At 51.0% G+C, this 95,228-nt stretch carries 78 protein-coding genes and 2 pseudogenes (1 of these 80 cut by a window edge); 32 read left to right on the top strand and 48 right to left on the bottom strand.

Features of this window, described 5'->3' with window-relative positions; all coding sequences use genetic code 11:
* The 7 genes and pseudogenes from X474_RS25995 to X474_RS04080 form a co-directional block, all read right to left on the bottom strand.
* Positions 1–134: pseudogene (locus tag X474_RS25995) on the bottom strand (IS256 family transposase); the annotation flags it as partial.
* Between the two features lie 86 nt (positions 135–220).
* A complete protein-coding gene (locus tag X474_RS04105; RefSeq protein WP_044346902.1) occupies positions 221–766 on the bottom strand; it encodes a GNAT family N-acetyltransferase in 546 nt (181 codons plus the stop codon).
* 373 nt (positions 767–1,139) lie between these two features.
* On the bottom strand, positions 1,140–2,444 hold the full coding sequence (locus X474_RS04100) for a DUF6178 family protein (protein ID WP_052514844.1): 1,305 nt from the start codon (positions 2,442–2,444) through the stop codon (positions 1,140–1,142).
* Between the two features lie 57 nt (positions 2,445–2,501).
* The gene (locus tag X474_RS04095) at positions 2,502–3,128 is read right to left on the bottom strand and encodes an alpha/beta fold hydrolase (RefSeq protein WP_052514843.1); all 627 of its coding nucleotides are present in this window, start codon (positions 3,126–3,128) and stop codon (positions 2,502–2,504) included.
* A 21-nt stretch (positions 3,129–3,149) separates the two neighbouring features.
* Entirely contained in the window at positions 3,150–3,380 is a 231-nt protein-coding gene (locus tag X474_RS04090; protein ID WP_052514842.1) for a hypothetical protein, read from the bottom strand.
* Positions 3,373–3,996 (bottom strand): TetR/AcrR family transcriptional regulator, encoded by a 624-nt coding sequence (locus tag X474_RS04085; protein WP_044346900.1) that lies wholly within the window; start codon positions 3,994–3,996, stop codon positions 3,373–3,375. Before X474_RS04085 ends, X474_RS04090 begins: the two co-directional genes overlap by 8 nt.
* 163 nt (positions 3,997–4,159) lie before the next feature.
* The gene (locus X474_RS04080) at positions 4,160–4,360 is read right to left on the bottom strand and encodes a hypothetical protein (protein ID WP_044346899.1); all 201 of its coding nucleotides are present in this window, start codon (positions 4,358–4,360) and stop codon (positions 4,160–4,162) included.
* Positions 4,361–4,549: 189 nt separating this feature from the next.
* Between X474_RS04080 and X474_RS04075 the strand changes: the two genes are divergently transcribed.
* The 3 genes from X474_RS04075 to X474_RS04065 all read left to right on the top strand — a co-directional run bounded on the left by X474_RS04075 (position 4,550) and on the right by X474_RS04065 (position 7,452).
* Entirely contained in the window at positions 4,550–5,536 is a 987-nt protein-coding gene (locus tag X474_RS04075) for a DUF3089 domain-containing protein (protein WP_044346897.1), read from the top strand.
* Positions 5,537–6,159: 623 nt separating this feature from the next.
* The gene (locus tag X474_RS25990) at positions 6,160–6,303 is read left to right on the top strand and encodes a hypothetical protein (RefSeq protein ID WP_156360610.1); all 144 of its coding nucleotides are present in this window, start codon (positions 6,160–6,162) and stop codon (positions 6,301–6,303) included.
* Positions 6,304–7,452, top strand: coding sequence for a hypothetical protein (locus X474_RS04065; protein WP_044346895.1), 1,149 nt, complete (start codon positions 6,304–6,306; stop codon positions 7,450–7,452).
* Positions 7,453–7,570: 118 nt separating this feature from the next.
* Here the strand turns inward: X474_RS04065 and X474_RS04060 are convergent, their stop codons facing one another.
* Positions 7,571–8,317, bottom strand: a complete 747-nt coding sequence (locus X474_RS04060) for an FKBP-type peptidyl-prolyl cis-trans isomerase (protein WP_044346894.1) — start codon at positions 8,315–8,317, stop codon at positions 7,571–7,573.
* Between the two features lie 481 nt (positions 8,318–8,798).
* On the opposite strand from X474_RS04060, the gene X474_RS04055 reads away from it, so the two are divergent.
* The gene (locus tag X474_RS04055) at positions 8,799–9,548 is read left to right on the top strand and encodes a DUF6125 family protein (RefSeq protein WP_044346892.1); all 750 of its coding nucleotides are present in this window, start codon (positions 8,799–8,801) and stop codon (positions 9,546–9,548) included.
* An 84-nt stretch (positions 9,549–9,632) separates the two neighbouring features.
* Here the strand turns inward: X474_RS04055 and X474_RS04050 are convergent, their stop codons facing one another.
* The 5 genes from X474_RS04050 to X474_RS04030 form a co-directional block, all read right to left on the bottom strand.
* Positions 9,633–10,475, bottom strand: coding sequence for an Mrp/NBP35 family ATP-binding protein (locus tag X474_RS04050; protein WP_044346890.1), 843 nt, complete (start codon positions 10,473–10,475; stop codon positions 9,633–9,635).
* A gap of 65 nt (positions 10,476–10,540) precedes the next feature.
* Positions 10,541–10,792 (bottom strand): FmdB family zinc ribbon protein, encoded by a 252-nt coding sequence (locus X474_RS04045; protein WP_044346888.1) that lies wholly within the window; start codon positions 10,790–10,792, stop codon positions 10,541–10,543.
* A 98-nt stretch (positions 10,793–10,890) separates the two neighbouring features.
* Positions 10,891–11,340 carry an iron-sulfur cluster assembly scaffold protein gene (locus tag X474_RS04040; protein WP_044346887.1) on the bottom strand — a complete coding sequence of 150 codons (450 nt, stop codon included), beginning with the start codon at positions 11,338–11,340 and terminating at the stop codon, positions 10,891–10,893.
* 517 nt (positions 11,341–11,857) lie between these two features.
* Positions 11,858–12,256, bottom strand: coding sequence for a GNAT family N-acetyltransferase (locus X474_RS04035; protein ID WP_197281965.1), 399 nt, complete (start codon positions 12,254–12,256; stop codon positions 11,858–11,860).
* A 121-nt stretch (positions 12,257–12,377) separates the two neighbouring features.
* Entirely contained in the window at positions 12,378–12,908 is a 531-nt protein-coding gene (locus X474_RS04030) for a hypothetical protein (protein ID WP_044346885.1), read from the bottom strand.
* Between the two features lie 255 nt (positions 12,909–13,163).
* Between X474_RS04030 and X474_RS04025 the strand changes: the two genes are divergently transcribed.
* From X474_RS04025 to X474_RS04000, 6 genes are all read left to right on the top strand, one after another.
* Positions 13,164–15,263 (top strand): tetratricopeptide repeat protein, encoded by a 2,100-nt coding sequence (locus X474_RS04025; RefSeq protein WP_156360609.1) that lies wholly within the window; start codon positions 13,164–13,166, stop codon positions 15,261–15,263.
* A 488-nt stretch (positions 15,264–15,751) separates the two neighbouring features.
* Entirely contained in the window at positions 15,752–16,726 is a 975-nt protein-coding gene (locus X474_RS04020; RefSeq protein ID WP_052514840.1) for a TAXI family TRAP transporter solute-binding subunit, read from the top strand.
* Between the two features lie 93 nt (positions 16,727–16,819).
* Positions 16,820–18,907, top strand: coding sequence for a TRAP transporter permease (locus tag X474_RS04015; RefSeq protein WP_044346882.1), 2,088 nt, complete (start codon positions 16,820–16,822; stop codon positions 18,905–18,907).
* Positions 18,908–19,005: 98 nt separating this feature from the next.
* Positions 19,006–19,482: a DUF1850 domain-containing protein gene (locus X474_RS04010; protein WP_156360608.1), complete on the top strand. Its 477-nt coding sequence runs from the start codon at positions 19,006–19,008 to the stop codon at positions 19,480–19,482.
* Entirely contained in the window at positions 19,466–19,939 is a 474-nt protein-coding gene (locus tag X474_RS04005; protein WP_044346880.1) for a universal stress protein, read from the top strand. Before X474_RS04010 ends, X474_RS04005 begins: the two co-directional genes overlap by 17 nt.
* A gap of 472 nt (positions 19,940–20,411) precedes the next feature.
* Entirely contained in the window at positions 20,412–21,254 is an 843-nt protein-coding gene (locus X474_RS04000; RefSeq protein WP_044346879.1) for a beta-keto acid cleavage family enzyme, read from the top strand.
* 52 nt (positions 21,255–21,306) lie between these two features.
* Here X474_RS04000 and X474_RS03995 read toward each other — a convergent pair whose 3' ends face one another.
* Complete coding sequence (locus X474_RS03995; protein WP_197281964.1) at positions 21,307–22,635, bottom strand: aminotransferase family protein; 1,329 nt, start codon at positions 22,633–22,635, stop codon at positions 21,307–21,309.
* A gap of 300 nt (positions 22,636–22,935) precedes the next feature.
* Between X474_RS03995 and X474_RS03990 the strand changes: the two genes are divergently transcribed.
* From X474_RS03990 to X474_RS03975, 4 genes are all read left to right on the top strand, one after another.
* Positions 22,936–24,024, top strand: coding sequence for a molybdopterin-binding protein (locus X474_RS03990; RefSeq protein ID WP_052514838.1), 1,089 nt, complete (start codon positions 22,936–22,938; stop codon positions 24,022–24,024).
* 257 nt (positions 24,025–24,281) lie between these two features.
* Positions 24,282–26,012, top strand: a complete 1,731-nt coding sequence (locus tag X474_RS03985) for an aldehyde ferredoxin oxidoreductase family protein (RefSeq protein WP_044346878.1) — start codon at positions 24,282–24,284, stop codon at positions 26,010–26,012.
* A gap of 66 nt (positions 26,013–26,078) precedes the next feature.
* Positions 26,079–26,378: a MoaD/ThiS family protein gene (locus tag X474_RS03980; protein WP_044346876.1), complete on the top strand. Its 300-nt coding sequence runs from the start codon at positions 26,079–26,081 to the stop codon at positions 26,376–26,378.
* A 158-nt stretch (positions 26,379–26,536) separates the two neighbouring features.
* Positions 26,537–27,394, top strand: coding sequence for a pirin family protein (locus tag X474_RS03975; protein ID WP_044346875.1), 858 nt, complete (start codon positions 26,537–26,539; stop codon positions 27,392–27,394).
* Between the two features lie 3 nt (positions 27,395–27,397).
* On the opposite strand, the gene X474_RS03970 is transcribed toward X474_RS03975, so the two are convergent.
* Positions 27,398–28,270 carry a HesA/MoeB/ThiF family protein gene (locus X474_RS03970; RefSeq protein ID WP_052514837.1) on the bottom strand — a complete coding sequence of 291 codons (873 nt, stop codon included), beginning with the start codon at positions 28,268–28,270 and terminating at the stop codon, positions 27,398–27,400.
* A gap of 3 nt (positions 28,271–28,273) precedes the next feature.
* Positions 28,274–28,513: a MoaD/ThiS family protein gene (locus X474_RS03965; RefSeq protein ID WP_052514836.1), complete on the bottom strand. Its 240-nt coding sequence runs from the start codon at positions 28,511–28,513 to the stop codon at positions 28,274–28,276.
* Positions 28,514–28,714: 201 nt separating this feature from the next.
* On the opposite strand from X474_RS03965, the gene X474_RS03960 reads away from it, so the two are divergent.
* Positions 28,715–29,656, top strand: a complete 942-nt coding sequence (locus X474_RS03960; RefSeq protein ID WP_044346873.1) for an AEC family transporter — start codon at positions 28,715–28,717, stop codon at positions 29,654–29,656.
* Positions 29,657–29,857: 201 nt separating this feature from the next.
* On the opposite strand, the gene X474_RS03955 is transcribed toward X474_RS03960, so the two are convergent.
* Positions 29,858–30,226 carry a response regulator gene (locus X474_RS03955; RefSeq protein WP_044346871.1) on the bottom strand — a complete coding sequence of 123 codons (369 nt, stop codon included), beginning with the start codon at positions 30,224–30,226 and terminating at the stop codon, positions 29,858–29,860.
* A 19-nt stretch (positions 30,227–30,245) separates the two neighbouring features.
* The gene (locus X474_RS03950) at positions 30,246–31,469 is read right to left on the bottom strand and encodes a glycosyltransferase family protein (protein ID WP_044346869.1); all 1,224 of its coding nucleotides are present in this window, start codon (positions 31,467–31,469) and stop codon (positions 30,246–30,248) included.
* A 763-nt stretch (positions 31,470–32,232) separates the two neighbouring features.
* On the opposite strand from X474_RS03950, the gene X474_RS03945 reads away from it, so the two are divergent.
* On the top strand, positions 32,233–33,228 hold the full coding sequence (locus X474_RS03945) for a P1 family peptidase (RefSeq protein ID WP_044346868.1): 996 nt from the start codon (positions 32,233–32,235) through the stop codon (positions 33,226–33,228).
* A 17-nt stretch (positions 33,229–33,245) separates the two neighbouring features.
* Positions 33,246–33,800: an acyloxyacyl hydrolase gene (locus tag X474_RS03940; RefSeq protein ID WP_052514835.1), complete on the top strand. Its 555-nt coding sequence runs from the start codon at positions 33,246–33,248 to the stop codon at positions 33,798–33,800.
* 254 nt (positions 33,801–34,054) lie between these two features.
* Here the strand turns inward: X474_RS03940 and rpoD are convergent, their stop codons facing one another.
* The 5 genes from rpoD to X474_RS03915 all read right to left on the bottom strand — a co-directional run bounded on the left by rpoD (position 34,055) and on the right by X474_RS03915 (position 41,170).
* Entirely contained in the window at positions 34,055–35,800 is a 1,746-nt protein-coding gene (gene rpoD / locus X474_RS03935) for an RNA polymerase sigma factor RpoD (protein ID WP_044346867.1), read from the bottom strand.
* A gap of 19 nt (positions 35,801–35,819) precedes the next feature.
* Positions 35,820–37,622: a DNA primase gene (dnaG, locus tag X474_RS03930; RefSeq protein WP_052514834.1), complete on the bottom strand. Its 1,803-nt coding sequence runs from the start codon at positions 37,620–37,622 to the stop codon at positions 35,820–35,822.
* Positions 37,623–37,629: 7 nt separating this feature from the next.
* Positions 37,630–40,152 (bottom strand): endonuclease MutS2, encoded by a 2,523-nt coding sequence (locus X474_RS03925; protein WP_044346866.1) that lies wholly within the window; start codon positions 40,150–40,152, stop codon positions 37,630–37,632.
* Positions 40,153–40,473: 321 nt separating this feature from the next.
* On the bottom strand, positions 40,474–40,917 hold the full coding sequence (locus tag X474_RS03920) for a GatB/YqeY domain-containing protein (protein ID WP_052514833.1): 444 nt from the start codon (positions 40,915–40,917) through the stop codon (positions 40,474–40,476).
* Positions 40,918–40,930: 13 nt separating this feature from the next.
* Complete coding sequence (locus X474_RS03915) at positions 40,931–41,170, bottom strand: hypothetical protein (protein WP_044346864.1); 240 nt, start codon at positions 41,168–41,170, stop codon at positions 40,931–40,933.
* 35 nt (positions 41,171–41,205) lie between these two features.
* Between X474_RS03915 and X474_RS03910 the strand changes: the two genes are divergently transcribed.
* The 5 genes from X474_RS03910 to X474_RS03890 all read left to right on the top strand — a co-directional run bounded on the left by X474_RS03910 (position 41,206) and on the right by X474_RS03890 (position 45,926).
* Positions 41,206–42,342, top strand: a complete 1,137-nt coding sequence (locus X474_RS03910) for an acetoin utilization protein AcuC (protein ID WP_044346863.1) — start codon at positions 41,206–41,208, stop codon at positions 42,340–42,342.
* 240 nt (positions 42,343–42,582) lie between these two features.
* Positions 42,583–42,981, top strand: coding sequence for a YkgJ family cysteine cluster protein (locus X474_RS03905; protein ID WP_044346862.1), 399 nt, complete (start codon positions 42,583–42,585; stop codon positions 42,979–42,981).
* Positions 42,981–43,721 (top strand): ComF family protein, encoded by a 741-nt coding sequence (locus tag X474_RS03900; RefSeq protein WP_052514831.1) that lies wholly within the window; start codon positions 42,981–42,983, stop codon positions 43,719–43,721. The genes X474_RS03905 and X474_RS03900 overlap by 1 nt, the downstream gene beginning before the upstream one ends.
* A gap of 343 nt (positions 43,722–44,064) precedes the next feature.
* On the top strand, positions 44,065–44,562 hold the full coding sequence (gene rfaE2 / locus X474_RS03895; RefSeq protein ID WP_044346861.1) for a D-glycero-beta-D-manno-heptose 1-phosphate adenylyltransferase: 498 nt from the start codon (positions 44,065–44,067) through the stop codon (positions 44,560–44,562).
* A 311-nt stretch (positions 44,563–44,873) separates the two neighbouring features.
* Entirely contained in the window at positions 44,874–45,926 is a 1,053-nt protein-coding gene (locus tag X474_RS03890; RefSeq protein WP_044346860.1) for a DUF2333 family protein, read from the top strand.
* A 135-nt stretch (positions 45,927–46,061) separates the two neighbouring features.
* Here the strand turns inward: X474_RS03890 and X474_RS03885 are convergent, their stop codons facing one another.
* From X474_RS03885 to X474_RS03860, 5 genes are all read right to left on the bottom strand, one after another.
* On the bottom strand, positions 46,062–49,295 hold the full coding sequence (locus X474_RS03885) for a sensor domain-containing protein (RefSeq protein WP_044346859.1): 3,234 nt from the start codon (positions 49,293–49,295) through the stop codon (positions 46,062–46,064).
* Between the two features lie 430 nt (positions 49,296–49,725).
* Positions 49,726–51,051 carry a PAS domain S-box protein gene (locus X474_RS03875; protein ID WP_156360607.1) on the bottom strand — a complete coding sequence of 442 codons (1,326 nt, stop codon included), beginning with the start codon at positions 51,049–51,051 and terminating at the stop codon, positions 49,726–49,728.
* A gap of 529 nt (positions 51,052–51,580) precedes the next feature.
* Positions 51,581–52,387, bottom strand: a complete 807-nt coding sequence (locus tag X474_RS03870; RefSeq protein ID WP_044346856.1) for an enoyl-CoA hydratase-related protein — start codon at positions 52,385–52,387, stop codon at positions 51,581–51,583.
* A gap of 819 nt (positions 52,388–53,206) precedes the next feature.
* On the bottom strand, positions 53,207–55,210 hold the full coding sequence (locus X474_RS03865) for a TonB-dependent receptor (protein WP_044346855.1): 2,004 nt from the start codon (positions 55,208–55,210) through the stop codon (positions 53,207–53,209).
* Positions 55,211–55,520: 310 nt separating this feature from the next.
* Positions 55,521–56,537 (bottom strand): helix-turn-helix transcriptional regulator, encoded by a 1,017-nt coding sequence (locus tag X474_RS03860; RefSeq protein WP_052514830.1) that lies wholly within the window; start codon positions 56,535–56,537, stop codon positions 55,521–55,523.
* A gap of 512 nt (positions 56,538–57,049) precedes the next feature.
* On the opposite strand from X474_RS03860, the gene X474_RS03855 reads away from it, so the two are divergent.
* Positions 57,050–57,763, top strand: a complete 714-nt coding sequence (locus tag X474_RS03855; protein WP_052514829.1) for a lysophospholipid acyltransferase family protein — start codon at positions 57,050–57,052, stop codon at positions 57,761–57,763.
* A gap of 187 nt (positions 57,764–57,950) precedes the next feature.
* On the opposite strand, the gene X474_RS03850 is transcribed toward X474_RS03855, so the two are convergent.
* Positions 57,951–58,991, bottom strand: a complete 1,041-nt coding sequence (locus X474_RS03850; protein ID WP_052514828.1) for a sensor domain-containing diguanylate cyclase — start codon at positions 58,989–58,991, stop codon at positions 57,951–57,953.
* 385 nt (positions 58,992–59,376) lie between these two features.
* Here X474_RS03850 and X474_RS03845 point away from each other — a divergent pair, with 385 nt between their 5' ends.
* Together X474_RS03845 and X474_RS03835 are read left to right on the top strand one after the other, a co-directional pair.
* Positions 59,377–59,811, top strand: a complete 435-nt coding sequence (locus X474_RS03845) for a response regulator (RefSeq protein ID WP_082464124.1) — start codon at positions 59,377–59,379, stop codon at positions 59,809–59,811.
* Positions 59,812–60,116: 305 nt separating this feature from the next.
* Entirely contained in the window at positions 60,117–60,878 is a 762-nt protein-coding gene (locus X474_RS03835; RefSeq protein WP_197281963.1) for a M15 family metallopeptidase, read from the top strand.
* Positions 60,879–60,886: 8 nt separating this feature from the next.
* On the opposite strand, the gene X474_RS03830 is transcribed toward X474_RS03835, so the two are convergent.
* From X474_RS03830 to X474_RS03795, 8 genes are all read right to left on the bottom strand, one after another.
* A complete protein-coding gene (locus X474_RS03830) occupies positions 60,887–63,763 on the bottom strand; it encodes an ATP-binding protein (protein ID WP_052514827.1) in 2,877 nt (958 codons plus the stop codon).
* Between the two features lie 275 nt (positions 63,764–64,038).
* Positions 64,039–65,001 carry an SPFH domain-containing protein gene (locus X474_RS03825; protein WP_044346852.1) on the bottom strand — a complete coding sequence of 321 codons (963 nt, stop codon included), beginning with the start codon at positions 64,999–65,001 and terminating at the stop codon, positions 64,039–64,041.
* Complete coding sequence (locus tag X474_RS03820) at positions 64,991–65,455, bottom strand: NfeD family protein (RefSeq protein ID WP_044346851.1); 465 nt, start codon at positions 65,453–65,455, stop codon at positions 64,991–64,993. Before X474_RS03820 ends, X474_RS03825 begins: the two co-directional genes overlap by 11 nt.
* Positions 65,456–65,937: 482 nt before the next feature.
* Entirely contained in the window at positions 65,938–67,050 is a 1,113-nt protein-coding gene (locus X474_RS03815; protein WP_044346850.1) for a class I SAM-dependent methyltransferase, read from the bottom strand.
* A 167-nt stretch (positions 67,051–67,217) separates the two neighbouring features.
* The gene (locus tag X474_RS03810) at positions 67,218–68,108 is read right to left on the bottom strand and encodes a DMT family transporter (RefSeq protein ID WP_044346849.1); all 891 of its coding nucleotides are present in this window, start codon (positions 68,106–68,108) and stop codon (positions 67,218–67,220) included.
* Positions 68,109–68,331: 223 nt separating this feature from the next.
* Positions 68,332–69,384 (bottom strand): sensor histidine kinase, encoded by a 1,053-nt coding sequence (locus X474_RS03805; protein WP_052514826.1) that lies wholly within the window; start codon positions 69,382–69,384, stop codon positions 68,332–68,334.
* 348 nt (positions 69,385–69,732) lie between these two features.
* The gene (locus tag X474_RS03800) at positions 69,733–70,488 is read right to left on the bottom strand and encodes a DUF533 domain-containing protein (protein WP_052514825.1); all 756 of its coding nucleotides are present in this window, start codon (positions 70,486–70,488) and stop codon (positions 69,733–69,735) included.
* 13 nt (positions 70,489–70,501) lie between these two features.
* Positions 70,502–70,708, bottom strand: coding sequence for a hypothetical protein (locus tag X474_RS03795; protein ID WP_044346848.1), 207 nt, complete (start codon positions 70,706–70,708; stop codon positions 70,502–70,504).
* Positions 70,709–71,053: 345 nt separating this feature from the next.
* Here X474_RS03795 and X474_RS03790 point away from each other — a divergent pair, with 345 nt between their 5' ends.
* From X474_RS03790 to X474_RS03775, 3 genes are all read left to right on the top strand, one after another.
* Positions 71,054–72,376, top strand: coding sequence for an aspartate kinase (locus tag X474_RS03790; RefSeq protein WP_044346847.1), 1,323 nt, complete (start codon positions 71,054–71,056; stop codon positions 72,374–72,376).
* A gap of 301 nt (positions 72,377–72,677) precedes the next feature.
* Positions 72,678–73,712 carry an ABC transporter substrate-binding protein gene (locus X474_RS03780; RefSeq protein WP_052514824.1) on the top strand — a complete coding sequence of 345 codons (1,035 nt, stop codon included), beginning with the start codon at positions 72,678–72,680 and terminating at the stop codon, positions 73,710–73,712.
* 3 nt (positions 73,713–73,715) lie between these two features.
* On the top strand, positions 73,716–75,587 hold the full coding sequence (locus X474_RS03775) for a PDC sensor domain-containing protein (protein ID WP_044346845.1): 1,872 nt from the start codon (positions 73,716–73,718) through the stop codon (positions 75,585–75,587).
* 71 nt (positions 75,588–75,658) lie between these two features.
* On the opposite strand, the gene X474_RS03770 is transcribed toward X474_RS03775, so the two are convergent.
* Positions 75,659–76,879, bottom strand: coding sequence for a SufB/SufD family protein (locus tag X474_RS03770; protein WP_044346844.1), 1,221 nt, complete (start codon positions 76,877–76,879; stop codon positions 75,659–75,661).
* A complete protein-coding gene (locus X474_RS03765) occupies positions 76,858–77,628 on the bottom strand; it encodes an ABC transporter ATP-binding protein (protein ID WP_044346843.1) in 771 nt (256 codons plus the stop codon). The genes X474_RS03770 and X474_RS03765 overlap by 22 nt, the downstream gene beginning before the upstream one ends.
* 939 nt (positions 77,629–78,567) lie before the next feature.
* Here X474_RS03765 and X474_RS03755 point away from each other — a divergent pair.
* Positions 78,568–79,461, top strand: a pseudogene (locus X474_RS03755) (PhzF family phenazine biosynthesis protein).
* A 338-nt stretch (positions 79,462–79,799) separates the two neighbouring features.
* Entirely contained in the window at positions 79,800–82,547 is a 2,748-nt protein-coding gene (locus X474_RS03750; RefSeq protein ID WP_044346841.1) for a hybrid sensor histidine kinase/response regulator, read from the top strand.
* A gap of 9 nt (positions 82,548–82,556) precedes the next feature.
* Here the strand turns inward: X474_RS03750 and X474_RS03745 are convergent, their stop codons facing one another.
* Complete coding sequence (locus X474_RS03745) at positions 82,557–82,913, bottom strand: hypothetical protein (RefSeq protein ID WP_156360605.1); 357 nt, start codon at positions 82,911–82,913, stop codon at positions 82,557–82,559.
* A gap of 681 nt (positions 82,914–83,594) precedes the next feature.
* Between X474_RS03745 and X474_RS03740 the strand changes: the two genes are divergently transcribed.
* A complete protein-coding gene (locus X474_RS03740; protein WP_044346837.1) occupies positions 83,595–84,170 on the top strand; it encodes an HD domain-containing protein in 576 nt (191 codons plus the stop codon).
* 120 nt (positions 84,171–84,290) lie between these two features.
* Here the strand turns inward: X474_RS03740 and X474_RS03735 are convergent, their stop codons facing one another.
* From X474_RS03735 to X474_RS03700, 8 genes are all read right to left on the bottom strand, one after another.
* Complete coding sequence (locus tag X474_RS03735) at positions 84,291–85,022, bottom strand: FeoA family protein (RefSeq protein WP_044346836.1); 732 nt, start codon at positions 85,020–85,022, stop codon at positions 84,291–84,293.
* 75 nt (positions 85,023–85,097) lie between these two features.
* Positions 85,098–87,200, bottom strand: a complete 2,103-nt coding sequence (locus tag X474_RS03730) for a heavy metal translocating P-type ATPase (protein WP_052514823.1) — start codon at positions 87,198–87,200, stop codon at positions 85,098–85,100.
* Between the two features lie 15 nt (positions 87,201–87,215).
* Positions 87,216–87,425: a hypothetical protein gene (locus X474_RS03725; RefSeq protein WP_044346835.1), complete on the bottom strand. Its 210-nt coding sequence runs from the start codon at positions 87,423–87,425 to the stop codon at positions 87,216–87,218.
* A 66-nt stretch (positions 87,426–87,491) separates the two neighbouring features.
* Complete coding sequence (locus X474_RS25985; RefSeq protein ID WP_156360604.1) at positions 87,492–87,899, bottom strand: YtxH domain-containing protein; 408 nt, start codon at positions 87,897–87,899, stop codon at positions 87,492–87,494.
* A 34-nt stretch (positions 87,900–87,933) separates the two neighbouring features.
* On the bottom strand, positions 87,934–88,347 hold the full coding sequence (locus X474_RS03715) for a magnetosome protein MamC family protein (RefSeq protein ID WP_052514822.1): 414 nt from the start codon (positions 88,345–88,347) through the stop codon (positions 87,934–87,936).
* Positions 88,348–88,373: 26 nt separating this feature from the next.
* Complete coding sequence (locus X474_RS03710) at positions 88,374–89,180, bottom strand: hypothetical protein (RefSeq protein ID WP_044346833.1); 807 nt, start codon at positions 89,178–89,180, stop codon at positions 88,374–88,376.
* A 20-nt stretch (positions 89,181–89,200) separates the two neighbouring features.
* A complete protein-coding gene (locus tag X474_RS03705; protein ID WP_156360603.1) occupies positions 89,201–89,536 on the bottom strand; it encodes a hypothetical protein in 336 nt (111 codons plus the stop codon).
* Positions 89,537–89,935: 399 nt separating this feature from the next.
* Positions 89,936–92,197 (bottom strand): heavy metal translocating P-type ATPase, encoded by a 2,262-nt coding sequence (locus tag X474_RS03700; protein WP_044346831.1) that lies wholly within the window; start codon positions 92,195–92,197, stop codon positions 89,936–89,938.
* Between the two features lie 732 nt (positions 92,198–92,929).
* On the opposite strand from X474_RS03700, the gene X474_RS03690 reads away from it, so the two are divergent.
* Positions 92,930–95,228 carry the 5' portion of a cache domain-containing protein gene (locus tag X474_RS03690; protein WP_197281959.1) on the top strand. It continues 227 nt past the right edge of the window, so 2,299 of the gene's 2,526 nt are visible here — the first part of the coding sequence; its start codon is at positions 92,930–92,932; the stop codon falls past the right edge of the window.

Below are 95,228 nucleotides of genomic sequence, written 5' to 3'. Positions count from 1 at the left end.
GTAAGCTCCGCTCCAAGCGCCTTCTCAACCAGGGCCTTCTTCAGCTCTTGGAATATTCCGTTTTCTCCCAACAGGTCTTCGGGCTTCTCATAGCCCTTGAGCAACTCATCAAGCAACTCGTCCTTGGTAGCCATTGTGCGTACTCCTCCGATGAAGGGGTGATTATCTCACAATTGGCTCCATACACGAAATTCCTGACACTCCTGCAGAATATATCCTCTTATTCCCGCCAATGTTCAGGTTGGTGTAATGCATCCGCGCACAGCACTTTTCCTTTTATAGTGCCGATAACGCCGGGTTTCAGTTCCTGCGTCATCCATGCGGCTGCATGCTCTTCTGGAATGGGATATGGAGCGTCAAAACCGCATACACCGGCAGGGGCAAAGCCGAAACGTGGATAGTAGCCGGGATGCCCAAGAACAAACACCATCTCCACACCGTGTTTTTTCAAAACCTCAAGAGCGCCAGGCACCAATGTGGTGCCCACTCCCTTGTTTTGATATTGGGGAAGAACGGCAAGCGGCGCTAAAATTTGAGCGGAGACCTGTTCGTGGGCTCCGCTGATTGTCACATTGGTAAACAACACATGCCCCACCACTGTATCCTGCTCAACCGCGGCAAATGAGTAACAGGGCTCGGCTGTTGGATCCTCCAGTAAATCATTTACCAATTCACTGATAACAGATCCCTTTTGCCCGCCAAACGCCTGTCTGTGCACCTTCAGAATATCTTGCCTGCTGAGAGTATTCGCGCTTATTATTTTCATGGCTTTCACCTTGCGTTTCACAAATATAAATCATCAATTAACGACCTAAAAAAACATAGGCCTCCGACTCGCAACTCATTGCAACAATAAATAAAAAATATTTACTGAAAAAAGCGTAGCTTAGACGCAGAGGCTCGATCGAACCAATATGGAAAGAGCAAATTTTAATTCGCTAAAAAGGAATTTTAAATCGCCGCTGTGAACTATTGATCAATCGTCTGTCTGTTACGCCACCCTTATTTCAGTAACGTGCAGAACAAGATCAATTGAACTGGTCAGCATAAAATCTCCCTGGTGAGTATTTAACCGGTATTCAATAACAAACAACATCTCAGGCGTCAACAAAAGAAAACTATTTAAAGGCGCCACCTGGTTATTGACTGTATTCTTCCCCGGAAGCCGTGGGCAACGGTTCCCGCCTGTTCGAGGCCAGGTTCCAGCCTATTCGGAAAAGCTTCACCAAACTTTCCCTGCCGAGTATGCCTTTTATCGCAGACCGGTCATTTTGTCTGTCTTGGGGAAGAAGCATGGCGAGGCCTTCATTACATAGCGCAATTGTCTTTTCCGCTGCCTCAACCGGTCTCATTCTTTCCTGGTCCACGGTTTCCGCAGCCATGAGAATATTGGCAAGATAGTTCAGTTCTGAAAGGCATTGGTCCCACTTGACCTCGCCATCTTTTGCCATCTCCCGAAGCACCGACATAATAAACCCGTGCGATGCCCTGACGGTTGAGTTATCCGGTAATTGTTTAGCCTGGTCTATGGTTATTATTTCAGCCTCGGTTAATTCTTTATAGATATCCGGGAATTCCCTGTTTAGAGAAGGCAGCGGTTCATGCCCATGCTTTTCCTGGGCCGCCCGGGGCTTATCTGCCGATAGAAACGCCTTGAAATAAGATCGGGTCAGATAGTCTTCTTCCTTTGCCGCCACAAGGTCTTCAAGTGGGGTTATGCGGGCAAGCTGTAAAAATGCAGCCGCAGGCTCGGGTGCTACATAGCCCCGTTCTTCCCTTCGCGCTTCCCGTTTTGCGGCAAGATCTGTCTCCAGCATTTCCCCGGAGGTCAGAACAGCATACAATCCACCATTATCTTCAATATATTCAGTGGAAATATGAAGAACAGTTTCCAGGATTCTGTTGATCCTCTCATGGTCATCAACATCGACCTCAACCAGCAATGCGATAAGCGTATCCCAGGCCCTGCTGTTTTTGGCCAGGAGGAAAAGATCCCCCCACTCAAGGCAGCACTCACTATCAAGCACCTTCTCAAGAAGATCATCCTCATAGGACCGGTTCGAATTGAGCATACGTAGGGAAAGAGATTCGTAATCAACCACCAGCAGATTTGCAGCCAGGCCGAGGACCAGCAAGTCATCATCCATCTCGGTAATTATTTTCCTGGCCGCTTGAGCGGAACTTTCATAGATCACTTCCAGCCATAAAGCGAATTCATCCGGGTCAAACTTTTCCCTTTCTCCCGGAGCATTATTTTTCCAGAAGACCTCATCGAAAACATGGGGCAACTGGTGTGACGACGCCAAGGCAATCAAGTCACCGGCGTCCTCTACTCCAATGCGCCGGATAAGGCGCACAAACTGATCCGCTTCAAATCCCCGCACTAGCTGCACCAGTTTGGGGTTTTCTACAAGCCGACGAATGAGACTAAAAGAATTGCTCATAACCCAGACATTCCCCATCTTTTCCAGTAACAAAAAATAAGCGGAAACCGCGGTGGATTATAAATCACGGTTCGAGAGAAAACCTTTAACGGCCTCACACACCTGTTCATTATGGGTGAAAATCGCCATATGCTCGCCCCTATCGGCAACACAAAGACTACTGTTCGACAACCTTTCCGCCAATTTTTTCCCATGTTCGTTAAACGGCACTATCGCATCGTCTGTACCATGAACCACCAAGGCGGGGACAGATATATCTTCAAGCGGATATTCTGTTTCCTGGGTTACCCGGATATCATTTATGGTTCCCGGAATGCGCTCCGCCATCCGCTCAAAGGTGCTCAAGATAAGCTCTTTGTAGAGTGACATCATCTGATCATCGCGCAGCATCTTTTGGGCCAGATCCTGATGCCTGAGGGATCGCATCAAAGATTTTTCCACGTTTTTCAAAAACCTGTTGCGCATGAACCGGGCAAACCAGGGCATCCGGGCGGCAAGCTTTATCACCTGAAAGGCAAAGGGAATGGGAACCATATTTTTCCCGCCTGTGGTTGAGCACAAAACCAGGGCCCTTAAGCGGTCGGGATGGCGCAGGGCAAAATAAAGAGCCGAATAGCCGGCGCCCGAAATGGCCAGCAGGATAACCTTTCCGATGCCTAAGGCATCCAGCAAAGCCGCCAGCAAATCCGCCTGCGCCTCGGGGCTTTACCGGCCCTCAAGCGGGGTTCCGAGGTAGCCGGGCCTGGAGACCGCAATATAGTTTGAGTTCAGAGGCGCAACAGCCCGGACCAGAATATCCGGTTGTTCATAGCCTCCCATGGCACCGTGGATGCTGACAATCACATCCGAGCCGCTCTCATGCACCCGCCCGCTTCTCATATATTCAATGGGGCCGAGTGCGGTATGGGCAATAGTGGGGCTTTTGGGGTCAGGCATTTGTATTCTCCGTATCTGTAAAAAACATATGATATAAGAGTTCAAGAGGCGGATATTGCGCCTTCTCCCCATACATAGCCTTCTGCTGAGCTATTCCGTTTATGTTGACCCAGAAAAAAAAGGCAAGATCCTCAGCCCGGCCCTGCCTTATGGTTCCCTGCCTTTGTCCCCGGGCCATAATTTCCGCTATGGTTTCATAAGGAACTTGCCGCTTGGCATTGAGGATTTCTCTTGCTTCATGGGGAATATTTTTGGCGGCAATCGCCTGGGTTACAAGGAGGTGAGACAAGCAAGCGCCAGGTTTGGTTTGAATTGTTTGCACCAGTGCGTCAATGGCGTATTTGATTTTTTCATCCGGCTTACGGTCCATTGTCTGCAAAAAACCACAGGCTTCCACCAACCGATCCAATGCAATGCGGATAAGTTCGGTAAAGATATATTCCTTTGACGAAAAATAGTGATAAATTAAGCCATTAGACATGCCTGTATGCCTCGCGATATCACTTATTTTGGTTCCTGCCAACCCATTGAGCGCAAAGAGTTCAAGAGCTCCCGCAAGGATCTGCTCCCTTCTCTCTTCCTTTATTTTTTGGTTTGCTTCCTTGTTCCTGCCCATCGGACCGCCTATTTCCTTCCTCGAGCTGCTGGATAACGAGGTTGATAATATCATTGATTGAATATTTATTCAATAAAAAAGACAAATATTACCATCCATCATTCTCACGAGCTTAATCTGATCCCGGAGTAATACAAAATTCAGTCAAAAACCAAAATCAGCTTCACTTGGGCAGCTCAAGCTTGGAGCAAATCCCCGGATAATTTCTCGCGGCATCACCCGAAAAGGGTCGTGACAACTTTAGCGGCTGTTCTCTGAACATTTTGAGCAGCAGCCTGGCGCCGCGCAGAATAATGCGCAAGGCCGGATGCACCAAAGACGTAAAGATCAGATCGAGCCACCAGCCATTTTGAACGGCGGACAAATTTCCTCCTGAAACGTAGCCGCATCCAGGTTAATTGAAAATCAGTGACTTCCACAAAATTTTCTTTTTCCATAACCCGGCAACCATAATTAATCTCCGAATTCAAGCATTTATTAGTATTATCCATTAAAATACAAGTTATTCATTAACCCAAAGCCGCAGAAACCATCTGTCCACAGGAGCGCCGCCTTGAAAAAAACACACCTGTTTGCCGTAACCGTACTTTTGTCAATTTTAGCCCATGCCTTTGTTTCCCTGGCCATGCCGCCTTTTGATCCCGCCAAGGTCCCGGCTGCGCCTGACTATGCCAGGCCCGAGAGCTGGCTTCATAAACCAGCCGCGCCCAAGGCCAAGGTTGATGTGTTTTTTGTTTATCCCACGGTTTTGTTCAATGACACCGATTGGATCATGAATACGGCCGACCCTGAAATGAAAAACGCGGCCCGCTCCCCTTTACTGACCCAGGCTTCGGTTTTTAAGGGGCAGGCCAATATTTACTCGCCCATGTATCGGCAAATGAACCTGGCGGTGCTTTCCCTTCCCGATGACCAGGCAGCTCTCATAAAAAAAGTCGGCCGCGAGGATGTCTGGCGGGCATTTTTGTATTATTTGGAGCATGAAAACCAGGGCAGGCCCTTTTTCCTGGCAGGTCACAGTCAGGGTTCCATGGTCTTGGCCGACCTGATGATCCAACATTGGGGCTCCACAGGTGTGGAGAAAAGGCTTATCGCGGCCCTGTTGATCGGATGGTCCATTACTCCGGAGAACCTGACTCAAAACCCGGCCCTTAAGCTCTGTGAGCGTAAAGACGCAACCGGATGCATTATTTCCTATAACACCATGGAAAACGGCAAACAGAAAAAGGCCCCCACCCTTTTACCCGGAGCCTTGGCGGTTAATCCCCTTTCCTGGGATACGGGCAAGGAGTTTGTCCCGGCCTCCAAAAACTTGGGCGCGGTATTTTTTGATGCGCAGAACCAACCCACAACCCACCCCGGCTTTACCTCCGCTCAAATTATTGACGGTGGTTTGATTGTAAAGCCGCAAAATGTTGACTTGGTGACAGTCAAGGGGGGGCATTTCCCGGCGGGCGTTTATCATGCCTTTGACTATTCCCTTTTCTACGAAAACCTTAAAGCCAACCTGGCAGACCGCATAAACGCCATGAACAAATAGCCTTATCGCGACTACATAAACGGCTTTTTTTGAGCCGCTTATGCAGACCACGGGTCTGTCCAGGGCAAACCGCCCAATCATCCGGCCCAAGCCAGCTCGGCTTAGGCTGATTATCTGCCACCCGCAACTATTCAAAAAAAACAGGTATAAAACTTGAAATACTTTCTTCCGGTTTTTTCTTTGGAATCTCCAGGCAGAAGACTGCTTTTTGAGAAAAGCGGCTAGCTCCGGCTTTTCCTGGTGCGGCCCGGAGTTGCCAAGACAAAGTTTGTCGGCAACTTCTTCTGAAACACAATGAGATTATTAGCCAAACCACGGCCCAAGGCCGTTTGGAAACTTAATATGTGGGAGTCCCTGTTATGACCTCATCTCAACCGGAATATAACCTGTTGTCAGCCTGGCCCGATCTTGCCCAAGACCTGCGCCCGGGGGTGGAAATCTTCTCCCCTCCGGCAAACGGCCCCAAGTCCCGCATAGCGCTTTTTGCCTGTTTACCCCCATTGGTCCGCGGTCTGTCTGGCCATATCCCTGGTTCTGGTGAATCTGGGGCATGAGGTTGACTTGCTTTGGCAACCGGAGGTCGATCCCAACCGGCCAGCTACCGACGAAGAAAAAAAAGGACCATGATCCAGGCCATGGCCGACTCGGGCCTGCCTAACCTGCGCCCCTACTTAAACCTCATAGACCTTTCCCAGGTGCCTGCGAGTGAGATAGGCATCAAGGCCATGGAAGAGAGCGTCCTGGCCAGTTTCTATGACACGGTTTAGGTGAGGCGCACCACCAAGGTTGATTTGACCAGCCCAAGAGATAATGAAATCAACACCCATTGGCTAAAGCGAAACATGTCCCTGCGCTCTCGCCTGGCCACGGTTATCAGCAACCGTAAATACGACATGTTTCTGATTCCCAATGGCGGCATCCAGGAATTCGGAGCCTCCTTTGCCCAAGGTGTAGTTCAGGGGCTCTCCTGCATCAGTTTTGAAATGGTCTCAAATGTTAATGAAAAAGTACTATTCTCAAAGCAGCTGCCTTTTGCCGATCTGGATACGGAAAACGCCTGGAAGACAGATCCCGGGCACAGCCTGACCAAAGAACAGGGCCAGGAAATCAGCCGCCTGATCAATGACGTGGACGGCGAGGCCTACTGGAAAACAACCTTTCGAAGACTCCAGCACACGGGCAAACTGTCTCCAATTGAACTGATGCGCCGCCGGAATCTGGGACCGGGGCGCAGGATAGCGCTCTTATGCCCCAATACCGGCTGGGACAGCACCTCCCTGCACAGAGACACTTTTTTTGGCTCAATTAAGGACTGGGTAACCTCAACCGTGGATTTCTTCAGCCGTCACCCAGAACACGACCTAAGAATCAGGATGCACCCGGCTGAGGCGATGACAAACTCAGAAGAGAAGGTCGCCGAATATCTGGGCAGGCGTTTTAATCCGCTTCCGGAAAACCTCCATATTGTGGAAAGCACTTCCGATATTAACACCTATGGGCTTATGTATCTGTCCCATCTGGGTTTGGTATACACCTCTCCAAGCGGCCTGGAGATGTCCATGCGTGGGCTTCCCACTGTGGTGGCAGCCAGGGCCCACTATGCGGGCAAAGGCTTTACCATTGATCCCACGAGCAGGCGGGAATATTTTGAATCCCTGGAAAAAGCCTTGACCCAACCGGACAAGCCCGAACTTTCCCGCCGGGAATTAGAATTAGCCTGGTGCTATGTTCATATGTATCTGATTGAAATGAGGTTGGATTTCCCCTGGGCCTGCGGCCGTATGCGGGAGAAGCTAAACACTTGGCCCATCAATAAGGTTCTTTCAGATCAAGGCTGGGCCAAATTCGGACGGACTTTTGCAATACTGACAGGCAAAATATCAACCAAACCCGGTATGGTGGCCAGGCCAAAATAAAAATAAGGATCTAAGCTCTTCCGAGGGAAGGTAATCTGTTTAGAACAGCCTGATTACCTTCCCTAATTTTTGGTTGTCTTCTCCTCAGGAGCTGAATATTGCAACCGGTATTTTCCTCTCAATCGTCTCCCTTCTTACCAGCCCCGACCTCATCCTTGGGTAAAAAGGCCTCAGGGTCCTGTACGTTGATCAACTCAATGATGAAAACCAAGGTGGATTCCGGGCCTATCACCGGGGGGTCGCCCGCCTTGCCGTAGGCCTTTTCAGGCGGCACCACCACTTCCCACTTATCGCCTGTCCGCATTTTTTCCAGGGCTATCTGCCAGCCCTGGATAACATCTTCCATAAAGAAAGGAACCGGCTCGTTCTGTTCATAGGAACTTTCAAAAACCGTTCCATCTACCAGCCTGCCCTCATAGTGCACGGTCACTTCATCGGTTAAAGTGGGAGTAGGTCCGCTTCCCATTTTCAGAACCCGATACAAAAGCCCGCCATCCAGCTTTTTGACTCCGGTTCCCAGGGCGTAATTTTGCCGGAAGCGATCTCCGGCTATCTTGTTCCCCGCCGACTCCTGTTTAAATGAAATTTCTTGCCTTTTCAGCAGGCTAAGCTGAAAAGCCTCCAGGGCCAGGTCTATTTCGTCGTCTGTGAGTATTATTTTTTTATCTGCCAGACCGTCTGCAAACCCTTTAGCAAAGGCCTTCTGGTTAACCTTAAAACCGTCTTCCAACATTCCCCTGGCCAGGTCAACGCCCAGGGCATAGGAAATTTTCGCATTATTATCAGATAATTTCAGATCTGCCTCGGCAAACAGGGGCAGCGCAGAAAAAACAATCGCCAAAACGGCTAAAAATACAGACCTCATGCCTATCTCCGTAAATTGCTTAAAGCGCCTTTTTGAGCAGTATGTTGCAAAAAATTCGTCTATATTCCTTTTTAAATTTACCAAAAGAAGATTTTGTTAACTCGGAAAATTAACATAACCTTTTGATTTAAATTATTATGAGGCGACTGACAGACGGTTTGCCAAGGCAAATCCCTCCTTCAGCCCGACTGAATCAAACTGCCATGTAAGAAACTCCATAATCAACTGCAAAACCAACCCCCGCGGAAACCGGGATTTTTAACCTGTGAAGTGATTATGGCCCCTTATCAGGTCGGTGAGGAAATCAGGCTTGTCATAAGGGCTTAAATATCCTATTTAAGGGAGAGGTTCTATTAAGGGGGTGTTTATGGCGAGCGCCGCACCCCTCGAAAAATAAACATGCCTGTGATATCTGCCAGGGGCAGGGCCCTGGCAGCCCAAGTAAAAGCCCGCAAACCGCCCTGCCAACCAAGGAGAAGACATGAGTCAGACTCCCCAGAACATCCAGGAGCTGAGCAAAGAAGAGTTGATAGAATTTTTGGTCACCACCTTCAGGCGCACCTTGATACACTACGGCCTTTGGTTTCGGGAGGCTGAATATCAATTGGGAATGAAACAGGCCATGGACGCAGAAGACCAAGCCTTTAGCGCCAGCTTTGCCATCCACATGAAAAGACTCAGTAAAATTTTGGGATTTGAGGTGGATCCCAAGGGGATGCCCGTGGCCCTTTTAAACCAGAGCAGGGAGCGGATCCTCAAGTTGATTGAGGCCCAAAGCGCCAACTGGCTGGCCAATGACGGGGTCTGGTTCCAGGCCGTTGAGAACGCCCACGATATGGATACAGCCAAACGCTGCAATGACAGTTGCTGGACCAGGTATTCACCCTATGAAGCCGAAAGGATCAAACGCCTCTTGGGGCTGCCGGACAACAGCGGGCTGGAGGGGTTGAAAAAGGCCCTCAACTTCAGGACCTACGCCCAGCTCAACAAACAATCTTTTCACGAGGAAACCGAAAACAGCTTTGTGTTTCAAATGAACGAATGCCGGGTGCAGGTGGCGAGGCAAAGAAAAGGCCTGACCGACTATCCCTGTCGCTCGGCAGGCAAGGTGGAATACCGTTTCTTTGCCCAGACCATAGACAGCCGCATTGAGACTGAATGTGTGGGGTGTCCGCCGGACGAACACCCTGCCGAATGGTTCTGCGCCTGGAAATTCACCCTGAAAGCCTGATTGTTAAATCACACCCCTTAAAAAAACGAACCCGCCCTGCATTTGCCGGGCGGGTTTTCAATCACTTTTAAAAAGAAACTGGAATCAAGCGTTGGTGAGTTTTTCCACCTTCTTGACAAGCTCCTGAAAACCGGGGGCTGCCCCCTTATTCTCCTTCATGATATCAAGCGGGTGCCCCAAATCAGATGCCAGGACCAGACGCGAATCCACCGGCAGCTTGGCCAGGAATCGAAGCCCATTGGCCGCAGCCAGGTTTTCTCCTCCGCCTGAGCCGTAAAGGGCGATTTCCTCTCCGCAATGGGGGCAGATCACCCCGCTCATATTTTCCACCATACCGAGTACGGGCAGATTGATCTGGCGGCAAAAATCAAGAGACTTGCGCACATCGGCCAAAGCTATCTCCTGGGGCGTGGTCACCACCAGGGCCTGGGCGCCGGGTATGGTCTGGGCTACGGTCAGGGGTTCATCGCCTGTGCCCGGAGGGGAATCTATGATCAGGTAATCCAGATGATCCCAATGCACATCACCCAAGAATTGTTTTATAACGCTTACCTTGAGCGGGCCGCGCCAGATCACGGACGCATCCTGATCCGGCATCAGGGATTCCACGCTGATGACCTTTAAATTCTTTTTCAAGGAGACCGGCATAATAAGCCGCTCCTCCTCCTGCACCAGGGCGTGCTGTCCCTTGAGGCCTAGCATGCGGGGCACTGAAGGGCCGTGCAGATCCACATCCATAAGTCCCACTTCATGCCCCAAAGCGGCCAGGCCCAGGGCCAGGTAGGCGGCCACAGTGGATTTGCCCACCCCGCCTTTGCCGCTCATCACCATGATCTTGTTTTTGATATGCCCCAGATTATGCTGAAGTCTTTGTTCCACTTCGTTAATCTCAGACTGGCTGTTCGCGGAGCTGTCCGGCTGAGTCATGGCGCAACTTCCTTATCTTTTGCTGATTCCACTGAAGCGAAAAGAAAAAAAGGACAAAATCCTGATCAGCGCCGACCGCAACAGGAACCCGGGCCGGCGCAACCGGCGCTGGAAGGTGAAGAGCCGCAGCAGGTGGTGTCGCCGGGGCCGGGCGTACCGCCTGTTTTGGCTTTTCCGGTCAACGAACTGGTTTTGGAAAGAAGTTTTTCCAGGTTCAGGCTTCCACAGGCAGGGCAGGCCCTTTGGCTGGGCTCGCCGATTATCAGAAGCTCTGAAACTTTTCCGCAGTCGAGGCACTTAAAATCATACAAAGGCATTTTCTATTCTCTTCCCCACTTGGCTCAAAGGCCAAGATATCGAAATTAAAACCGCCCCGCCGTGGATGAACCCGATAAGACCAAGCCTCTGTGTGGAGTTAGCCCTTGGCAGACTTGGTCTGGATGACCGCCCTGGCGAAATAGTCGCTGATGGCAGTACCCAGAGTGTTGACAGCCAGGCGGGCGCAATGCAGGTGATCCTCCGGAATACCGCCTAAGGTGACGTCCACGTCTTTTGGCTCCAGCTCCAGGGCCTGATCCAGATTCAGCCCCTTGGCCAGGTCTGTAACCGCGCTGGCGCAGACCAGGGTGAAGACACAACCATGGGGAGCGAATTTAATATCCCGGATAAAGTTATTCTCTATGCGCAAGCTCAGTTCAATGGAGTCGCCACACTGACCTGTTTCATGGCCATAGCCGTCAGGCGTTTCTATCACCCCCATATTCCTGGGGTACTTGGCATGAGAGAGAAAAGCCTCGCTGGCCCTCCATTGATGGTTCTCAGTCTCCTCAAAGACATCTGCCAACAAAGCCTTATGATCGTTCATTTCAACCGCCATTCAAACAACTTCCCCCACGAAAGGGTAAGGGGCAAATTAAGGCCCCTTTTGGGTATAACATCATTGTTATTAGAAAAACTTTTGAACCTATACCACCAGTGGCCTGAATCCACAACACCCCTGATATCCACCGGAAAAGCCGCCCCAAACAGCATGCCGGGCGCGCTATGGAGTCCCCCGAATTACTCCGACTAAAAAAGCCAAGCAATCTGGAAACTTGACAAGCCCGCATTTTTGCCGACCCGGGGTTAAAAAATACGAAACCTTTCTTTTTAAACCCCTGCCGGTTCGGTTACACGGTTTAGAATGATCAGTTAGGTGGTATTGAGCTCAAAAGTCAAGAAAAAAGTGAGGTTCCAAAGGCCCCAAAAGCCTTTCCTTTAGCGAGACAAAAGAAAGAAAAAGCCCCGCCTTGCCGAACCGTTTCTTAAATTTAAGAGACAGTTTAAAAATAAGGTAATAATTAAAGACTTTTAAGATAAAATCCTGCTGGTATTAGGGTTTTTTACAGGCCAAGCATCATAAAACGTTCGGCCCTGGGGTTTTGGTTATAATCCTCTATATCCCTAAACCCGAATTTTTCATAAAGCTTATTGGCGGCCTTTAAATCCAGACGGGTGTCCAACAAAAGGCTTGCAAAGCCCTTTTCCCTGGCCAAGGCAATTCCCTCGCTTAAAAGCACCCGGCCCAGGCCCAAGTTTCTGTATCCGGGTTTCAGATACATGCGCTTAAGCTCCGCCTTGCCCCGGCCCATGGCCCTCACCCCTACACAGCCGACTGCCGCGGTTTTGGATTTGATAAGGATGAAACCGCCCTCCTTATAGGCATCCTTAAAGGAGGCCAGGTCCTTATCCAGCTCACCGGGATCGAGCTTCAGATCCAATTCGTCAAAATACTGCCTCATCAAGGGCTCTAACTGAGGCAGATCTTTCTCACACGCCAACCCCAACTCTAAGCCTGGGGGTAGGCCCGTATTCCGAGAAGGATGCAGCCGGGGCATTGTGGCTCCTTCCGTGAGTGCAAGGCTATTTGAAACTTGCGGTTATTTGTATTTCCTGGCCGGGGGACAAGTCAAGATCATAATCCTTGAACCAGGTAATCACCGGCACCGGGTCCACATTCCCGCCGGGCAGATCACCGATATAGTGATGCTCCATATAGCATTCCACCAGGAGTCTGAGCCGGAGCTTGCCTTTCGGGGCATTAAAGACCAGGCGACGTTTCAAGTCAAGTCCGGGGCCGCTCTCTAAGGCTGAGGGGTCCTCGGGCTTTAAAGGAGCCAGGTCCTCGGCTGAACGCACCAGATAAAGCCCCCACTGCCAGAAAGGCCCCTTGATCTCATGCAAAAGGCCCCCTCCTGTGAACGGCGGGGTGAGCTGGTTTATCTCCAGAGTATGCTCCACCTTGGCTTGGGTGACTTTGGCCTCAACCCCGACCTCCACCTTGACCGGATCAGCACCGGTCTCAACCCACATGGGAGCGCAGGATGCCAACAAAACCAAACTCACAGTCCAAATGAGCAGATTCAGGCCTTTTTTCAGGCTTACCGTCAACATTGAGCAACCACCCTTTGCTACTGGTTCGTTTACCTCTGCATCCACGGTATACGCCGCGGAAGAATCCTTTTAAAAAACCTTGTTGAGTAAAGTATAGTCACCGCGCCAAATATGTGAAAGAGCAAACCAGGTTCTGGACTGAGAGTGATGAATAGCGTAAGTTATCATGTTGAATGAGTCTTCGGCAGCTTGGCTCCGGTCTGAATCCGGGCTCTTTTGGGGGAACTAACCTTAAACAATAAGTTGGCTGACAAGGTGTCTTCAGCATTAAACACTCCACTGGGACCTTATCTTGAGGTGCCGGTTAAGCTTTTCATTGCCGACTCCGCTCTGTTGAAGCAGACCAAAGCGGTGCTGGAGCAGTTAAAATTCCAAGATGTGCGGAGTATCGCCGTCCAGGCCAATTACTTTATGGCCATGCGCCAACTCTTCAGTGAACTGACCAATTTCGAAGGCGTGGTCCTGGTGAATCATCCTCCCCAAAAGGTCAAGGATACCGCCGGGATGTCCTATGAAGACATGAATTTTGAAGATTTTTACAAGGGAGTGGCCTCTTTTAATAAAAGTTCCCGTCGAAACACTGCCGATCTTTTGAACAAGTGTGTACCCATATTCATCTCGGCCCAGGACAGCGACATCCGCATGCGTATTGTGGAGGAGCTCTTTTCCTACGGCATAATGGCGGCCTTTATGCTCAGGGTGCAAGACTACCGTATGCCCGCTGCCGAACAGCTCGAAGAGAGAATCCGGGAATTGCAGGATTATCTGCTGGAGTTCTTCTTACACCGGAACCAAAAGCTCACCGAGTTCAAAGAATATAAGTCCGCTGAAGACCTCAAAGAAAGACGGGCCAAGTCGGAAAACCTCATGGCCGAGGTGGAGCGGCTGAAACAGGCCAAGGAGTTTGACAAGGCCATTGCCCTGTGCCGCCAGGCCATAGAAGTCTTACCCACAGATCCCGGAGCCTATCTTGAAAGCGGCAAACTTTTAGTCAAAAAGAAAAAATACCCCCCTGCCCTGCAGATGTTCAGGGATGCGGAAAAAGTGGCGGACGACCTGCCCGCCCCCAACCAGGAGATAGCCAACCTGAGGGTTGAGCAGGTAAAGGACTATGTCCATAAAAGAAAAGAAGCCGGGCTGCCGATTGACCAAGGTGTTCTGGATAATTACCTCAAAGAGGCCAATGAAAGCTTCAAGGCTGCCATAAAAAAGGCCGAACGCATCCAGGCGGTGCGAAGCCAGGGCCAGGAGGAGCGGCGCAAAGACGCGGTGGCCGGTATCGCGGAAAATATCCTTACCTTGGGTGTGCAGGAGCTGCTTGGTCCTGGGAACCCCTTGGTTAGGCAGTTAGGCCAGCTTGCCCAGGAAACCCTTTCCAACACAATCCAGGGAGAAGGCGAACTGGCCCCCAAGCACCTGGTTCAGTTCGGTTTGCTGGCCTTTTTCGACGGAGATCTGCCCAAGGCGCTCAACTATCTTAAAAAGGCGTCCCAGGATCCGGAAAGCTTTGAAGATGCCTGTAAAAAGCTCAATTACATAGGCACCCAGCTCAGGCAGAGAGACAAGCACGATGAAGCGGTGAAGGTCTACCATTTCCTCTTATCCCTCAAGCCTTCTTTTAAGGGGGTGGTTCTTTTCAACCTGGCCGTGGCCCTGGAATCCAAAGCCCTGGAACTCAAGACAGCCGACGACCCCAGGGCGGAGGCCATATCCAAAATGGCGGTGGGAACCGCCACGGAAAGCCTGTATGTGGACCCGCTTTTACCAAGCGACCAAAACTTCTATGCCAATACGGTGATGTATCATTCGCTTTTAATGCTGGTTAAGCTTTTCCGTGCGGCAGCCGGTTCAGCGAATAATGAAGCGGAAACCCCAACCGACAAGGCCTGCCGTCAGGCCTCCGAGCGCCTGGAAAACCTGTTGCTTCAGAAAAAGGACAAAGAGGCGCTTTCTTTTATGTTCACGCTGGCCCAGAAGCTCACCCCCTATTTCACCGGTTTTGACAAACACGCAACCCCGCTGGTCCTGGATTTTGCCAAACGCCTAAACGCTGTGCTTAAAAACAATCCCAAACCCAAGATGCGCACCTTTGGTAAAATTCTTGGGGTGTTGGTTGCCAAAGGCGCTAAGAAAAAAGATGAATCCTCCATCGCCACAAGCCCGCTTCTTAACAAGGTCATGGGTGCCTTGAACAAAGGTGATCAGTCCAGGGCGGCTCATGAGCTGGCCATAGTGCTTGTGGCCCGTCCTCAGTTGCTTAAAACCAAGGACTTCCAAAACGACAGAACCCTCACTAACCTGTGCAAAGAAATATATAACAAGCTCAATTCCGTAGATTTTGATAAGTTCACCTGATCAACTATTTTATCTACAACCTCTCCATCCCTTTACACTTTGCGTAACAATATGAATAAGCCAATTACATTCTGCCCAGCCTATGCCTGAAGCTGCTTAAGAACCGACACCCACTGCCTGATCTGTTATTTTATTAAGTAAATAAACAGTACTACTTAACCGTTGGAGTCCCTTCATTTCAGCTTCTTTGCTCGCTCCTGTTGAAATATGAATCACCCTTCATTTCACTAAGGATTATTAGTGAAAATAGACACAAATTCCTCCTTTTTCTCCTTTCTTTATTTAAATAGATTTAGATAGACTTACTTATTCCACCCATTATTATAATCTTGTATTACGGCTTCGATTTTGCTACCCTCAAGGACGTTCCAAGCAACCATTTAAGCACTAAAGGAAGGCTTCTTTGAATAAGGGGCCATAAACCGGCGGTTTAGTCCGCAAAAATCGGCAGTGCCGCCAGCCATTCATTTTTTTTTGAGGAGGAAACGATGATCCGCAGCAAGAAGATGTCTTTGATCCTTGTAATGGTCTTCGCCCTGGCCATGATCATGGCCGTGCCGCAGGCCAACGCTGCCCGCCGGTTTGTCTCCATAGCCTCCGGCTGGGTGGCCGGCGCCTACTATCCCATGGCCGGAGCCATCTCTAGAATTGCCTGGAAACACCTTAAGGAAAAAAACATCAAAGTTACGGCCGAGTCCTCTGGAGCCTCTGTGGCCAATGCCAAACTGATCGGCGCCGGCGACACAGACCTGGCCATTTTGCAAAACGACATCGCCAACTACGCCAACAAGGGCATGAAGCCCATGTTCCAGAAACCCATCAAATCCCTGTTGGGTGTATGCACCCTCTTCCCGGAACACGTACAGCTGATCGCCAGTGCTAAATCGGGCATCAACAGCGTGGCCGACCTCAAGGGCAAACGCGTGGCCATCGGTCCGGTGGGCTCGGGCACCGCTGAGAACGTAAAGCAGATCCTGGAAGCCTGGGGCATGACCACAAAAGACGTCACAGCCGAGCAGCTCAAGGCCAGCCAGGCCTCGGACTACATCAAGGACGGCCGCCTGGATGCAGCCTTCTACACCGTGGCAGTGGGAGCCGCCACCATCATGGACACCGCCTTGGTCTCCGACATCAAAATCGTGCCGATCACCGGTCCCAATGTGGACAAGATGATCAAAAAATACCCCTTCTATGCCAAGCAGGTCGTTCCCGGCGGCACCTACAAAGGCAATGACAAGGACGTTCCCACGGTTTCGGTGATGGCCATGATGGCGGCCAGGGCCGACCTGGAAGCCGACATTGTCTACTCCATCTTAAAAGCCATGTACGGCGACCTGCCCCAGTTGAAAAAGGCCCACGCCAAATTCAAGAACATCGATGCCAAGACCGGTCTGGTGGGCATGAGTGTGCCCCTGCATCCCGGCGCCGAAAAATACTTTAAGGAAGTCGGTGTCCTGAAATAAGACTTCTTCAGATCTGCACGCCGAAAAAGCCGGGACGGATTTTACCGTCCCGGCCTTTCCCAACCCTCCCCTAGCTTCACCTTAGGAGTAGGCATGCCCAAAGAGGATATCGCAAGCTTGGACGACAGCCTGCAGTTAGCCCAGGAGTCAGAGGCGGGCGCCAGGACAATCAGCGGCAAAGGCGGTTTCTTTGTTTTCTGGTTTGCCGTCGCCATGTCGGTTTTCCAGCTCTATACAGGTTTTTTCGGTGAACTGCCTGGATCCAAGCAGCTTTCCATACATCTTTTCTTTGCCATGGTTCTGTGTTTTTTGTGCTGGCCCAGATCCAAGAAATCACCCCACGACCGTATGAGCATTCCGGATATCATTCTGGCGATCGTGGGTGGTTTAACTGCCCTTTACCTGTTTTTAAACTATGATCATGTGGTCATGTCCCAGGGGGCGGCGCCAACCTATGACATTGTCATCGGCGGGATTCTTATCTTGCTGGTCTTGGAAGCCACCAGGCGAAGCGTCTCGCCCATGCTCCCGATCATCACCATAATCTTTCTGATCTATGCCTACGTGGGCCCCTATATTCCGGGGGAGTTGGCCCACAGGGGATTTACCGTCCATCGCATTATCGACCATATATTCATGAGCGGTGAAGGGCTCTGGGGAGTGCCCTTGAGGGTCTCGGCCACCTTTGTCTTTTTATTTGTGCTCTTTGGCGCCTTTTTAGACAAAATAGGAGCAGGCCAGTACTTAATAGACCTGTCGTTTGCCACTATGGGTAAATACAGGGGGGGCCCGGCCAAGGCCGCGGTGGTCGCCTCCTGCGCCATGGGTTCCATCTCGGGCTCATCCATAGCCAACACCGTCACCACCGGCGCCATGACGATTCCCCTGATGAAAAAGGTCGGCTTCAAGCCGCATGTAGCCGGAGCTGTCGAGGTTGCCGCCTCAACCAACGGTCAGCTCATGCCGCCGATCATGGGTGCGGCAGCCTTTATCATGGCGGAAATAATCGGAGTCTCTTATTTTGAAATTGTAAAAGCGGCCTTTATCCCGGCCATACTCTCCTACACAGCCATTTTCAGCATCGTGCATCTTGAGGCGGTAAAGGAAAATATCAGGGGGCTTACCAAGGAAGAGACCCCGCCTTTAGTCAAGACCATATTGAGCGGCCTGCACTATGTGATTCCCCTTGTGGTCCTGGTCTGGCTCTTGCTGGTGGTGATGTGGACACCCACCACAGCGGCCTCCTGGTCCATATTGGTGGCAATCGCCGTGGCCATCGGCAATAACTGGTACCGGGCAAACCGCCTCTTCCCAGAGCTGGTTAAAACAAACGGAACCCATCCCTATGCCGCCTATGATGAATACAAGGCCAATCCCGAGGGATTTTTTCCCCGCCAGACCAGCGCCGAAGTTCTGGGCTCCCTGGAGACCGGGGCCCGCAACATGGCGGGCATTGCAGCCGCCTGCGCCTGCTGCGGCATAATCATCGGTGTGGTCACCTTGACCGGTCTGGGTCTCAAAATGGCCACCCTGATCACCGAGGCGGCGGGCGGCAGCCTGATGCTGACCTTGATCTTCAGCGTTATCGCCTGCATTATCCTGGGCATGGGGCTTCCCACCACAGCCACCTATATCATTATGGCCGCCATGACCGCTCCGGCTATCATGACCATCAGCGCCGACCTGGGCCTGGGCCTGCCGATTGTGGCTGTGCACCTGTTTGTGTTTTACTACGGCATTGTATCGGACGACACCCCGCCGGTTGGTCTATGCGCCTATGCTGCGGCAGGCATAGCGGGATCAGACCCCATCAAGACGGGGTGGAAAAGCTTCCGATTGGATCTGGCGGCCTTCACCCTGCCGTTCATGTTTATCCTGAACACCAAATTATTGATGTACAACACCAATTTCATGGAGTTAATGTACATCATCCCGGTTTCGATCATCGGCATGTTCTGCTGGTCGGTCTTTATCCAGGGGCATTGGGTGGTGAAGACCTTTATCTGGGAAAGGCTTTTGTTCCTGGGCCTGGCCTTTATGCTGGTCAACCCCAGCCATCTTGAAGTCGCAGGGGTGTTGATCAACGAGCATCTGGCCAACGCCGGAGCGGTGATCATGTTGGTTGTGATCTATTTTTGGCAAAAGAACCGCAAAGGCAAAGCAAAAGCCCAGGTAGCTTAGCAGCCCAAGCCGACAGGAGAAAAAAACTGCCGCGCCTATCGCTGAAACTGATAATCATTCCGGCCGTGGCGGCATTTTTGGCCGTCACGGCCCTTGTTATGCAACCAATAACAGCCCTTACCATTCGCTTGCCCAGAGAAAAAAACCGCCTGGTGGAAGCGGTAAAGGCATCGACAGGGGAACAGCTCTTTCTGACCTACCGCCATTCAGTGGAAAAAACCAAGGTTCAAGGCGTGTTCGAAGTGGCGGGAAAAGGGCTTTTAAACCTGGCCACCAAAATGGAATCAGTGGGCACGGGGCTGCCGAACACCTCGCCGGAGCGAACCACACGCCAGGGCAAATGGCTGGTGGTTGACGAAGGTAAAAAACTTCTGCCGAATATACGTTTTTTTCTTTCCCCTATAAATCAAACACAGCTTACCATAGGCCGGAAGGCCCTTGACCTTAACAGCCTTAAGTCAGGCAGTCTTCTGGTGATAGGAGTGGAGCATCCCAGCTTGGCGGCCTGGCTGAAATATATAGCGGGTTTTGGTCCATGGACTCCCCAAGGAGGGCAAAATGAAGAAGTTCACTAAAATTCTGGTCCCCACAGACCTTTCCGAGGCATCTAACCGCGCCCTGGAATATGCCTTTACCTTTGGCTCTGCCCTGGATGTCGAACTTTTAGTTCTGCACGTGGTGGACGGCAGAGTCATGCAAAGCATGCCCTATGCCCATGAGGAGCTTAAAGACGAATTCTATAAAAAAATGTCGCATGACGACATGGCCCAGGAAATTAAAACCGTACTGGAGCAGGAAAAACAAAAAGGCATCAAATACGACAAAAAGCTTAAAGTGACAACCCTGGTGCGCTATGGGGTGCCCTATAACCAGATCATCAAAGTGGCGGAAGAAGAAAAGACCGATTTTATTGTGATGGGAGCCAGGGGAACCTCTGCCGTGTCGGGCATGTTCATGGGAGGCGTGGCCGAAAAGGTGAGCCGCAGAGCACCTTGCCCAGTATTCCTGGTGCGTAGACGCAGGCACCAATAAAAAAACAAAGCGCCTGAAACTAGTCAGACGCCTTGCACCCCTGAAATAGATAACGCCGGGTTGGGTAGACCCGGCGCTATCAGAAAGGGAAAAAGAAAAAGGGTACTGATTGGCAATGCAATTTAGATGCCAAAAACACAGAATATCTTTAATGTAAAATAAATATAGCAATTACAGTTAGTTATAATTTTATCGGCAAACCGTTCAAAATTTAACTTCCAGCAGGGTACAAAATTTTATACCCAAAAAAATAAACCAAGATGTAACCATTTGCTAAGTATAATTAACTAAAGGAAAAATTACGTACAAAATATTGGACCGTAGAATCAGGCCCTGGGTGCAAAAATTTTTCCCGCCCAAAGGACGCGCCCGCCGCATCCGGCCGCAGGCCGGTGGGAACTGGTTTCTCAACCATAACTGAACACGAAAAAATCTCTTACCCAAACCGGAGACAACCCGTGGAGGAGAAAACTTGGCCAAACTGATCATCACAGCCGCGGTATGCGGCTCGGCTCCCATGCGCGAGCAGAACCCTAATGTACCTTATTCCCCAAAAGAAATTGCCAAAGAGGCTCTACGTTGCTGGAGGGCCGGTGCAAGCGTGGTGCATGTACATGTAAGAGACCCCAAAACCGGCAAGCCTGATTTCAAGCGTGAGCTTTTTAGCGAGGTGGTTGAACGGGTTCGCGCTGAAAGCGACATGCTGATAAACCTCACCACCAGCGCCTTCAGCATAGAGGATCCGGACCCGGGCGAGGCCAGGTTGATGCCGGCTGAACTGGGACCGGATCTCTGCTCACTTGATGTGGGCAGCCTGAACTTCAGGGGTAATGTATTTATCAATCCCGCCGAATGGGTGGAAAAAGCAGCCAGGCGCATGCAGCAGAAAAAGGTCAAGCCGGAGATGGAGGTCTTTGAGGTGGGGCATGTGCTGCAGGCTGCGGACCTGGTGCAAAAGGGCCTGATTGAAGCGCCGCCTTATTTTCAGATCTGCCTGGGTATTAAATGGGGGGCGCCTGCGGATCTGCCTTCGCTTTTAAGTTTTGTGAGCCGCCTGCCCCAAGGGGCCTTATGGTCGGTTCTGGCCGCCGGGGCCAATCAGCTGCCCTTGACCACCCACGCCATGCTCATGGGCGGCAATGTACGGGTGGGTTTTGAAGACAACCTGTATCTGAGTCGGGGGGTCAAGGCCTCGAGCAATGCGGATTTTGTGGAGCGCACTGTAAAGCTGGCTCGAATCTTGGGCCGGGAAGTGGCAACCTGCGCCGAGGCCCGGGAGATCCTCAACCTGCCGCCTGAAAAAACAGGCCAATAGCAACCCGAGCAGGTAATAAAGCCAGGCCCCAAAGGGCCTGGCCTTCCATTGATCAGCCAACCACCTTGTCAACGGCCCGGCCCAAACTCTGGACCACAAAATCCAAATCCTCTTCTTCGATAATGAAAGGCGGCGAAATAACCAGCCCATCACCGTCTTTGCCTGCCATGCCCATTGATTTGTAAAGAATAATGCCCTTTTTGAAAAGTTTTTTCCAGATACGCTCGGTAACCTTCTCTTCTCTGGGATAGGGCAAACAGGTTTCTTTATCCTGAACCAGCTCCACCCCCCAAAGCATGCCGATCCCCCGCACTTCAGCCACCCTGGGGTGGTCGCTAAAGCGTTGTTTCAGTTTTTCACCCAAAACCACGCCTATTTTCTCGGCCCGCTCTATGAGGTTTTCCCTTTCCAGAATACGCAAGGCAGCCAATCCGGCCGCGCAAGAGACCGGGTGGTGGGAAAAGGTGCCTCCGTGCACAAAGCCCGTAGTCTTTCTGAGAAGATCAAAATGTTCCTTTTGCACCCCCACGGCGGACAGGGGCGCACACCCTCCGCTGATCCCCTTGCCCATGGTCACCAGGTCCGGAGCCACGCCGTAATGATCGCTTGCAAACCAGCGGCCAGTGCGTCCCATGCCGACCATGACTTCATCGTGAATCAAAAGCACCCCGTATTTGTCGCAAATTTCCCTAATAACCCGCCAGTAATCCGGCGGAGGCGGGCAACTGGCCAGGGTGGCGCCGCTGATTGTCTCCCCTAAAAAGGCGCTCACAGTCTCCGGCCCCAGATTTAAAATGGTCTCCTCCAGAAAACGGGCGCACCTTAAGTCACACTCCGGATATTTCAGACCAAAGGAGCACCTGAGGCAATAGGGGGGCGGAACATGCTCCACCTGGGGCAGCATCGGCGCATAGGGGGTGCGGAAGCTGGTGCGCCCCATGGCTGACAAGGCCCCCAGGCTCAAGCCGTGGTATGATTTCCAGCGGGCGATAAGCCTGAAGCGCCCCGGTTCCTTTCTGGCCAGCTGAATCTGTCGGGCCAATTTGATGGAGGTCTCCACAGCCTCGCTTCCGCTGGTCATAAAATAAAATCGTTCAATGCCCAAAGGGGCGTGGGCGGTCAACGCACTTGCAAACTCTTCCACTACTGGTGTAGTGAACATGGTGGGATGAGCATAATAGCCATGCAGGATCTGGCTGGAGACAGCCTCTGCCAGCTCTTTTCTGGCATGACCCAGATTAACGACTACCGCGCCCCCGCTGGCATCCAAGTAGCGGCGGCCTTGGTTGTCGATGATCCAAACCCCTTCGGCATCCACTGCCTGGGGCAAAGGGCCGTCAAGCTTGCGGGGAAAGACATTACCTGGTATTGACTGCATCATTATCCTTCCTGTGGTTACCATGTAATTTTAGGGATTAACTCTATCAACACTGAACCGTAAATGGCAACAGGTTACTCACGGCAAAAGCCGCCTAAAGAATGCGACCAGGCCATGGGGAGCTAAAAACAATCTATATTCGAACCCTTAATCAGGTCATGTTGTGTCTTTTATCCAAGAATGGATTTCGCAGTTCCCTTGGAGACAGATTGACCGGGGCCACAGTTGAAATGACTTTGGTAAAACAATCTCTACTGACCAACGTCTTAAAGCCTGCTCAGGGTGTGAATTCAGGAGGTTTCCATGACAGACTACGGATGCGGAGAACAATGCGCAGCAGTTGAACTGGGGCGCATGGTTGCCCTGGAAGACTCGGTGGGGCTTATGCTGGCCCATGACATCACCGAAATTGTCCCCGGCGCAAGCAAGGGCCCGGCCTTTAAAAAAGGCTATGTAGTTACCAAAGAAGACCTGCCCCACTTAAGGCGGCTGGGCAAAAGGCACCTCTATGTGCTGGAAGTGGCCGCCCATCTCTACCATGAGGACCAGGCGGCTGAGCTTATGTTCCAGTCACTCTGCGGGCCGGGAGTTGAACAGGTCGGTCCTCCGGCCGAGGGCAAAATCAACTTCAAGGCCAGGCACGACGGCATCTTTTATCTGGATAAAGAGCGGCTTATAGAATTCAACATGGTTCCGGACGTCACCTGTTCCGCAATTCATCGCTACACCCCGGTTAAAAAAGGGGACATCCTGGCCGGGACCCGGGCCATCCCCCTTCTGGTGGATAAAAATTACGTACACCAGGCCTGTGAAGTTGCGGAAAAAAACGGCGGACTTTTGCAGGTGAGACCGTATCGGCCCCTGAAAGCCGGCATTGTGGTCACCGGCAACGAAGTCTATGAAGGAATCATTGAAGATAAATTCGCAGACATTGTCTCCCAAAAATTAAAGGAGCTGGGAGCCGAGACCGTGGGATCGGCCCTTTGTCCGGACGACCGCCGGGTGGTGGCTCAGACCATCACGGACCTGGTGGGCCAAGGCGCGGAGATCATAATCACTACGGCAGGCATGAGTGTGGACCCGGATGACGTCACCAGGATGGGTATTGCCGATGCGGGCGGCAGGAACCTTATCTACGGCACCCCGGTGTTGCCAGGGGCCATGTTCTTGGTGGGAGACCTGGTCAGCCATGGCCGCAAACTGCCCATACTGGGAGTGCCGGCCTGCGCCCTGTTCTACAAAACAACCATCCTGGACCTTATCCTGCCCAGGGTGCTCACCGGAGAACATTTTGACCGGGCCAAGATAGCCGAGCTGTCCCATGGCGGGTTCTGCCGCAACTGTGCCGGAGGCTGCCGCTATCCCTTGTGCGGTTTTGGCCGTGGATCATAAGCCCTAAATATCCTTTCCCAATTCAACTTGGCCGAGTGGAGTGTTTCCACCCGGCCAGGTGTAGGTCAAAAGCCCCACTCAGCTCGAAATAATCCATTCCAATTACATCTCATAAATATAAAAATTCCGGCAAGCTATCACTTATGTCACAAATGACATAGCTAACCCATTAAATATATTAACATTTTTCCTTGACTATACCTTTATGATCAGTAAGTATTTAAGTGTTAAAAAACCATAATGCGAGGAGATTATATATGTTCAAGATCCTCCGCGTCGACATGGCAGCCAAGTCGACCAAATTTGAAGACGTCCCCGAAAAATGGCAGGGCCTGGGCGGACGCGGTTTCACCTCCGCCGTGGTGGCGGACGAAGTGGACCCCACAGCCACTGCCATCGGCCCTTTAAACAAGCTCATCTTTGCTCCCGGCCTTTTGGGTGGCACCAACTGTGCCAACAGTGGCCGTTTATCAGTGGGAGCCAAAAGCCCCTTGACCGGCGGCATCAAAGAATCCAATACCGGCGGACAGGCCGGAGCATATCTGGCCAAACTGGGAATCCACGGAATAATTGTGGAGGGAATCCCTTCTGACGACGCCCTCTTCCTGCTCAAAGTCGGTAAGGACAAGGCGGAACTGGTGGCCGCCGGCCACTTGAAAGGCCTGGGCAACTACGACACCGTAGCCAAACTGGTGCAGGAATACGGTGACAAATGCGGTTATGTGAGCATTGGCCAGGCAGGTGAGAACCTGATGAACAGCGCCAGTGTGGCCTTCACCGATCGGGAGCTTCGCCCTTCGCGCCATGCGGGCAGAGGCGGCCTCGGCGCAGTGATGGGCTCCAAAAAGCTCAAAGCCATTGTCATTGACCCTGAAGGCGGCGCGAGCTCTCCCATAGCAGACAAAGAGGCGTTTAAAGCCGCGGCCAAACGTTTTGCCAAGGCCTTGAGCGAGCACCCGGTTACCTCCGGCGGCCTGCCCACCTACGGCACCAACGTGCTTACCAACATCCTGAACGAGGCAGGCGGCCTGCCCACCAGGAACTTCAGCGCCGGAAACTTTGAAGGGGCGGAAAAGGTCTCCGGCGAGACCTTGAACGAAGTCACGGTCAAACGCGGCGGCAACCCAACCCACGGCTGCATGACCGGCTGCATGATTCGCTGTTCCGGCATCTATGTCGATGAAAAGGGCGACTATGTAAGCAAATGGCCGGAATATGAAACCGTGTGGGCCTGGGGGCCCAACTGCGGGATCGACGATCTGGACGCCATTGCCCGCATTGACTACATGTGCGACGACTTTGGGCTGGACACTATAGATACGGGTTGCGCCATGGCGGTTGCCATGGAGGCAGGCATCCTGAACTTTGGCGATGCCAAGGGCGCGGAAAAACTCCTGGCCGAGGTGGGTGAGGGCACCCCCATGGGCAAGGTTATCGGTGCAGGCACCGCCACCACCGGCCGGGTGTTGGGCGTGAGCAGAGTGCCTGTGGTCAAGGGACAGTCCATGCCCGCCTATGACCCACGCTCGGTCAAGGGCCTCGGCGTGACCTATGCCACCACCCCCATGGGCGCGGATCACACCGCAGGCTATGCCACCACCGCCAACATCCTGAAGGTCGGCGGAGATGTGGACCCCTTGAAGTCCCAGGGCCAGATAGAACTGAGCCAGGGGCTGCAGGTGGCCACCGCCAGCATAGACACAGCCGGACTCTGCCTGTTTGTGGCCTTTGCCGTACTGGATATCCCGGACGCCCTGGCCGCCATAGTGGACATGTTGAATGCCAAGTACGGCTGGACCATAACAGCCGACGATGTCAACGACCTGGGTAAAAAAGTCCTCACCATTGAAAAGGACTTCAACACCAAGGCCGGTTTCAACAAAGCCGACGACAGGCTGCCTGACTTCTTCAAGTATGAAAAGCTGCCGCCTCACAACGTTGTCTTTGACGTCTCTGACGAAGAACTGGACAAGGTGTTGGACTTCTAAGCTTTTTTGCGAGCCATGCCAAAGGCCGGGATCAAATGCCCCGGCCTTTGGCCCTAATGGAGAGACATGCTGATCAGCATCAAGTTGGGCGGCCCTTTGCGCAAGCGCATATCAGGCCATGACAGGGGAGAGTTAAGCCTGGAACTTGAGCAAGGCTCCAAGGTTTCCGACGCCCTGATCAAGCTGGGGCTGGATGGGGATGTGGTTAGGGTGCTCATGCTCAACGGCCGCCCCATAGCGGAAGACAAGGCCCTCAAAACCGGCGACCGGCTGGCCCTGTTCCCCAGGGAGCTGGCTTTTAATGTCTGTACGGCCATCAGCTTTTTCAATCCCCTGGTGCGGGAAGCCCATTCAAAAAAAACCTGATTTTTATGAACCTGCTCTTTTCCCTTCCTTGTCTTGTTGCCTCTCCAGCCGCTCAAAAATCCCATTAATTTACTTGTGAATTTTTTAATCCTTTGTCAGGATTTTTGATATAACCCTTTTGATTTTTTTTGGGGGGCACTGGGGAGAAGGAGAAAAGCATGCCGAAAATCCGCGAAATCAAGGCCGCTTTTCAGAGCCAACCCACCAGGGAAGGCGCCGGCGTGCTTTTGCGCAGGGGCTTTGGGCAGGCCCAGGTCCCCTTGTTTGACCCCTTCCTGATGCTGGACCACTTTCAATCCGACAATCCTGGGGATTATGCGCCGGGATTCCCTTGGCACCCGCACAGAGGTATAGAAACCATAACCTATATGCTCGCAGGCCAAGTGGAGCACAAAGACAGCCTGGGCAACCAGGGTGTCATCAAACCGGGAGAAGTGCAATGGATGACAGCGGGAAGCGGCATAATTCACCAGGAGATGCCGATTGTGCAGAAAGACACGCCTTTTCTCGGATTCCAGATTTGGGCGAATCTCCCCAGGTCGCACAAGATGACATCCCCCCGCTACCGCGAGGTGAAGGCAAAAGAAATTCCCGCACTCACCCAACCCAATCAAGCTGAGATCAAGGTCATAGCGGGGAATCTGAGTGGAACCAGGGGACCGGTGAGGGAGGTCATCATTGAACCGATAATTCTGGACATAACCCTGCCCTCCCTGGAGGAACTGGAATTGCCGATCAAAAGAGGCCTTAAGGCAGTAATCTACATCTTCCAGGGTCAGGGGGCGGTGGGCGACATAGCAAAAGGCGGGGCCTTTATGGACTCCGGCTCAGTGGTGCTTTTGGATGACGGCGAAATTTTGGAAATGAGGGCCGGGGGGCAAACCATGCGGGCGCTTTTACTTGCAGGCAGGCCCATAGTCGAGCCTGTCTGCTGGCGCGGCCCCATTGTCATGAATACAGAAGAAGAGCTTGATCTGGCATTCCGGGAATATAAAAACGGAACTTTCCTGAAATAGAGTTTAAGCCAGTTCCAGGGTCTCCACAGTCGGCACTGTGAGGTCAAGGTGCAGTAACCGATGGTTGTCCCTGGACTGGCGGCCCAACAGCACCTTGGTGAGCTCGGCCACCTGCAGAGTCGCCACCCAAGTCGGGGTGGGGGTGGGCACCCCCAAAACGCTTTCAGCGGAGTCCCTTTTTTCCACCGGATCGGGACCATACAGCCCGGCCAGCCCCGGATCACCGGGAAAAACCGTCATCACAAAACCTTCCCAGCCGGCCAGGGCTCCATGGACATAGGGAATCAGAAGGGCCTTGGCCGCAGCCTCCAGTTCATAGCGGGCCTTAAGGTTATCCAGGCAATCCATGGCCACATCCGCCCCCTCCAGAATCTGGGGCAAATTCCGGCTGGTGGCCCAATCTGCGAAAACCGTACATTGCACAGCCGGATTGATGCGGACCGCGACCTCCGCCGCACACAAGGCCTTTTCCCGTCCCAAGGTCTCAAGGTTGCAAAGCAACTGGCGGTTCAGATTGCTTTCCTCAAATACATCCCCGTCGCAGATCGCAAGCTTGCCCACTCCCAGCCGAGCCAATAGGGTGACTACGTAACCGCCCAACCCTCCGGCGCCTAAGACAGCCACACTGGAAGCAACTATTTTCGCCTGCTCGGCTGCGGTGAGGCTCCCGCGATTGGAACGAAACCTCTCCGGCCAGATTCCGTTCTCAAGACAAAGAATCATGGCCTGCCTGAGGGATATTTTCCTGGCCTTGGACAACTCACGAAGCCCGTTTTTATTTACGGAGAAAAATTCGTTTTTACCGGGTTGGCTGTGGACTTCGGTAAAAGGGCTCAGGTATTTTTTCAGCTCATCGGCTTCCTTGAGGCGCGACATGGCTTACCCGCCTCCCACCGGCGGGAAAAACGCCACCCGATCGCCATCCTTTAAAAGGGTGTCTTTGCCTTTTATCTCGCCGTTAACCATTATGATCTTAACCAAATTAAGCTCAATACCCAGCCTTTTACAAAGGCTGGCTGCGGTTTCATTGGCCATGGGACTTACAATCAACCCATTTGCGGGATCATAATTTTCAATAAGGTTCCTTAAAGAAGCGCTTAACTTAACCAAAAGCGACATTCAAAAAGCCCTTCATCTCCCACTTAAATAAGGGACAAAATATCGGTAATCAAAATAAAATTAAGCTTAAAAGCCATGCGGATCAGGTTATATTAATATTCTAGCAGGATACGCAGGCAAGTCATCACAAAGTGCATTTTCGGCCCGAATGACTATCCAAAAAAATCGGGCTTATTTTACCTACTCCTGGGAGGGTAGAGGTTGGGCGGCATTTTAGAAACAGTTCTTCCGGTTTTTCTCCTGGTGGCCCTGGGTAAAGGACTGATCTATTTCAAGCTGGCAGGCCCTGATTTTTTCCGTGTCTCGGACCGGCTGGTCTACTACATATTTTTTCCCTGCCTTTTGTTCTGGAAAGTGGCCCAATCTCAGGCTGGAGCCCAGAACTCCACCTTGGAACTCAAAATTCTTGAGGTCTTTCCCCTGGTTTTAGGGTCCATTTTTACAATCTGGCTATTGACCCTGATTCACGCCCGACTTTTCAAGCTGCCTCAACACCAGATCGGGGCCTTTTCCCAAGTCAGCTACCGCTTTAACACCTATGTGGGAATGGCTATTATTTTTAACTATTTAGGTGAGCAAGGCGTTGCCGGATTCGCCATATTAATCAGCACGGCCATACCTTTCATCAATGTTCTGGCCGTCTCCACCCTGGTCTGGTTCTCGCCTCAGGCCTATTCCCAAAAAGAGAAAACCAAAATGGTTCTGAAAGCCATGGTTACCAACCCCTTGATACTGGCCTGCCTGGCCGGGGTGCTATATGGAAAGGTCGTGGGAGCCCTGCCCCTTTTCGCGGTAAGCAGCCTTAAGTTATTGTCTTCCATAACCCTGCCCCTGGCCCTTTTGTCTGTGGGAAGCAGCCTGGCCCTGGATAAATTGCGGGGGCGGCTTGGTCCCGCCTTTGCCTCATGTTTATACAAACTGCTCTTGTTGCCTGTAACTGGCTACCTACTATTCAGCCTCAGCGGAATAAACGGTCCCGCCCTTGTAATCGCCATGGTTTTTTTCAGCCTGCCCACCTCACCCGCTTCCTATATTTTAAGCAAGCAACTGGCGAGTGACGCTGAACTGGCCGGGGCTTCCGTTGCCCTCTCCACGTTGCTTTCTTTTATTTCCCTGTCTGCGATTCTCTTTCTTTTTCAATAAAAAGCACCGGTCCTCCCGGCACTTATGGGCGTGTCCTTTCTTTCGGGATCTATTTTAGGGGAAGAGTCTATGAGCGAGCGGCAAGAATACGCAAGGCCCAAAAAGAATAGGCGTAAGGTAATTTGGCAGTGCGAAAAAAAAGAGAACCGACGACCGAAAAAAGCCTTGGCAATCCAGGCTCCCGCAGACGTCGGCTCAACTCTAGGAAGGCGGCACCTGGGCTTCCAGGGCCATTTTTATCTTATTTTTCAACTCAGTGAGATCAAATGATTTAATCACATAAAAATCAGCGGCAATGGATTTCATATCTTCCTTAAAGGTGTCGTAGGCAGTGCAGAGCACCACAGGCAGATCATAATATTTATTACGGATATCCTGGAGAAGATCCAGACCGTTATAATCCACCATCTTGATATCCAAAACCACAAGGTTCGGTTTTTCATCCGCTATGCGCTCCAGGAGCTTGTAACCGGAGTCAGCGGTTACCACTTCATAGCCGTCCTCAGTAAGCTCTTCGGCGTACAGGTAGCGGATATGCTCTTCATCGTCCACTATCAAAATTTTGGGCATATGCGGCCTCCCTGAGACTCTAAGCGCCCCAACGTTCCAAAAGGTAGGGTTTCGTCTCTTCAAACACCATGCACTCGTGTTCAATAAATTCCTCGGCCTGCTGAACGCTCATCCTCTGGGTTTTGCGAACATAGGATAAGGTCTTGCCGAAATAAAGCGGTATCAGAGATGACAAAATTTCCTGGCGATCGGCTGATTGCCTGGCGTAACCAACCGAATAATCATAGAGCAGCTTGGCCCATACCTGCACCGGGAAATCAAAACGCCCCTCTGACATGTCAAAAATTTCCCTAATCTTGGCCATACTCTCTTCGGAAAGAACCTCTTTCCACACCGGCATGAAGTCATCCTGGCCGCTTCTGAATTTGTCGTCCAGGGCCTCTTCGCTCACCTTTACCGGAGGCGGCATCTCCACCTCGCCCAGCCCAAAGCCGTAGATGGCGGTCGGGCGCGACCATTTCACCCGCATCCAGTAACCGGTGCTCTGCACCATGAGATCCAGGATAGTTCCCACCACCTGACTGAACATGGGCCCCAGATCACTGCCCGGATCCTTTGGTTTATGAATCTTGGGCCTGCCCATATAGGCCTGGCAAATAGGGATATTGTTGTTCATGGCCAGGGTTGTCATCCAAATATCAATGCCGAATTGGCTCACAGCCTCGGACCAGGTGGTGCTGGCCAGATAAATCCGGGCCAACTCACCGGAAAAACCAAAGTCTCCGCCTATGGGCTGCCTCACCCTGCGGCCGTACAGGGATCTGGTCAGGGGGTAGGCAATAGAGTTGGTAATGGTTCCGTCATATTTATGACGTACGTAAAGGGGAGCCACATAGCCGAATTCATTAAATAAAGGCTCGCCCAAATGCTTGATCCACCGAGGAGTGATGGACTTCAGGTCCGCATCCACCACCACTACGGCAGAGGCTTCAAGCTCCACTACCTTGCGAAAAAGGTTCCTGAAATTGTTTCCTTTTCCCTTTACTCCAGGAGGCGTGGACAGATAAATCTGCGGCACATCCTGTGTGTCGGCCTGGAAAAAGGCCTCTTTGGTTCCATCGTCTGAGTTGTTGTCGCAATTAATAATCACGCAGTTCAAATGGTTAAAGAACTGCTTAAGTCCCAAGGCGGCCTGGCTGGTGGGATAGGCTATAAGTTCCGCCTCCCTGTAGGAGGGAATGGCCACCACCATCTCGGCCTTGGCGATGCTTTGAGGGTTTTCCTCGTAGTGTTCCCCGGTCATGAAGGGCTCCCGCTTGGCAACTGTATGGGTGGTCAATATCTACTAAAAGTGTTACTTGATCAATAACCCAAAGTCAAATCAAACGATTTTTATTGGGTAATGATAGAAAACCCGAAGCGTCCTTCCGTAATACTCTTGCCGAATTTTGGCAAATGCCGCCTGAAGAAAGACTGAATTTTACCAAACAGCTAGAATTACTAAAATTATAATTCAGTTAAATTTTGACGGCCTTTTTCCCAGATAGCGTGCCGGTTGCTTTCCGGGCATTCATGGCTTCTCAAGTAAAATCCCTACAAAAATAACTTCTTAACGATTCCGAAAAATCCATTGGAACAGATAGATTGGCTACATCAAAAAAACCGGTCAGGATCGATTCTTAAAATTTTACCTTAATAATCCTTTTAACAGGAAAAAATATTCCCCAGTTTCGCCATAAATCCAATAAAGACCCAACCTACCGAAATAAAAATATAATTTTCCAACACAACTTCTCTTCCAATCCGGCATATGAAAGGTAATTCCACCTTGGCTGTTATTTTTTATAAAACGTCTTGGAGGATTGGAAAAATTGTCATTCGCTAATAATCCAATTTTTATTTTAGCCTTAATCCTTCAATCGAGATGAATCACGCGGCATTTTTCTGTATTTTTCTTAATGAAAAAAGAATGAAACTGGTTTGATCCTGTAAACGACTGACTTATTGGGCTATGCTCATAATCCAATTTATGCTATTTTAGTGTATTAATTAATAGAATCAAGACTATGCAAAATATTGAATTTAACGGTAAAGGTTCTCCGGCCGATGTGCCGGGTTTTTTGGTTGGCCATGCTGAACACAAGGAGGTCCCCACCGGGTTAAGCGTGGTGCTCTGCCCCCAGGGCGCCTTGGGAGGCCTGGCCAAGGCCGGGTATGCCACAGGCACCCGTCAGATGGACGGGCTTGAACCGGACCACATGGTGGACCAGGTGCACGGTCTGCTCTTCACCGGTGGGTCTTCCTTTGGCTTAAACGCCTGTGAAGGTGTGCAGAAATTCCTGGAAGAAAGAGGCCATGGCCTGAGCGCAGGGCCATTTTGCATCCCGATTGTGCCTGCGGCGGTTATTTTTGATTTGGCTCTGGCCCGAAACAAAGCCAGACCGGATGCGCAAATGGCCTATCAAGCCTGCCTGTCGGCTAATGATCAAGTCATGAAAAGGGGCAACCAGGGTGCCGGCAAAGGGGCGACCGTTGGTAAATTTTTTGGCCTGGAACAGGCCTGCAAATCAGGTTTGGGCGGCGCATCGCTTAAAATGGCTCAACTTAAGGCAGGTTGTCTGGCCGTTGTAAATGCTTTTGGTGATATCATGGATGAAAGAGGCAATCTCATATGTGGTGCGCGCACCTCGCCCAAAAGCTGTGAGCTGGCTTCAACCGAGCTTCAATACTTGAACGGCTCCACCCGTCCGGCCTTTGGACCGCCGCAAAACACCACCTTGGCGGTAATCACCACCAATGCAAGACTAAACAAACAAGAAGCCTGTAAAGTTGCGCGTATTGCCCATCACGGCATGGTACGAACCGTTTGTCCCACCCACACCACCTTTGACGGTGATCTGGTGGTGGTTCTTACAAGCGGCCAGGTTGAAGCGGATCTGAACGGATTGGGAGTTTTGTTTTCGTGCCTTGTGAGCATGGCTATTTTAGACGGAGTGCGCTCGGCGGAAAGTTGGGGTGACTTGCCGGCCGCCTCGGAGATCCGGCCCCTTAGCCGAAATTAAAAAAAGGAGATCCTCGGATGCGACAGAAAACCTTGGCATTACTTACGGGAATTTTACTTTTGGTTTTGGTTCCAGGGACCACCGCTTCAGCAGAAGCCTTCTTCAAATCCTGGGGGATTTCCTATTACATTTGCGAAGACATGGATCTGGATAATGAAGACCTTAAGGCAATGGGCCTTTTATTGCACTTTGACGCTCCTCTGACCACCTGGAAGGCGTTTGAACTGGTTTTCAGGCTGGAAGGACAGGCAGGGGGATATTGGAACTATGGTGCGGGAATGGAAACGGCGCTTATCCCCGCCTTAAGAGCCAACCTGCTCTGCGCAGACAGTTTCAAGCCTTATCTGGAAGGAGGCATTGGCCCTTCCTTTAATGAACTCGATATATACGAAATGGGCAGCAATCTTAATTTCACCTCCTTTGCCGGGATGGGGTTCAGTTGGCTTTTAAAGAAAGCTATGGGGATTGAGACAGGCGTGCGCTTAAGGCACATAAGCAACGCCGGACTGGATGAAAGGAATCATGGCGTAACCAGCGCCTTTTTCCATTTTGGATTCATTCTTTATTTTTAAGCGCCAACATAAAACCCCCTGTTCCGAAACAGGGGGTTTACAGGCTGTTGGCCAACAGCCTGAACGCGGGCCATGGATACACCCCTGAAAAACAAGCGATTTTTCGGGGATCCCGAATGATGGACCGCCGAATTGCGAGATTTACTAAAGACTTGTAATTCTAGCCACTTGGCAAAACCACGTTTTTGCCAAGTGGCCTCTGACCAAGTCCAGGGGGACTCTGTCAGCAAGCTAAAATTCTCTTTAACCGCCTTTTAATTTTCAATAAAGGCCCTTAGTTTCTTGGCCCGGCTGGGATGGCGCAATTTGCGCAGGGCCTTGGCCTCTATCTGCCTGATGCGCTCCCTGGTTACATCAAAATCCTTGCCCACTTCTTCCAGGGTGTGATCCGCCTTCTGGCCAATGCCGAAACGCATGCGCAGGACCTTTTCCTCCCTCGGTGTAAGCGTTGCGAGCACCTTTCGAGTCTGTTCGCACAAATTAAGATTAACCACCGCGTCGGAGGGGCTGACCACTTTCTTATCCTCTATGAAATCCCCAAGATGGCTGTCTTCTTCTTCGCCTATGGGGGTTTCCAGGCTTATGGGCTCCTTGGCGATCTTAAGCACCTTGCGGACCTTTTCCAAGGGATATTCCATTTTATCGGCTATCTCTTCAGGAGTGGGCTCCCTGCCGTATTCCTGGACAAGGTACCTGGAGGTGCGGATAAGCTTATTTATAGTCTCAATCATGTGGACCGGGATGCGTATGGTCCTGGCCTGGTCGGCAATGGCCCTGGTAATGGCCTGCCTGATCCACCAGGTGGCATAAGTGGAAAACTTGTATCCCCTCTGGTATTCAAACTTGTCCACCGCCTTCATCAGGCCTATGTTGCCTTCCTGGATCAGATCCAAAAACTGCAACCCGCGATTGGTGTATTTTTTGGCTATGGATACAACCAGCCTGAGGTTGGCCTCAACCAGCTCTTTTTTGGCCAGTTTGGCCTGGGTGCGGCCTTTGTTGACCCGATTCATCAATCGTCGCAGGCTGGCTGCGCTCATCTTGCAGGTATTCTCAACCTGGCGAATCTCGGCCCTGGCCTCTTTCAAGTGGACCTCAAGCTCCAAAAGGCGCTTTGCGGTACACCGGCATTTCCCCATGGCGCAACGTTTGCCCTTGGCTGCCCTTATCTTGCGGGCCAGTTTGGTGATCTCGTTTTTGGGAATGCCGCTTTCGTATAAAACCGAACTGACAGCGATATCAGCCTTGTTAATGCCCCGCAAGTGCTCGGCCAGAATCTCGGTGATCTGCTCAACCTGTTTTTTATCCAGTTTAAGGTCAATTAGATGTTCTGATATTTTTTTACGGTTGCTGGTCAGAAAGGCGCGCATTTCCTTGCGCTCCGGACCCTTTACCGGATTTTTGCGATTAGCCAGCTTTTCATAGATCTTGGCGTTTTCATTATCAAGGCAGCGAACCTTGTCAATTAAGGACAAGAACTTTTGCTGAGAACGCTCTTCTTCTTCAGGGGTCTGTTCCTCATCGATATCACAAACAATGTTCTTTATCTGCAACTGGCCTTCACACAACAAATCGCCCAGGGCCATTATCTTTTCCACGCAGATCGAAGACTCCAGAAGGGCGCTGATAACCATCCGCTCGCCCTCTTCAATACGCTTTGCTATCTCCACCTCTCCCTCTCGGGTGAGCAGAGAGACCAATCCCATCTCTTTGAGATACATCTTGACAGGATCGCTGACCTTGCCGTCATCGGTCAAAAGTTCCTTTTTAACCGAATCTTGGTCATCAATATCATCCTCGTCCAACCTACCCTTTATTTCGCTGACATCCTCCACCAGGTCCACGCTCATCTCATCCAGGACCATTAGCATATTGTCGATTCGCTCCGGACTCACCTCAGAGCCCAAGGCATCGTTTACCTCGTCTAAGGTTAGATAACCTTTAGTGCGCCCTTTAGAGATGAGTTTCTGAAGCTTGGCGAAATTATTGTCTTTGAGCATGGCGTGGTCCTTTCCCGGTTTAAAGGGTAGGATGGGATTTGGATATCCTTTGGCGCATGGCCTGCAAACGGGCGACTTCTTCACTGTCGCCCCTTTGATAGGCCTGTGCGATTTGATTGCTCATGTCTCTCAGTTTCTTTTTGAGGTGGCGTTTTTGCCATTGCCTCAACAAAACCACGGTTTCCTGCCGGGCTTTATCTGCATCCAGTTCCAGGCCGGACTGGGCCAGGCGGCTCACCAGGGGAGCCAAAGCCTGGTCTTCAAGGGATTGGGCCACGGCATCGGGAGTGGGGTCGGCCCCTCTTGCCAGCACGGAAAGCACGGAAGCCCCCACCTGTCGCAGATTCCGGTCATCTAAAAATTCAAGCGCTTCTTCCTGGGAGGCAAAAAGCCGAGCCGCCTCGGGCTGGGTGAGTATCATCTGCAAGAGGCATTCCTGATCATTCAAATGTAGTCCGCCCCGGGAACAGTTGCGGTTATCCACCGGGCTTAAACGAGGTCTTTTCTTGGAGGAGGGCAAGGGTATACCCAGCTGCTTGGCTGCAATGTCACAGGGTATGGAGAGCATTGCCGCCAGGCGTTCCAGGTAAAGCCAGGCGGAGACCGGATCATTGATTCCACATATGATCTTTCCGGCCTGATTCAAAACCGAACTTCTGCCTTCAAAGCTATCTGCATCGCCCTTTGTAACGATCTGTTCTATGGCCATCTCCACCAAGGGGCGCGCCTGTCCCAAAAGTTCCTCCAGGGCTTCGGCGCCCTGGTTGCGGACCAGGCTGTCCGGGTCTTCGCCCATGGGCAAAAGAATCACCTTAGGGGCCATATCCTCTTTTTGAAAAACAGGCAATGAACGCAAAGCAGCCTTGACCCCAGCCTCGTCACCGTCAAACACCAGGATCAGTTCATCGGCCTGATGTTTCAACCGGGCCACCTGCTGGCTGGTAAGGGCGGTTCCCATGGGGGCCACGGCCTCACCCAGGCCATGGGCGTGCAGGGTTATGACATCAAAATACCCCTCCACCAAAAGGGCCCTGGACTTTTTGCGCATCTCTCTGCGGGCCTTGTCCAGGTTAAAAAGCGTGCTGTTTTTTTTGAATAAAAGAGATTCGGGGCCATTCATGTACTTGGGCTCGCCCTGATCCAGGATTCTGCCGCCAAAGCTCACCAGGCGTCCGGTGGCGTCTTTGATCGGCACCATCACCCTGCCCCGGAACCGGTCATAGCAGCCGGAGCGATTGTCCCTTTTGATCAACAGGCCGGCCTGGACGGCAAGCTCCTCGCCGATGTCGTTGGAGCGTAAAAAGCGCCCCAGGCCTTCCCACTGGTCAGGGGCCCAGCCCAATTGGAACTCTTTGATAAACTCAAGGGACAGCCCGCGTTTTTGGGTGAGATAGTTTAACGCCTCCCGGCCCGCTGAAACCTGCAACTGGGTGCGGAAATACTCCAAGGCGGTTTCCAGGACATGGCGCTGTTTCTCTCTCTGCTCCTGGGCCTTTTGCTGGGCGGGGTCAAGTTTACGTTTAGGCATCTCCACCCCGAAACGCCGGGCCAGTTCGCGCACGGCCTCGGGAAAGGAAAGCCCCTCGTCACGCATCACGAAGTTGAAAACACTTCCGCCCTCACCACAGCCAAAGCAGTACCAGGTGCCCCTTTGCCTATCCACCTTGAAGCTGGGATCCTTATCCCCGTGGAACGGGCACCTTCCCCAAAAGTCCCTGCCTTTTTGGGTCAGATTGACACGAGCTCCCACCACCTGGACAATGTCCGCCGCCAGGCGCACCTCGTCAATCTTTTCCTGTGGTATGTGGCCGAAAACCGTCAACTATACGCTACTCCCTGAGTTCAGCCACCGTGACTCCCCCACCGCCTAAATTTATCGGCGCATTTTTGGTGGAGAGTACACACGGGTGATCGCTTAAATACCTTCTAACCGCCGTCTTGAGCCTGCCGGTGCCCATGCCGTGGACAACCCTCAGCCTGGCCCTGCCTGCCAAAAGCGCCTGATCCAAGGCCTTGTCCACCAGGGGGATGGCCTCATCCACAGTGCAGCCGATTACCTTAAGGTCAAGGCCGTCGCCCGCATCGGCTCTCACAGACACCCTCTTAGGAGCGGATTTATTATCAGCTTTATCAGAATTATTGCCCAAGGGCTCCAGATCAGCCACCGAGACCCGGACCCTCACGCCCCGCACCCCTACGGAGACCAGCACGGTCTGGACATCCGGGACCGGGTCTTCCAAAAGGGTTCCGGCTTGTCCCAGGCTGGCCACCCTGACCCTGGCCTGTTTGACCAGCTTCCCCTTGTCCCCGGAAAGGGCTTTTTTATCAGTGCTAAAAGAGGCGGCATCACTCTTGCCGGAAACGACCTCTTCCACCTTGGCCAGGGCATCGCGCCTGGCCTTGTACAGCTTTTGCTTTTCCGCACCCGGTAAAAGTGTCTCACCGGTCTTTTTCTTTTCTTCGATTTCACCCAAAAGGTCCTTGAGCATCCCCTCCATGCGGTGGGCAACCTCGCGAACCCTTCTCTTGCCCTCGGCCAGGGCGCCCTGTCTTTCCTTTTTGGCAGCCTTTAAAAGTTCCCTGGCCTTTTGCTTATCTTCCGCAGCAGCTAGAGTGCCGGCCCTGGCTTTGGCCAGCTCTTCCCTGGCCAGACGCCTGTCGTTCTGGGCCTGCCGCAAAAGGGCAATGGTCTGTTTCTCACTCTCGTCCATATAGGAATTGGCCCGATGCAAGACGCTCTCCGGAAAACCCAGCCCTGCGCTCACCGCCAAGGCGTCACTCAATCCCGGGGCGCCGTAGTGAAGCCTGTAAGTGGCTTTTCCGCTCCCGGAATCAAAAGTAACCGATACGTTTTCAATCCCCGGAGTCAGGGCGGCAAAGGCCTTCAGCCTGTGGAAGTGGGTGGTGGTGAGAACCTTGGCCCCCAACCGCTTCAAACGGTCAATCACGGCCATGGCCAAGGCCGCGCCCTCGCCGGGATCAGTTCCGCCGCCTATCTCATCTATAAGGAACAAAGATTGCCTGGTTGCGTTCCTGGTCATCCAGGCCAGACGTCCGGCATGAGCGGTAAAAGTGCTCAAGGCTTCATTTAAATCCTGTTCATCGCCGACTTCCGCTGCCACCTGCTGGAACACCGAAACCAGGCTGCCTTTTTGACACGGAACGTGCATACCGCACATCACCATCAGGGTTATAAGGCCCACAGTCTTTAAGGTAACGGTCTTGCCGCCAGCGTTGGCTCCGCTGATCATCAAAACGTCGCGGCCCTTGCCCAGGCAGAGATCAATAGGAACCACCTGATTTTTACGGCTAAGGGCTCGCCAGGCCAAAAGGGGATGGCGGGCCTGGTTCAACTCCATTTCATAGGAGTTGCTCAAACGGGGTTCAACTGCATCCAACCTTTGGGCAAACCGGGCCTGAGCCAAAAGGCAGTCCAGTTTGGCCAGAGTCTCCAGGTCTTCATAGAGCACTTGCAGGTTAAGGGCCAGCTCACGGGCGACTTCCCGCAACACCCTCAATTCTTCCTCGCGCTCTTTGTTGCGCAGCATGGCGAGCTGGTTGTTATCTTCAACCGCGTCCAAAGGCTCCATAAAGCAGGTGGCCCCGCTGCCCGAGGTGTCGTGCAGGATTCCCTGCACCTTGCCCTTGGAGTCCGACCTCACAGGCACTACAAAACGATCCGCCCTTTGGGTGACGACCTGATCACTGAAGACACCACCCATGTGGCCTTGGGTGATGAATTTTTCCAATTTGGCGCGCAAGTTGTCCCTTTTGCGCGAAAGCTCCCTTCTGACCCTTTGCAACTCGGTTGAGGCGGAGCTCTTTATGGAATTTCCCGGCCCCACCAGGCCCCTAAGCCTGCCCCCCAGTTTGGGCAGGGGGGTCAACCGGTTTTTGAGGCGAAAGGCTTCATCCATGCCGTTTTCGCTGGGGGTGAGAAAGGAATCGGCCCTGCTGACCGAAGATAAAAAATCCGCCACCACAAATAGTTCCTGGGGCAGTAAAACCGCACCCTCAACCTCCAGGCGGGGGAGCAGTTCGGAAACCTCGTCTATATTTTCAAGGCCAGGAGGGCTGGCGAATTCGAGAATTTCCCGCAGTTGGCTGAGTCTTCTCAGTCTACGTTCAACCTTGGCGGAATCAGAAGAAGGATAAAGCCTATGCACCATCTGGGCGCCGATCCGGCTTTGGGTCAACTGGGCCACAGACTCAAGCAGTCTGGGGAACTCGAGTGCGGCAAGGGTTTGGGTATCCACTGAACCCCTTGACTTGGTGTCCATTTTTGATGCGTCTTTGTCTAAGGCGCTTGTCTCGTCTGCGGCAGGCCCACCCTGCCGGTCAGCATCAAACATGTGTGTTTTTCCCGCCCGTGTCTGGTTGTTGTTGACCTGTGAGAACCAAAAAGTGCATTATGTATGCGGATAAAGTGGTCCCTGAAGGCCGACCGCAAAAGAAATCCGCGGACACAGCCATTTTTGCATGGATTATCTCAGACAATTTTTCTATGCAATGAAACATACACCTGTATTTTTGCGGGATAATTAAAAGCCCTCACCCAGGGGACTTAATCGGCCGACCGCCTATTTAAATCGGCAAATCGCGACATTACCCGTAATATTAAATAGTAATTTAGGTGTATAAAATGAACGCCTTTTCTCCCCTATGCAGGAATTCTACCCCTTAAGGCGCTTTTGGACCAGTTGATTGACCAACTTGCCGTCTGCCTGCCCTTTCAACCGAGCCATGGCAGCCTTCATAACCATCCCCATTTCTTTGGGGCTCTTGGGCTCAAGTTCATCAAAGACCTCATCCAGGACCCGGGCGACATCTTCTTCGGCTAATTGCCGGGGGAGATACTGCTCTATCAGCTTCAGCTCGGCAGCTTCCTTGGCGACCAAGTCTTCCCTGCCGCCTTTTCTGAACTGGTCAATGGAGTCCCGGCGCTGCTTGGCCAGGGTGGAAAGACAGGCAATCTCTTCTTCGTCGTTGAGCTCGCGCCTTAAGTCTTTTGCCTTGTTTTTTAAAGCGGCGCGGACCATCCGCAGGCAGGAAGTGGCCGCTTGATCGTGAGCTTTCATGGCCGTCTTAAGGGCGGCATCCACTTCAGAAGAAATCATCAAAAAACCTCCATTACAAAAGAAGGCCAAAGCGGCTGAGGGCTCGATTAAAAATGACAAGCCCAAATGCCAATTGATTCAAGCGTCTGGAAGCATCAGATGCTGAAATGGTTTTCGCCTCATCAACACAAGAGAAAACGAATTGGTCGGCGCGAATTGTACCAGCCTGGTTAATACCTGTCAATCCGGTCAGATAATGTGAATTACGGGGATCGTCTTGCCATTTTAGCGCCTTGGTGTTATTGTGGCACATGCGTTGGCCCTCCTTACTTGCCTATCGGAGTAGAAATGTCCAAGCAGTCAGCGCCTCCGGCTTTCATCCACACAGAGCGGTATAAAAAATTTGATTACGGTAAACATCACCCCTTGCGCATTGCCAGGTTAGGGCTTACCAGGGAACTCATCGGACTGGTGGGGCTGGACGAAACCTACTATGATTTTCCGGCTGCAACCATGGAAGATCTGGCAGAATTTCACGACCGCTATTATCTGGAAACCCTGAAGGAATTAAGCGAGACCAAAAACCTGCGCGGATTCGGTAGTTTTGGGTTGGGCCCCGGCGACAACCCGATTTTCCCGGGGGTTTACGAATGGTCCACCCTGATGACCGGCGCCAGCCTTAAAGCCGCCCAAATGGTGGTGGAGGAAAAAAGGCCCGCGGCCTTCAGCATGGCTGGAGGGATGCATCACGGGCTTGCGGCCAGGGCTTCCGGCTTCTGTTATGTGAATGACCCGGTCTTGGTGATCAAAAGGCTTCTGCAAAAAGACCTGCGAGTGGTTTACCTGGATCTCGACGCCCATCATGGCGATGGAGTGCAATGGGCGTTTTACGAAACAGACCAGGTGATGACCATCAGCCTTCACCAGCATCCGGCCACCCTTTTCCCTGGAACCGGATACATCGAAGAACAGGGACGGGGCAAGGGAAGGGGATATTCAGTCAACATACCCCTTTGGCCTGATACTGAGGATGAAATCTATATACGATGTTTTGACTCCCTGGTCCCGGATTTGATCCAGGCCTTTAACCCGGATTATCTGGTGACTCAACTGGGCGTGGACGCCCTTTTAACCGATCCGCTGGCCAATTTGAACCTCACCACAAGAGGGCTGGCCCACTGTATGCGGGCCATTAAGGAGATGGCCTGGGGACGCTGGATCGCTCTGGGAGGCGGGGGATACAATGTGGTGAACGTGGCCAGGGTCTGGACCATGCTTTGGGCCATCATGATGGATGAAGAGGATAAACTCCCCGAACACCTGCCCCAGGAATTCTCAGATAACCTGAGGCTGCCCAAAGATGAAAGGCGGTTGCTCGACCCGCAGGAGCTGATCCGGGGCAGATTCTGGAAAAGAGCGGGCCGGGACGCAGATGATGTTATTGAACTGGTTCGAAAAGAAATTTTCCCGGTTCACGGGATTTAAGCGGCGCATCTTGCACATAAAGCCCCCCCGGTGTAGGCTTTCGGTTCACGCGATCGCCTATCATGCAATGGTTTTGTAGATTTGCCAAGGCTCGACCGCCGAGGCCGTCAAGAGATTAAATGCTTGTAATTATTAAATAAATATAATAAATACAAGTTCATGCAGTTTCCTTTCTCTTGGACAGATCAAACCGGTCGGGCAAAAGGTCTACTGCCTGCTTAACCCCCTGAAAGAGGAATCATGAGTCGAATGCCCTTTGAATGCCAACGCTGTGGTGTGTGCTGTAGAGGAAAAGGTGGAATTTACCTGGAAAAAGAAGAAGTCCCTGCAGCATCCCAACTAGTTGACTTAACAGAAAAAGAATTCATTGAAGATTTTTGTCTCCCCCGAGACGGAAAATACGAAATTCAAACAGGCCACAAAGGGGTCTGTATTCTGTTTGGCCCCCAGGGGTGCCGCATTCATCAGGCAAAGCCCAAAATCTGTCGTCAGTGGCCCTTTTTCCCTGCCATGCTTAAAAACAAAGGAGCCTTGGAAGAAGCCAAGCTTGCTTGCCCGGGAATAGATCCCGAAGTAAGCCATGAAGACTTTGTGGCTTATTACCAAAAGCTTAAAGCGCAAGGAGAATTCAAAAACTGATGGCTGCCGGGGGAATGGACGATTTTCTACCGAACCTGTACAAGGCGGCGGTTAATCTGGCCTTTCCCGGGCACTGCGCCGCCTGCGGGGAGCCCTTGAGCGCAGACACACTACTTTTTTGCGACCAGTGCCAAAGCCAAATCACCCCCCTGCCGGAGCCCTGTTGCCCGGTCTGCGCCAATCCCTTGCCCAGGGGCCGCTCAATCTGCCCCCATTGTCAAACCTGGCGGCCGGCTTTTGACCAGGCCAGGACCATAGCCCCTCACGAAGGCCCCCTGGCCCAGGCGCTCCACAACCTTAAATACAACAAGAGTCTATGGGTTGGCCCAAAGCTTGCCGGCTACATATGCTTACACGCCCCCTTTGACTGGCTGAGCCGGGCCCAGATAATCGCCCCGGTCCCCCTTCATACCTTACGCCTCATGAAAAGGGGTTTTAATCAGGCCCTTATTTTGAATTCGCTTCTCACCAAGAAACTTCCGGCCAAGGTGGTTCCCAACCTTTTGCAGAGGACAAGGAACACGGCCTCCCAGGTCAACCTGGACCTGGCCTTGCGCAGGCAGAATGTGGCCAGGGCCTTTGCCCTTAAAAAAAGGGGAGAACGCCTGGTCGCGGGGAAGAATGTTCTGCTTTTAGATGACGTGCTCACCACCGGGTCCACTCTCCATGAATGCGCAAAAATCCTGAAAAAGGCGGGGGCGGCCCGGGTTATGGTTTTCACTTTTTTAAGAGCGATTTAATCCTTCACTACTTATGTTGCACTGAGAATGGACCAAGGCTAAGATTCAGGCGGATTCTTTTAACAGGGTGTTGAAAAACGCCCTGCCAGGCGGGCCATGGATGCACCCCGAATATTACACCCCAAAAATGCCGGAGCATTTTTGGGGACCCCGAATATGGCCCGCAATTTAGCGCAGCCGTGAGAGGTAAGCGATAAGAGCAAGTTGCTAAAATTGATTTTTAGCAACTTAGCTGTTGAAAAAACCAGGGACAGCTTTTTCAACACCCTGCAGGTCTTTTCCGGATATTACAGGTCGGTTTCAATAAAGAGCCGGGATATTACTCCTAGAAAGGTTTAACCTGATGTGGCAAGACACCAGGAGCAAAATAGTCAGCGCCTCCAAGGCGGCCGAGGCAGTCTCCCAAGCCGTCAGCCAAGGTAAAAAGGTCGTATTCACCAACGGGTGTTTTGACATTCTGCATGCCGGGCATGTCCGTTACCTGGGAGAGGCTCGCAACCTGGGGGATCTGCTCATATTGGGCCTGAATTCAGACAACAGCGTGAAAAGACAAAACAAGGCCCCGGACCGCCCCATCAATAACCAGGAAAATCGGGCGGAAGTGATCAGCGCCCTGGCGGCGGTGGATTACGTGATTATCTTTGATGAAGACACCCCGGCAAGGCTCATAGAACTGATACGGCCAGGGGTCTTGGTAAAAGGCGGTGACTGGCCTGTTCATAAAATAGTGGGAGCAGATACGGTGAAGGCGGCCGGAGGCGAGGTTCACTCCATCCCTCTGGTGACCGGGCTTTCAACCACCAATGTTCTGGCCAGAATAAGAGAAAGCCAAGAAGAATAAAGCCGTCCGGGCGTGCAGCGAAAAGCCGCCATCTGCCTGACACGGGCCCCATATACAAGAAGGTTGGGCAACTCTTTTTAAAGAAAACAGATTACAGACCGGGCTTTTTCAATGTAACCTGAATATGTCGCAAGGAGCCTTAAAGGCCAGGGGTCCGAACAAAAAAACTAAAATAAAAGAACAAGGCCATAAAGCAATTCCTGGGAAGATATTATTGTCTTAGGAGCTTTAAGGTATTTCCATCATTTCCTTCTCTCCGGCTGGTCCAAAGCTACTTAACAAATAGCCGGCACTCAAATCAGGAGCGACTTATGACAGCAAAAGCTGCCTCGGAAAACAATCGGGCTCCCAAGAAAAAAAGAAACTATGCCAACCCTTTTGCCAAGGACCTAAGCCTGTTCGGCCGCTTAAGCCGCTGGGTGGTTCTATTGGTGCTCATGTACTTAATCATCTCTCCTTTTGTGTGCTGGTATGAGTATCAAAGGGCCTTTCCGGAATACTTCAATCCCGTGACGCAGGTTACCGAACAGATGAAGGAAAAGGGAGAGAGCGGAGACCCCAAAAAAGGAATGGTCTTTGCCCAGAACCTTATATCCCTGGGTGAGCAGCTGCTGGTGAGCTGGCTGCCGAATGATCTTCTGTACCCCACGGTTCTGATGGACAACCCTCAGAACTTCCAGTTGGGCCAGCTTGAAGTGATGCGCTACAGTGTAAGGGTGCTCAGGGACAAGCTCTCGCGCCAACGCACCACAGACAAAATAGATAAATACACTGATCTGGCCTTCACCGCTTTCAGCAATGACCCCTTCAAGCTCTGGCTGCCTTCAGCGGAGTCCAAGTTCGGTCAAGGCGTAAAAAGCCTTAAAAAATATCAGCAGGGCCTGGAACAAGGCACCAGCAATTTTTATCCCAGGGCCGACAACCTGATCGAGCTTCTGGACCAGCTTACCAGCCTCTTGGGAGGGGTTAACACACGCCTGGCCAATGCTCCCAGGGACTGGACCCGCCGTCTCAGTGAAGAAACCGCAGGCGATACGCTCTCTGAAGGAGAAAAAACCCAGGACGTAAAGGTCCCCTGGACTCAATTGGACGATAATTTTTACATGGCAAGGGGGGTTGCCTACTCCCTGCGCCAGGTGTTGATGGCGGTGCGCTATGAGTTCCGGGAAATCATCAAACTAAAGCGAACAGGCGAACTCCTGGATAATGTGATCGCAGAGCTGGCCCTGGCCAATTTTGAGCCCCTGATGGTCTTAAACGGTTCCAGGGATTCCGTCTTTGCCAACCACAGCCTTAAACTCATGGCCACCTTGGAAAATGTGCGCCAAAAAATGATCAACATCCAGCATATGCTGGAGAGATAGCCTTAAAAAAGCGCCCCTTATAGTAAAGGGGCGCAAAGATCACCACATCCAAAGTCCTCCTGGACTTTGGATGTTTTTATTTTACAAAGGCCTAAGGTCAATCGGTAAACCCAATTAACAGGCCTTAGAAACTTCTTAATTCGACGGGCCGTCACTTTTTTTCTTTTCCGGTCTTAATTTCTGTTTGGGGTTAGTCGTTTTTTCAGGATGACAAGTCAGGAAGTCCCAGTCCGCCAGTAATTTTTTAAAAGGCATGGGCTGACTGAAATAAAAACCCTGCATCAAAAAACACCCCTGCCTGCACAAAAAATCTCGCTGCGCCCTGGTCTCCACCCCTTCAGCCACTGTTTTCATGCGCAGGTTCTTGGCCATGGCGATGATGGTTTTTATGATTTCCCGGTCGTTTGAATTCTCCTGAGACTCTGAAATGAAACTGCGGTCTATTTTGAGCACTTCCACAGGGAACCGTTTGAGATAGCTCAACGAGCTGTAGCCGGTGCCGAAATCGTCTATGGAAAAGGTCACACCGAGTTGATTGAGCAGCTCCATTTTGGCTATGGCCTCTTCCGGATCAACCATGACGCTGCTTTCGGTAACCTCCAGTTTGAGCCTGTCCGGAGAAAGGCCGGAAGAGCTCAGGGCCTCCTTAACGGTGCTTACAAGACCGTTCTGGCCAAACTGACGGGGAGACAGGTTGACCGCCACATAAAGACTGCGGCCAATGGTGTCGCTCAATTCCTTGACCTCGCGGCATGCCTGTTTTAAAACCCACTCGCCAATGGGTATGATCACTCCGGTTTCTTCGGCAATGGGTATAAAATTTGTGGGAGGGATAAAGCCCATGGAAGGATGCTCCCAACGTAAGAGAGCCTCCACTCCCTGCACCTGGAAATTATCATCCACCAATGGCTGGTAATGCAGGGAAAGTTCCTGGCGGTCCAAGGCCCCCCTGAGGCTGTGTTCAAGATAAAGCCTGTGCTGGGCGTTGGTGTTCATCTCAGCGGTAAAAAAGCGGGGACCGTTGCCTTCGGCCTTGGCCGCATACATGGCCATATCGGCGTTTTTCATCATATCGTCTAAGGAGTGACCGTCATGGGGGTAAACACTGATCCCCACGCTGGCGCTCAAAAACAGCCTGTAGCCTTTGATCTCAAAAGGAGCCGCCAGGTTATCGCAAATCTTCTGGGCCACTCTGGCTGCGTCAATGGTATTAACCAGTTTATTGATAATTACCGTGAACTCATCACCGCCAAGGCGGAAAAGCTGGTCGGTTTGGCGGATGGATTCCTGAATGCGGGTGGCCACCCTTCTCAATAAAAGGTCCCCCACATCATGGCCCAAGCTGTCGTTTATATCCTTGAAACGATCCAGGTCTAAAAATAAAAGCGCCCAGGTGTCACTATCCCCTTCCCTTCTGTGAGGGCCTTGTTTTTCCTGGGCGGTATGATAAAAGGCCTTGCGATTGGGCAGGCCGGTAAGGGTGTCGTGAAAAGCCAGGTATTTCAGCTGTGCCTCAGCCTCTTTACGGCGTGTTATATCCTGCAAGGTGACTACACAGCCCATTGGTTCATTTTTGCTGTCAAAAAAAGGCGCCCCGCTTATCCTCACCTCAACGGACCGGCCCGCCTTGGTCATACGCACGGTCTCTATTCCCCTGACCGTCTCGCCCCGGACAACCGTTTTAACCAGCACATCGGTCTCAGAAGCCTTTTCAGGGGGAACAAAGTCCATTTTCTTTCCAATGGTCTCGCTTAAGCACCAACCAAAGACAGAAACAAAAGCAGGATTTAAATAAACCACCCTGCCCTGCATGTCATAGACCACAACCGGGTCCGGAGCCGCCTCAAGGGCGGCCCGGTGGCGTTCCTCGCTCTCACGCAGTGCCTGCTCGGCCCTCTTGCGGTGGGTGATATCCCGATAAATACCGTACAGTCCCTTTTGCACACCCCGCACCATAATGGGAGAGGCAATCAAGGAGACATACACCCTTTTGCCGTCCTTGCATCTACGCACCAATTCCAGGTCCAGGCCATGACCGTTCTGCACCTTATCACCCAGTTCAACGGCCTCGTCCCTGAGATCCCGGGGAACAATCAGGTCATCAACAAATTTGCCCACGGCCTCATGATATTCATAACCGAACAAACGGGTGAAACCAGGATTGATTCGCTCAATACGCTGGGAATTGGTCAAGAAAACTATGGCTTCGGGAGCGCTTTCTATAAACAGCTCCAATTGGGCCTTTTGAATCTCCAGCTGACGTTCGGCCTGGCGACGGGCATTGATATCCTTGAATATCCCCACCACGGCCGCCACCTTGCCCCTTTGATCATAAATCGGCGAACCGCTCAGGGAAAAATGGCGCACTGTTCCGTCTTTGGCCATCAGCCTGCTGTCCATGTCGCTCATGGTTTTGCGCCGGTTTCTTATCTGCTTGAATATGTGGATATAGCTGTCTTCTTCCCCGGGCGGGGCGAACTCCACGAAAAACTTGCCGTAAACCTCACCGGGTTCATGCCCCAACAACCTCTTCCAAGCCGGGTTGACGTATGTAAAGGCTCCGGATAAATCCAGGGTGTAGATAATATCCGGTGCGCTTTCACTTAAGTTGCGAAAACGCTGTTCACTGACCCGCATGGCGGCCATGGCCTTTTTTCGGCGGGATATGTCCCTGACCACAACCAGGATGTGGGGGTCTCCCAAGATATCCATGCGATTCAAGCTGACCTCGGCTTCAAAGATGCGCCCATCCAGGCGCAGGTGATTCCATTCAAAAAATTGGGGTTTGCCGCTTAAGGCGAGAGTCATTTTCTCTCTGGCCATCTCGCGGGAGGCGAGCCCGTTGGGCTGAAACGGAGGGGAAAAACTGTAAAAGGTGCGGCCTGTGATCTCAGAACTTTCACCTGCGAAAATCTTATGAGCAGCGGAGTTGCAGTCAACAAAAACTCCGCTTCTTATCAGCAATATGGCGTCGTGAGCCGCTTCAAACAGGGTGCGATAGCGAATCTCATTTTCACGCAGGCGGGCCAGATTGTGCTTTTGGGTGGTTATATCCCGAATCACCCCCTGATACCCGAGGACATCTCCGGCAGCGGAACGGCGGGCGGAAGCAGTGAAAAGACAATCCATCACCAGGCCGCAGGGGCTTTTCAGCTTCACCTCAAAATCCCTGATACCGCCTTTTTCATGCATGATCCTTACAAACCTGGCGCTGTCTTTTTTGTGGACATAGAAATCATTGATGTTTAAGGAGATAAACTGGGAATCTTCAAGTTTGAATAAATCCTGGCAAGCCGGATTGGCGTTTATAATCCAGCCGTTGGGATCTGTGATCAGCATGGCGTCGTGTGAATCGTTAAACAAACCCATATACAGATCCCCACATGTGTTTTGATGATTTGGCGAGCTTGTGAAGTCTTCTGAAAAGGAATTTTTCGTAGGGTTATTTTGGGTGATGTCTTTTTGTCGGGCTGTTTTTTTGCTCCTCACCATGCCCCCCAGGTATTTGTTTCCCTTTTGTTTGCAATCACCTTATTTTCCAGAACAGGACGGCATTTTACAAGTGTATCTATAAAAACAATAGGAATTAACAGGATTTTTATCCTGAACCTGCCGTTACCGGTTTTTTTTACATAGCCGAGAACAAAATATGTCCTCCCGCGAACCAGTGGACTAAATTATTCAGTTAACTTTTAATCCAAGCAGACGATGATCTAATTTCAAAATGATTTTTGGTACGCAGCAAAAAATGGAATTTTACAGACAATCTAAGCTGTTTTATTCAAAAAAGGAAACAACATCATCCGTTCAGCTTGGCCAAATTCGGTGGGTCAGGCACCAAAAAACTTGAAGAGTGGGAAGAGGTAAGCTGATTAAGTTCATGAGTCTGGGTCATCAGTCTTTTGGCCTGCTGCTGAATGATATCAACATGTTTCCGGCAATCCGGAACATCGGGGAGCTGAGCGGCGAGCATCTCCGCATGCATGAGGATAGACTGAACCGGTTGGTTCATCTCCTGGCTGGCGTTCTCGGTGCTCCTGATGGCCGCTTCAAGCTGTTTTTGCAGAAGCTGTTGCCGATCCACTTGCTCGCCACTGGTCTCTTCCCTGAATATCCACAAAAGGGCCGGTCGCTTCTGCCAGTTAATGGTAACGCATTTTGCCTTTATACTCTTTGTGGATCCGTTCTTTTTCAGCATCCGGAAAGAAAAAGGCATCCCGCTGTCATCACCCATCTCAGGGGTAAGCCGGTATAGCCTTCTTATGGTCTCCATATCCCCGGGGTGCACCAAAAGATGAAAAGACTGGGTAACCAGCTCGCTGCGGGGTTGATCAAGGATGGTTTCGGCCCTGGGATTGAGGTAAACCAAATGCTCATCCTGGAGCACAGCCACCCCATCCACGGCATTCTCAACCAAAAGGCGGTATTTCTTTTCCGACTCCCTTCGCATATCCTCGGCCACCTTGCGCCCGGTTATATCAATCAGCGAAATAAAGGCCTGGGACCAGTCGGCTTCCCTGCCTGCCGCCAAAGAACAGCGCAAGGCAACATAGCGCATCACGCCGGTCAGGCTGTATGAAAAGGTTTCCCCTTCGAAAACCTCCTCGCCGGAGGCCAAGGAAAAAAGAAGCTCGGCAAAGGTGGGCCAAGCCTCATCCGGGATTATTTGCAGGGGGTTGGAGAGCAGTTCTTCCCTATCCCTGGCCATAAAAAGTTCCAAGGCGGCCAGGTTGACATTTTTCACCCGGATCAAGCTTAATATTTTTGGCAGGTTCCGCGGCCTTTTCGCCAGGTGGTCCTTAAGGTTGGTGACGCCCTGATGCCTCAGGCGGAAGAAAAAACGCCTGAGGCGGGAGAAATCCACCTCAAACATGGCGATGGGGGAAACATCAAAGAAAGACCGATAGGCTTCAATAGTTTCCCTGTGCGCCGCCTGGGTCAATCTGCGTTCGGTTATATAATGTTCCAGCAAATCCTGGCTTTTCCCCAGGCTTTCCTGAACTGAAATTAATTTTTCCTCTTTTTGTTTCAGCAAAGTTTCCAACTTGCCCACTCTTTCGGCCAATTCGGCCTTTTCACTGTGCAAACTATTGGATTTACTCTGCCTGTTCAATTGAATACTCACTTGTCAAACCGGCTTAAACTACGGGGAAAAAACAAATTGATCTACTGCCAAAGTACCAACAGAATATACCGCTCAGGCGTGACCTTGTGAAGTCAGATTAGAGCAAAGATCAGAATCTATTCCCGCTAATCTATTTATCGATCTTTCCATGAAAAACTTTAATACTTTTTTCTGTACGCCCAATTGAGGACAATCCCAAGCAGGAGTACTTTAAAGATAGAAGCCCAGCACATCAATTAAGTATTTTCAAGCAACAAAAATCTAATTTTTAAGATCAAACCCAACCCCACAGATTCAAAATCCGTAAGCCTACTTAACCGGGGCATTCCACTGATAATATAAAACAAACTTTTTTTTAATTTACCTTGAGACTTACTACAAGGGCCTCCAGAGCATTTTACGAAAGTCTTTAACCGATATAGTACAACGATAAAGCGGTTTTCATCAGGTCCGTGCACATGGCTTTGCGATTTAAGCCAAACCGTTTACCCAACCGGCCGCAACAGTTTAATTTCAATTATCCTTTTGCCTAACTTCCGGAAAATTCAGGCCTGCGTTTTTGTAAAAAAGCTTCATACGCCTCACGGACGTCATTACTGTACAATAGAATCGCGTTCTTCTGGGCTATATGACTCAAACCGGCCTTGAGACCGTGTGCCTCGGTGTAGTTCATGAGTTTTTTGGATTCCTGCACAGCCAAAGGAGCATTGGCCGCCATCTCGGAAGCCAATTCAAAAGCCATGGCATCAAGCTCTTCCCTGGTTTCGGCAAGATGGGTGACAAACCCTATATCAAGAGCCTTTTGGGCTGAGAAGTCACGTCCGGTAAGGATAAGCTCCCTTGACCAGGCCGGTCCCACAATAGCGGGAAGTCTTTGAATTGTGCCTAAATCCGCCACCATGGCCATCCTGGTTTCCCTGACGGAAAAAAAGGCCTTTTTATGAGCTATCCTGATATCACAACAACACAAAAGATCCACTCCCCCGCCAATACACGGCCCATAAACCGCAGCCACCACCGGTTTGGGGGATTCGGCCAAACTGGTCAGAGCTCTTTGCATCCGGGAAATCTTTTCCGCCAGCATAAGCCTGTCTTTGGTTTCCAGGCCTGAAAGCATGGTTCCAATTTCATTTAAATCGAATCCGGCGCAAAAAACTTTTCCTTCCGATTTGAGGACAATTGCCCTTACCTCTCCATTAAGGGTAAGCTCGTCCACCGCCAGCTCAAGGGCCTTGAAAAAAGCCTGACCCATGCTGTTTCTTTTTTCGAGTTGATTCATGGTGAGTTGACCCACCTTGTCCTTAATACTCAATTCAAAGGCTTCGGCAATTCCCATGTAAAATCCTCGCTTTTACTCAAACGCTCCGTCAGAAGCCAGAGTAATGTCGTTTCAGTAAACAATTTAATGTATTCTTTTATATCATAAAATTTAATATAGCTTCCAAGTAAAAATTAAAATTAACCTGGAATAATGTATTAATAACTAAACTAATAATCGATACGAATTTAGAAACAGCAAAAACCACCCTTAAATACAAATAGTTACATAATAAGTCTTACAAAAATTAAATCTTACTTCGAATATTTTAAGCAGAATCAAAGAAAATATTCCCAAATGATTTTCTCAAGAAGCTACCCCCCTAAGTAAAGCAAAAAGAAAGCAAGCTAATTCTTTCCATCCTAAACATTGCTTTCAAAATAAATTTTAAATTTATTGAGATGAAAGTTTACTGAATGAATCCATTAAGAAAGATCAAGCATCCGGGCATTGACGGCATACTGTTCGGGCTTAACTAAAGGCAAGTTAGGTTCATGACACAGTCCGCAAAATTAAAGTCTGTCACCTTCTCCTTAGCGTGTATAAACAGAAGAGCAGAGCAACCCAATCTCGGTTCCCAGAACCGGCGGATTCTTTTGATACTGAATTGCGTGCGTCGAAAGAATGAACAGATCTTCAGTTGGAAGCGACTTGAGGATCATGGGAGCCTTAACAGCAAGGCTCCCATGGACCGAGGGTGTAGGCGCAGTTGTCAAAACCTTAGGCACTGAAGAATTCGGTGTCTTCCATCTCACCGAAACTAAAAGCCAAAGAGATGTGTATAAAATACCCGGTTTGACTCGGCCAAGAGCAAAGCAATACTGGCGGATCTCACATTTAAAACCTGTAGGCCAGCATTACACCGATTTCCCTGGGGGGTGAGTAGACAGTATAACCCGCAAAAATTCCTTCAGAATCGTATTTCTGGTCAAACAGGTTTTTCGCATAAAAATATATATCGAAACGATTCATCTCATAACCGATCTTGGTGTTGACGACTGTATAAGGATCTCTTGAATATTTGTTTTCGCTGTCAAAATATACTTTTCCATATCCGAAAAGATCCGCGCCCGCGTAAACTCCATTGGGAGCTCGGTATTTTGCACCAATATTCATGTTGTATTCCGGCGCAAACAGATTATGGTTTCCCGAATAGTCTCCCCGGGCGTCTTTATATTCATCAAACGTGCAGTGATTATAAGAAAAACCGGCCGCAACCTGCCATTCATCCGTTAGATTCGCCTTTATTTGCGCTTCCGCGCCTATGGAAGTGGCGCTTGCAGCATTTGATTCATATAAATCTTGTGGATTTATATAGGTGTCAACCTGCATATCCTGAATATCCATGTAGTAAAGTGAGGCCTCGAAAAACACCCTGTTGTCCCAGAAAGAGCCCTTTGTGCCTAACTCATAGGACCACAACTTCTCCTCCTCGTAACTCAGGGGATATCCTTCCGGGGACCAAGAATTGAACCCGCCGCTTCTATATCCCTTGGCTACAGTGGCATAGGCCATGACATTTTCTTTGCATTGATATTGCAAGGCTATCTTCGGTGAAATTTCCTCCCAGGTTTCATCGGCGTCTATCGCCCTGCTCGCATCCTTGTAGTTTTTTGATTCCCGGTCGAAGCGCAACCCTCCGATCAGGCTCAGCCTTTCTGTCAGGTAATAAGTCAGATGAGTGAACAACCCCAGGGCATTTCTGTCTTCTTCCTGATGGATATACTTGTTCCCCTTGAAGGTGACGTTTTTCCGGTTAATATCCACATCCCCTTGATCCAGAAAAACACCCACCAGGGATTTGAATTTGGAGCCTGTATAGTTCAGACGAACTTCCTGTGATTGCTCCTTGTAATTGGAATCGGCAAACACATGAAAAAGAGTTTGATTCGAATAATCAAAGTCATTAGCATTTTTCTCGTTGTGATGCCTGTTGGTGGTCACCGAGGTCAGGCTGAATTTTTCGTTAATATCATAGGAGATAGTGAGCGCGGCCAGAGAGACTTCCGATCTGTTGTATGCATCCAGGTCGCTTGTGATTTCCCTGCCTTTCGCACCATAAACATTCATTCGGTTGGCTTCGTCGTCATACTTCACCTTTGAAAAAACCAGGGATGTCTCGAGACTATCAGTAGGCGTCCAACGAAGATAGACTTTGCCGTAATCGTGCTTTCTGTCGTCAACCGTCTCTCCGGTCGCGGGATTGGTTATAAAACCGTCTTTTTCATAATGCTTGCCGGACAGGCCGATGAAAAGTTTATCTTTTAATATCGGACCACTGGCATTGAATGCCAGCTCCCGTTTTTCATCCTCGCCTGCCTGCCCGGACACTTTTCCCCGGAATTCATTATCCGGTTTTCTACTTATTATATTAACCACACCCACCTCTGAGTTCTTGCCGTACAAAGCGCCTTGAGGTCCGCGTAAGATTTCCACCCTTTTTATATCCATAAAGGTTTCATCAAACCCGGAGCCGTCAAGCACCGGCACACCGTCTACATACAATCCGGCAACTGAGCTGCGGGAGCTGTAGTCGGAAAACAAGCCTCTCATGGAAGGAGCCCACTTTAAAGCGCATCCGTAGTTTACTATCTCCAGGCCGGACGTAAAATTCGCGGTATCCGCCACTGTTTCGGCCATTTTGTCTTCCAGGTCGGTTTCATTAAAAACAGACATGCTGATCGGTACGTTTGTCACCTCCTCCTTCTGCTTGTTCGCAGTGACGGTTATGGATTCCATTTCATGTTTTTTAGCTTCCCCGGCATGAACCGTTCCGGCGGACAACAGCACGGCCAATAATCCCAGAAACAGGCTTTTGGCATAAATCCTTGGTTGTTTCATATTCCACACCACTCCTTAAAAGGGCTCACTTTTCGGGTTATCTTATTTTTTTAGGGATATCGAATATTTTGGAATTTTTTATATCTAATTTGCTTAATTCTGTCTAACGGAGGCTGACGTTTTCCCGATGGCAACTGATATTAGTAAGATGGGGAGAAACCGGATGTCCGGTGATTCTTTAAAAATGGTAGGGGGTTTTAAGGTGGGGTGGTTCGATCCACTCTCTGATCCCAAAAAGCGTTTGCTGCCTTTACGCGTCCAGGCGTTGTCATTCGCAGCACCGGCTTTTTTTTCGGCTCTGTATGAGTTATCAGCTTTTCAGGCAGTTTCCCTGCATTGGAAACCGCCTTATCCTGACAGGTGCGGAAATACGTTTAATGTATGAACTGGGGTTGGAGCCATATTGCCGATTAAAGGCCTTTGCAAAATGGCTCAAACTTGAATAGCCCACCGAAAGGGCGGCTTCGGCACAATTCATATCCCCGGATTCAAGATAGTGTTTTGCCTCTTCAAGACGCATCTCCGTGAGGTGACCAAAAACCGTATTTCCGAATAACAACTTAAACCCTTGGTTTAATTTTGAATGGTGCATGCCCACAGAGCGGGCGAGGTCCATAAGGCCGGGAGGGTTCAAAAAATCACGGGTTAAAAGTTCCCTGGCATAGTGGATGCGTTCTATATCGGATGTATTGAAAAAAGGTTTCGGCCCGGATGGGGTGCTGAAATTTTCCATAATGCAGGCGATGATCTCAAGCGCTTTTCCTTCGAAATACAACCGCCTGTTCCCTGCTTCAAAAGAGCAATTCAGGATTTGCTCCGCAGCCACCCTGATCATCGGCGTCATCGGCATGGAGTGGCTGAAACAACCGGAATCCCTGCCTTGAACCAAGTTCATGTATGGTTCCGGCAGGGAGTCGTGTTCATTTCTGACAACCTGGTTCAAGGTTACGGGATCCATGTGGATGGAGACAACGTGAAAGGGGTGCTTTGCCGGTATTTCCCAATGCCCCTTAAAACCCTTTCGTCCCACAAAAGTTCCACATAGCCCAGCACTGAGTAGAACATCATCTTTTAACCCGCGGATAGTGGCCCTTTCCGTTCCGGAAAAACAGGCCCAGAACGATGCCATATTGGAATATAATCTAAATGATTCGCCATGGTCTTCGCGGAAATCCACTAACTTGATGAATAGAGTAATGCCTGGACGCAACTCTATCTTTTTTTCCGACCAGAATCCGGTCTGTCCCTGCATCGCCTGATGGTTTTCAAAGTGGTTATTGCTCTGGTATGCCGCGAATTGCTTTAAAAAAAGATGAGCCAATGACATTGTTCTTCTCTGGCAAAAAATTTCGCTGCTCAAAGTCTTAAGCTGAGACTGGTGTTGATCTTATGTCTGCGTAACCGGGATTGTTCGGTTGTGCGTGTGTGAGGAACTCGAGCAGACCGTAAAAGTCCAGATGCATTTCATTTGTTATTTGAAACTTCTAAATATGTTAAGCGGTATTAACAATCTAATGGCTCAGTGTCAAGGTTTTTCAAATACGAACCAAGCCAAAAAGTTTGAAATTTTAATATTTACAGTCTGTTATAACTTGGCGTCAGCTTTAACTGATACTCAATGCCTCCCATATGGCTCCGGTATTTGTTTTTAAAAGGTTACGCGCTCACTTTAATGACCCTGACAGTCTGAAGAAACACGTTGTTAGGCAAATATTGCTCTGCTATTTTGTTCTCACCCCATTGTCCGATAAGCTGAAAAATCACATAAATCCCGTGCATAAGCTCAGGAAACTTGCATGATAAAGACGTTCCGGAAAACCAGTTCGAGGATCTCATAAAATGAAGGCATATATCGCGTTGCGACAAACTTTTTCCGTTTTTTTCTTTGCCCTGAACACCGCAGTCCTGGGCCTTTTCTCCATATTGGCCAGCCTTGTCTCCGCCCGGGGCGCCCGGAATTTTGCCCGCATATGGGGGAAGGTGAACTGTTGGGCCGCTGGCATCAGATTAAAAGTTGAGGGCCTGGAAAATCTGCCCGACCAAGACGGCTTTATCGTTGCCTCAAACCATGCCTCGGCAGCAGACATCGGAGCGGTGCTGGCTGGACTTCCGGCAGACGTATGTTGGGTTGCCAAAGCCGACCTTTTAAAAACACCTTTCATAGGCTGGCACTTAAAAAGGGTGCATATCCCCATTGCCCGCAGGCAATCCGGAGCGGCAGCCAGGCTTCTTGAAGCAGGGGTGAAGCGTATTAAAGACGGGGCCTGTGTGGTGATCTTCCCTGAAGGCACTCGGAACAAATCCGGCAACGGATTGCTGCCCTTTAAAAAAGGCGCTTTTATACTGGCGGAGGCTGCTCACCGGCCAATCATCCCCATGGCCATCCTGGGTTCACGCGAGGTATGGGGTCCAAAGGAAAAGTTGCCCAAGCCCGGTGAAATAACCATCCGCCTGGGAGCACCGATTACCCCGGACTCAATCGAAGAACCGAAGCTTGAAAACATGACCTCCCAAACCAAAGATGCGGTGTCTAAACTTTTGAGCCATCGGTAGATATGAGCCAGAAATTATAAACCTGAATTCAATAAAAAAGCCTGGGAAGCAGTTAGCCCCAGGCTTTTTTATATACAGATTTCAAACCCGGTTAGCGGGTAAGGTCTAATGAGACACAACCCCAAAGGGGATCATGAGGTTAAGATCTAAAAAATCATGGCGGATTCAAACCCGGAGCGGGTTTGTTTCAGCCTAAACTCGCCCCACCCAGGTCCCAATCCGCCCAAACCAGGTTTCTGCCTTTTCCTTTAGCCTCATACAAGGCGGCGTCAGCCCTTTTCATTAATAGCTCCAGGTTGTCTGTGGATGGATTCAACTGGGCCACCCCAAAACTGGCAGTACAGGAGATGGGCTCGCCACTGTACAGCAAAACCGAATCAGCAATCAGTTCCTTTAAACGTTCAGCCACTTGCAGGGCCTTTTTAAGAGGGCAATCCACCAACAGGATGCCGAATTCCTCTCCCCCGATACGTCCCAAAGAATCGCTTACCCTTAACTGGGAGCGGCAGAGGTCACAAAGGTGTTTCAACACATTGTCCCCCGCGGCATGGCCATAGGTGTCGTTGACCAGCTTGAAATGATCCACATCCATAATGATGAGGCACAAGGGAGAACCGCTGCGCAACGATCGGCTGATCTCCCTGCTCACCAGGTTTATGTAGTGGCGTCTGGTGGATGCACCGGTCAAAAAGTCAGTGGTGGCCCTCCGCCTGAGCTTATTTTCCAGATTCTTGCGGGAGGTGATATCAATGAGTATGCCCAAAGACCCGAGGACCATACCTTTATCATCCAGCCAGGGAAAAGAATGATCCCCCAGCCATACTTTTTCCCCGCTTTTGGCTTCAACCAGATAATCCGCGTAAAACTCTCCGGTCTGCCCCTCCATGCGCTGCCACATAAGGTCGTTTTTATCCAACTGGCTTCCGTCCGGATGCTGGATCTCCCTGACCAGGTTGGCAAAGCCTATTTGGTTGATCTCCTCAGGGGTGTATCCGGTGAGGCTCTTGATGCCCGGACTCAGGTAGTCATAAGTCATGGAATGATAACGCAGTTGATACAAGGCATCCCCTGCCGCATCAGCCAAAAGCTCCAGCCGCCTCTCACAGTCCCGGGCCTTTTGCTGCCGTTCCTCATGCTGCTTTTTCCAATTATCCAGCTCTTTGACGCGTGCTTCGAGACAACTGATTTTTGCGAGCAGCTCGGCTTTACTATTATGGTCATCGACCATTTACAAGACTCCCGCGCGGTTAACTAAAAAGGGTTTTAAGAACTTTTTCCGATGGTGGTATTCCCCCGGATTAATACTGATAGTTTAATATGCACCATTTGCCCCCCCGGGACAAGGCCTTGTGCATGGTGTTAAGTATTGGTTCAAAAAAAAACTCGGCTTTGGTTGACGCAACTTGCTCCGTTTTTTCAAACCGGGATAGAGCCGGGTAAAAGCCTTTACCCTGAGTTCAAGCGGCTAAACAATCAAAAACAAAAGTTGTCAAATAAATTTGGCAGTGTTAAACATTAAAAAGTAATTCCCCTCTGGCCGATAAAGGCCACAAATACATCTTGCCCGAAACATAATTCAAACCCGACAGAGCGCCCCAAGACAGGGGGAAACGATGCCTCAATCGTCAAAGCCGAACCATTCTCGAAAGCCAAAGGCAACAGGTGAAGAAAAACCACGAACCAACATATTGGTAGTGGAAGATGAATCCCTTATCGCCATGGGGATTGAAATGCACCTTGCCAAGGAAGGTTTTGACTCCAGCCTGGCAAGCACCGTCAAGCAGGCCTCTGCACTTTTAAAAGAAAAACATTTTGATGCCGTTCTCTGCGATCTTGGCCTGCCCGATGGAGACGGATGGCAAATAGTCTGCAACCTGCATGAACCGGACACGGAAAACAGGAATGAAAATATCCCCTTTGTCATGCTCTCCGGCGGATTCCGTGAAGAGATGCCCGATGAAGCCAAAGGCCATTCCAATATCAAAGCAATCCTGGACAAACCTTGCAGCCAGCAGAAGATCTTGGATACCTTGAAAAAATATCTTTAACCAAGTCATGACGGATCTGTTGACGGCCCGATGCTGCGCTCGGCGGGCGCAAACGAGATATTGGAACAAACTTACCGGACACCATATAAGCCCAAGCCTCCCTCCAAAGAAGGTCTTTTCAGGCAATCGGTCTCTTTCTTCAGGCAGTTAGCTGCTTATGGCACTTTTGATCCCATTGGTATAATAATTGGTCATGCTGCTTTCCTTTTAAAATGTAAAGGAAGCGGGCCCAATCACATTGAGGCTTAAAAGGGGACCACCCCCTCCTCCAAAACCATGCTTATCTTTACCCCGGAGAATGCCGGATGGACTATCTCGAACAAGACCCTTGCCTGACCTCCATCAAACCCATGCCAAGCCTGAAACCCGGGGAGGTGGCCCAACATCCCATCCGGGAAAACGGGGAAAAACTCGTTCCCGCAAGTCTGATACCGGAAAAAATCCTGGCCAGGCCCGAATATTTCCTCCAGGGCCTGGCCCATTCTTTGCCTGAATGCCTGGTAAGGGAGGGGGTTCTGAAACGGTTGATCAAGGCGGCGAACTTGTTGCCCAAAGGATTCAAACTGGTTCTTTTGGACACTTATCGCCCGGTGGAATTGCAAAAGCTGTTATTTGACAAATACCTGGAAGAAATCAGACAAAAAAGGCCCGGTGCCGGCCATGAGGAGCTCATGAAGCTTACCCAGCGCTTTGTGGCCCTGCCCAGGAGTGACAAAGGCTCTCCTTCACCGCATCTTACCGGCGGGGCTGTTGACCTGACCATTTGCGACGACCAGGGAATGGTGTTGGAAATGGGTGCGGGCTTTGATGAAACAACTTTCAGATCCTTTACCCGCTATCTGGAAGAAAAGCTGGAGAATAAAGACCCCCTGTCTCCGGACCAGGAAACAGCGCTGAAAAACAGGCGTCTGCTTTATCATGTCATGACCGCGGCCGGTTTTACCAACTTGCCCAATGAATGGTGGCATTTTAACTATGGCAACCAACCCTGGGCCTGTCGGGTCTCGGCCAAAGGGTTTGCTCCCGCGGTTTACGGCCCTGCCCGGCCTGATTTCCGCTGGGCCTGACAAATTAATTAAGCATGGGGGGTGTACTCGGCCCCGGTGGAAGAACTCTTTTCGTCCAGCACCTCTCGAACCACCCGGGCGATCTCGCTTATTTCAACCGGTTTCATCAGAAACCGGCTTATGCCCATTTTCCTGGCCGACTCCCGAGAAATCTGGGCGCTGAAGCCGGTGCACAGAATGATCGGCAGTTCAGGCCGGGTGCGTAAAAAGCGCCTGGCCAGGTCAACGCCGGAAACACCAGGCATGGTCTGGTCTGTAACCACCAGATCAAAGGCATGGGGGTCTTGATTAAAAAGCTCCAGGGCCTGGCTGCTGGAGTTAAGGCCTGTCACCTTATAACCCAATCTCCCCAGCATGTTGGCGCCCAATTCCACCAAAGAGGTCTCATCATCCACAAACAGAATCCTCTCCCGGCCGCCCCTGGTGCGGGAGGAGTCAAATACCGCATCTGTCAGCTCCTCCCCCTTGAATTCAGGTAAAATAACCTCAAAAACACTTCCCACGCCTGGAGTGCTTTCAACCTTTATTTCGCCTCCCAGGGCCATGATAATGCGTCGAACCATGGAAAGGCCCATACCTGTGCCCTCACCTGCATTTTTGGTTGTAAAAAACGGTTCAAAAATGCGTTCCATGGTTCTTTCGTCCATGCCGTGACCTGTATCGGAAAAGGCCAGTTTATAATAATCACCGGACTTTAAGTCATATCCTTCTTGTCCGGCTGAAACCTGGACCTCGGCAAGGGTCACCAACAGGACCCCTCCCCCTTCCCGCATGGCATGGGCTGCGTTGGCGCCCAGGTTCATAAACACCTGATGCAATTGAGTCTGATCCGCCATGACCAGCCCGCGGGAGGCATGAAGTTTGGTTCTGATATCCACGCTGGTGGGTATGCTGGCCCGCAAAAGGTTCACAGTCTCTTGCAAAACCTGTTTTAGATTGACAGGCTTCATCTCCAGGGTTTCCTGACGGGAAAAAGCCAAAATCTGGCGCACCAGCTCCTTGGCCCTGCCTCCCGCCTTCAGGACCTGCCGCATAAATAAACAACTGGAATGCTCTTCCGGTATATCCTCTGTGGCCAACTCGGCATAGCCCATTATGGCAGTCAGTATATTGTTGAAATCATGGGCAACACCTCCGGCAAGGCTCCCCATGGCCTCCATCTTTTGCGCTTGGCGCAATTGATTTTCCAAGAGTTTCTTTTCCGTAACATCCACTGCCGAAATAAAAACACCCCGTCCCTGGGGCAATGCCGTTTTAAGCACTTCGAACTCATGGGGCCTGCCCTTGGCATCCAGCAAGATTTCCTGAAAAAAACAGGTCTCCCCATTTTTTATTATCTTTTCTTCCTCTTGTCTGATCTGATCGCGGCTCCGGCCCTGCCCCATGAACAAAGGTTCAACCTGTTGCCCCACCTCCTCGGCTTTAAGCCCGAAAAAATCAGCCATGGCTTTATTACAAAACCGGTAACCTCCTGTTGGCTCACGAACACAAATCATCTGGGGCATGGCATGTAAGGCGGATTGCCAGCAATCTTCATCAGATAAACAAGGTTCTTGGGCTTCCCCGGGCCAACTCTTATGCAAGTCAGAAAAAACCTGAAAGCGGTTTTCCTTTACAACAGCAGTAGGCCTTAAAAAACCCTGGATCTCTACCCTTTTCGCCCCCAAAGGCAGAGAAAGACGGGCATTCAACAAAAAGGAACCCAACCTGCCTTTTTTATTCAAAAAATTGACCCGGTAATCTTGAACCTCTGTTTTTTCGGTTAATTGGTTAAAAAAATCTCTTCCCTGATTTGGGTCGGCCCAAAAGCGGCATAAAGACTCCCCTAAAAGGTCTTCCTTTGTATGAGGGCAATAATCCTCCAGCCCTGGACTCACAAAACTAATTTTGCCGTTATCACGAGCCTCGAAATAAACGCCGTTGGTCTCTTTTAACACCCCGGCACAACGTTTTTTGAGGTTTAAAACATCCCGGTTGAGCTTATTGGTTTCCAAACAGACAGCCAATTGGCGGGTCATTGTGGTAAGAATCATTTCCTCCTGCCGGGAAAAGGAGGTCAAATCCAAACAAGCGGCCAAAAGCCATCCAAAAGACTGTTGGAATCCTTTCAAAGGGATTAAAAACAGACTCTTTACACCATGGGCAAGGCAAAAATCCCTTTTTTGGGGGGGAAGCTCGCGAACATTCCAATAAAAGGCGCAATCCCTGCCCTGGTTTTTTTTATCAAATCCATTAAGCCAAATCTCCAGATCCGCATCCTCAAAAAAAGCCCGGGCTTTTCCGGAATAGGCCAGGGAGAAGCCTTTTCCCAGGTCATCATTTAAGAAAACACCCAAACCATCAATACCGGGCACTGCAAGCATTTTTTCAGCAACAATTGAAAGAGTCTTTTCAGCACCCTTTGCCTTCAGCATCTCCAGGATCAAAGAGGTCTGCAAATCCAGCAAGATGTCGCTTTTATCCTCTTTGAGCCTTTCCCTTAGGCCAAGGCAGAGCTGCCCAGCCTCCCGGCCCGGTTCCAAGGGCATGGCAGTGAGTTCCAAGTCTCTTTCCCTGCCTTGGGCGCAAAGCCAGGTGGTTTTCATGCAGGCTTTGCCCTTTTGCCTGACCTGTCTTTTAAAAGCAGTGAAAAAATGTTCATATTCCTCTTTGGAGCCATAAAAAATTCTGAGGCTCCTGCCGGTCAGTTCTTCGGCAGCGCCTCCGGTCAGCTCCAAAAAAAGACGATTCACCAAGCCAAGAGTCTGGTTGCGCAGAAGGGCCAAGGCAACGGGAGCATTCCAAAAAAGAGAACTCAAGACCGAGCTTGATTCCGGGGCTCCGGCATCAGGCCCGAATTTTCCGGGAGGAAGGTTGCTTTGCTTTTTTACGCGCGAACTGGTCACGCCCGGATACCCTTCTCCCCCCCGTGTTCGGAAAACCTGTCAGGAAAAGGCGGTATCTATGGTTTAAAGCAGACAAATATGGGAATTATTTACATTGTAACAAATATATTATTTCTCAATACACCTTGAAGAAAAATTTTATTTTAAAAGCCGTAGGGATTCTAAAAAAGGCTGATTCTTGTCATGACGGGTAAAAACAGGCAAAGCTGGAAAATTTGTACGGCGGGAAAAAACCCCCGACGAATTGGAGATCCGTCGGGGGCTCTTTTTGGTTTTCAGTTCTGTTTAACCTGGAAGAGGTCCTTAATCCCGCCCAAGGAGCCAAGCACTCCGGTTGCCTCATAAGGGATATAAACCACTTTATTATCTTTGCCCGAAACCATCTGGGTCAGGGCCTCCACATAACGCACGGCTATAAGGTAATTTATGGGGTCTCCGCCGGAGCCCTTGACCGCATCGGTCACTTTCACCACTGCCTCGGCCTCTGCCTTGGCCTTTTTAATCCTGGCTTCGGCCTCGCCCTCGGCAGTCGTGATTGCAGCCTCTTTTCTACCTTGGGCCTCTAAAATGGCGGCCTGTTTCTTTCCTTCGGCCTCCAAGATGGCAGCCCTTCGGTCACGCTCAGCCCGCATCTGCTTTTCCATGGCCTGGCGCACATCCTCAGGCGGGCTCAGATCCTGAAGCTCCACCCTGGTCACCTTGACCCCCCATTTGTCGCTGGCCTCATCCAATATGCTGGTCAAGCGATTATTTATGGTGTCCCTGGAGGCCAGGCATTCATCCAGATCCAGCTCACCAACCACGTTACGCAAAGTTGTCTTGGTGAGTTTTTCCATGGCTTCAGGCAGATTGGCCACCTCATAGACCGCGCGCACCGGATCCAGCACCTGAAAATACAAAAGCGCGTCTATCTGCAAGCCAACATTGTCCTTGGTAATGGCGTTTTGGCTGGGAAAATCATAGACAGTTTCCCTGAGATCGATCTTGATCGTCTCTTTTGTAAGGGAAATCTGTTTGCCCTCCGGACCCGCATTGACGAATCGCCAGTGAATGCGGCGGGGCTTTTCAATAATGGGCCATATGATATTGATCCCTGAATCCAGGGTGCGGTTATAGCGTCCAAGGCGCTCAATGACCATGGTCTCGGCCTGTTGCACCACCTTGAACCCCATGACGGCCAAAAAGATAATAAATATAACTAAAAAAAGCAGGATAATAAAAATTGGACTAACCGGCATTTTTTTGGGTCTCCTTTGGAGGGGAGCTGGTCACCCTTAGGGTTACGCCTTCAACAGACATCACAGTGACCCGCTGATCCAGGGACAGTTCAGACCCATCCACAGCCTGGGCCCGCCATACTTCACCGCCGAGTTTAACTCTTCCGACCTCATCAGGCCCTTCAGGGGCCTTGACCACCACGCCCTGTTTCCCAATCAGGGCCCTTACGCCGATTCCGGCGGATTTGTCGCCCCTGTCCATGTATTTGAGAAAAAAAGGTCTTATTAAGACAAATCCCAACAGGCTCATAAGGGCAAACGCGGCTATCTGCCAGTTAAGGGAAGCACCCAAAAGGCTTGCCAGGCCACCGGCAAAACAGCCCAAGCCAAACACCCCCACTACAAAGCCGGGAGTGAATATCTCCCATATCCACAACAAAATGCCGCAGATAATCCAGTAATGCCATATCTCCATTAGAAACTTCCGCTCACCCTTTAGCAGGCTGTTGAAAGAATATACGATTTTAGTAAATTGGCAAAATTGATTTTTGCCAATTCAGCTATTTAAAAAGACATGGACGGCTTTTTCAACAACCTGTCAAAGCTTCTTGTCTAACCGCAGACCGACGAGATCTAAATTAACATAAAACCAGTCCGCAACTGTCATGATTCGCGATTTTTTTTATTACTTAGCCTCTATACCAGATAATTGTAACAAACCTAGGGCGGGCTGGGGGTAAAACCGAGCCAGTAGAGGGCCTGAAACAAGAGTTTGAAGAATAGATTCCCAGGCTGTGCGCAAGCAGCCGCAACGCGGGGCAGGGGCACACTGAATCAGGAGGGTTTCCCAAGACGAGCAAATTGAACCGCTTGGCAAAAATGCGGTTTTGCCAAGCGGTGTCTGAAATTCCTCAAAAAAATTTAAAAGACAATTGAGTCTGTTTGACGGACGGCCCGTCACCCCCGGCCGAGAAGCTTCTTTAAAAGGCGCACCGGCCAGGGCCAGGGTTGGGAAGCCCCGCCAGTCTTCAGATGGTGAATTTCCTGCTCCATATTGTCCAAAAGCCTGAAGACCACGTCATCCATGTTGCGGGTCAGCACCGTGTAATCAACGATCTCCCTGTCATTGGTTTCCCGATACTCTTCCAGCGCCCGTTTGTATTTCAGATAGGTGCGCCAAAGGTGCATGTAGGTCAAGCCGTTTTGCAAAAGAAATCGGTTTCTTTGCCGGGCTTTTTCCGTGTCTCGGGCAAAGATGTAAAAACTTTTCTGGGCCCGGGCCAGATAGCGGTCCATATAACGGTGCACCATGGTCTCCAGCTCTTTAAGCCTCACCATGCCGTGGGAGCTGAAACGCCCTTCCCACCAATTGGTCGGCGCCCAAATCAGATGACCGTTAATGGGGACGGGCGGGTCGGTGAACTCAGCCAAAAGATAGGAAAACGGTTCGCCCTTTTCCATGGACGGCAGGTTCTCGCCAAGCTCCACCGGAAACTGCTCGCCAAAGACTTCATCTTCGCCATAGGCCGGAACCACAAAAAAGAAGAGCGCGTTTTCATCGGCCAGGTCAAGCATTGCCTTGATATAGCCGTCCAGTTTGGCGGGATGCAGATGCTCCCAGATATCCAGGGCGCAAAAGGTGTCATAGACCTTTTTTTCCCGTCCCAGGTCTTTGGAAACATCAAGCAGATCGCCGATATGGATATTGTCCCTTATTTCCTGAAAGGCACTTTCCTTGACACTTGGGGCAATATCTATTCCCGAAACCCTGCTCTCTGTACCCAGGTTGAGGTAAAAAAGCAGATCTCCCCTTCCGCAGCCCAGCTCCAGAAAAGATTCGGGCTTCAAAAAATCCAAAATCACGGCAAAAGGCAGGTTCTCCAATTTAAGAGCCCTGCCCTGGTAACCCAGGTTGCCCTCAAAATATTTACGACCGTAGTAATCGGTTGTCCTTATATTCTCCACCAACTGATCATAATCTGCGGGGTCTTCTATCCTGATAATATCCGTCGGCCTGCCGTCATTGAAAAGTTTGCCGTTATCCAGGTAATTACCGGCAATGATCTCCATGCCTTTATCTCCACTTCAGCTTCCTAAGACCACATGCCATGGTCTTTTGGGGTTCTATCCGGCCGCTTACAGGCTCAGGGAAAAGCCATTTCAATAAGGCGGCAAATGGTGGTGCGCAATCGAAATTTAGATTTTAGCGTAAATCCGGGCCAGGGAAAAGAAGTTGGTCAGGAACCAAAAGGCTGAGCAGGTTTAACCATAAGGGTGGTCTTATGGTTTCTAAGGCTCAAGGCAGCCCCGCCGGCCAGGATAAAGGCCCCGCCCAAGGCAATGCGCCAACTCATAAGTTCATCAAAAAAGCAGACCCCCATTAGCCCGGCCATGAGCACCTCCCCCATCTGGATCACACCGACATGGGGCGAAGCCATGTGTTTTAACGCATGATTTGTGCAAAGATGAGCCCCCATGGCAAAAAGGCCGCAGCCCAGGGCCGCCATGATTCCCCCAGCGGCGGGCACGGTTGCGTTTGCGGTCATGGTCAGGGGAAAAACCGCCGCCAATACTCCCAAAAAGCACATGTAAAACAAGGGGGTGAGGGCATTTGTGTTTGGGCTTAAACGCCGCACCAGGGTCATGTAAAGGCCGTTTGAGCAGGCGGCGGCCAGGCCCATCAGGTGCCCCCAGCCCAACCTGGCCTCAAATTCACCGGGCCAAAGGACAAGCACCGTGCCGAAGAAAGCCAGAAAAATGCAGCCCCAATCCCTGGAAGTCAAGCGATCTTTGGTTAAAAAAGGAGACAACAGGGCAGCCACCACGGGATGCAGATATAAAAGCACCAGGGCTTCGAAAAGGGTCACCGTCAAAAATGAATACATCAGGCAGGTCATGCCGATAACGCCCACTATTCCGGTGAGCGAGAGGATTCCAGGCGCCTTGCCCCAAAGATTCTGTTTGAACCAGCGGGCCAGTAAAGGCAGGGCAACCACACCGACCAGACTGCGTGCGGCCATGATGTGCCAGGCATTCAATTCATTTCCGCCCAAGCGCACAAAGACATCGCTGACCGCAAACAGGGCCGCTCCCAAGAGAGCAAATATAAATCCTTTTTTGTATTCCAAGTGAGACATGCCTTAGGAGAATGATCCATGAAGGCGGGATTGTCAACGCCAAACACCCCAGCCGAACAGCCGGGAATCTCCGGTTTTTCAGCCTGGCCCGTGTACAAAAGGGCTTGGCCCGAATCAGCAGCCCGTTAAAGTTTCTTTAAAAAATAATACGCTAAAAACCCCATACAATCATATGGTTATAAATCATCGAAATTAAAAGAACAGCCTTGGTTCTTCAATTATCATTGCAGGCTCCGAACATTTTTCTACGCCTTTTTGCGCCCAGGGGCAAAAGCAAAACAAAAACAGCTCCCCCCTCCAGGGCATCACGCACATAAAGACGCCCTTGATGCGCCTCCACAATTTTTCTGGCAATGGAGAGTCCCAAACCGGTGCCCTGGTCCTTGGCCGTGACAAAAGGCAAAAAAATTTCCTCCTTTTTATCGGGCATGATGCCTTCGCCGTTATCAGCCACCTCAACCCGGACCTCGTTCCCCCGGTGAATGCTGGAAACCTGAACATATCCCCCCGGGGGAGCAGCCTCCACCGCATTGCTCAAAAGGTTTATCAAGGCCTGTTGTATGCGGGAGCGATCCAGCATAACAGGCGGGATCCCCATGGACTGCTTAAGCTTCAGCTCAACCTGTTTCCGCCCGGCCAGTTCCTCAATCAACTCCAGGCAATCCAAAACCAACTGGTTGAGATCCTCTTCACGCTTATGAAGCTCCATGGGCCTGGCATAGGCCAGGATATCCTTGACCAAAGACTCCAGTCTGGAGGTCTGCCTCAGTGCAATGCTTAACTTTCTGAATTCATTACTTTCCGGCTCAAGGGTGCGGCTAACCTGGCTCACAAAACCACCAATGGCCATGAGCGGAGTTTTCATGTCGTGAGCTATGCTGGAGGCCGCCCGCCCCACTGCGGCCAGATCTCGGTTTGATTCCATCTGTCCGGACAAAAGCCATAACTGGTTCCGAAGCCTGCCCACCCCCCAGACAGCCAGATTAAGGACCAGGCTTTCCGGCAGGTTTCCCCAGGTAAAGCCCTGGCCCGCCCAGAAAAAACGGATAGTGGGAAGCAGATAAACCGGGGTTGTTAAAATACTGAGCCCTAAACCCGCCTTAAGGCCAAACCAGTAGGCCGCCAAAATAACCGGCATATAATAAAACGCGCGCCAGGGTGAGTCAGCCAAGCCTTTATCCGGAAATAAAAGGAAAAACATCTCAAAACCGGCAATCACCAGCAAAAGGCCTGTGAGCAAACCTGTTTTAAGTGTCTCGGAAGCCATGTCACCATCCTTTAAAACATGGCGTATTTCAGGGAGATAAAGGAGAATCAGCGTGCTGTAGGAGATGATTTCCCAACGAGCCTGTCTGAACACGGAAGGCAGATAAAAAGGCCGGCAAATACGCTGTTCTTTGGATCCCGGGAAAGCGGTTCATACCGGTAAAAATCAACCTAACCACCAGTCATTATAGCCTGTTTTAATTTTGACTAATAATCTCGCCAAGATCAATCTCTATAAAAATTACCGCCCAAGCCAAGGCTTTGGATGGTTCTTTCCTTTTCTGCGGCACAAAAAACGGGCAAAGGCCCATGCCCTTGCCCGTATCAAACCTACTGAGGCTAAACAAGCCTAAATGTCGAGGCGTTGCCTCAGTTCATCAACCCATGTCTGCTCCAAACCAAGCCCCTTGGCCAGCTTATTCAAGTATTCCTCTTCCTCCTCGGTATCCACCTCTATGGCCATCAGGGAAACAGTAAAAACCTGCTCTGCGGTTTCCCGATCCTTAACCAGGGGCAGGATATCCTCCAAGGTGGCGGGGGAAAGCAATTCATTGGTTATAAAGGAACTCTCTTCCGCACTCAGATCCAATGAATTGAGTTTACCCGCGATCTGGGCGCGCTCGTCTTGATCAATGTAACCGTCTGCATTGGCCGAGGCTATCATGGCCCTGATCAAAAGCACCGCCAGGTCGCTCTTCTCCTGACTCACGGCTTCGGATTTACCTGCACCGGGAAGTGGCGGGGGGGCTGTCTGACCTGCGCCGGGAGGCGGCGGGGGGGCTGTCTGACCTGCACCGGGAGGCGGCGGAGGGGCTGTCTGACCTGCGCCGGGAGGCGGCGGAGGGGCTGTCTGACCTGCGCCGGGAGGCGGCGGAGGGGCTGTCTGACCTGCGCCGGGAGGCGGCGGAGGGGCTGTCTGGGCCGTAGAACCAGCTGCTCCCTGTTGCCCGCTCTTTTCCCCGCCCAGAAAATGTTCAGCCGCGGCAACAGCCACCCCGAGCACACCCATGCCCACTGAACCTACGTTTAAAAGGTTTTTGCTGCCCGAGCCCTTGCCCATGGCGCCCCCTATGAGGCCCCCTAAAAGTTTTTCCGGATTGAACATCTCTAAATTCCCCTTAACTAGCTTTTTTAGCAAAGAAAAACCAGGTGAATGCCGACCAGCCAAAAACAATGCGACATTCCTTTTTTAAAACAACTTTTCTAAAGGCCGATTTCCAATAGAATCTTTGCCGGTTATCATCGAAAAACGGCTGGCTTACCGCGCCCGGCAGGCATTTTTTTGGCAAACACCTACCAATATACCCTAACAGTTTGACAATCAAAATACTCTCCATGCATCAACCCGGTCTTGGGGCGCATTTCTGCGCTTAAGCTGCTTATGCCGCCGCCAAAAACACTTAAAAATTGCAGGAGTTTTTTTATTAACTACGAATGCCGTGACAGTTATCTATGGAAAACAATGTTAAATTAAGACGTTGTCACAGCCCGCCGCCCAGGTGGGAAGCCGGGGCGGACAGATGTTTTCCCATGTTACTACAGACTTTTTTGACTGGCTCAGTTCCAAAGAAGGCGGTATCATCTGATTTACTCGCATTTTTATGCCCGAACAGCCGAAATATCCGGCGCAAATAATCCTAAATCCATCTAACAATGGGCGGGAGAATTCCATGTTGGTAATGAAATTCGGCGGCAGTTCAGTCGCTGATCGCACTCAGTTGGAAAAAGTATTCGAGATAGTAAAGGGTCTCGTCGATAAAAAGCCGGTTGTTATTTCCAGCGCCCACAAAGGTATGACCGACAAGCTCATAAGCGCGGCCAAATCAGCGGTCAAGGGCGATTTTTCCATGCCCGACGTAATAGACTATCAATCGGAAATCTCGGCCTCGTTGGGTTGCCCGCCGGATCTGCTTTCCAACCTGTTCACCGAAATAAGCGATCTTTTGCGGGGCATCAGCCTGGTGAAGGAACTCAGCCCCAGGTCCCTTGATTATATTGCCAGCTTTGGCGAGCGCATGGCCGTGCGCTCCATTGCAGACTTCTTCACCAGAAAAGGCCTTAAATGCCAGGCATTTGATGTGTGGGATCTGGGTTTTATCACTGATTCCAAATTCGGAGACGCCAGGCCCTTGCCCGGATTTGAAAAACAGGTGCAAAAGGCCTTTCAGGAAAAGGTGCCTGCGGACGTTATCCCCATTGTCACCGGTTTTATCGGCCAAAACGAAAACGGCGAGATCACCACAGTGGGCAGGAACGGTTCGGATCTCACCGCGACTCTCTTGGGCTCGGCCCTGGGAGCCGAGGAGGTTGAAATCTGGACTGACACTGACGGAGTGATGAGCGCCGATCCCTCTGTGGTGCCGGATGCCAAGAATATCCCCTCCATGACCTTTGACGAAGCCGCGGAGCTGGCCTATTTCGGCTCCAGGGTCCTGCACCCCTCCACTTTGGAACCGGCCATGAACGCAGAGATCCCGGTGAGGGTCTTGAACACCAACCACCCCTCTCATCCGGGCACCGTGATAGGCCGCCAAAGTATGGACGGCTTAAACCGGGTTACCAGTATCGCCTACAAAGAGGGGCAAACCGTCTTTACCTTAACCACCACCCGCATGTTGCGCAGGGCCGGATTTTTGGCCCAGGTCTTTGAAGTGCTGGGACGCTACGCAGTGGTGGTCGACATGATCAGCACCTCGGAGATTTCGGTCTCCTTCACCACCCAGAGCAGGGAAGCCCTGGAAAAAGCTCTACCGGAGCTTAAGCAGTACGGCGAGTGCGATATGGAGCACGGCAAGACCATGCTGGTGGTTGTGGGCAATAAACTGGCCAAGCGAAGAGGACAGGGTTCTGAGATCCTTGGCGCCCTGGCCCAGGCCGGAGCCAGGGTGGAAATGATCAGCTTTGGCATGGGCAGCATCAACTTCTCCATGGTTGTAGATGACTCTGCCGTGGACAAAGCGGTTCCTGTTTTGCATAAGGAACTTTTCAGCTAGGGGCTTCTTGGGGGGCCTGGAAACAGCCTTAGGGTGGCTGTTTGCCAAATCCCTTTTGCTGAAGGTAAGCCGACTTCAAAGGCGGGTCTTTCCATTCCGGATAAAATTCCGCATTGGGAGCCCGCCTTTTTTATCCCACTCTCAAAAGGGGAGGCAACCCTGCCTTATCAAAACCGGACATGGGTGAAAGCGGCTCCCGTCATAACCGGCGAATCCCCCTAAACCAGTCATCATTATTTATCGTCAAACCATCTTGCCAATTAAGGCAAAGCGGGCTAGCATGGCTGACAGGAGGAAACCCTTGACAGCATCGTTTATCAAAAAAAACCAACATATAAAACAACTGCCGAAAAAAGCCTTATTGCTGCTTTTTCCGGCTTTCTTAATTTTCTTACTCGCCCCTCCCGCCTTGGCCGTGGACAAGGTCTGCGTGCGCCTGCAATGGATACACCAGGCCCAGTTTGCCGGTTATTACCTGGCCCAGGATCTGGGACTTTATGAAAAGGCAGGTCTTGAAGTAAATTTCATTCCCGGCGGCCCGGAGATAAATCCCCTGACCGAGCTTAAGGAAAAACGCTGCGATTTTGCCACGGCCTGGCTGGTGGAGGCCCTCTTGCAGCGCTACCGGGGCACGCCTTTGGTGCACCTGGCCCAGCTTGTTCAAAAATCAGCCCTACTTTTGGTCAGCTTCCGGGACACCGGTATAGAAAACATACAAGACCTGTGGGGTAAAAGGGTCGGCATATGGCAGCTTCAATTTGCCCTGCCCCCGAGGGCGCTTTTTGCCAGCAAAGAAATTCTGGTCCATGAGGTGCCGCAGAACATAACGGTTTATCCCTTACTCTCCAGGGCGGTGGACGCAACCACAGCCATGCTCTACAACGAATACCACCAGCTTTACCAGGCAGGCATTGATTACGACGAACTCAAGATATTCCGATTCGCGGATCTGGGTTTCAACTTTCCCGAAGACGGCATATATGCCCTGGAAGAAACCTGGCAAAAGGACCCCGACCTTTGCCGCAGGTTTGTAAAGGCCTCCTTAGACGGCTGGAGAGAAGCGCAGAAAGACCCGGAAAAGGCCTTGGCCTCGGTTATGCGCAGGGTGGACAAAACCATTTTATCCAGCAATGAGAGTCATCAACGCTGGATGCTCAAGGTAATGCTGGATATCGTGTTTCATCGGGTCGGCGCAAAAGGCTTGGGTGATCTGCACCACAGGGACATGGCCCTGGTCAATCAGGTGCTGATGAACCAGCAGTTCACTTATCGCCCCATAAGCAAGCGGCAATTCACCAGAAGGGCCCATCTGCCGCCACCCAAGACCCCAAGGTGAACCATGAAAACAAAGCTGCGTCCCCATTTCCTGAAACTGCGCCCCAGGTTCACTCTGGTGGTGCTCACCGGTGTGGCCCTGGTCTCGGCGGCCCTGGGGGGGATCAGCTATGTAGAAAGCAGCCAGGCCCTTTTGGATGCCAGCCAAAAGCACCTTTTGGCCCTGGCCCAGTCCCAGGCAGGGTCCCTTGCCCTTCGCCTGGAAAAGGTGGCCACAGTCCCCTGGACCCTACGCACAGTGCTGAGCCGGGAAGGCGAGGTGAACCAGGCCGACATCTTGGGGGTGCTTAGAAAAAACCTTGCTCAAAATAAAAACATCTACGGCATGGCCATGGCCTGCGCCCCCTATTCCTGCAATCCCCAGAAAAAACTCTTTGCACCCTATATCTATCGCAGTCCCCAGGGAATCAAGATAGCCCGTCTGGATAGCAAAACCTATGATTATCCCTTGCAGAACTGGTACCTCATACCGAGTCGGGTGGCTTTGCCATCCTGGAGTGAGCCCTATTACGATGAAGGAGGGGGCCACGCTCTGATGACCACCTATTCCGCTCCGGTGGTTGTAAAGGGCAAGGTGAAGGCCATTATCACGGCGGATATTGATCTTAAAGTGCTGGCCCGCATGGTCAGGCGCATTTCTCCGGGCCAAGAAGGGCACGCCTTTATCATCTCCAAACGCGGAACCTTTTTAGCCGGTCCCAAAGAGGATTGGGTATTGCGCCAGACCATCTTTTCCCTGGCTGAAAAGTGGAATCGCCCCGAGTTGAGGAATCTGGGCAGACGCATGATAAGGGGGGTTAGCGGAATCCTGCGCTTTAAGGACATGGTGGCGGGCCGCTCTTCCTGGCTTGCCTTTGCACCTATCAAGGGGCCGGGCTGGACCTTTGCCGTGGTCGCCCCGGAAAAACAGGTCTTGAGACCGGTGGTGGACCTTACCCAGCATCTGGTTTTCTGGGCGGCTATCGGCCTGGGGGCCATGGTGGTGGTTATTCTGCTCATGGTGCTCAGCCTCACCAGCCCCATGCAGAAGTTGGCCGCCGGAGCCAGGCGTCTGGCCAATGGGGACTACAACACCAGAGTGCACAATGTAAGGCCGGGTGATGAAATGGGAGAGCTGGCCGAGACCTTCAACTCCATGGCCAAGGATATCACCGAATATGTGCATCAGCTCGAGGAGACCAACCAAAACCTGGCGGCTTCGCTCAAACGGGTTGAACTTTTGGAAAACATTGAGACCCACATGAGCAAGTTCGTGCCCGAGTCGGTTAAACGGCTCATCGAGACTGCACCGGAAAACCCGGACCTGGAAAAACGCGAGCAAGACGTCTCGGTTCTGTTCCTGGACATTGCGGGCTACACACGCATGAGTGAAAACGTGGCCAGCGAAGACATGAATTTTTTGATAGAGCGTTACTTCTCAAGCTTCTTAGACGATATCTACAAAAACAAAGGCGATATAAACGAAACCGCAGGCGATGGCCTGATGATCATATTCCAGGACGCGGACCCTCAGATGCATGCCGCGCACGCAGTGAAAACCGCTGTTGCCATTCAGCAGACCGTGCAAAGGGTGAACCGGGACCTGGCCGGACGTTTTCAGCCGGTGGTGGTGAATATAGGCATCAACTCAGGCTCGGCCATGGTGGGGTCCAGCCGCTTTGAAGGGGTGGCGGGAACCAGGTGGACCTTCACGGCCAGCGGACCGGTGACCAATGTGGCCGCCCGCATCGGGGCCCAGGCCACCGAAGGGGCCATATTGATAGGGCCGGAGACCGCCAAAAGGGTGACAGGCAAATTCAAGTTCACCAGCCGGGGCAAAAAACACCTTAAAAACGTAAAAGAGCCGGTTGAAATTTTTGAAGTTACCGAACAGTAAAAAAAGGACCCGAAGCGCTTTTTAAAACCGCACTTCAGGTCCTTTTTAATTCAAATACTGTTTTTCAGGGACTACATGCCGCTTTGATCAGCCGCCTCCAGGGCCTTGTCTATCTCCGCCTTCAAAGCAGGCGGCAGCCCCGGAATCTCCACGTTCAAAAAACCTCGCACAATGGTCGCCGTGGCTTGGTCCTCTGTGAGGCCGCGGCTCATGAGGTACAAAATCTCATCCTGATTGATCTTGCCCACTGCGGCTTCATGGCTCATCTCCACACCCTCGGCATGGCCGTCGAGCATGGGCACAGCCAAAAGCGAACCTCCGTTTAAGATAAGGCCCCGACATTCCAAATGGGCCTTGACCTCCGGCACGTTACCCACCAGGTGACCCCGGTTCATAATCTTACCGCCGTTGGTTATGGCCCTGGAGATAATCTCCGCCCTGGTGTCGGGTTTATCCATGATAGTGCGGCCGCCCAAATCAATATCAGAATCCGGATCCCCCACGATTACGCTGTTCATGCGGGCCACTGCGTTTTCACCCGCAAGGCGGGCGGTGGGATACCCTTGCAGTGATCTGACCGGCTGCATACAGACATAGTTGCTTAAGTACTGGCCGCCCTCTTCCACCATGATGGCCTCTCTGGGGCGCACATACATGCCTTTTGACCAGTTATTGATCATGGTAAAGCTGAGTTTGGCGTTTTTCTTGACATATATCTCAGTTATGCCCACATGCAGCCCGCTTTCGATCTCCGGGCTCACGGTACAGCCGTTTATGAGATGCAGCTCCGCACCTTCTTCCACAATTATAATATTGTGAACGTTTTGCTGGACCATATCCCCTTGCATGTACAAACAGGCCTGCATGGGATGCACTGCCTTGGCTCCGGGCTGGGCGTGAATCACATACCCGCCGTGCAGATTCAAAAAAGCCGAGGCTGTGTATTTGTCCTGATCAACCTGGATCAGGTTCATGTAATAGTCCCTGACCCAGTCGTGGTGAGCCAAAGCCTCTTTAATGGGGGTTACGGTGAGCCCTGGAGTTTTGGTGCTGCAATGCACGGTGGAGGCGTCTGCCAATAAAAAGGAGCCGTCCCTGTTCTCACCGGTAAGATCCTGGCCGGCCATTTCCAATTGCCTCTGATCCGCCATGGGCAAAGCATCCAAAGGGCTATGTCCTTTGTGATCATCTGAGGCAAGCTTAAACCGGCTCAGGTCTATATCTACACCAAGCTCCGCCTTTTTCTCCCGGGCCGCCAGGGCCCTTTCCCTTAATTGGACGGCATCATGCATGTTACACATTCCTCATAACCGTTCTGTGCGATACAGCGCAGTATTTCGCGGGGATTGGTGGCGCAGCTCAAGACTCCGTCAAACAGGACCTGCCCCTTGTCCGCTTCCAGATAATCCAGGATATAACCGGTATGGGTTATGATGAGCCCCATCTTGGTGTTTTCCTGCCTTCTTCGCATGATGGACTTATCCTTTATCGGAATCAGCTCCTGCCTCTTTTGCAGAAGCTCGGCAATAGTCCTGCCCACCAGGTGCATATTCTCCAGGTCCACTCCGGACTCGGGCTCGTCAAACATCATGAAGTCCGCCCCTTGCGCCATGAGCTGCAAGAGTTCCGAACGTTTGATTTCACCGCCGGACAAACCTGCGTTCACATCCCTTTCCAAAAACCGCTCAAAATTCACCTTGCGGGCCAGGTCGTCTATATTGTGTCCATTTTGGCTGCACATCTGCACCATCTGCCTGGCCTTGAGCCCTTCGATGGTGGGCGGCCTCTGGTAAGCCATGCCAATACCCAGCCTGGCCCTTTCGTGGATGGGCATGTGGGTGATATCCACGTCCTTGAAGGTTATCTTACCGCCGGTCACCATGTATTGAGGGTAGCCCATGATGGCCATCAGCAGGGAAGTCTTGCCGGAGCCATTGGGTCCGAACAATACATGGGTTTCTCCGGGGTTTATCTCCAGATCCACATGCTTGAGCAGGGTCTTGCCTGCCAGCTCTACTTGTAAATCCTCGATCAGCAACATGATTTATTCCTTTAAAAGGCACTTTCAAGTCTGCGCGAAAAGGATTCTGAAATTGTTTTTCGCAAACCAGCCATTTCTCGTAATTATGGAATAGGAACAGTGTAGGGATTTAAATTAGGGTCGTCAAGCAAACCAGGCCATTTTTTACCAGTAGCCCGCTTGGATTAATCTGACTATTTACTGCTTATTTATAGACTAATGTGTAATCATTTAATAACTAAAAAGAAACCTACCATTTCATATTCAAACGGATCAAGCAATTGAATAGTTTAAGAAATACTTAATAACCCCAAAATGGTTCTTTTTTATTTTCACCCTCCCCATTTTTTTGGTTCTCGTGCTTAAAAAAATACTATTTATCTATAGACTATTAAAACTATTCATCTTAAACTGCCCTAAGATATGAAGAAGTCGCTTTTCCCCCGGCTGAGCCCAAAAAACCGCCCGGATCCTAAAAAAAACGCCCAACGGCTGAAAGGAGCAGCGGGAAAATGAGAAAATGCTGTGGGAATGGTTGGTCTGAATGAGGTTCTGACTCCATCTTTGAGCTTGGATGCAAGTCATGCGGTCATATGGTGGAATTTTTCAAAGACGAAATAACCAGAAACTGCTCCAACTGCGGGGAAACCGTAGTTAATGACAGTAAGGATTACGGCTGCGGACAATGGTGTTCGGCCGATTCACCCCATCAAAGAAACCTTTGTCCCAAATTTAAAAAATCCAAGCATCTTTTCTCTGGCCACGCCATGCCAAAAGCATTGTACTGAAAATAACAGCAAACCCTGCCAGGTGCTCTGTTCAGGCGCCGCCCCTATTGAACAAACCTTGCCAAGACCCTTTACAACATTTATTACCCTGATTGGGGTGGATGGGCTAAGCTGCTAGGGATGCTTCCACGCTTTCAGTAACATATCAACCTGAGGCAACAAAGAGGGCTTTATGCGGCAAAAATCCTTTTGGCAGATTGACGCTTTTACCACTGATAAATATTGCGGCAACCCGGCTGCGGTCGTGTTTGAGGCGGATGACATACCCACAGAAAAAATGCAGGCCATAGCCAGAGAGATGAACCTTTCGGAAACCGTGTTCATGCTTGAGCCTCAAGGCCCTGATGCGGATTACAGGGTGCGCATCTTCACCCCCCAAAGTGAATTACCCTTTGCCGGTCACCCCACTGTGGCTGCATGTCACGCCTTTTGACAAAAAGACCGGCCGGGCGCAGACGAAATGCCGGGCATTGTCCGGCAGGAATGTAAACTGGGGCTTATCCCGATTGAGGTCACCCCGGACCTGGGAGGGGCCAGGCTGACCATGACCCAGGGGACTCCATCATATAAACATGTGGGCCTGCCAGCATCTTTGTTGGCCCAAATGCTTGGTTGCGCGAAAGAGAATCTACCCGGACCTTTGCCTGAGATTGTCTCAACCGGGGTGGATTGGCTGGTGGCTCAGGTAAGCGGGGTAAAGGCAATGGAAGCCCTTCTCCCGGATCAAAGCCTCATCGCCGGAACCTGCCGTGAATTGGGCAGTGTGGGTATAACCGTATTTTGCCTAGAGGCCCGGGACCCAAATTGCCAGGCCAGGCTGCGCACCTTTGCCCCGGGCGAAGGAGTGCCCGAAGACCCGGTCTGCGGGTCGGGAAACGGTTCCGTGGCCGCCTATATTGGCAAGCATGGTCTTTTGGGACAGGGGGAGGTCGGCTATCAGGTTGAACAGGGGATTGAAGTGCAAAGGCCCGGCAGGGTGCACGCCCGTTTTTTACCCGGTGAACCGCCCAAGGTCAAAATCGGCGGCCAAGCAGTAAAAGTAATTGAAGGAAAATTGTATCTTTAAGTCCTCATCTGGTAAAGCCCCTGCCTTTTAACGGCAAGGGCGCGCATTTTTCCGTCCATCCCCAAAAAAAAACAGGGCATATCAATCCTTAATCTTTTTGTAAAACAAGTATTTTTAAAAAATAATCCTCGGTTTCCCGGCCAGAGTTAAGGTTTTGCCTTTGATAGGTTATAATAAAAAATCAAGCAAGCAACGGACTCCCCCCATGTTTGAGGCTCATAGTTGTTTCAGGCATTTTATTGTCCTGTTTGCCGCTCCGCTGCCACTATCACCACCCACATAAACGAGAATCTATCCAATTGGGGTGAAGCAAGGCTTCCCCTTCAGCCGGAGCCTATATGAAGAGTAAAACTACGGAAGTGATTAAGAAAAAAGGCACAAAGACAAAATATCGGCTCTTAAAAATGGCGGCTCTGTTCTTGAGTGTGACCCTATTGCTGGGTGGATCGATCCATTATCTCGTGAACGCCTATATGATAAGCCAGGCCGAACAAAACATAAGGGCCATGCTTTTATCCCACAAAGGCGTTCATCACTATATACAGAAAAACACCCATCCCGCGCTCTACCGTCTGCAGGGAAGGGGCATTCTGCCGGAAAATTTTTATAGCCCGGCCCTGCTTTCATCTTCCTACATGGTGCGCAACATACACGAGTACTATAACCAGGAAAGGGAAAAAGCGGGCCTGCCCCGGCTCTATTACAAATTGGCTGCCATTAATCCCAGAAACCCGGTGAACCGGGCCAATCCTCTGGAAGAAAAGTTAATCAAAAGATTCAATAAGGAGCCGGACCTTGAGAGTTATCGGGATCTCATCGAAATTAAAGGTCAAAAACACCTTTATGTGGCCCTGCCTTTTCTGAAGACCAAAAAAGCCTGCCTTAAATGCCACGGAACTCGCGAGCAAGCGCCTCCCCAGTTAAAGCTTCATTATAACGGAGACGGTGGATTTGGAGACCAGGTGGGGGGCATCAGGGCCATAGAATCCTTATGCGTCCCGCTGCAAGGGCAGCATGAGTTGGGGCATCTCTTGTTTGCAGCCTTTTCCTGTGGTTTTGCAGCCCTGCTGGGGCTTTTTATGGCGACCAGGCACTTCAAAGCCAAGGTAAAGGAGCGAACCACCCACCTGGAAAAAGAAATATCAGAACGCAGACAGGCCCAACATGCCCTAAAACGGACCCATAAACGTTTTCAGTCCGTGTTGGACAGTCTGGACGGCATTGTCTATGTCTCTGACTTTCAAACCAACAAAATCCTGTTTTTAAACCAATACGCCAAGCAAATCTGGGGTGACGGGGTGGGGCAAATCTGCTGGAAGCTCACCGGCAGAAGTAAAAACGGCCCTTGCAAGGATTGCAACAACCATAAACTCACCGACTCCTCGGGGCGCATTTCCACGGGCGTGCAACAAAGGGAGTTGTATCTCAAAAATACGGACCAATGGTACGAGTGCAGGGATAGGGCCATCACCTGGAGTGACGGCCGCCTGGTGCGTATGGAGATCGCCACCAATATCACCAAACGTAAAAAAGCCGAGGAAAAGTTAAGACAAAATGAGGAGAGCTATCGCAGCCTTTTCAACTCCATAAGTGATTTCATATACACCCATGACCTGGAAGGCCGCATCTTAAGCATCAATCCCCTGGCTGCCAAGAGCCTGGGATATCAACCCGGGGAACTCCAGGGTGAAAAAATCAGCCGGTTCTCACCTGAGGGGGAATTGATCCGTTTCCGGGAAAAATATTTGGAAGAACTTCTAAAAGACGGGCATACAACGGGGCGTTATGTAATTTTGGCCAAGAATGGCAGTGAACACTATCTGGAATGCAGAGCCAATCTTGTCGGAAAGGATAAGGCTTCCCCCCTGGTCAGCGGCTCGGCCAGGGATGTAACGGAAAAGATGCTGGCCCGGAAAAAAATGCTCAAAATGCAGATGCAATTGGACCAATCCCGCAAGATGGAGGCGGTGGGCAGTCTGGCCAGCGGAGTGGCCCATGATTTTAACAATGCCTTGCAGTCAATCTCAGGCTATGTGGAGATGCTTTACGCTGAAGACCTTGACAAACCGAAACAAAGGGAAAAGCTTGATCAGATAGGCGAAGTAGTGGGCAGAGCCGCCGAACTGGTGAGAAGACTTCTAACCTTCAGCCGAAAGGTGGAAGTGGAACTTGTTCCCCTTGACCTGAATAATGAAATCACAGAGTCGGTAAAGACCTTAAGCAGAATTATTCCCAAAATGATTACCATCGAGCAGCGCCTCAGCCCTAAGTTAAAAAATATTTCAGGTGATCGGGTCCAGATAGAGCAGATACTTATGAACCTGGGAGTAAATGCTAAAGATGCCATGCCAAACGGCGGCATCTTGACGATTGAAACCAGGGGAATCACCCTGGGTTCGGTCCGGAATAACGGCAGGCCGGGGCTTAAGCCGGGAGAGTATATTTTGCTTAAGGTCTCGGATACCGGCATGGGTATGGATCAAAAGACCATAAACAGGATTTTTGAGCCGTTTTTCACCACCAAAGGACCGGGCCAGGGAACCGGTCTGGGCCTGGCCACTGTTTACGGCATAGTCAAAAGCCATAAAGGAGATATCTCATGCCATAGTGAACCAGGCCGGGGAACCAGTTTTAACATCTACCTGCCTGCCTGCGACCAGGTTCAAAAAGTAAAGAAGAACACCCAATTTATAGATGCGGAGCTAATGGGCACTGAGACGGTTCTTTTGGTTGACGATGAATCGAGCATTCTGGAGGCTGCGAGTTCGATTCTAAAAAGATTCGGCTACACCCCCCTGACCGCTCCCTGCGGCGAAGATGCCCTTAACATATTCAACAATCATAACAATTCAATTCAACTGGTTATTTTGGATCTTAACATGCCCGGAATGGGTGGCGAAAAATGCCTCGAACAGCTACTTGAAAAAGACAAAAGCTTAAAGGTTATCATAGCCAGCGGCTACTCGGTCCAGGCCCAAGCCAAGGAATCCATCACCAAGGGAGCTTATGGTTTTATGGGTAAGCCCTATCGCCTTAAAGAGTTATTAAAAATAATACGCGAGGCGCTCGATAATAACAGGGCCTGAATAGTGTGATCAGGGCAGGCCTTCCTTGCGCCTGCCCTTTTTATCCAAAATGATATTATGTTCAAAAAGCGCCTTTACCAGGTTGCGGGCCTTTTCGCTTTGGTTTACCGGCACAGGCAGTTCAAGGTCAAAGTAATGTGGGCTTCTGCCCAAGTCCTCGCTGAATTTAAATACAAGAGCCTCTCCGAATCCGGTCTCCTTTAGATCAATATCTATCAGATCCAGGGTGAGGCTTTGCCCCCAAAACCGTGATTTGCCATTTAACCACAGTCCGTCAGGGCCTATGTAACACTCTGTTTTTGGTTGCCCAATTCGCCAAGCGGCCAGACACCCCGGGCCCGACCCCTTTTTCAATCCCCTGACCATGAGCCACTGGTGTATGGGGGGTCACTAAGGCCATGTGCAAAAGGACCACGCAAAAACCCAACCCCAGGGGAGCCGGTAAGCCAGCCATAATCCGTTGCATCTTCAAGCATAAAATACAAAACCACTGACCCGGAAAGCAAAAACAAAACCAGTGGTGCAACACAGCCGGTATAGGTCTTTAATTTACTGTACTCCATGGCTCAATCCTTTTTGGAGAAAGGGATTCAGCGGGGCGCCTCAAACGGCCTGCCAGGTACACCGGAAAGATTCTTTTACAAAAGCCTGTTGAAAATAAATTAATAACCGTCAAACCAGCAGTGACGGCCTGTTTCAGCAGGGGAACAGATCATTTACCCTTACTTAATTTACTAATAAAAAGCTGAGCGTTACCCATGTGCAAGAAGAGAATTAATTTCAACTAGCTCTGATTAATAGTACTAACAGAATAGCATTAAAAAATAACGATTTAATCATATTCTCATATTAACTTATTGAAATATATTTATTTTTTTAATAATGCAAAACTAGTCACGTTTGATCCTTTCCACTTTTTCTTGCTCTCGCTGTGTTGGAAAAAGTTTTTTTAAGCCCGGTAATGCTTCAGGTTTACAAATTATAAAAACCGGATTAGCATATTAATTAACGAAATTTTATTCCACAGCCCAAACAGACGGATCACCCATGAATCTTTGGCAACAAGACAAATTCATTACAGCCTGGCGTTTCGCCTGCCAGGCTCATCAGGGCCAGGCTCTACCCGGCACTGAGCTGCCTTATGTAAATCATCTGGCCAATGTAGCCATGGAGGTGATGAGTGCCATTGCCTGCGATCCCCAGGTAGCCAACCCCGACCTGGCAGTGCAATGCGCCTTATTACACGACACCATTGAAGATACACAGATTGTGCATGTGGATTTGGCTGAGCGCTTCGGTATTGCCGTAGCCGATGGGGTGCAGGCCTTAAGCAAAAATAAAAAGGTTGGAAACAAAAAAACTCAAATGAAAGACAGCCTGGATCGGATTCAACGACAGCCCAGGGAAGTATGGATGGTAAAACTCGCTGACCGCATCACCAATCTGCAGACTCCGCCAGGCCACTGGAGCATGGACAAAATAGCCGCCTATCATGATGAAGCCAAACTAATCCTCACCTGCCTGAGACCGGCCAATGAATTTCTGGGAACCCGCCTTGAGAAAAAAATAGAGGCCTACACCAGATTCGTCTGTACAAAACCCAGTCTGGCCCAACAGGGATAGCTGCCTCTTCTCCCTTGCCCCGCACAATAACCACCTTAAAAACACAGCCAGAGCCCCACCAAGGCAACCATTGCCCAGAAAAGCAACTAAGCTGATTTTATCTCATTTAAGTGCGGCGGCCTAATCCTTCACCTGCACCATGGTGTTTCTGGCCGCCTGAGGGTGTAAGAGAATACGCAGTCCGTCCTTGGTGGTGACATAGACGGGATGATGCTCCCCGACACTTACAGTCTGAGCGCCTTCCACCCCTTCCAAAATCAGCTCGGCCCCTTTTTCCAAGCCCAGGGATTTCATCTGCGCCTTCCTGGGGGGACCGCCGAAAAGCTCCAGAACCTCAAACCGGGCTCCCTTTTGGGCCGAGCAAAACTGCATCTCCACCCCGCCCATGCGCCCCCAGATCTTGGCTGCGGTGGCTTCGGGAATCTTTATCCGCTTTTTTTGGTTTATCAAGGTGATATAGGCCATGGGAGGCAGCCTTCGCAGCAGGGTTATGCGGTCATCTTCCTTTAGGCCCAAAATAGCGAAGGCCTTGGTAAGGGGAGTGGTGGCGGTAAGGCCTTCCACATGGCCCTGCTCCCCGGGTTTAAGATCCATGAGAGGGGCCTTGGAGCCGTCGTCCAAATGGACCATTATCATGGATGCCATTTTGCCGCTTAATATTGCGTCACCCTTGGGCCCCCTCACCCTCAGGGCTGTCAAGGGCACCTTTTCGCGGGATTTGACTATCTCCACGCCTTCCTGCAGACCGGTTTTGGCCAATTCCAAGGCCAGGTCATGGCCGGTGATGGTCGAGACTAAAAGGATTTTGCCGCTTGGCGCATCCTTGAGGGTGATAAATCTGCTTTTGGGCATGATGATATGGTCTCTATCCCCCCTTAGTTGGGTAAAAGCCGGGAAGCCTTGGGCGATCGCCCAAGCTCCTGGTTGTTAATTTTTCTCGGCCATTTTGGTCTTGGCCATGCTCCTGGTAGTGGCGTAGCCAAGGGTCAATATGGTGCTTGTATTATGCATGATGGCCGAAGTCAGGGGGGAGAGAACCCCCATGCTGGCCAAGGCCAGAACTGCGGTATTCAAGGCCAGGGTGGCCCTGAAGCAATGGTTAAGTGTACTCTGAGAGCGCACCGCTATCTCTCTGGCCACGGCCAAGCCTCTTAAATCGTCATGCATTAAAAGCACCTGGGCTGATTCCCGCGCCAAATCGGCTCCCAGGGGCATGCATATGCCCACATCAGCCGAAACCAGGGCCGGGGCGTCGTTCACGCCATCACCCACAAAGGCCAGCTTGGTCCCCTGGGCCTGAAGACCCTTGACAATCTCCGCCTTATCTTCCGGTTTAAGTTCCCAGTGAATCTGGTCAACCTCCCCCAGATTATCAGCCAGATGACGGGCTGTCTCCATATGGTCTCCGGTCAAGACCACTATCTTTTTCAGGCCCTGTTCCTTCAAGTTTTTCAGAACCATGGGTGCTTCGGGCCTTACTTCGTCCTCCATCACCACCAGCCCCTCCAGCACCCCTTTGCGGGCCACATACAAGATAGATTTGCCTTCTTGTCTGAATTTCGAGGCCATAAGATCGGCCTGGCTGGTGTCCACCCCTTCATCCTCGCAGATAAAGTGATGACTTCCCACTAAAACCCTAATGCCGTCAACATAGGCGCTGATACCGTGAGCCACGATAAAATCAACCTGGCTCATGGCCGGAAGAGGAAGCCCTTTTTCCTCGGCCCTTTTCACGACGGCCTTTGCCACTGGGTGGGTGTAGTGCTCCTCAGCCCCGGCCGCCATGGCCAATAGGCGGTCTTCGGAAAGGCGATTAAAGGGCACCACCTGGGTAACCTTTAAATCACCAGTGGTCAAAGTGCCTGTTTTATCAAAGACAATAGTGTCAACCCCGGCCATGGATTCCAGGGCCTGAGCGCCCTTGATCATCACCCCGCTTTGAGAGGCGTTATACATACTGGTGCGCACCCCCACCGGGCCGGCCAATTTGAGAGCGCAGGAATAATCCACCGTCAGCACGCTGGCTGCGCGCCTGAAATCTCTGGTAAAGGCATACTCGGCAAGGCCCAGGCCCAGAGAAAAGGGCACCAGTTTATCCGCAAGCTCTTCCGTACGGCGTTCAGGCTCTGATTTATGGCGCAAGGAATTTTCCAAAAACCGGTTGACCCTGGCCATGCTGGTCTGGTTGCCAACCTGGCCGGCCTTGATCTTAATGCGCCCCTCCTGCACCACCGCCCCGGAAAGAACAGCGTCACCGGGCGCAACATGCCTGGGGGCGGCTTCACCGGTTATGGAGCTCTGGTTCAGGGAAGCCTCCCCCTCTTCGACCCTGCCGTCGACCGGAATCATCTCACCCGAACCTACTATGACCAGGCTGCCGATCTCCAGTTGGTCGGCCGCCATACTCACCTCTGCCCCGTCAATCTCCACCCAAACCTTTTCCACTTGGGGCTTCAAGAGACTGGTGAGCAGATCCACGGATTTTTTGTCGCTGGTGTATTCCAGATAACGGCCTAAAGTCAAAAGAGCCACAATGGCGTTGGCTGTGAAATAATCCGCCCGGGCCAGGCTCATGCCCACTGCCGCCGCATCCAGAACCTCCACCTTGACTCCTTTGGATAAAAGGGTCTCCACACCCTTCATCAAGGTGGGGGCGGCGGCCAGCCAGGAGAGGCCCTTGGCCAAGGGCCGGGGCAAAAACGGACTCACCAGGGCAAAGGCGCCCAGGGCTGTCACGTTCAGAAGATCCATCTGATCGTTTTCCTGAACCCTGGGCAGATAGGCTTCCTGGGGCAAATTATCCAGGGTGGAGACTAAGAGCTCCTTCACCCCGGAGCGACCGTCGTAATGAACGGTTATGCTGGCGGCCCTGGGGTTTAATCGCACCTGGGTCACGCCTTTAAAAGAGCTCAATATGGCCTTTACATAGTCAAGGTCCAACTCAGGCCTGTAGAGCAGGGTGCAGCGCAGCCTCACCCTATTGGGGGTTTCATGGACAATATGGGCCCGTTTTAGTTCCGCAAGCGCCAAGGGAGGCTCCTTTTATCAGCGCTTACGCTGGTAAAGGGAATAATGCCAAAGGGAAAACCCCACCAGGGCCAGGCCGGACCAAAGATGTACGGAACGCATGGTGTTGCCGGTGCGCCCCTTTTTGGTCTCCATCAGCCCTGTCACCAACAGGGTTCCCATGGAGGCGGCCATTCCCCATTTGGCCATACTGCGATCATCTAATCCGCTTTTATCCTTGGTTGCCATAATTTCCCCGTATCCGGGCGCACCGGTTCCCTACCGAAACCGGAGCGCCCGGAGATGTGGCGTTTTTTATTCTTCTTCCTTGTCAGCCTTGAGGCTCAATTCAGCCTTGATATCCTGAATCTGCTCCTTGACTTCTTCCAGGCCGTACTGGACTCCGCTCCACAATTTGACCGCCCCGCGGACCATGGTCTTCTGCACCGTGGGGTTGGTCAACAGAAGGGTTACACCCGCACCCAAGAGCATTCCCTTGAGATAGCAGGAATCAGTTACGGCAAACCAACTTGACACTCCCGAGGAGGGAGCTTGGTTCTGGTAATAGTATTGAGACTGATATTCCGGATATTGGGCAGCCTGGTAATATGCCTGGGTCTGCTCAGGGCTGCCGTAATATTCCCCGGCCTGGGCCTGGTCCTGGCAACCGCAGTCCGTAGCCTGGGGCGGAGCGCCCGGAGGAGGGTAATGACTATAAGACATCTAAGTGACTCCTTTCACCGGCCACGGGGGCAAGCTACTTCTTGGCGGTTTTCTTGGTGGTTTTGGACTCCGCCTTTTCAGGCTGAGCTTTGACCTGGCCATCCACTGTGCGATTCCAGAGGTATTTCACCCCAGTGGCCACGGCGAACATACCGACCAGTCCGGTGAATCCCCCCAGCCCTACGGTGCGCATTACGACTCCGGCGGCCGCGGTGGCCAAGCCGGTGCCCGCCGCTTCCTTGGCCACATGCACAGCAGCCTGGCTTTTGGTGATCTCACTATTGTTAACCTGGGGGATCACGGCTGCAGCCGCACCAACCGCCCCGATCACGGCTCCCACTCCACCCAGGGAAACAGCTCCCTGAGCCGGGTAGCTGACGCTGCGGTTTTGATAATAGGGGTCATTCACATAGTAGCCACCGGTGTTTTTGTTGTAAGGGATGCTCATTTTGAAATCTCCTTTTGGCCGCAGCCTTATTCTTCATCCTGGTCCTGGGAAGATCCGAACAACCCTCCCATAAGGCCCGAGATGCTGTTTTTAACGCTGGAACTGGTCAGTAACAGGGCCAAGGCAGCGCCCACCAAAGCGCCCTTCCAAAAACGGGGGTCTGAGGTGTCCAGGAACTGAGCCATGCTGGACATGTCCGCCTTACCATTCATAAGGTCGGTTACCATGCCGAAGACCTGGCCAAACTGATTATTTGCATCAACCCCGGGAGCGCCCATCATCCCTGCATGGGGCATACCGGACATTGGGTGTTCATGGCAGCGGCAATCCGAGCCATGGTGACTGGGCTGGGGGCCGCCCATCATGCCCGGATACGGGGGCTGGGGGCCGCCCATCATGCCGGGCATGGCGCCATAGGCGGCGCCCAACATAGCTGTATGGCACCCCTCTTGAGGGTGAGGCGGGCCGCCCATGGGTTGGGCCTGGGGAGGCGGACCGCCCATTGCATCAGGGCTGCCCATGGGTTGGGCCTGGGGAGGCGGACCGCCCATCATGTCAGGGCCTCCCGCAGGCTGGGCCTGGGGAGGTGCATCCATTGCCGCAGCATAACCTTGCGCCTGTTCCTGGCAGCCTTCTTGACCATACTGATAGCCGCCCTCTTGGGTTTCCTCGCAAGAGCAGGCCTGATCAGCGCCCATGGCGGCCTGGGCAGGTTGAGGCGCTCCGGCTTGCGCCTGCCCCATGGCCGGATCCACCGGGCCTTGCCCCGGTTCAACAACAGGCGGGGCCTGGGCCTCTGGCTGCGGGCAATTTTTAGTGTCCTGGGAAGACATAATTCCTTGCCTCCTAATTTTTAATTGTCCAGGCCGATATCTTCGGCCAGTTGATTAATCAAAGAAGTTACGCGGTTCAAATCATTGCTATTGAACAGTTCGTCCAATAGTTTAAAATCAACTCTCTTGCGGTCGTATTCCAAAACCAATGAACGTGAAGCCATATTAAAACGGTGAGTGACAACCACCTTGGAAAGGCCGTTACCCTGGCTTTTCTTCTCCTGCCACCACTTACTGAAAACCTCAGCCTGAGGAGCCGCGATGATGGCAGGATCAAATTTAATGCGAATCCTGCCGGGAACATGATGCGCCACTTGCAGGTATCCCCTAAGCTCATACAAGAATGCGTAATTCAAAAGGCTATTCCCCTACTTTTGATTAAAATTTTAGGCCAATACATTCAGTATAAAGTCTTACCACCTAAAAAAAACAAAAAAACCTTTAAGATTTCTAAATAGCTTCAGCATGTTAGCCTTAAAAAAGCATACTATTTTCATATTCAATCAACTTTAGTACGATCAATACTGAGCAAATCAAGGGCCACTATTCAGATACATAGTTATTTACATTAAAACCAAAATTCAAGCAAAATGCCCGGCCATACAGAAAAAGTATAGCCGGGCACAAAAAATTAGGATTTACTTTTATAATGCTGAAAAAGCAACAAGTTATTCATAAATTGGTGAATTCACAATTATTTTATAGTTTTTAAAACAAATTTAAATAATATAAAACTTATCAAGAAAAAACCCTTCTTAAGCTGCTTCCTTTGCTTCTGTTTCCAGCATCATCATTTCTTTATCAGCCAGTACTCCCCCTGATTTTGCCTTGGGTGTTTCGTACCCCAAAAGCCTGGAGGAATTAGCCAGCACACCCAAGCTGTGCACTATATGCAAAAGTCCCGCAGCCATGGGGCTCAGCATACCCAAAGCGCCCAGCACGACCCCCACCAGGTTCGAGCCGGTGGCCAGCCAGAAATTCTGTTGCACTACCCGCATGGTGGCCCGACTTAAGCTATGCACGTAAACCACGCCCTTAAGATCGTCATTGACCAAGGCAATATCAGCCGCCTCAATGGCCACTTCCGCTCCGCCGGCCCCCATGGCCACGCCAACATCTGCCTGGGCCAGGGCCAAGGCGTCATTGATGCCGTCGCCGACCATCATCACCTTCAATCCCTGGGCTTTAAGGTCATCTACAATCCGGGCTTTTTGCTCCGGCATCACCGAATAGTAGCATTTTTCAAACCCCATCTCCCGGCAGAGGGCCAGGGCTGAACTCTTTGCGTCCCCGGTTACCATCATTCTGTGTTTAAGCCCGGATTCAGCCAGCTGGTCAAGCATCCAGAGAGCCTCGGGGCGTGAGGGATTGGCCAGGCCCAACACCCCCTGAAGCAGCCCGTCTTTGGCAACGTAAAGCACTGTCAAGCCAAGGCTTTCCATCTCCCGCGCATCAGCGGCCGACTTGCCCGGGCTGACCTGGTATTTCTCCATCAGCTTGGCGCTTCCCACCAGGATCAGGGAGCCGTCCAACTCCGCCCGCACCCCTTGGCCCAGGAAATATTCGCAGACCGCATGCCTGCCGGGCACAATGCCCATCTGCTCTGCCTTTTCAGTGACAGCCCTGGCCAGGGGATGCTGGTTGTGGGTCTCAGCGCTGGCAGCCAGGTAAAGCATTTCCTCAGCCGTGATCCCGGAAAGCGGAGAGACGGCTGCCACTATGGGGTGATTGGTGGTAATGGTGCCGGTCTTGTCAAAGCAAGCCGTATCCATGCGGCCTACTTCTTCCAGATAACGCCCGCCCTTGATCAGGATGTTACGCCTGGCTGCGGCATTCAGAGCGGCGCTTATAGCCGTGGAAGCAGACAGAACCGTTGCGCACGGGCAGGCCATTACCAGAAGCACGGTGAAGGCCCGCCAGAAACTGGCTGTAGCCAAAAGGGTCCCCACTGTGGCGAATCCGCCGATCTTTATGAGCTTTTTGGCCAGGTCATCGGCCACTCCCTGTATGGGGGCCTTATTTTCAAGGGAGTTTTCCACCATGTGCAGCACCCGGGCCAGATAGGTCTCATCCCCTACTTTTTCGGCCCGGACATAAATAACTCCGCTACGCACAAAGGTTCCGGCAAAAACCTCATCCCCCTTCTTTTTGGCGGCATATTCAGCACGGCCGTTTATGGGGGATTCATCCAGCATGGCCTCGCCGTCAATGATAAGTCCGTCAACAGCCACCTTTTCCCCAGTATGCAGGACCACAGTATCGCCAACCTGCACCTCCTCCACCGGGACCTGAACCTCCACCCCATCCACCAATAGATAGGTGCTGCGGCTGGTAACATCCAAAATCCGGGAAATGGCTTTGCGCGAACGTTCGGTTATCCACGCGGTGAGCAGGCCCGCTGCACTGTCCACCCAGAGGATCTCAAGGGCAGTCATGGCCTCGCCCATGACAACGGCCAGCACTATACTGCCGCCCAGGAAGCCATCCAGGCTCAATTTCCCGTTTTTCCTTTCCCGCCAGGCATGGAGGATCATGGGAATAGCCGCGGCCGCGGTAATCAGCCCCAAGGGACTGAGCAGGGTCTGGGCAACACCAAGCCCCAAAAGGTTGGTCCTGATAAAAACACCAATCCCCACTGCGGAGAGGCCCAAAAGCCGTCGGGCTGGTTTACGCAGGGGCCGCTCTTTAGAATTCTGCAAGCAACTACATGAATTTTTGGATATTTTCTTGCAAGGAGTATTTTTAGCGGTTGAAACCACCCTGAGGGTTCCAGTCAGGCTATAAAGATAATCAAGGATTGTTTGCGGATTTAACTGAGACTCATCATAGCTGATAACCAGGCTTCGACATCCCTGGTTTATCCGGACCAGAAAAACGCCCTTTAAATCACGAACAGAGCTGCCCGCCTTGTCAAGGCTCAGGTCGCATGCTTTTTGGCGAATCCTTATCCGAATCCGTCCGGCAACGGAATGCCTGACAGAGATCCATTGTTTTTGCTTAGTGATCTTAGTTTTCATTACTTATAATTCAATCAAGGACTCAGAGGCCTTAACTCAAAAAAGCCTATCAGTTCCTTATGGAAAAATTGTGTCCTGTTGTCTCGGACTATTTATAAAAGTGTAAATGGTTTGCTATCACAAACTTTTTAGTTCGTCTACTTTTTTTTTAGCTATTATTGAAAAGGGTATTTGGCCCTAACCCAGTCAACCCTAAAGCAGAAAGGGCATCCTCTGGCCTTGATCTACAGTATTTTTCCCAAGGTCAGACGCCTTTTTTACTTGGCAACCTGAATTTCCGGAATTCTGTATAAGCTGGTTGAACAACCTAAAGATCGCTTCCCCCCAGGCCACCAGACCACTTTATCCCTCATAAGAGCTTGTAAACAAAGGTGCGGTAAACTCACCCAAATGGTCCTGATAGCGCGCAATACCATAAATATAGATGCCAAAGGACTTCCGAGAGGGAAAAACCAACAAACAAACATCGGAATCCGGCCAGAACCCACCGGCCAGGGAATCCGCTTGCCGTTGGAAATTATCCCCGCTTCAGAGACAAGCCCCGCCTTTTCGGGGAAAGGCAAAAAAATTCCATGCTAACATTAAAAATAAACTCTAAAAATCAAAGAGAGCCATCTTAAAAGGTCAAAATTGATGAGTAAGAAAACCAATAGCCCAAAAGCCACAAGCCTCTTACGCCCTGCTATTTATAAAATTCTGATTTTAGGCATATTATTGGGGATCATCTTTCTTGTGGTATCGTTCTTTCTGGCCCACCGCTACATGGAGAGCACCAAAAACCAAAGGCTCAGCAACCTCAGCCAAATGGTCCATATGGCGCGCAATGCCATACAGCCGATCATAAAAGACTTCCACGAAAAAAAAATCAACAAGCAAACGGCCGTGAACCGGATAAGGGACATGGTCCGCAGAATGACCTATCACGACCATAGCGGCAAAAACTATATTTTCATGAGTTCCTACGACGGCACCATGCTGGTCCAGCCCTTTGAGCCGGAAAAGGAAATGACCAATATGTGGGACCTTTTAGACCATCATGGAAAATTTATCATTCAAGAACTGATCAAGGCCGCCAAAAGTCCGCAAGGCAAGGGTTTTGTACAATACCACTACCTGGCCCCCGCCTCGGGAAGGCCCCAGGAAAAATATTCATTTGTAATAGGCATCCCAGAGCTTGACTGCTATATCGGCACAGGCAAATACATGGACGATATCAGGGCGGCCCAGAGAAACTATATCTGGAGCGCCGTTGGCCTGACCACCCTGCTTCTGATTCTCCTTATGATCTTAGTGAAATACTCAATCAAGGAAGTCAAAAAAAACCTGGAAAAGCTAAGCCATGAAAACCAGGAGCACAAAAAAACCCATCAGGCCTTAAAGCAGAGTGAGGCCAGGTTCCGGCTCGCCTTTGACAATGCTGCCATTGGCAGGGCCATTGCACAGGTGGATGGACAATTCATAAGGGTTAACAAATACTTTGCCCAAATCATGGGAATGAAAGTCTCGGAACTGCGCCTGAAATCCTGGCAAGAGATAATTCATCCTGATCATTTAACGGAAAAGGATGCGTGTGATCAGGCGCTTTTGGAGAATAAAGAGACTGGTGTTCAGATGAAAGCCAGGCTGTTGTCTCTTGAGAATCTGAAGATATGGGCCAGGATCTCCTATGTGCTAATCCGGGACAAAGAAGACCACCCCATGTACTTTGTATGCGATATTCAGGACATAAGCGCTCAGATCGCCTACGAGGATATGCTTAAGAAATACGAAAGGATCGTAGACACATCCATAGATCAGATGTCCTTGGTCAACAGAGACTATGTGTACGAAGCGGTGAATGAAGCCTATGTAAAAAACCATGACCTAAAAAGAGAAGATATAGTGGGTCATTCCGTGGCTGAAATCAACTCTCAAATAGCCTTTGAAAAAACCATCAAATCCCACCTTGACGCCGCCCTTGAGGGAAGAATTATCCAATATCAAAGTGAGTTCAAATACCGCGGCCTGGGTCAACGCTACATGGATGTTTGGTATTTTCCCTACAAGAACGCCAAAAATGAAGTCTCCGCAGTGGTTGTGCACGTAAAAGACATCACAGAAACCAAAATTATGGAAGACAAACTGCTACAGGCCCAAAAAATGGAGGCCATAGGCACCCTCGCCGGAGGAATTGCCCACGATTTCAATAATATTTTAAGCGCAATAATGGGACACGCAGAGTTGGCCCAGATGAGCCTTGAGGGGGAAACAAAGATCTCGGCCAATCTTTCCCAGATTATAGTGGCTGCGGAAAGGGCCAAAGAGCTGGTAAAACAAATCCTCACCTTCAGCCGTAAATCGGAAACCGACTTAAGGCTCATTGATTTAAACCAGCAGCTTTTGGAAAGTATTAATCTACTTAAACGAACCATCCCAAAAATGGTTGAGATTGAGATCAAGCTGGGGCAGGAACTGGAACCGGTTATGGCGGATGCGACCCAGCTGAACCAGGTAATCATGAACCTGGCCAGCAATGCCAGTGACGCCATGCCCGAAGGAGGCAAACTTACATTCGCCACCACTTCAATGGATCTGGATCAGGATTTTTGTGAAACACATTTGGAAATAAAACCAGGCAGGTACCTTATACTCACCGTTACCGACACCGGTTCCGGCATAGACAAAAAAACCCAGGATAAAATTTTTGACCCCTTTTTCACCACCAAGGAAATCGGCAAGGGAACCGGCCTGGGCCTCTCCACTGTATATGGGATCATTAAAGAACATGGCGGACAGATAACCTGTTACAGCGAACTCGGTCAGGGAACAAGTTTCCGGGTTTATCTGCCGGTCCATGAGACAGCCATGCGCCTTAACCTGCCGGTCCTGACTATTCAGGAGGTTGCAGGGGGCGATGAATCCATTCTTCTGGTGGATGATGAAGCTGCCATCCGCAAATCCAGCGCCCTTATTCTGGAGAATAAGGGATACACAGTCCAAACCGCCGCCAATGGAGAAGAGGCCCTGAATGTTTTCCAGGGACATCCATCCC

The organism is Dethiosulfatarculus sandiegensis (genome assembly GCF_000931935.2).
GTDB classification, from domain to species: domain Bacteria; phylum Desulfobacterota; class Desulfarculia; order Desulfarculales; family Desulfarculaceae; genus Dethiosulfatarculus; species Dethiosulfatarculus sandiegensis.
This window is presented reverse-complemented; position numbering and strand designations above follow the sequence as displayed.

Bases quoted from the DNA above. Each gene is read 5' to 3' on its own strand.
- X474_RS04105 (WP_044346902.1), bottom strand. From the start codon at position 766: ATGAAAATAATAAGCGCGAATACTCTCAGCAGGCAAGATATTCTGAAG.
- X474_RS04100 (WP_052514844.1), bottom strand. From the start codon at position 2,444: ATGAGCAATTCTTTTAGTCTCATTCGTCGGCTTGTAGAAAACCCCAAA.
- X474_RS04090 (WP_052514842.1), bottom strand. From the start codon at position 3,380: ATGCCTGACCCCAAAAGCCCCACTATTGCCCATACCGCACTCGGCCCC.
- X474_RS04085 (WP_044346900.1), bottom strand. From the start codon at position 3,996: ATGGGCAGGAACAAGGAAGCAAACCAAAAAATAAAGGAAGAGAGAAGG.
- X474_RS25990 (WP_156360610.1), top strand. From the start codon at position 6,160: ATGATCCAGGCCATGGCCGACTCGGGCCTGCCTAACCTGCGCCCCTAC.
- X474_RS04060 (WP_044346894.1), bottom strand. From the start codon at position 8,317: ATGAGGTCTGTATTTTTAGCCGTTTTGGCGATTGTTTTTTCTGCGCTG.
- X474_RS04055 (WP_044346892.1), top strand. From the start codon at position 8,799: ATGAGTCAGACTCCCCAGAACATCCAGGAGCTGAGCAAAGAAGAGTTG.
- X474_RS04050 (WP_044346890.1), bottom strand. From the start codon at position 10,475: ATGACTCAGCCGGACAGCTCCGCGAACAGCCAGTCTGAGATTAACGAA.
- X474_RS04045 (WP_044346888.1), bottom strand. From the start codon at position 10,792: ATGCCTTTGTATGATTTTAAGTGCCTCGACTGCGGAAAAGTTTCAGAG.
- X474_RS04040 (WP_044346887.1), bottom strand. From the start codon at position 11,340: ATGAACGATCATAAGGCTTTGTTGGCAGATGTCTTTGAGGAGACTGAG.
- X474_RS04035 (WP_197281965.1), bottom strand. From the start codon at position 12,256: ATGAGGCAGTATTTTGACGAATTGGATCTGAAGCTCGATCCCGGTGAG.
- X474_RS04030 (WP_044346885.1), bottom strand. From the start codon at position 12,908: ATGTTGACGGTAAGCCTGAAAAAAGGCCTGAATCTGCTCATTTGGACT.
- X474_RS04020 (WP_052514840.1), top strand. From the start codon at position 15,752: ATGATCCGCAGCAAGAAGATGTCTTTGATCCTTGTAATGGTCTTCGCC.
- X474_RS04015 (WP_044346882.1), top strand. From the start codon at position 16,820: ATGCCCAAAGAGGATATCGCAAGCTTGGACGACAGCCTGCAGTTAGCC.
- X474_RS04010 (WP_156360608.1), top strand. From the start codon at position 19,006: ATGCAACCAATAACAGCCCTTACCATTCGCTTGCCCAGAGAAAAAAAC.
- X474_RS04005 (WP_044346880.1), top strand. From the start codon at position 19,466: ATGAAGAAGTTCACTAAAATTCTGGTCCCCACAGACCTTTCCGAGGCA.
- X474_RS03995 (WP_197281964.1), bottom strand. From the start codon at position 22,635: ATGATGCAGTCAATACCAGGTAATGTCTTTCCCCGCAAGCTTGACGGC.
- X474_RS03990 (WP_052514838.1), top strand. From the start codon at position 22,936: ATGACAGACTACGGATGCGGAGAACAATGCGCAGCAGTTGAACTGGGG.
- X474_RS03985 (WP_044346878.1), top strand. From the start codon at position 24,282: ATGTTCAAGATCCTCCGCGTCGACATGGCAGCCAAGTCGACCAAATTT.
- X474_RS03980 (WP_044346876.1), top strand. From the start codon at position 26,079: ATGCTGATCAGCATCAAGTTGGGCGGCCCTTTGCGCAAGCGCATATCA.
- X474_RS03975 (WP_044346875.1), top strand. From the start codon at position 26,537: ATGCCGAAAATCCGCGAAATCAAGGCCGCTTTTCAGAGCCAACCCACC.
- X474_RS03970 (WP_052514837.1), bottom strand. From the start codon at position 28,270: ATGTCGCGCCTCAAGGAAGCCGATGAGCTGAAAAAATACCTGAGCCCT.
- X474_RS03965 (WP_052514836.1), bottom strand. From the start codon at position 28,513: ATGTCGCTTTTGGTTAAGTTAAGCGCTTCTTTAAGGAACCTTATTGAA.
- X474_RS03955 (WP_044346871.1), bottom strand. From the start codon at position 30,226: ATGCCCAAAATTTTGATAGTGGACGATGAAGAGCATATCCGCTACCTG.
- X474_RS03950 (WP_044346869.1), bottom strand. From the start codon at position 31,469: ATGACCGGGGAACACTACGAGGAAAACCCTCAAAGCATCGCCAAGGCC.
- X474_RS03945 (WP_044346868.1), top strand. From the start codon at position 32,233: ATGCAAAATATTGAATTTAACGGTAAAGGTTCTCCGGCCGATGTGCCG.
- X474_RS03940 (WP_052514835.1), top strand. From the start codon at position 33,246: ATGCGACAGAAAACCTTGGCATTACTTACGGGAATTTTACTTTTGGTT.
- rpoD (WP_044346867.1), bottom strand. From the start codon at position 35,800: ATGCTCAAAGACAATAATTTCGCCAAGCTTCAGAAACTCATCTCTAAA.
- X474_RS03925 (WP_044346866.1), bottom strand. From the start codon at position 40,152: ATGTTTGATGCTGACCGGCAGGGTGGGCCTGCCGCAGACGAGACAAGC.
- X474_RS03920 (WP_052514833.1), bottom strand. From the start codon at position 40,917: ATGATTTCTTCTGAAGTGGATGCCGCCCTTAAGACGGCCATGAAAGCT.
- X474_RS03915 (WP_044346864.1), bottom strand. From the start codon at position 41,170: ATGTGCCACAATAACACCAAGGCGCTAAAATGGCAAGACGATCCCCGT.
- X474_RS03910 (WP_044346863.1), top strand. From the start codon at position 41,206: ATGTCCAAGCAGTCAGCGCCTCCGGCTTTCATCCACACAGAGCGGTAT.
- X474_RS03905 (WP_044346862.1), top strand. From the start codon at position 42,583: ATGAGTCGAATGCCCTTTGAATGCCAACGCTGTGGTGTGTGCTGTAGA.
- X474_RS03900 (WP_052514831.1), top strand. From the start codon at position 42,981: ATGGCTGCCGGGGGAATGGACGATTTTCTACCGAACCTGTACAAGGCG.
- rfaE2 (WP_044346861.1), top strand. From the start codon at position 44,065: ATGTGGCAAGACACCAGGAGCAAAATAGTCAGCGCCTCCAAGGCGGCC.
- X474_RS03890 (WP_044346860.1), top strand. From the start codon at position 44,874: ATGACAGCAAAAGCTGCCTCGGAAAACAATCGGGCTCCCAAGAAAAAA.
- X474_RS03885 (WP_044346859.1), bottom strand. From the start codon at position 49,295: ATGGGTTTGTTTAACGATTCACACGACGCCATGCTGATCACAGATCCC.
- X474_RS03870 (WP_044346856.1), bottom strand. From the start codon at position 52,387: ATGGGAATTGCCGAAGCCTTTGAATTGAGTATTAAGGACAAGGTGGGT.
- X474_RS03865 (WP_044346855.1), bottom strand. From the start codon at position 55,210: ATGAAACAACCAAGGATTTATGCCAAAAGCCTGTTTCTGGGATTATTG.
- X474_RS03860 (WP_052514830.1), bottom strand. From the start codon at position 56,537: ATGTCATTGGCTCATCTTTTTTTAAAGCAATTCGCGGCATACCAGAGC.
- X474_RS03855 (WP_052514829.1), top strand. From the start codon at position 57,050: ATGAAGGCATATATCGCGTTGCGACAAACTTTTTCCGTTTTTTTCTTT.
- X474_RS03850 (WP_052514828.1), bottom strand. From the start codon at position 58,991: ATGGTCGATGACCATAATAGTAAAGCCGAGCTGCTCGCAAAAATCAGT.
- X474_RS03845 (WP_082464124.1), top strand. From the start codon at position 59,377: ATGCCTCAATCGTCAAAGCCGAACCATTCTCGAAAGCCAAAGGCAACA.
- X474_RS03835 (WP_197281963.1), top strand. From the start codon at position 60,117: ATGGACTATCTCGAACAAGACCCTTGCCTGACCTCCATCAAACCCATG.
- X474_RS03825 (WP_044346852.1), bottom strand. From the start codon at position 65,001: ATGCCGGTTAGTCCAATTTTTATTATCCTGCTTTTTTTAGTTATATTT.
- X474_RS03820 (WP_044346851.1), bottom strand. From the start codon at position 65,455: ATGGAGATATGGCATTACTGGATTATCTGCGGCATTTTGTTGTGGATA.
- X474_RS03815 (WP_044346850.1), bottom strand. From the start codon at position 67,050: ATGGAGATCATTGCCGGTAATTACCTGGATAACGGCAAACTTTTCAAT.
- X474_RS03805 (WP_052514826.1), bottom strand. From the start codon at position 69,384: ATGGCTTCCGAGACACTTAAAACAGGTTTGCTCACAGGCCTTTTGCTG.
- X474_RS03800 (WP_052514825.1), bottom strand. From the start codon at position 70,488: ATGTTCAATCCGGAAAAACTTTTAGGGGGCCTCATAGGGGGCGCCATG.
- X474_RS03790 (WP_044346847.1), top strand. From the start codon at position 71,054: ATGTTGGTAATGAAATTCGGCGGCAGTTCAGTCGCTGATCGCACTCAG.
- X474_RS03775 (WP_044346845.1), top strand. From the start codon at position 73,716: ATGAAAACAAAGCTGCGTCCCCATTTCCTGAAACTGCGCCCCAGGTTC.
- X474_RS03770 (WP_044346844.1), bottom strand. From the start codon at position 76,879: ATGCATGATGCCGTCCAATTAAGGGAAAGGGCCCTGGCGGCCCGGGAG.
- X474_RS03765 (WP_044346843.1), bottom strand. From the start codon at position 77,628: ATGTTGCTGATCGAGGATTTACAAGTAGAGCTGGCAGGCAAGACCCTG.
- X474_RS03750 (WP_044346841.1), top strand. From the start codon at position 79,800: ATGAAGAGTAAAACTACGGAAGTGATTAAGAAAAAAGGCACAAAGACA.
- X474_RS03745 (WP_156360605.1), bottom strand. From the start codon at position 82,913: ATGGTCAGGGGATTGAAAAAGGGGTCGGGCCCGGGGTGTCTGGCCGCT.
- X474_RS03740 (WP_044346837.1), top strand. From the start codon at position 83,595: ATGAATCTTTGGCAACAAGACAAATTCATTACAGCCTGGCGTTTCGCC.
- X474_RS03735 (WP_044346836.1), bottom strand. From the start codon at position 85,022: ATGCCCAAAAGCAGATTTATCACCCTCAAGGATGCGCCAAGCGGCAAA.
- X474_RS03725 (WP_044346835.1), bottom strand. From the start codon at position 87,425: ATGGCAACCAAGGATAAAAGCGGATTAGATGATCGCAGTATGGCCAAA.
- X474_RS25985 (WP_156360604.1), bottom strand. From the start codon at position 87,899: ATGTCTTATAGTCATTACCCTCCTCCGGGCGCTCCGCCCCAGGCTACG.
- X474_RS03715 (WP_052514822.1), bottom strand. From the start codon at position 88,347: ATGAGCATCCCTTACAACAAAAACACCGGTGGCTACTATGTGAATGAC.
- X474_RS03710 (WP_044346833.1), bottom strand. From the start codon at position 89,180: ATGTCTTCCCAGGACACTAAAAATTGCCCGCAGCCAGAGGCCCAGGCC.
- X474_RS03700 (WP_044346831.1), bottom strand. From the start codon at position 92,197: ATGAAAACTAAGATCACTAAGCAAAAACAATGGATCTCTGTCAGGCAT.